The following is a 115,343-nucleotide window of genomic DNA, read 5'->3' as shown; positions in this document are numbered from 1 at the left end:
CGGTTATTAACGCCAATTAGTTTGGCACCAACTGCAATAGCACGTTCAAGTTCCTCAAGATCATGCACCTCAACTAACACCTCTAGATTTAAGCCTGTTGCATAGCTATATAGATCGCGTAATGCTTCATCTGTTAACGCGGCAACAATTAGCAAAATAATAGATGCACCTGATGCCTTTGCAAATCGAATTTGTATACGATCGATCATAAAATCTTTACAAAGAAGTGGCGTTTGAACAGCATTTGCAACTGCGGCTAAATCATCAAAGGAACCTTTAAAAAACTCTTTATCTGTTAAAACAGAAATGGCTGCTGCTCCTGCTTCTGCGTAAGTCTTTGCCTGCTCCACTGGATCTGCTCCTTCTGCGATTAATCCCTTCGAGGGGGAAGCACGTTTCATTTCAGAAATAACCTGTAATGTTTCAGCTTTTTCCAATCGTTCAAATAATGATGGACGCGGTTTTTCTATAAAATTAGCTAATGGGTCGGGCTGTTCAAGTAAAGCAACAACTTCTAGCTTTTTTTGTTCAAGAATTTTATTTAAGATACTCATTGTTGGACCTCCACTCTTTTAATATGCTCACTATAAGCAACGACTGCCTCTAATTTTTGAAGTGCTCGACCGCTAAAAATACTATCCTTCGCCATTTCTACACCTTCTTGAACGGTTTCAGCAATTCCATAGCTGAACAACCCAATACCAGCATTTAATAAGACTGTGTCAAAGTAAGCACTTTGTTCCCCAGCTAATAATTTACGCATAATCACAGCATTTTCATCTGCATTACCTCCACGAATAGCCTCTAAAGGGGCATAGCGAAGACCCGCATCCTCTGCCGTTAATGAAAATGGAATTAAGTCCCCCTTATCTATTAAGACAAAAGTACTTTGACCAGCTAATGAAGCCTCATCCAAACCTAGTGGACCAGAAACGACCATTGCTCGTTCACGCCCGAGCATTTGTAATACGGAAGCATACTCCATGACAAAATTAGGACGGTTAATGCCGGTAAATTGCGTCGATAAAGGCACTGGATTCGTTAGTGGACCGACAAGATTAAAAATAGTAGGCTTGCCAAGTGCCCGACGTACCTCGCCAATCCGCTTTAATTTCGGATGGACATTTGGAGCATATAAAAAGGCTATTCCTTCTTTTTCTAACAGCTCAACAGTTTGTTCAATGGAAATATTCGTATGAATACCGAGTGCTTCCAAAACATCCGAGCTTCCTGATGCCGAAGAAATTTTGCGATTGCCATGCTTCGCCATTTTGACACCTGCCCCTGCCAATACAAAGGCGCAAGTTGTACTTATATTAAATGTATTAAGACCATCCCCACCAGTACCGCAATTATCCATATAGACACCTGCTTTTGCTGGTACGTCTAGTGCAAACGACTTCATAATTGTAGCTAATGCCGCTACTTCATGTGCTGTTTCACCTTTGACAGATAATGCCGTTAAAAAGCTTGCGATTTCTTCTTTCGGTGTATCATCTTGGAACATCCATTTTGCTGCTTGTAGCATTTCCTCATACATTAAATGCTCTCGTTGTTGGACTTTTTGACGAATGATCTCCATTAGTGTCGACCTCCTTCTTTTTCAAATAGCTGTAAAAAATCCTGTTCGTCCTTTTCTACTTGTTGTAATACTTCTTTAACGTTTGTGTATTTGGTCACCGTTACAGTTGATTGCATATGCATCTTTTTATTTTCTATAACAATGGATTTTCCTGTTAAAGCAAAATCCAGATGACCATTAAAACCAATAAACCCAAGAGCTCCTCCCAATATCCCAGAAATTTGACTAGATTTTTCTAAATCGTCTTTTTCCTGATCCTTTGGAATACCTGTTGATGCAAAGGATGGTAACGTTGCAGCTAATACATCAAGTGCATGGAGCATCGGTAATATTTGCCCTTCAACTCTCGTTGTCATGTGTAATGCTTGCTTTGAGCGTTCAATTCTCATTGCATCAATGACTTGAATGGAATCTCGGAAGCACACAGACTGTAACTCTTGTCGCACGGCAGAAACAAGTACAGCATGTGACTTCCTAATATTTGTGTTTTCATAGAGCTTTCGTTCATGTTCTAAGTCTTGACCTTTTGTGGAGCCTCTAGGATACGTCCCCTCCGTTGGTGTCGCAATCACACGCTCACCTTTTACTCGAATTAGACTTTCAGGAGATGTTCCTAACACAACATGATCTTCAAACTCTACATAATACATATACGGAGCAGGATGTTTTTTACGTAACTGACGATATAAAGCGAAAGCATCTCCTTGTATATTTGCTAATAAACGCTTTGATAGGATGACTCTTGTATTATCTTCATCTAAAGTAGCTTTGCTAGATGTAAGGGATGTTGCAAATTGTTCATTCGTAGTCGATTCAAATGGTTCATAGCTACAAGTTGTATCCTTATCTTCTCTACCTATTAAAAGTTGCTCTGCTAGCTCTTCTAAATTTGGTTCTTTTTTTTCTGCATCAATATTTGTATGAATCAAAGTAACTTCATCTGTTACATGATCAAACACAATGACAGTCTCATACACGTGGAAATGCACATCTGGTAGCTGCGGTTTATCCTGAGCTGTCGATAAAATCGTTGTTGCATCATGACCGACATAACCAACAGCTCCTCCTGAAAACGGGAATTGTGTCGTATTGGAGATACGTGGCATTAATCTTTTCAGTAAAACAAACATATCGCCCTTATGTGTATATGTGTTTCCGGTCTTATATGAGTATTCCTGAATTTCATCTCCAAAGCCTTTATATGTTTTTCTCGGATTTGCACCGATAAAAGAAAAACGTCCTGCTCCCTCATGCTGTGCTGAACTCTCAAGCAAAAATTTACGCTTCCCTTGTAGGCGTCTAAAAATTAAAATCGGTGTTAAAGAATCAGCATTAATGGTTTTCATTTTTGTTCTTGAACTCGTCGATCGCATATTTACCAAGCTCCTTTTCTTAAAAACAAAATGTTTAGCAGCTGAAGCATTTTTTTGTTGAATAAAAAGGATCGTCATAGCGTAGGGTTGATTTCCATTCCGGCTGATGGCGTCCCTCTTTTTTGACATATCCACCGTCTAGTATTAGCTACTAATTTTCGATAGTAGGATTGGAACATTCATCCCCATGCAATTAAAAGCAATAAAAAAAGTCCCCTGCAAATAGGATTTTTCCTAATTGCAGAGGACGATCATGACCGCGTTGCCACCTCATATTAGAGCATATTTGCTCTCTCTTATGTGCATAGCCTTAGTTTTTCAGTAAAAATTGACATATCTTTCAAGTTAATAAAGATTTGTCTTGACTAAGTCAAAGCACCCCCTATAACGTGGGAATCCGTTCGCTATTATCAATTTCGCCTTGGCGTAATGAAGATAATTAGCGACTCTCATAAGTCCATTCACATAAGCTACAAATCAGTTCGCACCATCCACTGACTCTCTAAATTGTACACTTATACTACTATTCTTATTCAACAATTTCTCAGCTATTCTCATCTAAACTCAGCTCATCTGTTCTAAGGCTGACCTCGCTCCCGAGATCAACTACCTTGTATCGAACAAAAAAGTTAGCCTTATTTTATGCCAAACCACAAGAATTGTCAATCAATTCAGAGAAAAAAGAGAATGTTGAAAGGACTTTCGAAATTATATATAGGAAAAATCACCTTATTTATGCACCAATAAAAGGGAATTAAACTACCTACTTTTGAGAAATATATCAAGTATTGACCTCGTAAAAATATCAAGTTATAGTAAATTCAGACCATTAATTCTCTAATATATTAAAGAAAGCAGGAACAAATATGTCCGTTCGAAAAAAACTAAATATAGGCTTTATTTCACTCACTTGTTTACTTTTTATATCAAGTATAATTGCTTTTTTTCAATTTAAGTCGGTTGAGGGAGATATAGTAGAGGTACTCGATCACAGAATCGTGCAAATTCAATTAACAGAGAAAATACAACAAGAGCTTGCTTCTCAAGGGCTCTTTTTACGTTCCTATATTCTAAATAGTAAGGATGAGACTACAAAATCAAATTTAGAACGTTATAAAAAACTATTACCAGAGACGATTCAAGAGCTTTCAAGCATTGTTCGTTCTGATTACACAAAAAATATTATGAAGCAAGTAACCGAATTACAGAAAGATTTACTAACAAGTTCTGATAAAGCGGTGCAAGCATTTAATAGTGGAAATACAGATTTAGCCTTATCATACATAAATGGAGAAGTTACAAAAAGCAACAAAGAAATTTACACACTGACAAATGATTTATTAAAATATCATGATGAACAGCTACAAAAGGTTAAAAGCAGTGTTGTCCAAACAGTAACGCAAGCTATTATTATTTCTATTGTCTTACTTGTTTTAAGTTTAATTGTTGGTTTATATTTTATATATTTTGTAAAACAGTACATCATTCAACCGCTTCGAAAAGTGATTGACGCAGCTGATACATTAGCACACGGTGACTTAACAATTGCTCTGCTTGAACATAACTCAAAAGATGAGATTGGCACACTTGCCACAGCAGTGAATGCATTAAAACAGAATTTATCTGTACTGCTTAAAAATGTTCAGGACAATGCTACACAATTATCTGCTGCTTCCGAAGAACTTTCCGCAAGCACTGTAGAAGTAACAACAACATCAAGCGATATTTCACATCGAGTACAAGACACGTCAAACCATTTATCTTCATCTGCTAGTGCTTCTCAACAAAGTGCTCTAGCTATGGATGAAACAGCTGCTGGTGTACAACGAATAGCTGAGGCTACTCAAAGCTTGCATCACAATGCTATAAAGATGACCCAGCTTGCCAATACCGGTGGGAATACTATTTCAACTGCCAAAGAGCAGATGGATACAATTTCTGAATCAACTACACGAATAGCCGATTTAACACAAAAACTAAGTAAGCAATCTGAAGAAATCGGGCAAATTACAAAAGTAATTACGGCTATTACTGAACAAACAAATTTACTGGCACTCAATGCTGCCATCGAAGCAGCACGAGCTGGCGAGCATGGCAAAGGCTTCGCGGTTGTAGCAAATGAAGTACGAAAGCTTGCTGAAGAATCTAATCAATCTGCTGGCCAAATTGTTGCCATCACAAATGAAATTCAAACGGATACAAGAAATGTTGCCGCTGCTGTGCATGAAGGGTTAGCATCTGTCCAGGACGGTGTAGCAAAAATTCATGAGGCCGGTGATGCATTTGATTCCATTACAGAGTCTGTGCAAATATTTACTGACCAAATTGAAGATATCTCAGCCACTTCAGAACAAATTTCAGCAAGTGCTGAAGAAGTCGCTGCATCTGTAACAGAAATTGCAAATGGTGCAAGCATTTCAGCGAGCAACTCACAAGTCATTGCTGAAGCAGTAGAAGAGCAAGCTGCAACAATGCAGCAGGTGAATGAGGTAGCTGAGGAATTAAGCGACAACGCACAGCAACTCCAATCATTACTACTGCAATTTAAACTTTAACTTCTTTCAGCAATGTCTCCCACAGCTATAATTAGTGAGATAAATGCGGACTTAAGTTACTTTTCAGCGGGTTTCTATACAGCTGAAATATAGGAACTCAGTCTAAGAACTCCACGTCTTGTGGCAATTTATCTGTGCGAAAGCGAAGCGTCAGCGGCAATTATGGCGAGGCATAATTGATTAAACCAACAAAAAGAATCTGCTGCTTTCCAAAGAAAGCAAGCAGATTCTTTTTGATAAGAAAACAGGGAAAGAAATGTTTCCTTTCCCTGTTTTAAAGACATATATTAAACAGTAGGTTCGTCAGTACCCCATTGTTTTTTCTCTTTTTTGTGTATTTGACCATCTGATTTTTTCATTTCACGAACTTTAAGTGAATACCAGATTTGTGCAGCAATACAAATTGAAGAATACATACCTGTGATTAAACCAATTAATAACGCGATTGAGAAGTTTTGAATCGACGGTGCACCTAAAATAAGAAGTGCCACTGTAACGATAATAACCGTTAACACTGTGTTAACAGATCGACCCATCGTTTGACGTAGTGATTTGTTAACGATATCCGCTAACACTTCACGGTCTTTAATCGTATCATAACGATCTAAGTTTTCACGCATCCGGTCAAACGTAACGATCGTATCATTAATAGAATAACCGACAATCGTCAGTACAGCTGCAATAAACGTAATATCAACTTCTAAGCGCATGAAACTAAATACAGCAACAATTAAGAATACGTCATGTAGTAACGAGACAATTGCCCCAACACCCATGCGCCATTCGAAACGAACCGCTACATAGATAATGATACCGATAGCCGCAAGAGATAATGCTTTTACAGCATTTTTCACAAGCTCTTTACCGACAGTTGGTGATACTGTACTTACACCAGGTTCATGACCATATTTTTTGCCAGCTTCTTTTTTGAATTTTAAAATTTCTGCTTGCGATAGGTCATGTTTGTAACGGATAACCGCAGAGTTACTCTTTTCACCTGTCAAAACGATATCTTCAGATGAGAAGCCAATACTATCTAGATATTTAGATACTTCTTCTTTATTCAACGTTTGCTCCGCCTCAATTTGCACACGTGTACCACTTAAGAAATCAATACCAAGATTTAGACGGAATATACCAAGAACCACTAAACCAGCTACTAGAATAGCTAATGAGAATGTATAGAATTTCTTACGGTTGTGTACAAAGTCAAAACGATCAAATTTCGTTGATAAATCTAATGTACCAATATTTTCATCTAAACTATGCTGTTTAGATTTTGCAATACCAAACCATGCTGGATTGTTGAAATATCCACTATTTGCAAGTAAACCTACTAGTACACGAGAACCCCAAACAGCTGTTACGAAGCTTAGTAAAATACTAATAATTAAAGTTGTTGCAAATCCTTTAACAGAGCTTGTCCCCCATTGGAATAATACAGCAGCAGCTAATAATGTAGTTAGCTGTGCATCGATAATTGCTGATAAAGACTCCTTCGAGCCTATCTGGAATGCTTGTTTAACCGAATAACCTACTCGTAGCTCTTCACGAATACGCTCCGCTGCTAAAATATTCGCATCAACGGCCATCCCTATACCGAGCACGATAGCTGCAATACCCGGCAGTGTTAACACTGCATTGATCCAATCGAATACAACTAGTACTAGGAAAGTGAAAATAACAAGTGTAATAATAGAAACAAAGCCAGGTAAACGATAGTAGAATAGCATAAATAAGAAAATTATTACTACACCTACAACACCTGCGAAAATTGTACTTTTCAGTGCTTGGTCACCAAATTGTGCACCAACTGAAGTAGAATAAATTTCATTAAGCTTTACAGGAAGTGCCCCAGCATCTAAAATACCTGCTAAATTTTTTGTTTCTTCAACTGTAAAGTTCCCGCTAATCATTACATCTGTTGTATTTAATGTTTGGCTAACTGTCGCTGCAGATGCATAGCGAGGCTTCGCTTTTTGTGATTCAGCTTTATATGAATCAACACCCTCTTCAAAATCTAACCAAACAACGAGTAAATTTTGACCTGCTGGTTTAGCGGCAATTTTACTTGTTATATCAGCAAATTTTTTCGCATCTTTTAATGTTAGCGAAACAATTGGACGATTTTGCTGGTCAAAGGAACCTTTAGCGCCACCTGGCTTTAAATCATTACCATCTAGCAATAAATTGTCATCGACATCACGGAATGTTAAATTTGCAGAAGTAGACAATAATTTACGTGCTGATTCCTGATCTTCGACACCCGCTAATTGCACACGAATACGGTTTTTGTCTTCAACCTGAATACTCGGTTCACTTACCCCGATAGCATTTACACGTTCACCAAGAGCTGTTGCTGTTGCCGACACAACTTCTGGTGTAACTGTTTGTCCCTTTTGTAATTCTTTCACCTCATAAAGAACCTCAAACCCGCCCTGTAAGTCAAGGCCTAGCTTAATGTCCTTTAAGACGCCGCCTACAGTCGTACCGATGGTTGCTGTAAAAATAACCAATAGTAGTACGAATGCAACTATACGACTTTTTAGTTTCATTTATAAATCCTCCTCGAATTGGTGTAAGGCTATTCCTCACACTACAAACAAGTATTAGCAAGTCCTTTTGAAACGTTTATTCCTCCTTTTCCTTTAGAATAATATTGCCTTTGCTTCAAAAAGGTTGCTCTACTTATTTCAATCGTTCATAACGCGCAAATTTATCCCTGTATTTGAATAGGTGTACTCCTCCAAATTTAGAAAAGAATTATTAGGAGGTTTTTGAATAAATATACTTATACAAATAAAAAAAGCGCAACACACTCATTATGAAACACGTTGCGCTTGGTGTCAATTCAACACTTTTAGTATTCTTTTATTATTTGACAAATTTCACACATTCTTCTTAAGTTTTAACCGGACCAAGTAACATTTTTAACTCTTCTGTATTCAATTCTGTAAACCAATCATTACTTTGTAAAAATTCTACTTGATTAAATGATACGATATCGGATGGTGATACTGCAAAAATAGTTGCGATAATTTCATGTAAACGTAATTGATCAATATTTTTTTTTCGCCATTTTTTCTCTACACAATAGCGCCATAGTTCTTCTGCTGTAATAGCATCGTATTGATAATGTTTAAACTCTTCTATCTTACTATCAATTGCAGGACGAATTTTTTCAAATAGTTGCTCATACTGCATACTCATTTTGAATCATCTCCAATCAAAGTTGTATCGTAAGACATGTTTGCATACAAATAGTGTAAATGAATTTTTGTGGCTTGAGAAGGGACGGATGGCATGAGTTCTTTTGTACGGGGTACACTATTTTTAATGTTCGTGATTTTTTTATCAAAACTCTTTGGCTTCTTTTATAGAATGCAATTTATGCGAATCGCTGGTGAAGAGGCAGTCGGCATTTATATGACCGTCTATCCGGCGTTCATTTTCTTCATCTCACTCATTCAACTTGGACTACCTATCGCTGTGGCAAAAATTGTAGCAGAGTTACTAGCAAAGAACAAACGCGAAGGCATCTATGGTGTTATGCGTACGGCTATACTTTGGTCATTTATTGGAATGATCATCTTTATGCCGATTGTTGCACTTACAATACCATATATCTCGACTACACTTTTACATAATGAACAAACAACAATTACGCTTTGGATTGCTCTCTTTGCTGTACCAGTGTCAGTTGGTTCTGGCTTATTGCGCGCTTATTTACAGGGTATTGCGAAAATTACACCAACAGCTTGGGCTCAAATGATTGAGCAAATTATCCGCATTACCTTCATCACATTTACACTGCCTTTTGTAGCTGCTTATGATAACGCTGCCGTTACAGCAGCCTCAGCTATGGGTATTACCCTTCTAGCTGAAGTCGTTGCTTTCTTGTATTTGTGGATGCATTATATTGTCTCAAAGAAAAAATTATTGACACAAAAAAGCAAAATCGAGGCTTATCCTTCCTCTCCAATGTTACGGATTGCCCTTCCTTCTGCTGGAAGCAAGCTGTTTGGATCTTTTACTTGGTTTTTAGAGCCTATCATTTTTTTAAAGGCTTTAACAATGGCAGGATTGACAGCCTCCGCTGCAACAATTTTATATGGGGTTATTTCGGGTGTACTTGTACCACTATTATTATTCCCGGCTTTTGTGTCTGCAGCACTTTCGATCGTTCTTATACCAGCTGTTAGCGACGCCGTTGCACGTCAACATATACCGCTCCTACAGGAACGTATTTCTGTATCATTGCGACTTTCATCATTAGTGGGCTGTGTTGCTGCTACCTACTTTTTCGTTCATGGAGACGACTTAGCTATGAAGCTCTTTCACTTACAAGAAAATCGTGGGTATGTGAAAATATTGGCTCCTATTTTTTATTTTTATTATATACAAAGTCCATTGCACTCTATATTACAAGCAATCGGTGAGGCTCGTGCAGCAATGATGAATTCCATTTATGGTGGTCTTGGTAAACTTTTTGTCATGTTCGTACTTGCTTCTCAGCCAGGGATACAGGAAAAAGGTGCCGTTGTAGCAATTGGCTTTGGCGTTTTATTAACTTCATTTTTGCATATCGCAACAGTAAGACAGCGCAAAAATTTACGTGCTGGCTTTAGAATGTTTGTAGTGCCATATAGCTGCTTTATTGCTGTTTGTGTTACTCAATATTTCCTGATGCAAATAATGCCACTGCCTTTTATTTTAAGTAGCTGTGTAACCTTGTTTTTACTATTTACTTTCTTACTATTTACTAATCAGTTGCGCATTACTGATTTGCGCTACCTTCGTAAGCTGGCCAAGAAAGTTTAAGATTCTTTCAGTTGGATATGAAGCCGATCTTCTTCCCAAACACAAAAAAATACAGTGTCACTATCCGTTATATTATTTTTCGCAAGCTCTGCCATTAACCAATCAGTATCTTTATGCAAGACCTTTAAATGCCTATCCTGAATATCGCCGTCGATAATCAGTGGGTAAACAAATGCCTTTTCATCTTTTTGGTATACGGACAGATTGCCGGAGGGCTCTAGATAGGCATAAGCAATATCTGTAACGGAAGCATTTCCGTTTTCGCGTAGTTGTTGACATAAATCATCTAAATTATAGCGTTGCTTGCGCATTTCACTTTCTAAAATGACACCATCTCTTATAAGTAATACTGGATCACCATCAACTAGATCACGGAACTTTTTATTTTTAAGTGAAATATATGCAGTTATTATTTGAATGAAAAACAATATGATGATTGGTAAAATGACCTTAAATAAAGGACTTTCGAAATCATCAAGTGCAAACGCAGCAACCTCAGCCATTAAAATCGATACAACTAAATCTATTACAGATAATTCGCCGACCTCACGTTTACCCATTAAACGAAAAATTATTAGGATAAACACATATAAAAAGACTGTTCTAAAAATAATCGTTAAATATTCTTCCATACAGTCACCCCCATATTATAAGGTGAGCGTGTACGTTACTTTTTATACAAAAAAGCCTTGTCAAAAATGAATTCTGCATTTTGACAAAGCTATTTATATGGTATAAGGCGTTGTCACTTTTTGGACAACGCCTTCAATACCAATTGTTAGTTATTTACAGTGCGTCCAATTGCCTGACGATCAAATTTTACGCGCACATTGTCTGCGATTTTTAATGTCACAGTTGTGTCCTCAATTGAGTCAATTTCACCATGTAAGCCACCGATTGTAATAACTTTATCTCCACGTTGCAAATTACTCTGCATACTTTGTGTTTCCTGCTGTCTCTTTTTAGCAGGGCGGATTAAAATAAACCACATTGCAACGAACATTAATAATATTGGTGCAAATTGTAGTAATGATGCTGTATTCATAATTCTTCTTGCCCCCTTTCTAATTCTCATTTTTTAGTATAGACTATTCCACCCTAAAAAAGCGATGGACAAGCCCAAAATTTTTCTATATTACTAATATTTTTTCTATGATAGACAATAATTTGCTAGAAATATTCATAAATCACACAAATTCACAGTATGATTTTACTAAAAATTAGAAGTTCTTCGCATTTGGTCCATTAAAGCCGTATTTCTCGAAAAATTCTTCTCGGAAATCACCAAGACGATCTTCACGGATTGCCTCACGCACTTGCTCCATTAGTTTCAATAGGAAGTGTAAGTTATGGTAAGTCGTTAAACGGATTCCAAATGTTTCTTCCGTACGAATTAAATGGCGGATATAGGCGCGTGAATAGTTTTTACATGTATAACAATCACAGTTTGGATCAATTGGACCGAAATCACGTGCATATTTTGCATTTTTAACTACTAAACGGCCTTCAGATGTCATTAATGTGCCATTACGGGCAATACGTGTTGGTAATACACAGTCAAACATATCAATACCACGAATAGCACCATCGATTAATGAGTCAGGTGAACCGACACCCATTAAATAACGTGGTTTATTCGTTGGCATTAATGGTGTTGTAAACTCCAACACTCGGTTCATAACATCCTTAGGCTCACCAACAGATAGTCCTCCAATTGCATAACCTGGGAAATCTAGCTCTACTAATGCTTCTGCAGAACGACGGCGTAACTCCTCGTACTCTCCCCCTTGAATGATACCGAATAGACCTTGGTCTTCTGGACGTTTATGTGCCTCTTTACAACGTTTAGCCCAACGAGTTGTACGGTCTACTGATTGCAGCATGTAGTCATATGTCGCAGGGTAAGGTGGACATTCATCAAAAGCCATCATAATATCTGAGCCTAAATCATTTTGAATTTCCATCGCTTTTTCTGGACTTAAAAACAATTTATCCCCATTCAAATGATTGCGGAAATGAACCCCTTCTTCTTCAATTTTACGGAATTGACTAAGTGAAAACACTTGGAAACCACCTGAATCTGTTAGAATCGGGCGATCCCAGTTCATAAATTTATGCAAGCCACCTGCTTCCTTAACAATATCATTACCTGGTCGTAGCCATAAATGATACGTATTTGACAGAATAATACCTGCATTCATTTCCTTTAATTCCTCAGGTGACATTGTTTTAACAGTTGCTTGTGTACCAACAGGCATAAATGCTGGCGTTTCAAAAGAGCCATGCGGCGTATGCACGATGCCAAGGCGTGCTCCTGTTTGCTTACAAGTATGAAGTAACTCATAACGAATTGCTGGTTGTGTCATTTTATAAAAATTCCTCTCTTATCTAAAGTAAAAACAGTACTCCGATTTTTTTCTTTATTCTCCTTTTGGGCGAATAAACATAGCATCACCAAAGCTAAAGAAACGATATTTGTCTTCTACAGCTTGTTGATATGCACTTAAAATTGTTTCTTTTGTTGCAAGCGTACTTACAAGCATTACTAGAGTAGACTTTGGTAAATGGAAGTTTGTGATTAAACCATCCACAACAGTAAATTCATATCCCGGATAAATAAAAATAGACGTCCAACCTTGTTCTGCTCGAACTTCGCCTCCATATTTAGAGCCGATAGTTTCTAATGTACGTGTTGATGTTGTACCAACCGCAATCACTTTTCCACCATTACTCTTTACTCGGTTTATGATAGATGCGGCTTCTTCCGTTACACTATAAAATTCAGAATGCATTTCGTGATTTTCAATTGAATCTACACTTACAGGACGGAAAGTTCCAAGTCCCACATGTAAAGTGATAAATACAACTTCTACCCCTTTTGCTTTTACTTGCTCTAGTAATTCTTCTGTAAAATGCAAGCCTGCAGTTGGTGCTGCAGCTGAGCCACGCTCTTTTGCATAAACGGTTTGGTAACGATCCTTGTCCTCTAATTTTTCACGAATATATGGAGGTAGTGGCATCTCACCAAGTTGTTCTAAAATTTCATAAAAAATCCCATTATATTTAAACTCAAATGTACGCCCACCATGATCAAGCTCTCCTGTACAAGTAGCTGTCAGTAAGCCATCTCCAAATGTTACAACTGTGCCGACTTTTACACGTTTAGCTGGTTTAACAAGTGTTTCCCATTCATCTGTACCTGCCATTTGCTTTAATAGCAGTACTTCTATATGAGCACCAGTTTCCTCCTTAACGCCCATTAAACGCGCTGGTAAGACTCTTGTATCATTTAACACAAGGCAGTCTCCAGCTTGTAGCTCGTCTAAAATATGAGCAAAATGATGATGCTCAACATTGTTCGAACCTGGTGTCACTACCATTAAACGACTAGCTGTACGATCCAAAAGTGGTGTTTGTGCAATAAGCTCTTCTGGCAATTCAAAATCAAAATCTTCTACACGCATGAAAATACTTCCTTCTTCTAGGTTTGTTGGGGATATTCATATCCAAAATGTTCATAGGCTAAATGTGTTGCCACACGTCCACGTGGCGTCCGTTGTATAAAGCCAATTTGCATCAAATATGGCTCGTACACATCCTCTATCGTTACGCGTTCCTCACCAATAGATGCTGCCAACGTATCTAAGCCTACAGGGCCACCACGGAAGCGCTCAATCATATTGGTCACAAGTTTATGGTCAATATGGTCAAGCCCTCTAGGATCGACTTGTAATAGCTCAAGCCCTTGCTTAGCAAGTCCCTCCGTTATCATACCATCTCCAAGCACCTGTGCATAATCTCGCACTCGTTTAAGTAAACGATTAGCGATACGAGGTGTACCACGTGAGCGTGTCGCCATTTCAAGAGCTGCTACTTGCTCAATATCAACATCAAATAAATGCGCACTACGTATGACAATTTCTGCAAGTGAAGTATGATCATAATACTCCAATCTTAATAATACGCCAAAGCGATCTCTTAATGGTGCTGATAATGCGCCAGCCCTTGTTGTCGCACCAACGAGGGTAAATGGTGGTAAATCAAGCCGTACAGAACGCGCTTCAGGGCCTTTACCAACGACAATATCTAAACAAAAATCCTCCATAGCAGGATAAAGCACCTCTTCTATTGCACGAGGCAGGCGATGTATTTCATCAATGAATAGCACATCCCCTGGCTCTAGTGAGCTTAAAATAGCAGCTAAATCTCCAGGACGTTCGATTGCAGGGCCGCTAGTCATGCGCACATTAACATTCATTTCATTAGCGATGACAGCAGCTAAGGTAGTTTTACCAAGTCCAGGCGGTCCATATAACAGCACATGATCTAAACTTTCCTGACGAAGCTTTGCCGCTTCAATGAAAATTTGTAAGTTCTCCTTTACCTTATGTTGACCAATGTATTGTGCTAATCTTTGTGGACGTAAAGATAATTCAAACTGTTCATCATAGCTACCTGCCTCACTAGCCATCATACGTTCAGACATGTACCTTCCCCCCTTTCACTATTTTAGCTTTAATAGCAATTGTAAAGCTTGTTTCATAAATGCATCTGTTGTTTCAAGCTTGTCGTTTTCTTCGAGCTGTGGACGTATTTTTTCTAATTCTTTTTCTGAATAACCAAGTGCCATTAAGGCAAGAATAGCTTCTTCAAGCTCATGTTTATATGGATTTACACCAAATAACGGTAGCTCATCTTCTGTACTAGGTAGCTCAATAGTATCCAACAACCCGCCAAGTTTACCTTTTAAATCTAGAATCATTTGACGTGCGGTTTTCTTACCCACACCAGGAAACTTCACTAAAAACGATTCATTCTCTCGTTCAATCGCACTGATAACCTGTTGAGGATTCCCTGTAGCTAAAATAGCAAGTGCACCCTTTGGTCCAATGCCTGACACTAAAATAAGTTTACGAAACAGCTCTCTTTGGTCTAAATTTGGAAAGCCATATAACACTTGCGCGTCCTCACGTACATGCAAGTGTACAAATATTTGCTGTTCAAGTGCCGATGTCCGGAACGCAAATGGATTAGGTGTATTCAGCTGCCATCCAATCCCTTGTTGTTCAAGAACGATATATTCAGGAGTTATACGCTTTACTTGTCCTTTTAAATAATCATACATTCTATATTCCCTCACAATCATCGTTTCGATTATAGCATATTGCGAACGAATGCTCGACTATAAGAAATAACACAAGTAGTCGTTCACATACAAAAATGACCGCCGAATGACGGTCATTTCTTTATCATTTTATCAATATCGTACCACAGTTTCGGCCAATATGTGAGAGCTCGTTTTGTAAATGGCACTAAATAATCTAAAAATACAAGCTGTTGATCTAATGGTAAATCTACTGCAAAAAGCCATTCACGCAATAGCTCATTTGGATATTTTAAACGATGTAACTTTCTTTTATCTAAGCGTTTCATCTCTGGTAGTTCTGCAAATACTTTACCAAGGTCATAATCTACAGCTGGCAATACACGATGTAACCATAAAATATATTCATCATCCGCTTCTCCAAGGTGAGCCAAATCAAAATCAATTAAACGTAATTTTCCGTCTGAGCACCATAAAAAATTATGATGTACGACATCTCCATGTAAAAGCGTTATTTCTTTTTCATGTACATCTTCCTGAGCGATAAGCTGTAAAGATTTCTCACTATAATGTACAATTTGATCTATTTCTTCTTTTGTTAAAAATGCACGAAATTCATTCCGTCTGCTTTTAAAACGCATATGACGCATTTGCCATTTTAAAAGCTGTGAATAGGTATGCAAGCCCGACACCCGCTGCCAAGCAATTTTTTTATGTGTATCATGTAACGTATTTAATAATTTGAGTGATTCCTTCCGATCCTTTTTATATGCAAAATTAGCACTATGACTTCCTTCTTGCCAATCTTGCACGAGTAAATACTCATCATCACTTTTCATTAAAGGTAAGATCAGCGAGGGTTCCAGATGTCCAAGCTGTCGATGAATAGCCCTCACCTTTTCAGCTATTTCTATTTGCTTTGCTCGCTTCACAAAATAATTATTGGATTGATATTTATACTTCCAAATATTCGACTTTACTTCTTCAATAATATACGCTTTTTTACCATCGATAAGGCGTCATCCCGCCTGGATAAAAGTGCGGTGACATCCATGATCCTACCGAAGAATGTGGCATATGGCAATGTGATGGACATGGCGGTGGGCATGGTGGCGGACAGAAACATTGGTCCATTTGCCAAGTCGGCATCATGACTGGTTGTGCATTACAACCACATGGCTGTTCCATTTCCGGCATCATTGCCGGCATTGTCTGATATTCGGGATTCATAGGGAAGAATGGAGATGTACTAGATTCTAAGAACTCCCCAGCAACTTTTTCGCATGGCTCACATGATGTTGGTTGCTCCGGCATTGTATATGCCTCAACTTGCGGTTCCATATGCATTGGCATCTGCATTGGCCACCACATATGATGATGCACTGGTTGATGACAGCTTGCACAATGTGGTACTGCTGGCATTTGTGGCATGATAAAAATCGGTTGCGGCATCTGCATTGGCATTGGTGGTGGCGCCTCCGGTTGGGCTACAGGCTGTGGTGGTGGTTGAATTTGAATTGGAGATACAGTTTGATTTTGTTCTACATTTGGCATGACAACGTTTTGATTCCAGCTAAGCTCAACAGGCGCTGGCTGAGGCATCGGCATTGGCATCGGATAAGGAATTGGAATCATCTGTGGTTCTGGCATTGGTGGTGGTGGTACAATAATTGGCGGTGGCATTGGTCTTTGAACCTCTTTTTCTTTAACGTGCTTTGTAGGTGACTCTTTGTGCATATGTTCCTTATGCCCCTCTTTATGTGATTCCCTATGTCCTTCTCTATGTCCTCCCTCTCTATGTCCTTCTCTATGCATTCCCCAATCTGTTTCTCGATGATGTTCTCTATGTGGTTCTTTGTTTATTTTTTCAGGTAGGATAATTTCCATGCCCGGTACAATATAATCTGGATTAGCAAGATGGGCATTAAGCCGTTTTAAATCTTCAAACGAAACGCCATACTCTTTCGCAATCTTCCACAACGTATCTCCCTTTTGTACAATATGAATACGCAATTTTTTCCTCCCTTCCTCTCTTCGTATCATATGTTCAATGTTTCATTTGGATACAAAAATTTCATGCATGTTGGAAATGCTTCATGGTACACTAGTTTTTAAGGAAAACTGCTTCCTTTATTACAAGCAGAGGTGATCTCTTATGAAAAAAATGTTAGGCGAAGAACGCCGACTGCAACTTCTTGCACAACTAAAAAAAAGCACAACACCTATTACAGGGACCGACCTAGCTAAATTCGCTAATGTTTCTAGACAAGTCATTGTCAATGATATGACATTATTAAAGGCTAGAAATGAACCTATTATTGCAACTAGCCAAGGATATCTTTATATGCATCAAGAACAATTACAGCAAACTGTTGAACGTACAATTCCTTGCTTCCACACTGCAGAGGATGCAGAAGATGAACTTATAACAATAGTTGATTGCGGTGGTACAATAAAAAATGTTATCGTTGAACATCCAATTTATGGGGAAATTACCGCATCCATTATGGTCGCTAACCGTCATGAGATAAAAAAATTTATTCAACGTGTCAACGAAACACAGGCAAGTTATTTATCCGAACTAACAGGTGGTACGCATCTTCATGTTATTTCTGCTCCTTCTGTTGAAATTTTAGATTTAATTGAGCTTACTTTACAAAAAAAGGGCTATTTAGTTGTAGATCAATAATTGAACAAGTTAATCAATAACGTAGAAATTCAAATAATTGATTATAGCTGCTAGCCTTCACGGGGACTAGCGGCTTTTTTTGTTCGTGGGTATATAAAGATTAAAAATCTTCTTTAACATTTCTTGCGTTACTATCATACGCAAACGTTTAGGATATTTTTAGAAATATTCACTTTGAAATTATGATTTATAGTTATTTCATTTGTTCCTTATTTATGGCCGATCTTCAAGAATTGGTAGTGAAATTTGCTATAGCATCTGGCCGTGTATATTAGTTGATTGGAGTGGCAACTGGGCGATAAGCATCACAAATGAGACACTGCATCGTAGACGAAGCAGCTTCATTACTGTTTCAATTTCGTTAAAAAAGCTATCCACTTTAATTGGATAGCTTCAGAGTTAGAGAAATCTTTTTAGTTGTGAAGGTGTTGGCAACAAACATATTTCTTTTCGACCGAAAAGACGATATCTATTTTTAGCAAACATTCGATATATTATATTTCGTATAGATGGAGGAATAAGGATGAAAATATAGCAGACAGGCCAAAAGCTATCTAATCTCCTACAGATTTTAAGTGCTGCTGTGGATTCAAAATATACCTTTCCATGCTCAATTAACATGACACTATCAATATTTTCTGGTACCTCGTATTGTGCAATTAATGCCTGCCCTGCATCACTTTGAATAGCAGCAAATTGAAAATATGCTGCCTGATCGTATTTGATAATAAATTGCACACTACTATCACAAAAATTGCACACTCCGTCAAACAAAATAATGCCACCCACAATGTTTCCTCCTAGCCAAGGCGAAATTGATTATTCGTCCGATGTTAGATAAGTAAAGTATGTACCAAGCGACTTCACCTTGCAACCAAGTGCAGCTAATTCTTCCATAGCCCCACGCATCATAGGCTCTTTTTCATCTGCCAATACATCAATCATAAAGAAATAATCACCTAAGCCCGTTTTTAATGGTCTTGATTCTATCTTACTTAAGTTCAGCTGTCGCCATGCAAATACTGATAATACTTGATGTAATGCCCCTGAACGGTCCATTGGCAATGTAATCATGAAAGTAGTCTTTGCCTGTCCATTTGATAATTCTTGTGGTAATCGTATATTTTGCTTAGATAATACGAAGAAACGTGTATGATTAAAATGGAAATCATGAATATTAGATTGTACAATTTCTAAGCCATATTTATCTGCCGCTGCTGCATTACCAACTGCCGCGATACACTCGTTTGGATTTTCTGATACAAATTTGGCAGCTGCTGCTGTTGATGTCGTTTGATGTAAAGGTACATGGCTGAAACGATAAAATAAGTATTTATGACATTGGGCTAGTGCATGAGGATGTGAATAAACCCCTGTAATCGCCTCCCAATTGTCCTTCTGCGATTTATTGACCATTAAGTGTTGCTGTATCTTTAATTGAAGCTCACCTGTAACATATAAGGTCGCCTCATGGAATAAATAATCGAGCGTTAACGATACAGAGCCTTCTAAAGCATTTTCCAGTGGTACAACTGCTAAATCTACCTTCCCCTTTGCTACTGCCTCGATACATTCTGGAATTGTAGCACAAGGGACAAGCCACTCATTCGGAAAGGTTGCCTTTGTTGCTAAGTATGTAAATGATGCCTCTGGTCCTAAGTATCCTATTCGTTTTTCCCATTGTTGCTCTGTCATTACATTTACCTCCTGTTTAAGGTTTGATTTTATCGGCTCGTCACCATAACGTGGGGTTGATTTTCGTTTTGACTGCGCGCTTTGGTGCTTTCGCACAGATAAAAATTGTCGCTGTCGCGCAGAGCAAAGCTTCCTGGTGCGTCCAGTCTTCAAATGTTATCCTCAACTTTTTGATAATGAGCCTCTTAAATTTCACTAATGCAAAGATTTAGAATTTTTAATACCCAAAATCATATATTTCTACATAAAATTTTAGGCAAAGGCATAATGTGAAGCAATGCTCTCAGCGATTGCCACTCCTCATATGGAACTTTTTGTGATAGTCTTTATCTTTTGTTATAGAATAAGGAGCTGTCCCATGAAGCGATTATTTCATCACACGGGACTGCTCCTTTTGAGCTTATTTACATTCTGTCAAAAAATCAAGCTTGCTTTCAGTCATTACAATGCACCAGAACTAATTACTTCCGCTGATTCTACAAAATCTAAGCGTTTGAGTTGCTGTATTAAATCATCAAGTTCACAGGTCATACTAGTTACATCTAATGACAATGTAACATTAGCACGTCCTTGAATCGGTATTGTTTGATGGATAGTTAGTACATTGCAATGTGTAATTGTCACTGTTTCTAAAAGCTTTGCAAGTGTTCCTTTACGGTCCTGAAGCTGTACAAAGACTGTTAAAATGCGTTCCTGCACAATTGAATGAAAAGGAAATACAGCATCACGATATTTGTAAAACGCACTACGCGATAAATCCACCTGCTTTACCGCATCCCAAATGGAAGATACCGAACCACTCGAAAGTAAGTGTTTCGCCTCCAAAGTTTTTTGCATAGCATCCGTTAAAACATCTTCACGAACTAAATAATATCGCTGATTCGCAACATTCTTCATACGCTTCCCCCTAAAACTCTTGTCTTAATCGACAAATTCAAATTCAAACTCTTGTAGACGAACTATATCGCCATCTTGCGCTCCACGTTCGCGTAGAGCTTCATCCACACCCATTGCACGTAATTGACGAGCAAAACGGCGAATACCATCTTCACGGCTAAAGTCAGTCATTTTAAATAGGCGCTCAATTGCGTAACCACTAATAATAAATGTACCATCATCATCACGAGTAATTTCGAAATCTTCACCTTTTGCTTCATGTTTATACATTACCGTTGCGTCAGATTGCTCTTCTAAATCATCATATAGAAGGAATTCAGGCGTTACTTCAAGTAAATCGGCAATAGCAAATAGTAACTCTTTTAAACCTTGACGTGAAATAGCTGAAATTGGGAAAATTTGAACGTCTTCTCCCACTTTTTTGCGGAACTCCTCTAAGTTTTCTTCTGCACCTGGCATGTCCATTTTGTTGGCAACAATAATTTGAGGACGCTCTGTTAAACGAAGATTATATTGCTTTAACTCTTCATTTATCGTTAAATAATCCTCGTACGGATCGCGGCCTTCCATTCCTGACATATCAATAACATGGACAATAACACGTGTACGTTCAATATGTCGTAAAAACTGATGGCCTAGGCCTACCCCTTGGTGTGCTCCTTCAATAAGACCAGGTAAATCAGCCATAGCGAAGCTTCGATGATCATCTGTTTCAATCATCCCTAAATTTGGGACAATTGTTGTAAAATGATATGCACCAATCTTTGGCTTCGCAGCAGAAACAACAGATAAAAGCGTTGATTTACCAACACTTGGGAAACCTACTAATCCTACATCTGCTAAAACTTTTAACTCTAATATAACATTTAATTCTTGTCCTGGCTCACCTTTTTCAGAAAGTTCTGGTGCTGGGTTTGCCGGTGTTGCGAAGCGTGAATTTCCTCGTCCACCTCGGCCAGCTTTTGCGATAATCGCTTGTTGACCGTGCTCGACTAAATCGGCAATAACAGCGCCTGTTTCTTCATTCATTACGACTGTGCCTGGTGGTACTTTAACGATTAAATCGTCTGCACGTTTACCATGCATTCCTTTACTCATACCATGCTCACCACGGTCAGCTTTAAAATGGCGTTTATAGCGGAAATCCATTAATGTACGTAAGCCCTCTTCAACTTCAAATACTACGTTACCACCATGGCCGCCGTCACCACCAGCTGGACCACCATTCGGTACATATTTTTCTCGGCGGAAGGCAACCATTCCATCCCCGCCGTCGCCACCTTTTACATAAATCTTAACGTGATCGACAAACATTTAGTTCACTCCCTATTTGCTTTCAAGACATATTGCCAGCACGAATTCGTCTGTTCAATTGTTTGAATGTCTAATTGTTTCAAACCTTTTTCGGTGAATGCATCAGCACTCCATAGCCCATTTAACGTGAATGTCACGGCAAATGTATGATCGTCAACACGTACATCGAGCAGCAAGCTCTGCTCTGTAAATGGATCTAATGTATCATAAACATGCATAACTGTTTTGTTTAAGTAATCTACAACTGCCGAATCAATAGTATTTGTGACAGGCTTTTTTATCTCACCGCTTAACTTCATTGGTAATGAAGGGTAGCGCCAGCCTGCTGTTTGTATCCATTCTATTGTTTGGGGTAATTGTAGACGATTAAGGATAGAAAATACTTGTAATTGCTCTGAATACTCTTTAATAAGTTTTTTTGTTTCATCAATTCTACCTAAATCTAAATTCATGCGAATAAGCTGTAGCTGATTCACATAATCATGATTTGCAAAACGTAATACTTCACTAATGGTTAGTGATTGATTGTTCATCCCATTCACTCCAATAAAGTTATCTTTACTAGTATAACAAGTTTTGCTTTATTTTTCCCTTAAATCTTCATTGAAATTTAGCCAAAAAAGGACTGCAATAAATGCAGTCCTCCGCTTTATGTTATCTTTTTAAAAGATTAAGCTTCTTGTGATGCTGGGTATACAGATACTTGTTTGCGATCGCGACCTAGACGTTCGAATTTAACAACGCCGTCAACTTTAGCAAATAGTGTATCGTCACCACCACGACCTACGTTTGTACCTGGGTAAATTTTTGTACCGCGTTGACGGTAAAGAATTGATCCACCAGTTACGAATTGGCCATCAGCACGTTTAGCACCAAGACGTTTTGACTCAGAGTCACGTCCGTTTTTTGTAGAACCTACACCTTTTTTAGATGCGAAAAGTTGAAGGTCTAATGCTAATAATAATTTCATCGTGTTCCACCTCCTACTTGGTTGTAGTTGATTTGGATGTATTGTCCGTAATTTTGCACCATCGAATACACTTGGGCAGTCATTACTTGGACAATTAACTGTAGTTTTGCATCAATCTCAGGCTCTAATTCTGATGGTAAGTTTACCTTAAGATAGCCCCCACCTTCAGCAGCTTGTTCGATTTCTGGCTGTAATTGTAATAGTGCATAAATAGCATTTACTGTACCTATGGCAATTGTAGATGCTCCAGCGCATACTAAATCTTTACCAGATTCATCGTATTCAGCATGTCCTGAAAATTCAAATGCTGACACATGTCTATTTTCATCGTGATGAATCGTAACTTGTATCATTCGCTACACCTCACAATTAAGCGTTGATAGCTTCAACAACTAATTTAGTGTAAGGTTGACGGTGACCTTGTTTACGACGGTAGTTCTTTTTAGCTTTCAATTTGAAAACAACGATTTTTTTCGCACGGCCTTCTTTAACAACTTTCGCTGTTACAGTAGCACCTTCTACGAATGGAGCTCCAACTTTAACGTTTTCGCCACCAACGAATAAAACTTTATCGAAAGTTACAACCTCGTCAGCTTCTACACCTAATTTTTCAACATAGATTTCTTGACCAGCTTCTACTTTGATTTGTTTACCACCAGTTTCAATAATTGCGTACATTTTACTGCACCTCCTCATAGACTCAGACTCGCCTGTTTATAAAGGTGATCATATGATACTTAAACCTTCCCAGTGCGGTTGCAGTAGCACAGGTGCTACAAACAATAACATTAAAATATTACCACACGTTTTTTTTTAAGTCAATCTATTCATTACATATTTCTCAAATGCTAAACGATATTTTCGATAATTCCATTCCTTTAACACTTGAAGCCATATAAATAAACATAGAATTGCTAAAAAAATAGATTGTGGAAGGTAACATAAAGTTATCATAAATAGTATAAAAGCAATTATAAGAGAAAGCCAGTAGTAATATTCAAACGCACGGACATTAGGATAGAATAAAAATAAGCACGCCGAAAATATTCTGCCTCCGTCCAACGGAATAATCGGTATAACATTAATAACTAATAGCACAAGTTGCACATTAATAAGCTTATTGGCAAGCAGTTCTGGCATAAAAAAAGCGAGGCCAATCCCTAACATTGTAGCGATTGGTCCCCCTAAGGCAATCCAAAGGAGTGACGTTGCAGGCACAACCGCTGGATTTTCAAATTCTATTTCCCCTCCGTAAGGTGTAATAACGCATGATTTTACCTTAACACCACAAAGCATGGCCATTAACAAATGACCAACTTCATGCCATAATAACGAAGATAAAATAATGGCGTAATAAGCAATTTGGCCAGTAAAAATCATTAAAAATACAAGAGGGATACATAGAAGATGCAGTTTAATTTTCATTGGACGCCGCTGTTTCAAGCCACTGTACAATCTGCTCTAAACTATATTGTGTCTTATCTTTTTCAATCGAAATATAGAGTTGTCCCGCCTCTTTCATGCCGATTAAATCATTTGCCTGCACTGTTGTATATGGAAGTTGTGCTAAACTATCCAGCATACCATAGGATACTGTTGTACCATCATCATAGCTTATCGTCATTGTTTTACCAGTATCTTTTGTATAACCTGTAAAAACGACGAGACCATTCTTTCCCGCATAAACAGGTAAGCCCATGTCATATTGCAATAAAAAACCTTCCTTTAAAACTTGTGCATTGGCAAATGATAATAATTCAGTTTGCCCAACATCGCTCGATACCAAAATTGTTGTATCCTCTTTATTTAACCAACTTTGCCCTAGCTCACTTAAATAGGTTAAATCTGCTGATGTTGTAACTAGTTTTCGTACTGGTGTTTCCAATACACCTTGATCCTCTAAACGAATTACGAGCATAATTGCAGCCACAAGCAGTATTGTGACCAACCATTTCCATATCTTAAACAAGCCCTCATCCTTTTTTCACACTATATGAGATTGCATGTCCATTCATGCACAAGAAAAAAACCTTCTCGTACAAATGCACGAAAAGGCTGATAATTATTTTGAAAATAACGCTTTTAGTTTTGAAAATACACCTTTATGTTCATCTTCAATTGCCATAAGTGGCACAGACTCTCCAAGTATTCGACGGGCAATATTACGATAGCCTAAAGATGCTTTATTAGAAGGATCCATTACTACTGGTTCACCTTTATTGGATGATGAAATAACTCCTTCATTATCGACGATGATCCCTAATAAATCGATAGACAAATGTGTTGTAATTTCATTCACATCCAACGTATCACCGCTTTTCATCATATGCTGGCGAATGCGGTTAATGATTAGTTTAGGTGCAGAAATTTCTTCCTGTTCAAGTAAGCCGATAATTCGATCTGCATCACGCACAGCAGAGATTTCTGGCGTTGTTACAACAATTGCATGATCTGCACCAGCAACAGCATTGCGATACCCTTGTTCAATACCCGCTGGACAGTCTATTAAAACATAATCATAGTCTCTTTTTAATTCTTCTACTAAGTTTTTCATTTGCTCAGGTTTAACAGCATTTTTATCTGTCGTTTGAGCTGCAGGTAATAAAAATAATTTCTCATCTACACGTTTATCTTTGATTAACGCTTGATGAATCTTACAGCGCCCTTCAACAACATCAACTAAGTCATAGATAATTCGATTCTCAAGACCTAAAATTACATCTAAATTACGCAGGCCAATATCAGTATCTACTAAACATACTTTTTTACCTTGTAGAGCCAATGCAGTCCCCAGGTTAGCCGTTGTCGTCGTTTTACCGACACCGCCTTTACCTGAAGTTATGACGATCGCTTCTCCCACACTAGCTACCTCCCTTAGACACATTTAACAATGGTCGAATATTTTTTAACGCTTGAATTTGATCGTACGTAATACGCCCATCATAGCCAATAAATGCACAAGTCATCTCTTCCTGATTAATTACTTTTACATGTTCGTCTGACATTACCTGAACCTGATCAGCAATCATGATATGAGTGGCTTCAAAACGAGATGCTGCGATGATCGCTTCCTTATTACCATGAACACCAGCATGCGCAATTCCTTTAAGTTTACCTAGGACATACACATTGCCACCCGCTTCTACACGTCCGTTCGGATTGACATTCCCTACGATAATAATATCTCCTGTCGAACGCAGAACTTGCCCCGATCTGACCACACCTATATATGTATCTTGTTGACTTTCAATCCTTTTCTGGTTGCTCTCATGGACAGTCAGTACTTCACTTTGCACCTTTGAAACGATTAGTTGCTCAGTTTCTTGAACAATTTTAATAAGCTCTTTGATTTGTTCATCAGAACAGTATCGATAGCCCAAATATAATTGTACATCTACTTTGCTATCGATACCGCTCTCTGAAACTTTCTTTTTCAGCTCTTCTACTAAATCGACATACGCACATTGATCGTCTAAACGAAGAACAAATCCATCCTTTGTTCCCTTCATATTAACTAACTGTTTTTTCATGAATGCCTCACCCCACGTTGCTCTTTGTTAAGAAACTTCACGTGCTCTCTGTAAGACACGCGCATTAATTAGATACTTGAAGGCCCAACCAAGAATCATTAAAAATAGTGCATTAGCAATGATCGTTGGCAGTAGTCGTGAAAGTAAGAATTCCGATAATGGAATCGTTGTAAAGTCGATAAGATAGAAGAATTGATAGAGTATAAATTCTAAAATTGCTACTAAAACAACTGAAATCGTCGTTGTCACAACTAAGTGCTGATGAATAACTTTCACAATAGATCCTGCTAAAAAACAAATAAGCGGAAACAGTACTGAGTATAATCCAATAATATCAATGTAAAACACATCATACAAGACACCAAAAAAAAGTCCATACATTACCGCTCGTTGACGGCTGTAATAAATGGATATAAATATTAAATATAAGATTAAAAATCTCGGAACTAAATAATAAATTTGCCCTTTCACTTCAATTGGTGAAAGCATAGCAAACTCTGGTTCTAGTAAAAATAGTAATACTGCCACAGTAGGGATGAGAAACCGAACCATTATTCCGCCTCCTCTTTACCCTTTTGTGGATGTGTTAAATCCTCGTTAGATGTATTACCATCGGATCCATCTATCACAGTAGCGGAACGTTTAGCAATAATAACATAGTCTAAAATTGAAAAATCAGCAGATGGTTTTACATAGGCCATTTTTGTTAAGCCAAAATCATCTGTACTTACTTCAGTTATTTCTCCGATTGGCACATTTTTAGGGAAAATACCACCAAGTCCTGATGAAACTACTTGCTGACCTTTTTTAACTGTTAAACTTGAATCGATTCGCTTCATAATGAGTTCATTTCGCTCTTTATCATAGCCCTCGATTAAACCGTATGCTTGTTTATCTCCTTGAACCATCGCAGAAACACGATAATTTGGATTATTTGTATATAAAAGCTCTACCTCAGAGGTGAAAGGTGTCACTAAAGTAACTTTACCGACTAACCCTTTCGCTGTCATAACTGCCATATTTTTCTCTACACCGTGTGAAGACCCTTTATCTAAAATAATTTTTTCTTCCCACTGATCAGGATTTCTAGCGATAACTGTGGCATGAATCGGATCATATGCTTTTAAGCTTTCCGATTTGTCCATGAGCTCTTGAAACTTTTTAATATCAGATTTCAAGTCCGATGCCTCAGCCTGTACAGCTGCAAATTCTTCTAAGCGTGCTTTTAAGCGTTTATTTTCTTCGTACGTGTTTAAGAGGGAATCAATACTATTAAAAACACCAGTAATATAATTCGCCGGCTTCGCAACAATAGATTGTGCGACGCCGACAGTGTCTTTAATAATTTGCTCTGGTAAAGTTGCTTTCGTCCGCTCACGTAATGAGAAGCTAATCAATGCCACAAGAAAAACCATGCCCACGAGTAGCAAAATTAATTTCTTATTGAAAAAAAACTGTGGCATTGCCTAAACCTCCTTAACCTTTAACTTGTTGTTGACGAATTAAATCAATATGTTCTAGAGCCTTACCTGTACCAATAGCAACACAGTCTAGTGGATCTTCTGCGATAAATACTGGCATATTAGTTTCTTGGCTAATAACTTTGTCTAAATTCGTTAATAGCGCTCCACCACCTGTTAGTACAATTCCGCGCTCCATTACGTCTGCAGATAATTCAGGAGGTGTTTGTTCAAGCGTTTTTCGAACACCATCAATAATAGATGATACCGCTTCACGTAAAGATTCAGAAATTTCTTGTGAAGAAATTTCGATTGTTTTAGGTAAACCTGTTAAAAGGTCGCGTCCTCTAATTTCCATTTTTTCTTCTGGACCTTCAGCCAACGCTGTACCAATTTCCATTTTCACTGCTTCCGCAGTACGTTCACCAATTGTTAAGTTATATGTTTTACGAATATACGAAATGATAGATTGGTCCATTGCATCCCCGCCAACACGCACGGATTCACTTGTTACAATACCACCTAATGAAATAACAGCTACCTCTGTTGTACCACCACCGATATCAACAACCATTGACCCTGTTGGATCCCATACTGGTAAGTTCGAACCGATTGCTGCTGCAAATGGCTCTTCAATTGTAAATGCTTCTTTAGCACCTGCTTGGCGAGCAGCATCAATAACCGCACGTTGTTCAACCGATGTAATACCGTAAGGTACACAAATCATAACATTCGGCTTTTTCCAATTACCACCAGAGTTTTTACAAGCTTCTTTTAAATAGTATTCTATCATTGCTGTAGTAATATCAAAATCAGCAATAACGCCATCTTTCATAGGACGAATTGCTACGATTGAGCCAGGTGTACGACCAATCATATTTTTCGCATCATTACCAACTGCAACGATATCTCCAGTTTTTGTATTTTTTGCTACAACTGAAGGTTCGCGTAAAACGATTCCCTTCCCTTTAATAAACACTAATGTATTCGCTGTGCCAAGGTCAATCCCGACATCTTTACTTCCTAATCCAAACAATTTGTGTACTCCCTTTCTATTTAAGCCATACTTTCGTTGACATCTACTACACTCAGGTGTGTTTACACCCTAAGTCTCTATCTTCATTCACTCAGTGTTAGACACCTACTGAAAAAAAACTACACACTCATTTATCTCACACCTGTAGGAGTGAGAGTCTTTTTCTGAATAAAAATAAAATCATACCGTTCATTATAACGGAAAAACGTAAGAATTTGTAGTGCCACATACCTCTTCTCACGGAAAAGATACTATTTTAATTCCCTCATAAACAAAAATAGTACGTATAGATTAGCATATAATTTTTATTCTTGTAAGACAACGTGTAATAGGCTACCAATTTTTGTGAATATTATAGACATTTCTACGAATACAATAACGTTTTCTATAAAAAAAGGTTCGCTTTTATTTTTGGCATTTCGCAAAAAAATACAAAAATATTTATTTTTAAAATAATAATACGATGTGATTTTCACTAAATTTTAGAAACAAGGAACACTATGAGGCTTCACGGTACGATTCAGCAACTGTCTTTACAATTCTAAATCGTATAAATACTTCTTGGATCGTCACCAACACGTGTGGTTGATTTCCGTTCCGACTGGGTGCTTTGTTGTTGCTGACGCTACGTTAGTACTACGCTTTCGCACAGAAAACATTCCGCTTCGCTGCAGGGTCTCGGGCCAACAGATGTTTTTTGCGCGAAAGCGTAGCGTCAGCAGCACCGAAGTTGGTCACGAAGGCGTTATCACAGGATGTGATGGTTTTAGCCTTCATTCCTCTATTGCTAATCCTCAAGGAGTCGCCCAGTCGGAACGAAGATCAACTTATTTACATAGTAGACGTTTTAACAAAATCATCCACAACTTTTGGTGATGAACTTGATACTCAACAAACCCTAAAGATTTCCATAAAAAAACTCTGCAAAATATTGCAGAGATCAATTGTGCCACGGCATAAATTGTCCGGAGGCTTTAGGCCAACAGATGTTTTTTGCGTGAAAGCGTAGCGTCAGCAGCACGATGTTTTTTGCGCGAAAGCGTAGCGTCAGCAGCACGATGTTTTTTGCGCGAAAGCGTAGCGTCAGCAGCACGATGTTTTTTTGCGCGAAAGCGTAGCGTCAGCAGCACGATGTTTTTTTGCGCGAAAGCGTAGCGTCAGCAGCACGATGTTGGTCACTCAGCGTTTTCACAGGATGTGAAGTTCTTAGCCTGAGTTCCTCTTTTCAGCGGATGTTGGGCACCCGCTGAATGAAGTTAAAAATATCCTTTTTCTTTCAGACTAATAAACTGATGATCACCGATGATGAGATGATCGATTAAATCAATTCCTATAATATAACCAGCCTCTAAAATTCTTCTCGTCACTTCTATATCCTCATCACTAGGTGTTGGAACGCCGCTAGGATGATTATGTGCACAAATAATAGAAGCCGCAGATCTTTTTACAGCCTCACGGTATATCTCCCTAGGATGCACAATCGAAGCATTGAGACTGCCTATAAAAATCGTCTGTCTATGAATAATTTGATTTTTTACGTTTAGAAAAAGAACTACGAAATGTTCCTGGTTCAGTGAAGTCATATCAGGCATTAAATATGCAGCGGCATCTTGAGGTGAACGAATCGTATATTTTTCATCGCTATGTTTCTGTGCGAGACGTCTACCGAGTTCAATTGCAGCTAATAATTGAATGGCTTTAACCTCACCAATCCCTCTAATAGCAACCATTTCCTCTATTGTTGCATGTTTCAAATGATGTAAACGCTCAAAAACACTTAGCACACGATTTGCAAGTACAAGAACAGACTCTTCTTTAGTGCCTGTCCTTAATAAAATAGCCAGCAACTCCTGATTCGATAAACTCATAGCTCCTTGTCTTCGTAGTCTTTCACGAGGTCGATCCTCTATATTAACGTCTCGTATCATCGTCCTTGGTAAAACATCATTTAGCAAAAAAGCCTCACTCCTTCGCAAATTGGATAATATTGAGAGCTACCAATTGCGTAAACAAAGTTGCAAGTGGTAAGCCGACAACATTGTTATAATCTCCTTCAATTCGTTTTACTAGAAGGGTTCCTGCAGTTTGAATGCCATACCCACCTGCTTTATCAAATGGATCTCCCGAATCTACATATGCTTCGATGAGCTCCTGCGATAAATGATGAAAGACAACATTTGTCTCTTCAACAAATGTAGTTTCATTGCCGTTAGGCTCAATAATGGCAACAGCTGTCATGACCGCATGACACTTACCTGATAAACGTAATAAGTGAGAAATTGCCTCCTCACGATTTTTTGGTTTGTGGAGTAGCTCATCATCATAAACAACAATAGTATCCGCTCCAATAATTGTTGCATTTGGAGCTTTATTCGCCACATCACGTGTTTTTAATAGAGCTACACCTTTTACATAATCTTGCATTGTAGTTGCCCGGACGCTTGTCTCTTCTACTTCACTAGTTATTATATCGAATGGAAGTGATAGCATGGAAAGTAATTCCTTCCGTCTTGGTGAAGCAGAAGCAAGCACTAGCTTGTGATTTGTTTTAAACATTATCTGACCATTCCTCCTTATAGTTATCATAACGGAGAATTTAGTATTTGAAAATTTTCTAAAAATCAAGATAATGCTTATTTCACTATCTTTTGTGCTTAAAATTTCACTTGAAGACAAGCATTTTTCGATTTGTAATGGGCAAAAACTTGTAAGCGAACAATGCTAATATCGGTTGAAATAGACGAGGCTGCCGTTCCAATAGATTGCCAATCAGCAGGCAGTGTAGAATCCTTTGAGTTATCCTTAAATTTTAATTTTGTTGCATTTTTGTCAGCTAGCACAGATGGAAGCTCCGCAATCGTTGCCTCCTTACAACTGTCACCGCTCAAAGTAAATGCTTTTTTAAATGTTGCAGGATCTTTTAAAAAGACAAGCTGACTTTCATCTGTTACCATACTTGTCCAAACATAAAATTTCCCATCAACCTCTACAACGGCACTTTCTTTTAATGAAGGATGTTCAGATACAAACGAGCTCGCACTTTCATAATTTGAATAGACCCCTGCTTGACTTGCAAAAAACATAGGTCCGTTCGTTGCTCCTCCCGCTGTTGGAATTGTTTCTCCATCTGTATTGCCTTTGTTACTATTCTTGGCTACCTCATTACTATCATTTTTTAAAGATAATTGGGTGCTTGCTTGAAGAATACCTAAAAAAATGGCTACACCAAAAAGTCCGACTATTCCTCCAATAACCATCGCTCGAAATATTTGTTTTTTCATCACATGACTGACAATTTTCATTCGACCATCACCTCTTTCTCCAACGTATCAAAGTAAATTTAGAAAAGACGATATTGTTACAATATGATATATAAGTATATGTATAAAAGGATGTGTAAATGCGAATTTACTACATTTTGATTTAATAGTTATTTTCGAAGTTTTACTGCAAAATTAAATATTTTTGTAACGAAATATTTACTATAACAAAAAAGAGATGGATTCTTTACTTAACTCTTTTGTATCTCTATCAGAGAGCAATTTTGCTGAGGGAGTAATAGAAAGGAAATAGAAATATTATTTAATGACAAATAATCGTTTTTGAGATGATATGATGGGCAAACAAAAACTGTTGGATTTCAAGAAGGAATGAAAATATATTTAGAAAAGTGCTTTAGGAAATCAAAGAGAGAAAACGCAAAAATTAATTATAATTTACCTAACTGATTCGGAGGAATTCTTATCATCGTATAAAAAAATCAGGACTCATTTTTTAATGAGTACCTGATTCTTTACTGTAAAATATATTGTTCGCCCAATTATATGTTAAATATTTTTTAATCCGCTACGTACTTCAGTTAATAAATACAACGAACCCGAAACAATAGTCCTCGATTTGCTTTCTGACTGCAGTTTTAAAAATTGCACATAATTTTCTAATACTGTTTTATGAGAGGCGTTGGACAGTTCAAGCATGTTGTGAGCAGCCATCGCACGGGGATTATCGAAATCAACAAAGTAAAAATTATCACTTACCTGCTCAAATAGTTGCAAAATCTCTTCTACAGCCTTATCAGCAAGAATACCAATTACAAAAGTAATCTGCTCTCCCGGGAATTCCTGCTTAATCGTTTCTATTAATTTCTCAGCACTCGCTGGATTATGCGCACCGTCTAAATAAATATAAGGCATAATTTCTTCAAAACGTCCTAAAATAGTCGCGTTTTTCACAGCTTTTTGAACAGCATCTTTACTAACTTGTAACTCTAATGCGGTTGCCACTTCAAAAAAGGCTGTAATAGCTAGTGCCATATTATTCGCCTGATGTGCCCCCTTCATTGTGCGTATAAGCTTTGTTATACGGAAGCCATTGTTATTATGCTTATAACTCTCTCCATCATTCTCTTGCTCCACATGAAATTGATGATTTAGCTCAAGAACAGATGTATGTTTTTTTTGAGCTTCCTGATAGACGATGTCTTTCGCTTCTGACGGTAGCTCCCCGATAATAACTGGACGATATGGCTTTATAATTCCTGCTTTATGATAGGCAATACTTCCAATCGTATTTCCTAAAAAGTTCGTATGCTCTAATGCGATACTCGGTATAATTGACACAATTGGCATAACCACATTCGTACTATCAAGTAAGCCCCCCATACCTGCCTCAATAAGGGCAATATCTACATTACTTGCAACAAAATGTAAAAATGTTGCAACTGTTAACAGTTCAAAATCTGTTAGTTTCCCGCTTAGTCCAGCTGCCTGCATTTGTTGGAATACATGATTCATTTCCTCTTCTGTAATAGCTTGACCCTCTACTTGAATTTGGTCATGTACGTCCACAATACAAGGAGACATAAATTTGCCAACACGTAAGCCATGCTCTTTGGAAATTGATTCCAGAAATGTAAGTGTAGAGCCTTTACCGTTAGTCCCTGCTAAATGCACGACTTGCAATTTGTTTTCTGGATTACCTACTCGTGCCAATGCCTCTTCAATCGCATTTAGACCAGGTTTAATAACATCATCACTCTCAACATTCCACTTTTCCTTGTAGCTATTCAATTTTGGAATCATTGTTGTTCCCCCTGTAGCCATTGTCGTATTTCAGCTATAAAATACAATGAGCCTGTAATAACTATAATATCCTCATTATTTCTTTGATCTAGCATCGATTGAACTATTTCACGCCAATTCGCATTATACATCTTGTTCGCATTTGTAGATAATGCAGCTAATTGATCAGCAGGCATAGCATTTGGTAGCTCAATTTGTGTAAACGCAACTGATGTAGCAATACTATCCATTAAAGCAATACTTTTCGCATGATCTTTATCCGATAATGCTGCATATATAAATCGATAATTTTGGTTTGGATAGACCGTTTTAAGAGTTTGGATAAGTGCGGCAGTTCCTTCAGAATTATGTGCTCCATCTAATATAATATTGCCAGGTAATTGCTCAAAACGGCCTGCCCACTGAGCTTTTGCCAAAGCTTGACGAATTGATTCATCTGAAATGTCAATGGCTCCATTCTCTCTTAACGTTAGGATTGCTGTAATTGCAAGGCTTGCATTATTTATTTGATGCGGGCCGGCCATTTTTAACGGGACAGCTACCATCTCCTCATTTGCTTTTCGGTAATTAAAGTGCTGTATACTAGTGCCTTGATCAATATTTTCAACCGTAAAATCCTTCCCTAAAACAAGGCATGGGGCAAGACGCTTATTTGCAACCTCCCCGATGACAGTAAGTGCCTCCTCACTTTTAACGCCCACTACAACAGGTGTATTTTCTTTAATTATTCCCGCCTTCTCAAACGCTACCTTTGCTAATGTATCCCCTAAAAACGCAGTATGTTCTAATGAAATCGTTGTTATAATTGAAATTAGGGGCTTGATGACATTCGTAGCGTCTAAACGTCCACCAAGTCCAGTTTCAATAAGCGCAATATCCACTTCTTCATCCGCAAAATATTGGAACATAATAAGTGTCACAACTTCAAAGAAGCTCGGAAAGTCACCTTCATAATGGGTCTCAATAATCTCAGCAATTTTGTTCATATAGTGTAAAAATTGTGCATCAGAAATTGGGTTTCCATTAATAGTCATACGTTCATTTACACGCTCTAAATGAGGTGAAGTAAAGGCACCTACTTTATATCCAGCATTATGTAACATTTCTCTGAGCGCATTCACTGTTGATCCCTTGCCATTTGAGCCTGCTAAATGGATAGCGCGTAGCCTGTCCTGTGGATTATTAATAAGCGCTAATACCTCTCGCATCAAAACGAGCGGTGCACGTTTATGATCAACTGCCTTTAACGTAAAAATAAAATCTGTACATTCTTTCATCGTCCTAAACAAAAGAAACACTCCCTTTTACTACAATATCTCTATTTTAGTACAAGTAGCACCCGATACACATACATTTTGAAAAAAACCCTTGTACTTTGAACGAAAGCTTTAAATCAAATATCTTTTATTGCATATAAAATCAACATAAAAAACAGCAGATGACTTTAGCCATCCACTGTCTCAATCTTACATATTTTTCAGTTCTTCTAAACGTTTTAATACAACCGCATGTTTACTTTCGTAATCGGCTAATTTTTCACGTTCTGCATTAACTAATGCTTCTGGCGCTTTGGACACGAATTTCTCATTCGATAACTTTCCAGTTACAAGTTTGACTTCTTTTGCCCATTTCTCTAATTCTTTTTCAAGACGAGCAATTTCTTCCTCTAGGTTAATAAGTCCAACAAGCGGTAGGAATAGCTCAGCTCCAGTAACTACTGCTGTCATTGACTGACCAGGAGCTTCTAAACTTTCTCCAATTGTTAGCGTTTCTGGATTACAGAATTTTTCTAAATATGCTTTATTGGCTTCAAGTACTGTAGCCGTTGCAGCATCCTTCGCTGAAATATATAGCGGCACTTTTTTGCTCATAGGTGTATTTACTTCCGCACGAATATTACGTACTGAACGTATAATATCCATTAGGAGCTTCATATTGTCCGCTTCCTCTGCAAAATGAAGATCCGTACGTACAGTTGGCCATGCTGCCACTGTGATTGATTCACCTTCATGAGGTAAGTGCTGCCAGATTTCTTCTGTAATGAATGGCATGAATGGATGTAATAGACGCATAGTTTGGTCTAAAACGTAAGCTAAAATAGAACGAGTCGTTTTCTTAGCTGCTTCGTCATCACCATATAACGGTAATTTAGCCATTTCAATATACCAAGAACAGAAATCATCCCAAATGAAGTTATACAGCTCACGGCCAACTTCACCAAATTCATAACGTTCTGCAAGAGATGTTACACGTTCAATTGTTTCATTTAAGCGAGTAAGAATCCATTTGTCGGCAACTGATTTTTCACCAGTTAAATCGATTTCATCAAATGTCATACCTTCCATGTTCATTAAAGCAAAACGAGAGGCATTCCAAATTTTATTAGAGAAGTTCCAAATTGCTTCTACTTTTTCAGTTGTATAGCGTAAATCCTGACCAGGTGAAGATCCAGTAGCTAAGAAGTAACGTAATGAATCGGCACCATATTGATCAATAACGTCCATAGGGTCCACACCATTGCCAAGTGATTTACTCATCTTACGTCCTTCACCATCACGTACTAAACCGTGAATTAATACATCTTTGAATGGACGCTGACCTGTAAATTCAAGACCTTGGAAAATCATTCGAGAAACCCAGAAGAAAATAATATCATAACCAGTTACAAGTGTGCTTGTTGGATAGTAACGTTTATATTCTTCATTTGTCTCATCTGGCCAACCCATTGTAGAAAATGGCCATAGTGCTGACGAGAACCATGTATCTAATACGTCTTCATCTTGTGTCCAATTTTCTGCATCTGCTGGCGCTTCTTTTCCTACGTAAATTTCGCCTGTTTCATTGTGATACCAAGCTGGGATTTGGTGACCCCACCATAACTGACGAGAGATACACCAGTCACGAATGTTTTCCATCCAGCGAGAATATGTGTTTTCGAAACGAGATGGTACGAAGTTCACTTTTCCTTGTTCATCTTCTTGAAGAGCAAGTGAAGCATCAGCAAGTGGTTGCATTTTTACGAACCATTGTGCTGAAAGATATGGCTCTACAACAGCACCAGAACGTTCAGAGTGACCTACTGAATGTGTATGCTCTTCAATACGGATAAGCACGCCCGATTCTTGTAAATCAGCTACGATTTGCTTACGGCATTCAAAGCGATCCATACCGTTATACTTGCCAGCAAGCTCGTTCATTGTACCATCTTCATTCATAACAAGAATGCGTTCTAGATTGTGGCGGTTACCAACCTCAAAGTCATTAGGATCATGTGCTGGTGTCATCTTTACAACCCCAGTACCAAATTCCATATCTACGTAGTCATCTGCTACGATAGGTATTTCACGACCTACGATTGGTAAAATAACTGTTTTACCGATTAAGTGTTGATAGCGTTCATCTTTCGGGTGAACGGCTACCCCAGAGTCACCTAGCATTGTTTCAGGACGTGTAGTCGCAACTTCCACATATCCTGAGCCATCTGCTAATGGATATTTCATATGATAGAATGCACCTTGAACATCTTGATAAATAACTTCAATATCTGATAATGCTGTTTTTGCAGCAGGATCCCAGTTAATAATGCGTTCGCCACGATAAATTAAACCTTTTTCATATAATTGAACGAAAACAGTTTTAACTGCATCAGAAAGACCTTGATCGAGTGTGAAACGCTCACGAGAATAATCTAATGCAAGACCAAGCTTCGCCCATTGATCGCGAATATGTCCTGCATACTCTTCTTTCCATTCCCATGTTTTTTCTAGGAATTTTTCACGCCCTAAATCATAACGTGTAATATTATCTTCTCGTAGTTTGGCCTCTACTTTTGCTTGTGTTGCAATACCTGCATGGTCCATTCCTGGTAACCAAAGTGCATCGTAACCTTGCATGCGTTTCATACGAATTAGAATATCTTGCAATGTTGTATCCCAAGCATGACCAAGATGTAATTTACCTGTTACATTCGGTGGTGGAATAACAATAGAATAAGGCTCCTTTTCACTTGTAGGCTGTGCCTCAAAAAATTTCCCTTGTAACCACCATTCATAACGACCTGCTTCAATAGACTGCGGATCATACTTTGTAGGCATTGAAATGTTTTCTGTCATTTTGATTCCTCCTGTTGACTTATTAATTTTACCGTTGTAGATCGTACCAATCATTCTGTTTTTATGTCTCAGGTAGAGGCACTTATACCAGAAGATTAATGGAAATAAAAAAAACTCCTAACGTCTAAAAGGACGAAGGAGTTTAAGTTCGCGGTACCACCTTTAATTCCAGTAGAGGTAAGTTAAGCAGTCACACATTTCATCAGAAGAAAATGTACTACTCGCTTAAGCCTTTTACTACTGGCTCTCAATTCGGTAACGGTGTTTAACCGGCTTTAACTACTGTTAGTTCACTAAAGCTGCTCAAGGGCTACATTCAATTAGATACAAATAGAAACTTTCCAGCTACCGTTTCCTCTCTTAAAATGTACTCATAATTTACTCTTCCCTGTCTTAGCATCTATATTCGACTTTTTCACATTGTACCGCAAAATCGTGCAATTGTTCAAGTGATTTAGTCATTTTTTAGGAAGCACTACTAAAAAAGGAAGTGAAATTCAAATGCGACGACGCAAGTATAATCCTTGGCTTTTACCACCATGGCTACGACAATTTCGTTTTTATTGCAAAACGATAATTGTACCAATTTGTGTTTTTCAGTTTATACGTGTCATCATCATTCCGACATCTGGAGATTTTATCATCTTATTGCTCCTGCTACTTCTATGCTATTTACTTTTGAGTGATGTCATTTGAAACACGAACCTTTAGCGGTGTATAGTCCTCCGTTAAATCCCAGATCATCGATGGAACTTCATGCCAGGAGCTGGATTCACGGACTACAATATGACTTGAGGATTCCCTCAACACTGTTTTTTGCTCAACTGGTGCAGTTTTTTCTTTTTGGTCTGAAGCCACTACAGCTTCAGACTTTTCCTTTGGTGCTGCAAATGTTACTATCTTTGATTTTTCCTCTTTTATGGATGTTGTTGATTTTTCTTCTTGTGTTGAAGCTACTACTGCTGCAGGTTGTTCCTCTTGCGCCAAAGCCACTACAGGTGCAGGTTTTTCTTCTTGAATCGAAGCCACTACTGCAGTAGGTTGTTTTACCTGTGTCGTTTCTCCTATATTCGCAACCTTCTCGATGTGAGCTGAGGCATTGACAGTAACAGGCTCTAAAACATGAGCTTTTTCAAATGCTGGCTCAAGCTCATTAAACACACTTGTAACCGTCCATTCGAGCTGACACATCTGATTAGTCAATATAGGCCGAATGTCCTTTACCATTAAATCTTCAATAGCTGCATCCTTTGGTAAATCCACATTTAAAGGAACTGCATACTCAAAATAACCAGTATCCCCCTGAATATCTAGCGTATCGATTTGTACTAATTCTTCATCATCTAGGAAAGCTTGCATGTCTTGAAAATCAAAACGAACATGTGCTGTGATATGATAAATACCCATTAATCGTAGAGAATCTTCTAACTGCATTGTCTGCCATCGTGGCTTAATTTGTACAGCTGCGATTTCCGTTGGGCAGCCATAACCAGGAAAACAAAAAGTTTCACTCATATTCCAAGTTTTGTGTTCGATAATAATCCCTCCCCTTGCATCATATGAAGCTTAGAGGGATAGTATGCTAAAGGTTGATGAATCAATTTCTCCTTGGCGACAGAAATCAAGAGTCTAAAAAAGGCATACTAGAAACTTCTAGCATGCCTTTTTACTGTTGCACAATTATACATTCACCAATTTAATTTTATTTGCCACACGATCTGTTAACATTTGTGTTGCTTTTGGTACGATTGGCTTAAAGATTGGATTTAAAACAGGACCAGCTAATCCTCCTGCTGTTACTTCTAAGAAGCCTGTCATCTTTGTATTTTCTGCATCAATACTTTCTGCTAGGAAATAACCGTTTCCTGAAAAGTTGTCAGAAAGTCCTTTTAATTCGAATGTTACTTTTGTAGGCGCTGCCCATTCTAAAATAGTAATCTCTACTTGTACTGTTTTTTTCAGTACACCAACATTACCTTTAAATGTCCAATTTGAATGTTTTTCATCAATCATTTCATGCGCATTATAACCTGGGACAAGCTTTGCCCATTTTTCCATATCACTGACGAAATCCCATACATTTTCAATTCCTACGGGTACTTCGACCATATGTGTGCCAGTTGCCATATCATTTCACTACTTTCTTTTACGAATAGCTATATTATATACGATTTCGCCCACAATTTGGCTATGCTGAAAGTTATAATTTTAATATTTTTTTTCAAACGGTAACGATCATACATTCATTATCATTTAACGGGTAAAAATGAATCATCATCAAAACGTGTGGTTGATTTCCGTTCCGACTGGGGGCGTCCGATGAGCCGCTTCGCTTCGCTGCAGGGTCTCATCTGTGACGCTGATCCCCAAGGAGTCACCCAGTCTCTACTCCAATCAACTTGTTTACAAAGTAGACGTTTTAACAAAAGTCATCCGCAACTTTTGGTGATGAACCGTAAAAATATAAGCCCTAGCAGGCAAAGGCATATTGCATACTTTTATCAACAAAAATAGCATGCCAGAAAATACTTCTAGCATGCTATTATATATCAACCTGTTATCTTGCTAATTGTGCAAATACATTATGGAAGGCTTCCACCGTTTTTGCGATATGTTCTTCCGTATGTGCAGTAGAAATAAATAAACCTTCAAATTGAGATGGCGGTAAGAAAATACCTTCTTCTGCCATTAGGCGGAAGTATTCAGCGAATAATTGTAAATCAGACGTTTTTGCTGTAGCAAAATCAATAACATCTTCATTCGTAAAGAAGAAACCTATCATTGAACCGGCACGATTCACAGTATGTGGAATATTGTATTTCGTTGCTGCTTCACGGAAACCAGACTCTAATTGATCTCCTAGCTTTTTGAAGTATTCATAAGAGCTATTATCAAGGCGAGATAATGTTTCATAGCCTGCAGTCATGGCTAAAGGATTCCCTGACAATGTTCCAGCTTGATAGATTGGACCAGCTGGTGCTACTTGCTCCATAATTTCTTTTTTCCCCGCAAATGCACCGACAGGAAGTCCACCACCAATTACTTTCCCTAACGTTGTCATATCTGGTGTTACATCAAAATAACCTTGTGCACAGCCATAGTCAACACGGAAACCTGTCATAACTTCATCAAAAATCAACAATGATCCATGTTCCTTTGTTAATTCACGTAAGCCCTGTAGGAAGCCTGGTTGCGGAGGTACAACGCCCATATTTCCTGCGACTGGCTCAACAATTACTGCCGCAAGCTCTGAACCAAACTTTTCGAAAACAAGTTTTGCCCCTTCTAAGTCATTGTACGCTACAGTTAATGTATTACGTGCAATATCCGCTGGGACACCTGGGCTGTCAGGTAAGCCTAATGTTGCTACACCAGAGCCTGCCTTAATTAGTAAGGAATCACCGTGACCATGATAAGAGCCCTCAAATTTTAAAATTTTATCGCGCCCTGTAACACCACGCGCTACGCGTAAAGCAGACATCGTAGCCTCTGTACCCGAAGAAACGAAGCGAATCATTTCCATACCAGGTAGTCTATCTAACACTAATTTAGCTAATCGATTTTCTGTGTAGCTAGGCGCTCCAAACGAAGAGCCTTTCGCTGCTGTTTCTGCAATTGCTTGTACTACTTCTGGATGTGAATGACCTAAAATAAGAGGTCCCCATGATAGTACATAATCAATATATTCATTGCCATCAATGTCTTTTATAATAGCACCGTGACCAGATTCCATGAAGATTGGATCCATATTTACAGATTTGAATGCACGTACTGGGCTACTAACACCACCTGGCATTAAGTTAATTGCTTCAGCATAAGCTTGTTTTGATTTTTCGTAAGAACGCGTCATTTATTTCTCCTCCAACCAACGTACAACATCTTTAGCATGATACGTAATGATTAAATCTGAGCCTGCACGTTTCATGCTAAGTAACGTTTCAAGCACTACTTTTTTCTCTTCAATCCAGCCATTAATAGCCGCTGCTTTAATCATTGCATATTCACCAGAAACGTTGTATGCAACAATCGGTAATGTATAGTTATTTTTCACATCACGAATAATGTCTAAATAACTTAAAGCTGGCTTAACGATTAAGAAATCTGCACCTTCTGCAATATCCGACTCTGCTTCACGGAATGCCTCCATACGATTCGATGGATCCATTTGGTATGATTTACGGTCACCAAATTGAGGCGCACCATCAGCTGCTTCTCGGAATGGACCATAGTAGCTAGAAGCATATTTTACGGCATATGACATAATCGGAACATTTTCAAAGCCTGCTTCATCTAGACCTGCACGAATGGCAGCCACAAAACCATCCATCATGTTGGAAGGAGCGATGATATCCGCACCGGCTTTTGCTTGTGATACTGCTGTACGTGCTAAAACATCTAATGAAGGATCATTTAAAATTTGATCGCCTTCAATTACGCCACAATGACCATGATCTGTAAATTCACATAAGCATGTATCTGCAATAACTAAAAGCTCTGGGTAACGAGCTTTAATAAGTCGTGTTGCTTCTTGCACAATACCATGATCATGGAATGCACCCGTTCCGACTGCATCTTTTTCTGCAGGTAAGCCAAATAAAATAACCGCAGGAATACCTAAAGCAACAACTTCATCAATCTCAGCTTCAAGTTTATCTAATGAAAATTGAAAAACTCCCGGCATAGAAGATACTTCATTTTTAATGTTTTCGCCTTCAATAACGAAGATTGGATAAATTAAATCTTCTTTGTGTAAGTATGTTTCTTTTACCATTGATCGTATTGCAGCATTTGCACGCAAACGACGATGTCTTTGAAATTGTAATTTTGTCATTTTCTTTCTCCTACTTTCGTTATTTCCTCGATGACCGCTTGCATTGTATATACGCTCGGCATAACATCTACAATAGCACCGTGATTCAAAATAGCAGCTTCTGTAATATGACCGATTACGGCTACACGTACTGCCTCCCAACCAATGACCGAAGCTACATCCTTGGCGTAGACCTCAACAGCAGAAGGGCTAGCAAAAACCACTGTGACATCGCTATTCGCACGGATACATTCAATCATTAATTGTTGTTGATCGTGTCGCTCAATCGTTTCATAAACTGTCCATTCCTTCAATTTAAAGGGCAGCCCTTCCTTTAATGTCTTTTTCGCTTTTTCTCCACGAATAAATAGACACGTAGGTTTGCTACCTGCAACACTAGGGAATTCCTGAACAAATACATCTGCACTAAATATAGAAGGCATAAAGCTCACATGGAATCCTAGCTTTTCTAAAGCAGAAGTAGTTTTAGTACCGATAGAAGCAATTTTCCCAGGAAAATGCCCTGCACTTACATTAAACCGTTGCATCTTGCTGGCAAAAGCTTCTACAGCATTTTGACTCGTAAAAATGAGCCATTCAAATTGACGGGCAAACTCTAAATGCACATCATCGTTTTTAGCGATAATCTCGCAAGTTTCAATCAATGGGGCAATTACTGCTTGTCCACCTAAAGCTGTAATGTCATCTATTATTGTTGTCGTCTTAGATGTACCTGTCAAAATAATAGTTTTACCTTCTAAAGGTAAATTACTTGGCATCTTGCTCTGCCTTTACTCGTTGAATTAAATCAAAAGCACCTTGCTTCGTTAAAATCTCAGCAAGCTCTTTCCCAACAGTTTCCGCATCAGAGCCCACAACCGTTTCTTTATAAACAACTGAAGCATCTGGTGCAGCAACAAGGCCAGTTAATGTAATTTCTTCCCCATTAGACTTTGCGTATCCTGCGATAGGTACTTGACAGCCACCATCCATAGCTGCTAGGAAAGCACGTTCTGCATGTGCTTCTTTCCATGTTAGGCTATCTGTTAACTTGCCTAATTCCGTTAATAGCTCTGTATCGTCTCCACGGCATTCAATACCTAAAGAACCCTGTGCTACTGCAGGTAGACAATCCTCTACAGATAAAAACTCAGTAACTACATCATCGCTCCAGCCAAGGCGTTTTAGTCCAGCTGCTGCTAAAATAATTGCATCGTATTCATCAGTTTCAAGTTTAGCTAAACGTGTATCTACATTTCCACGAATCCATTTAATTTCTATATCTGGACGGACTGTTAAAAGTTGAGCACTTCGACGAAGAGAACTTGTCCCAACTACAGCTCCCGCTGGAAGATCGGCAAATTTTACATGTCCTTTTGAAATAAATGCATCACGCGCATCTTCACGTGGTGGAATACAGCCAATTACTAATCCTTCTGGCAGTACTGCAGGCATATCCTTCATAGAATGCACAGCAAAGTCAATTTCTTTGTCATAAAGCGCTTGTTCAATTTCTTTTACGAAAAGCCCTTTACCACCTACCTTAGAAAGCTGCACGTCTAAAATTTGGTCACCTTTCGTGACAATTTCTTTCACTTCAAATTCAAATGGTGCTCCGGCTGCTTTTAACTCATTGATAAACCAATTTGTTTGTGTTAAAGCTAGCTTACTTCTCCTAGAACCTACAATAATTTTTCTCAACAGTCTTCAACCTCTCTTCTAATACCATAAATGGAATCGTGATAAACTGCTTCCTAAAAAGAAGTTAACAACAACTAATAGGTAAGCGTATATATGTACCCACGCATAAGTTGTCCCTATCAGCTTACGTCTACGATTCACATACAATATAAAGCAATACAAAACTAAAATAATAAAGGACCCAATAATTTTCGCATCAAAAATTGAAAAACTCTCTAGCGTTAGTAGTGCCCATTCAAACCCTAAAATTAAACTTACAAATAGCAATGGAATACCAATGTAAAATGAAACATTCATCCAGTTGCTCGTCTGCTGTAGTGATGGCAACCTTGTCCATAAATGTGACCATTTCTTCTTTTTAAGCAAACGATATAAAACTAAATACAATATCGCAAAAACAAATGTTAACGAAAACACTGCGTACGATAAAATTGCAAAAGATATATGAATAAAAAGCAATTCCGAAATTAAAGTATCACTAACTGTTCCTGTTGACCGTTTCGGCATAAAAGTAAAGATACTACCGAATAAAAATCCTAGTATATTAATAATAAATACCGGTAGATCTACCCGTGCAATACAGTGCAAAACAATAGATAATGTCACGAGCAGCCAGGAATAAAAGAGAATCCCTTCTGACAAGGATAAAATCGGAAAACGCTTCGTTTCCACAAAAGTTAATAGTATAATGGCGCTTTGAATTACCCATACGAATGAAACAAGCCAAAAAGCAATTCGTCTTGCTCGTATTTGCTTATAAAAGTAATCAGTAAAGTAAAATACTAGACTGATCGCATACAAGACGATCATTACTTCATAGAGCCTTGTCATTGTCAAATCAGCCAATAGACATCCCTTCTTTATATTGAAAGTGCTAAAGTAGTGTACTTTAGCCTAGAAAAAAAACGTTTTCGTATCCTTAGTTTACCATACAGATACGAAAACGCCTCATTTAAAAATCAGTAGAAAATCTCGTTCGCGAGAAGAAACTTAAAGGAACAACTAATAATTCTAAAGTTGCACCGCGAACACATAGACATCTATCAATTATGCCTTGGCATAATTGTGTCCGGAATCGGCTTTGTGCTTAGGCCTGCGTGATGCAGGTCAGTTAGCCGTTATCGCATGGATGCGATGGTTTTAGGCTAACATCCCCTAAGAACTCCTTTCCGATTCTGTGACATCCGCCGGAGGCTTTAACTTCTTTCAGCGAATGTTTGACACCCGCTGAAAAGTAACTTTAACCTGCATTCATCTCACCACCTATAGAGATGGGAGACTTCTACTGAAAGAAGTTAGAAAGAATACTTTGGTTCAGTGGAAGATTGTGACGACTGTAAGCGTTCTTTGCGTTCAAGCTCTTGTTCTGTCATCGCAGTAACTTCAGCTTCCACAGCATCCTCAATACCGAAAATTTGTTGGAATAAACGTAACTGTTCATTTGCTTTTGGTGAATTTGCCATTTCCTTAGCTTGTAAAATTGGTTCTTTTAACAATTGATTAATAATAGACTTTGTATGCTTACTTAAAATTTTACGTTCTCGATCCGTTAAATCTGGCATTTTATTTTCGATACTAATCATTGTCTCTTCTTGAATATGATTCGCTTTTTTACGTAAAGCCGAGATGACAGGGACAACGCCAAGAGTCGCAACCCAATCTTTAAATTGCACAACCTCTTTGCCAATCATTGAAGAAATATCAGCTGCAGCACGTTCACGTTCAGCTAAATTTGCTTCGACGATACCTTGTAAATCATCTATATCATATAAGAAAACATTTGGTAAATCTCCAACACGTGGATCAATATCACGTGGAACCGCAATATCTACCATAAATAACGGTTTACCTTTACGTAAACGTTCAACAAATTGCATCAATTCATAGTCAATAACATAATCTGTTGCACCTGTAGACGTAATTAAAATATCCGCTTCCAGTAACGAACATTGTAATTCCTTCATAGATTTTGCTTCACCGTCAAATTTAGCTGCCAAACTTTCTGCTTTTTCGAACGTACGGTTAATTACGGTTACTTTTCCTACACCGCTACCGTAAAGATTCTCAATAGCAAGTTCTCCCATTTTCCCTGCACCTAAAATGGCTACATGTTTACGTTGTAAAGATCCGAATATTTTCTTCGCTAGTTCAACAGCTGCATAAGAGACAGATACCGCGTTCTCACCGATAGCCGTTTCATTATGTGCACGCTTCGCGAATGTCACTGCTTGTTTAAATAGCTGATTGTATACCGTTCCTGTAGTTCCAATCTCTTGTCCACTTAAGAAACTTTTTCGTACTTGTCCTAAAATTTGAGTTTCGCCAAGTACCATAGAATCAATTCCAGCTGTCACGTGGAATAAATGCTCAATTGCCTCATCTTCTTCTCGAATTGTTAAATACGAAGAAAATGTCTCCACAGGCAGGTCGAACCAATTTGCTAAAAATTGTTTAACAAAATGACGTCCAGTATGCAATTGATCAACCACTGCATAAATTTCTGTACGGTTACATGTCGAAACAATAACATTTTCTAATATACTTTTTTGTTGTTGTAGCGCTTCCATTGCCTGTGGTAGTTCACTCTCTATGAATGATAACTTTTCACGAATTTCAACAGGCGCTGTTTTATAATTCAAGCCTACTACAATGGTATGCATGAATAACACCTCTCACGTTCTAATTGACAAATCTCATTATAGCACAGTTCGACAAGAGTTCATCAATAATTTGTGAACATGTCATGAAGAACTGTAATTCGTCATCTACATTAGAATTATTATAATCTAAGTGTAACAAATTATACGTTCGGTTTCAAATTTATTGTTTGTCCAGAAATTTTATAAAGAATCAGGATATATTGTTTAACTATCTTCATCTACTTCTATTTTAATTAGAAGACAATGATTTCCACTACAGGCTACTCGCTTTCCCGCGGGAGTCGAGTAGCCTTCCGTTACAATCATAAAAATGGGCATAAAAAATATATACTATTAATAGATTTTAAAACAGCCCCATTGTTATTAAAAAAAATAGCATTGCTAATTTATTTTTAACAAGGCTAGTTTCACTGTTTTATTTCAACGAATCTCTGTAAAACGAACAGCAAAATTTTTGTTCTCATTTAATAATTAATAGAATTGGCTATGTCTACTAAAGTTTCTGGTGTCGCTTTATTTGCAACTCGTTTATCAATACTTAGCATATACTGCAAATTGTCTCTATAGAAAACCAGTACGTTAAAACCTGCAATATTCATATAGGTTGCTATATTTCCATTTTTTAATTCAAAAGTGTTCAATACATATTTCTCTCTTAAAGGCAATTTATACTTTAGTGGACGAATGTCAATTATATAGTGATTTTCAGATGATTGATCATTTATAAATGTCACTTCAAATACATCATTGCCTCCATTTTTTGAATCGGTAAACCGTCCAAAATGATGCGTAAAATTTATTGGAGGGACTCTAAGTGGTAGCTTTAGTTTTTGGCTCCTGTGATAACCCATTCGTGACCAACTTCGTGTTGCTGCCGCTACGTTAGCACTACGCTTCCGCACAAAAAACATCTGTTTGCCTAAGCATCTCATCGGACACGCACATTCGGAACGGAAATCAACCCCACGTTTTGGTGAATGCTATAGTTTCTAAAATCAAAAAAAGCTGAACTAATGGTTAGAATTAGTTCAGCTTAAAAATAACTTTTATCTATTAATTTGTAATCGCCACGGTTTTTGTAGCTATAATTTTACCGTCTTTATCGTATGCTACGAACTCTATATCGTTATTAACTTTGAAGTCCTGCATTGTTTGAACTGTTTTTGTTAGCATGTAAACACTATCACTACGCTTATTCAGTTCAAATTGCACATCTCCACTTAAAGAAGGGAATCGTACATTAACCTTTGCAACATTTGAACAATTGCCATCAATTCTTGCATTCATTGTAATATTGCCTTTGCGTAAAGTAACTGTCGCTTCTTCAAATAGATTTTCAGGATTCACGCAACTTGACGACGAAGTTTTACATAAAATTGAATCAATAATTTTTTGGAAAACTTGATGTAATTGTAAGTTATTGTTTGCATGGTAATAAGTACCACCAGTTTCAGTAGCCAGTTGCATTAAAATTGCATCATTGACTTGTGATTTTTTACCCATACTTACAGTGTAAACCTTAACTCCTTTATTTTTTGCATCGTTCAGCACTTTTGTCATTTTCGATTTACTTGTTTTACCATCGGATACGACAATTATAGATTTTGAGGTTTTCGAGTCATTGGAGAATTTAGACAGTGCAATGTCTATACCTGTAAAAATATCTGTGGCACCCTTCTCTTTCGATGCTTTATATAGATCCTTTTTCAAGACGTTGTCTGTACTGCCCTCTCCAAGAACTGTAGCTTTTGTATTTGTTTCAATTACAATATTATTTTTAGCCTTAATTTGATTGATTACTTCTAGCATTTTCTTACCGCGGTAATTTGTTTGGTCAGTTGCTTTCATGGAAGAAGAGTAATCAACTACGTAAGCGACTTCTGTTGCTAATGAACAAGAATTTTTACTAAAGTAAGGGTTTGTGAAAATGTCCTTTGTAATTGTTTTATCTTTTAAATCCTTTAATATTGTTGCATAACGAGGATCTATTGAATTTACTAATGTTGCTTCAGCTTTAGAATTCCCGTAAATAACTGAGTCAAAGTATGCTACAGCTGTCCCTGGGCTTCCTGTGTTATTTAAATAATCCGAAGTATTTGTCACGAATGAAGCTGTTTTCTCAACACCATCAAACTTAATTTTTACTGTTCCTTGGTAGTCAGTAATAATTTCTCCACCTGGTCTTACTAATGTAACCATTACCTTAGTATAACGATCTTTACCAGACGGTCTTGATGCTTCATCCGCACTTTCCTTTAATGCGTCCACTCGTTTTTTATAAGCTTCTACTTGACCGAGCAATTTACCACCTTGGTATTTTAATAATACTGTTCGATCATAGTTACTCAAGCTTGTGAAAATAGCATAAATTTTCATGACACTATCATAATGCTCAAGCGTCAATTTTTTTTCGTCTGGCAAATAACCCATAAGTTGAATAATAGAACCGACTGGATTAATGTTCTCAACCTGTGAGGCAATCGCATCATCAATTCCTTGAATACGATAAATTGGACGCCCATCATCTGAAATCATATACATAATTTCAATCGTATCTTTAATAGAATCCTTCAAGCGTTTTTGAATAATTTCTTCAAATAACCAAACTGAAATGTTATAGTTCTCAAACTGCAATATAGCATTTTCATAGCCTAATGCAGGGTAATTTTTATCACTACCACCATATTGTAAATATTTATTTTCAACATTTCCTAAAGTATTCGTTACATTCGTTTGCTGTCCAATACTAAATAGCTTTTCTTCTGTATCAATCCAATGAACGTTAACAATATTTTCAGTAAAGAACTCAGGTAATTTTTCATACGGTACATATGGAGGTGTTACATTTCCATTTTCATCATCCGTGTTTGCTGGATCATACACTTGATAATCAATGCGCATTTCCGGCTGAGGTAAGTAACGGACATGTGCATTTAGTTTTTCGCCTACAAGACATTTCATGCCCGGATCTGTGTTGTTAATAAGTTCAAATGTAATTGTGTCACGTACAGATTTTGTTATTTTTGGTGCTATCACAATCGCAGAGACAGTAGAGCCATCTGATTGTACATTTCGAACAGCTTCGCCAGATGTGTCAACGATTTTCGCACCATATGATGAAGTTACACGGAATGTATACGATTTATCATCAGGTATTGGATCACCATTACAAGCTTTTAAAGATACAGTAATGAGCGTTGAATCTTGGTCATTTGCGATTAAATCTGGTTTTTCAACATCAATACTTTGTAGAGCATTATTCACATACTCTGGTCCAGTAAAATCATTATTATTATCCTTTGGCTCTTCAAATTCTGCGTTGTTTGAGCCCATGAAGCCTGGAGGCAATGTGATTTTATCGTTATCACGCCCTGCTGTAGCACGTTTTAATCCTATTACAGCAAAATTGCCGTTTTGTACACTGCGATATAAAAATTCAGCAATATCTCCACGAGTTAGTTTTGTAGAAGGATTGAAATCCGCAAATGTCTTTTTACCAGTGCTTCCTGTAGAAATATCATTTGTGTATAAATATTGAACCGCCTGTGGCTCATCTAAATCTAAGCCTTTAAATGCAGCATATATACGCGCAAATTGTCCTCGTGTAACAGCTTTCGAACGATTGGCTGTTGTGTAAGTACCGTTAAATGGTAGATAAAAATCGCTATAGAAGTTATAAGCGACGCTGTCGTTATATGTTAATGCATAGTTCTTATCGAGCTTTGCAAACATTACAACAAGCTCTCGATCAGTTATTTGCTCATTAGGTAAAAAGTTATTAGCGCTATTCAACGCGAGTAAATCATTATCGACTGCCCATGAGATAGCTTTGTATTTACCGTTATTTGTTGGTACATCATTAATTGTCGTAGCGGCATGAGTCACAGCTGGCGTTGCTGTCATCAAGACTAATACGAAACAAAGCAGGGATAGAAATGCTTTTTTGGCATACGTCATTTATTTTTCAGCCCTTTCTTTAGTTAAAGAACAATATGTCATCTCGATAGTTTTGTTTTAAGTCACTTTCCAAATAGTTCAAGAAACGTTCTAGCACTACTGATGCTTGTGCTCGCGTTAATGGTTGATTTGGATTAAATCGACCTGTTATAGGGTCACCAGTCATTAAACCTAATTCATTTGCAATGTATATTCCGTCTTTTGAATAGTTAGGAATTTGTGCATCATCCTTAAACTTCGTAACATAGCCTGGATCTGGCGCATTATTTTCTAGCCCTAATGCACGTACAAAAATCGTAGCTGCTTGAGCTCGAGTAATTTGATTGTCAGGTTTGAAATACTCTGGCGTTACACCTTTAATAATTCCTTTATTAAACGCAGACTCAATATAAGCATAATCTTTTACCGTACGTTTAACATCTTTGAAAATACTAGTACCTGATGTCGATTTTTTCGTTTTCGGTTCTTCCATAACACGTAAGTCAACCGCTTTACCAATCGCCGTTGTAAAGTCAATACGCTTCATAGGTGTATTTGGTGAGAAGAAGTTACTTGCATCAGAGTAAATACCTAAAGAGTATAATTTTTCAATAGCGCCTTTCGCATAATGATTTGATATATCACGGAACTTAGGTATGATTAAACGTTCAATTGTCGGCATGTATTCTTTATCTAAATCAAGAGTGCCTTTTTGCCCAGAGGCTAAATCATACGTATATTCAGAAATAACATCCTTTTCACTTACTACTGCATACCCACCATCAAAGCTACCTAAACTTCCTAGGTTTTCTTCATAGTTTAGTACACGTGATTTGCTTGTAGATAAACGATTTTTCACATGGCTTGTCTTACCGTCGCTATAATTATAAACAGCTTCTGTTATTTGTGTTTCTGTTGCTCCCCAGAAGTTTTCATAGCCAGCATGACGACTATCAGTATCAATTGTTACAGTATTTTTGACTGCATTTTTTCCAGTCCCAGTTTGAAAGGCATACGTTTTTCTTGAAATCACATTACCAGAGTAATAATCAGACGCTGCACGATTGTCCGTTACAGTCCCTTGTGAAAATTGGTAATCTTCCAATGTATACGTTATTTTCCCAACAACAATTTTCTCCGTATACTTTTTCACTACACCATTCGATGTTTTTTGACCAATCGTAGCATAATCTACAACATCCGATTCATAGGCCATATTTCGTGTTAATGTAGCACCGTTACTTGCCGTTAGCTTTAAACTATATGTTTCAGTTAGCTTTCCTTTAGATTCTTTTTGTGTGATTTTAATGTCTTTACTAGTGCCTTTAAATATAATCGGTGTTCCTGTAATGAAAACAGCTTCCTCATATGTATATTCATTTTTTACAGCACCTGTTGTTTCTAATGAAGCAGCTGCTGCATTTTTGGGGATAGTAGCTCCAATAACAAATACAGCAAGAACTACTAACATTATTTTAGATAAATGTTTTCGCATTCTTTTTTGACCCTCTCTTTCATTCCATACATATCCGCATCTGGAGCTGTCAATAATGTCTTCAACAAAATAATGAGATGTGTCGATCAATCATTTTATCTACTACATTCAGCAGAAGATAGGCTTTCATAGGCAAATAAATCCTATGAATAAACTTATAATCAACACACCTAAAAAATTTAAGGTTAAAATCTACTCGTCTTCTACTCGTAGGGCGACAATATTTTTCATCATAAGCAAGCTCTAAGTTCGCTAAAGCTGAATACCTTCATCGTGAATATACTCGTAGAAGACTCATAGACTTCTAAATTCATTAATCAACTAATATTAAATGAGCTTTGACAAAACGATCTGATAAGACTACTAAACGATCAGAAGGTTTTAGATCAGATGCTTGAATAACTTTACCAGCTTTAATAATTGTAGCTTGGTCAATATTCATATCAACCATTTCACCAGCTTCATACCAGCGACCATTTTGCCATTGACTAACGCTCTTCACATTGATGACAGCTGGGTATTTCGATTTAACTGACTGTAATTTACCAGTTAACATTAATGGTGCAACAGGCTTCGCTTTATTAAGAATATGAAGGGCTTGCACATGACCATCCTTCACATAGAAGTATCCATATTCTCCTTCATATAAATGAAGCTCAATATCAGGAATGACACTATAAATTTTGTTACCATCATCCACTATTGCCTTCGTAGAATTACTTACAGATAGTACAGTACGATCTGTTTTCTTGAAGACATTTGACTCGATCTTCATCGCATCATCAATTTCGATTAAATAGCCATCTGATTGTGATAAACGTCCATAATATAACTCATGACCTGCTAAGTTTGGTGACATAAAGCTATCACTAGTCACTTGCACAACTTGGGCATAATGATCACGTGCAGCACCGTCCGAAATAACAAAGGCTGTACCATAAGCCAATAAGCCAGTTGGTTCAATTAAACGACCATTTCTAATTAAAATCGTTCCATCGTGGAAGTATACTGTACCAGCAGATTTAAGTTTTAATAATTGATATTTAGCATCGACAGAAAGCATTGGCTCATAGTAAGTTCTCTCGTTGTTTTTCAAGACAACAATTTTTTCAATCACTTCTTTACCAAATTGTTTCACTGTTGCATAATAGGCTTCACTACCAATATAATTTTTCAACTGACCTTTATCAATTTTAGTATTTCCAACATAGACCGGAACCTTCGATGAAAAATCCATCGTTGATAAAGCCGTTGTTGTATCAGATCCAAATTGCCAATTGATAAAAGCATGTTGATTTTTGACAGTTAATTTATTTGCATTGGCATTAACTGTCTGTATCTCACCTTTATACAGGTTTTCAACTAAAGTTCCTGTCTCACTAATGTCTACTTTTGTGACAATGGATGTGTTTCGATTTTTAAGGCTAAGCTTCACACGATCCCCCACATATAAAGCGCTAATATCGACAGCTGAGGAATTTTTTTGATATGCTGTATCTTTATTTATATAGTAAGTTGTTTCCTCTCCGATATCTGGCTTCAGCATAATGAATAGTCCATTTGGATCTATACTTGTCACTACTCCAGCAAGTGTTTTAGTATTTTGTGCAACTGTTGGAGATTCTGTTTCATTTGTAGAATTAGAAGTACCTCGAAGCTCAACAACACTACGAAGGGAAATTTCGGCTTCTACTTTCATTCCCATCTTAAAGCCTTCGATTGTTGTCACTGTATTATTAATATACAGGCGGGCACTATCGTTTATATTGTATGTAACTTGACGACCGCTTTCATTTTGCAAAGTAATTTTACTAAGCTTTTTTTCTATTACTCCGTTTGAATTTGTATATTCTGAAAATGTTACATCGACAAACGTTCCAGTCACCATTTGGGCAGCATGCGCTGTTTGAATTGATGAAAATCCGAGAACCGCTAGTAACACAATCATTAGTATGTATGGAATCTTCTTCAACAAATCCCGCCTCCTAAAAAAATGTATTAAAAATAGTATATCGTACTATTGGTAGTTTTTCCTATTCAAAAAGTTACATTTTAGTGCTTTTACTTTCTTATCAATTATACCTCAGCATAATTGCGTCCGGAATCTGCTTTGTGCTTGCACAAAGAACTCCTTTCCGATTCCGTGACATCCGCCGGAGGCTTTAACTTCTTTCAGCGGATGTTTGGACACCCCGTGAAAAGCGACTTAAATTGCTGAAAGAAGATAAATCTACCGATAGACACAAAGATAGAGGTAGCTTCCAATTTTAAGCTACCTTTACCTGTGTTTCATCATACTTGAACGTCAATTGTATGTCCTGCTGTCGGATGTGGAGCATCTAACATTTCAACTAATTGTTCTGTATTTTGCTGTTGCATCTCCATTGCTTGTTTCGTTACAGCTAGAGATACATTTTGCATTAAAGTTGCTTGATTCATTGCCATTGATAAAGCCGCGATATCCATCTAGTCCACCTCCTATTTAATTTATCGGTCAGATGTTTCATTCATCAAGCGATTCCCCCCATTTTTAATAAAAAAACATCTACTGTCCTAAATAATAGACTCAATAGATGTTTTTTTATTACATTTTATTTTCAATTGTACGCCACGCTTCTTCAAAACCAATCCCTTTTTCTGAAGAAAAGACAATAAGAGGATCATTCTTTTCCATGTCTAGCGTTTCTTTCACGATTTTTTTATGCTTATCCCATTTACCTTTTGGAATTTTATCTGCTTTTGTTGCAATGACAATACAAGGAATATTGTAATGCTTTAAAAAATCATACATCATACGATCATCAGCCGTAGGGGGATGGCGTAAATCAACAATTTGTACGACTGCCTTTAATTCATTACGCCCTGTAATGTAACGCTCAATCATTTTTCCCCATGCTTCACGCTCAGTTTTTGAAACTTTTGCATAACCATAGCCCGGTACATCCACAAAAAACAATTGCTCTTCAATTTTGTAAAAATTAAGCGTTTGTGTTTTTCCGGGCTTAGAAGAAATACGTGCTAAAGCTTTACGACCGATCATTCGGTTAATAAATGAGGATTTCCCCACATTTGAACGACCGGCTAGTGCAAATTCTGGCAGTCCATCTTCTGGATATTGGTCTGGTCTTACAGCACTTATGACCATTTCGACGTTATGGACTTTCATTTTCTTAAAAACCTCCGTCCAGTGCATGGGCTAATACTTCATCAGCCGATGACACTAGTTTAAATGTTAGTTGTTCGCGTACACTTCCAGGAATATCCTCAATATCTCGCTCATTATCTTTCGGACAAATAATCGTCGTTAAGCCAGCTCGATGTGCACTGAGTGTTTTTTCCTTTAATCCACCAATTGGCAGTACACGTCCACGTAATGTAATTTCACCTGTCATGCCGACTTCACGGCGTATTGGACGGTGTAAAATTGCGGAAACGATTGCTGTTGCCATAGTAATACCTGCGGAAGGTCCATCTTTCGGCACAGCTCCTTCTGGAACGTGAATATGAATATCATGTGTTTCAAAATATTCTGCATCCACTTTTAGCTCTTCCGTTTTTGTACGCACATACGATAAAGCGGTTTGAGCTGATTCCTTCATGACATCGCCTAGTTTCCCAGTTAGCTGCAATTTTCCTTTTCCAGGTGTTAATGATACCTCAATTTGTAATGTATCACCACCCACAGTTGTATAAGCAAGCCCAGTAGCTACACCGATTTGATTTTCCACTTCTGCTTGTCCATATCGGAAACGATGCTTGCCGAGTAAATCCTCTAATGATTTCGAGTTAACTGTTACTCGTTTTTTCTCACCTGAAACGATGATCTTAGCGATTTTACGACATAGGGTTGCGACTTGACGTTCCAGTCCACGAACACCTGCTTCACGAGTATAATAACGGATGATATCTACTACTGCTTCATCTTTAATAATAACTTGTGTTTTTTTCAAGCCATGCTCTTTTAACTGTTTAGGTATTAAATGGTTTTTCGTAATTTGCTCTTTTTCAATTTCTGTATAACCAGCAATTGAAATTACTTCCATACGATCCAGTAACGGCCCTGGAATTGTACTTAAATCATTGGCAGTTGCTATAAACAATACATTTGATAAATCATAAGGTTCTTCGATGTAATGATCACTAAATGTATTATTTTGAGCCGGATCTAAAACTTCAAGCATTGCTGCTGCAGGATCTCCCCTGAAGTCATTAGACATTTTATCGATTTCATCTAGTAGGAACACTGGATTAATCGTACCTGCCTTTTTCATCCCTTGGATAATACGACCTGGCATCGCCCCAACATACGTACGTCGGTGACCACGAATTTCTGATTCGTCACGTACCCCACCTAATGAAATACGGATAAATTTGCGATCCAAGCTTTCTGCAATTGAACGAGCTAATGATGTTTTACCTACACCCGGAGGGCCTGCTAAACATAATATTGGTCCACGTAACGATTTTTTTAACTGACGTACAGCTAAATATTCTAATATACGTTCTTTTACTTTTTCTAATCCATCATGATCACGATTTAAAATGTCCTCAGCATGAGCGATATTCATGCGATCCTCAGTCGCATTTGTCCAAGGTAATGATACGATCCAATCAATATAATTTCGGATTACACCACTTTCTGCACTAGCCGCTGGTAACTTCTCATAGCGATCCAACTCTTTAAGCACTGCTTCTTTCGTTGATTCAGGCATTCCTGTTTCGTCAATACGTTTTCGTAATTCAGCTACTTCGCCAGTTTTTCCTTCACGGTCTCCTAGCTCAGTTTGAATAGCTTTCATTTGTTCACGTAAATAATATTCTTTTTGCGTACGCTCCATGGATTGCTTAACTTTTGTATTAATTTTCTTTTCAAGATCAAGTACTTCTTGCTCGTCATGTAAACGAATAATTAAATGATCTAAACGCTTCTTTACACTGAGCATCTCCAATACTTCTTGTTTATCTGCAATTTTAAATGGTAAATGCGATGCAATGATATCTGCTAAACGACCAGGCTCTTCAATGTCTGCCACAGTACTAATGGTTTCAGATGTAATCTTATTGGAGGCTTTCGCGTATCTTTCGAAATACGTTAACAACGTACGCATTAAAGCCTGTGTTTCAACATCCTTATCGATGACTTCCTCTTTAACATCGATGTCAACAATCGTATATTTTTCTAACGCACGATAGTTAGACCATGATGCACGAGCTACACCTTCCACTAAAACACGCAATGTCCCATTCGGTAATTTTAGCATCTGTTTGACATATGCCATCGTACCAATTGTATATAAATCTTGCTCATCAGGCTGTTCATCATGAACTTCTTTTTGTGTTACCAATAATATCAGTTGGTCCTCTAACATTGCTTGTTCTAGCGCCGCTACAGAACGATTTCTACCCACATCAATATGTAACACCATCGACGGGTATACTAAAAGTCCACGTAAAGGCAATAATGGTACATTTGTTGTTTTTTGTATTGTTACCATGCGGGTATTCACCTCCGTCAAAATTTTCTTATACACTCCCGCGCTACTAGTATGTGTCTAAAAAGCTGATTCACACTAGTTAATCAATCGAGCCAAAAATTTCATCTAATTACAGTTGGCTTTATGTATGAATGAATAAAAAGCTGACTGTCGATATGTGCGAATATTGCACAATCGAAGTCAGCTAAATTACTCTTTATCTCATAACAATAGACAGCCACGTCTGTTCGTTATGCTGAAGTTTTTGTGTCGCTACCTTCATCGAGTTCAGTGCCATCTTCAAGAAGCAATTTCGGTTTTTCTTTATCCGTAATTGTTTTTGCTGTAATGATACATTTTTTCACGTCTTCACGTGAAGGTAGTTCGTACATTACTTCAAGCATTGTTGACTCAATAATTGAACGAAGACCGCGTGCACCTGTTTTCCGTTCAATTGCTTCTTTTGCAATTTCAGAAAGCGCACCTTCATCAAACTCAAGCTCAACACCATCTAGTTCAAGCATTTTTTGATATTGCTTAGCTAGTGCATTTTTGGGCTCCGTTAAAATTTGTACAAGCGCAGCCTCGTTTAATTGCTCAAGACTTGCAAGTACTGGTAATCGACCGATGAATTCTGGAATTAAACCAAATTTCAATAAATCTTCTGGAATCAACTTTGCCATAATTGAGCCTTCATCCATCTCAATTTTGTTAGGATCTGAACCGAAGCCAATTACTTTTTCACCCTGACGACGTTTAATAATGGATTCTATTCCATCAAAAGCTCCACCCACAATAAATAAGATGTTTGTCGTATCAATTTGTAAAAACTCTTGGTGAGGATGCTTGCGACCACCTTGTGGTGGAACACTAGCAACTGTTCCTTCTAAAATTTTAAGAAGTGCTTGTTGTACTCCTTCACCAGATACATCACGTGTAATGGATGGATTTTCAGATTTGCGTGCAACTTTATCGATTTCATCAATATAAATAATCCCTTTTTCAGCACGTTCGATATCGTAATCCGCTGATTGAATTAATTTTAATAAGATATTTTCAACGTCCTCACCCACATAGCCAGCTTCAGTTAGTGAAGTAGCGTCTGCAATTGCAAACGGAACGTTTAATATACGCGCCAATGTTTGGGCTAATAAAGTTTTACCGCTACCAGTTGGGCCGATTAACACAATGTTCGATTTTGCTAATTCTACATCATCAATTTTACTATTTGTATTAATGCGTTTGTAGTGATTATAAACCGCAACTGCTAAAGCTTTTTTAGCACGTTCTTGTCCTATTACATACTCATCTAAAATCGACAAGATCTCTTTCGGTTTTGGAATATCTTGAAACTCAATTTCTTCTTCAACGCCCAGTTCCTCTACAACGATTTCTGAACAAAGCTCGATACATTCATCACAAATATAAACACCAGGACCTGCTACTAGTTTACGTACCTGTTCCTGTGGCTTTCCACAGAATGAGCATTTTAAATTGCCTTTTTCATCATTAAATTTGAACAATATGTTTCACCCCTATTCAAGCAACAATCTTACAAGATTATTGAATCATTATCAAATAAATTGTCTGCATCCATTTACACCACGGCGTTTATGGTTTTAGATTTTAAAAAAATTTACTGCATGCATAGTACAGAAACACTGACATTTACCGCTAAAGCTGCTAATTATTCAGCTTGACAAATTTACCAATTATATCTTTTATTCCACGTGTGTAACTGACTGATTCTTCAGAAACCTCTAGCGGTCAGAGACCTTTCGTTTCGTCGAGCTCCCTGACCCTCGTCACTTGATATTTGGCTTGTGACTTCACTGATATACCCATTGGTACTTGAATTTCTTTAAAATCTATTACATTCGCCAGAGGCTTAACTTCATTCAGTAGAGGATGTATTTGTTGTTCCCTATTTGGAAGAATTGAGACATCATTTTGATCTCTGTTGAATAAAGTCAAATTTTAGCATCGTGTAAAAAGTCAAACAATACTATGTATTAGAGAAGTGTAAAGGCTTTGCCTATCCCCTTATCAAAAAGTACTTCCTTTTGGAGGATGCATTTTACGGTGATAGTAGTCGTCATCTTAATCAAATAATTAACTGAACTAAACCTAAAGGGGAATCTAACTTAACCTAAACAAAAAATATGTGATAAAACAAGGCACGGTTAAACGCCGTACCTTGTTTTCATTTTTCTATCCAGTTACAAAAAAATCTTATTCAGTAATTTTAGCGTTTTCTACTAAAAATTCAACTGTTTTTTGAATTTTAATGTCGTTTTCAAGAACTGCTGTGCCACCTAAAGCACCTGTAATTTGCTCATTTGTCATGTTAAATTGAGCAGCCATTTTTTCTAGTTCAGCTGCGATATCAGCTTCAGTAGCTTCAATTTTTTCAGCTTCAGCAATTGCTTCAAGTGTTAAAGATACACGTACACGGCTTTCTGCTTCTTCTTTCATTTGTCCACGTAAATCTTCTTCTGATTGACCTGAGAATTGGTAGTAAAGGTCTAAGTTCATGCCTTGCATTTGTAAACGTTGACCAAATTCTTGTAACATACGATCAGTTTCAGAGTTAATCATACCAGCTGGTACTTCAAATTCTGCATTTTCAGCAGCTTTTTCAACTAATTGATCACGAAGTGTTGCATCAGATTCAGCTTGTTTTTGTTCAGCAGTTTGCTCTTTGATTTTAGCGCGTAAAGCTTCAACACCCTCAACTTCTGGGTCTAATTCTTTAGCGAATTCGTCGTTTAATTCTGGAAGAACTTTTGTTTTAACTTCTTTTACAGTTACTTTGAAAGTAGCTTCTTTACCAGCTAATTCAGCTGCATGGTATTCTTCTGGGAAAGTAACAACTACGTCTTTAGATTCACCAGCTTTTACACCTACAAGTTGCTCTTCAAAGCCAGGGATGAATGAGCCTGAACCGATTTCTAGTGGGTAGTCTTCACCTTTACCACCTTCAAATGCTTCTTCACCTACGAAACCTTCAAAGTCGATAGTAGCTGTATCGCCTTCTACAATAGCTTCGTCTTCTTTAATTTCAAGCTCTGCTTTACGAGCTAATTGGTCTTGAATTTGAGTTTCTACTTCTTCATCAGTAACTTCTACTGGAAGTTTCGCAACTTCTAAACCTTTGTACTCACCAAGTTTTGGCTCTGGTTTCACTGTTACTTGAGCAGTAAATGTGAAATCTTTACCGTGTACGAAGTTTTCTGTACCAGAAATTTCTGGGTAATCAACTGGCATAATTCCAGCTTCATCAATCGCTTTTGAATAAGACTCAGGAACGATGATTTCTAAAGCATCTTGGTATAAAGATTCGATACCAAAACGTTGTTCGAACATTTTACGAGGCATTTTTCCTTTACGGAAACCTGGTACGTTAATTTGTTTCACAACTTTTTTGAACGCTTGGTCCATTGCTGCGTCTATTTCTGCAGCGGGTACTTCGATTGTAAGAGTACCGATATTACCTTCTTGTTTTTCCCATTTTGCTGACATGTATAAATACCTCCAAATAAATGATCAAGTTTAATGTTAGACAATTCATTCGTAACTACGATTTTGACAACCATTTTAGTATAACATAGATGCGTATAGTTTCAACTTATTTCATACTTCATGGAGTTCTGTTAATTTTTCTAACATTTGTAAAAAGTCAATGATTTCATAGTTCATTTCCTGTACTTTCCCGAGCATAGATTGTACAAAGTCAATATAACTATAAGCAATATCATCGGCTTCAAATGGGCGCCATTCGAACGGATACGTTACAATAGCATGCTTCGCCATTAAATATTGTACCATTTCCAACGTTGATGGGTCTTGCTCTAATTTATTTTCAATTATTTTTTTTACCTCCCTATATTGAGGCAACTGATTTGGTAAAACTAAATTACTAGGATTAATAATTTTTGTTTCGTTAAATTTTGAGATAGCGATCTCTATTGACACTTCTTGTTCCACTAATAAGATTAATGCTAAGCTCTGAACAAATGGGTGGATCGTTGGACATTCTATAATAGCTTTCAACGCTGTTTTTAATTGTCTTACATTCGTATCCATTAATCGATGCAGCCGAATAGATTGTTCATCTGGCGTTAATGCACTAAATTTCGAAAGTTCATATTCTTGCTCTTCTAACAATCGTTTTGCATCTTCTTTTTTTTGAAGATTCCTAGCAACCTCTTGATTCAAGCTTCTTAAACGTTCAAATTTCTCGAGCTGATCTTCCGGAAGGACATTTTCTTCAATTAATGTCGTAATTAACGATTCTACTTGATGATATTCCTTTAACTGCATACATACAGTAACAAACAGTTCCATTACTTCCACATACAATGACGTTCCCATAGCAAACAATTGCTCACAAACACTTTTAACTTTTTCGTATTCTTTTAATTCATATAAAGCATACGCATAGGTACTTAATGCAATTTCATCTCCAGCTTCATATAAAAATGCTTTTTCAAAGCTTGCCACAGCCTCTTCATATTGATAATTTTCCGCATACATATGTCCTTCACGTAATAATGTTTGAACAGCACCTGGAAAAACAACAATATTTTCATGTTTTATAACATGTCGTTTTCTCTTTGTCATTTTTCTCACCTCTATACCACTATTTTTCTTATTAGTTCCTATATAAATCATCATCATAACATGGGGTTGATTTCCGCATTCGGCTGAGCGCTTTAAAATGTGGTTCAATGAGATACTCTGGTTGGTAACCGAGGCGTTACCACAGGTCTTAATGCTTTAGTCTTCGTTCCTCTACTGGCTCTCACCAATGTCTCATCTAGGACTATCTCAAAATTCACTTCATCAACCTCATTAGATGTTTTACGTTTTAATCAATGTCATTTTAACCCTTTTACAAATGACAATATATACCAATAATTTATTCTCAACCTTAATTTTCACAAAAATTATTGCATTAGTTTTTCATATTTTGTAATAAAATGTATTATAATTAATAATATCTATCATTTATTATTGGCTTCGTCTTTAATTTAAGAAAAAGTTCTTCACAAGGAGTGGAATACATGCAATTAATGGATACAGTTAACGAATTTGGTAGTAGCATCTCTCCTATGTTTGAGGCACTATCAATTAAAGTTGTGTCTTTTTCAACAGCGAACGGTCCCCATCAGAAGGATTATCCGATTGAATTTGAAATACTTACGCGGACAAAGATTGATTTATACACGCAAGAAGCAATTACACATATTCAAAGTATACAAGGTTACATTCCTGGCTCCATTTCAATTGGACACCAACATGAGTCACTTTTTATTATTCCCCAAAACATACACATTGAATGCAACTATAAACTTCTAAGTATCGACAAAAAAGATATGGAACGAATCTTACAGCACTCTCAACCGAATCTCCATTATAGTGAATGGCTAATCGATGCCATTAAAAACGCAAATATTCTTGTAGAATTAAAAACCAATCAAAATACCTTTACTGAATGGCCTATCGGTATAAAGTCAGCCGTTATATTGTAACTAGAATGAGACATACTTAAATAGGTATGTCTTTTTTTGTGCACTTATTAATTAAGTCTGCCCCTGTCGCTTGTCTATCATATCAACTTTCCCTTGATTCTGGAATTCCCATTATGTCCTTTATCACTAGAAAATTCACAAATCAACAAATTTATCGTTGAAACGCTATAATAAAAATGCATAGCACTAAAAGCATTTTTACTATGTCTGCACATTGTTATAAAAGTAATTACAAAGACTAGTGATCATCAAAGAATAAAAAAATGCTCTAATAGAAAATTAACCTAAATTCGGGGGAACTACATATGGATATCAAAAATACATTACAATCATTTTCCACTATGACACATTCAGCACGACAAGAATTCATGTTGCAAAAGGGCGATTGGTTGTTACAAGAAATGTTAACGCACATCGGTACACCAGATGCTGAATTAAGAGACAAATTAATTTATCGTACTTTTATTGATATACTTAGCGACAATTTACTGAGCACCGAACAGTTACAATATTTATTTGATACTGTAATAGGCGACGATTTTTTATATTTAAACATAGGTGAAGAATTGACAGATAGCGTCTTTACACGTTCATTTTCTGCTTTACTTGTTGCCGGCATTCTCGCAAAAGATACAGAACTACTAGTTTTAAATGATGAACATCTGCAAATTTTCTTTCAAAAGATTGGTCGCTATTTATTATTGGAAAAAGATACAAGAGGTCACGTTCATGATAAAGGCTGGGCTCATAGCATTGCACATGGGGCAGATTTAGCAGCAATGACGATTAAACATCCTAAATTTGATTTACAACATGCACCTTTCATCTTGCATGCATTGAAACTTGTTACTTGGAAAGATACAGTCTTTGTCAACGACGAAGAAGAACGCTTAGTTAATATAATTGAAGCGTTACTAGCTCGTAACTACTCCGAGGAAGCATTAATAGAATTTGTCGAACAGGTATTTGATAAATTTGAAATGCATTTAGTGACTCAAGGCTATAACGAAGCTTTTTTTAGTGGACGTACATGTACATTAAATTTAATGAAAACATTGTATTTTGCCTTAAAGATGAATAACTTAGCCCCAAAACTTCAAAATACTATTTATGGACAAGTAGCGAAATGGCTAAAGCTCGGAGCTTAAAATTCATCTTCACTTTGGCGTAATTGTACCGAATAAAGATAAATTTCACTTTTTCTCTGCTTAGAACATTTATTTTCGCCCCCGTAACCAAATTTAGCAAACCAAGGATATCCTTAGTTTGCTATTTTTACTTTTCGGATAAAATATCAAGTATACAATATATGGAAGCTCGTAATTATATTAACATAATTAAAAGTAGTTTCCGAAATACCTCTTTCCATTCATCCCTTACATTGAAAGTTTATCCTGATATATCCACAATTTTGCTTTTCACAAACTCATTTTAAAAAAAAACGCAACAAAAAAGCATTCAAAACCTTAATGTATCGGCGATTTTATTACAAAATGAAGTCTAAAATGTGAAATGATATTTTCACAAAAAAAACTATTTACTTAGTTAAATATGAGAAACTCAGTGTTTTCAACGTTTCAACAGTGTTTATTTAATTAAACACAAAAATACTAATATTGAAATAACGATTTTTGTTCAAAAAATGTTCATAATCATCCCCTGTTTGCTATTAAAAATATAAAAAAATAATTTTTTTTCTTTAAAACGGGCGTATAATCCAATGTGCAACAACGACATTTGTGTCGATCGATTATGACACATTGTCTGGAAAATCGATTACACAGATTAATGATTTTGTTTGCGAACGCTTGCACTAGACCGATCAAATACTAGATTCAATGTTTCATAATGAACCATGCCATTGTAAGTATTTCTTATTATTTGATTGGTACAACTACTAAAAGAGGTGACCTTATTACCCACTATTTATAAATTCGAATTTATACACAAACACATGAAATTTATGAATAGCCGTTTTATAGAAAGGAGTCAAACATGAAGAAAAAGTTAAGCTTAATGTTTATTGCATTTGGTGCACTTGCAGTTCTTGCTGGTTGTGAACCACTAACAATCTTTGATCCAAAAGGGCCAAATGCCAAAACATTATCAGACACAATTATTTTATCCATTATTACAATGGCCTTTATATTACTAGTCGTGTATTTGCTTTTGGCATTTATGCTAACAAAATACCGTGCTTCAAAAGCATCTGCCGATTACGAGCCTCCTCACGAAGAGGGTAGTCATCTACTTGAAATTACATGGACAGTTATCCCTATTATCATAGTGGCATTCTTAGCAATTGTTACTGTAAGAACAACAAGTACTGTAGAGTCTCAACCAGAAGGTTATGACAATAAAGAGCCACTTGTTATTTACGCTTCATCATCTAACTGGAAATGGCATTTTAGTTATCCAGAGCAAGGTATTGAAACTGTGAACTATGTAAATATTCCTGTTGACCGTCCAATTGAGTTCAAACTTTACTCATTCGGACCAATCACAAGTTTCTGGATTCCTCAATTAGCTGGTCAAAAATATGCGATGAGTGACATGTTAACAACTATTCACCTTGCCGCAGATGAAGTTGGTTCATTCATGGGCCGTAACTCTAACTTTAGCGGTCGCGGATTTGCTGAAATGGAATTTGAAGCGCAATCTATGACACAAGAAGACTTCGACAAATGGGCTTCTGATGTAAAAGCAAACGAAAAACCATTAACAAAAGAAAAATTTGATGAACTATTAAAAGCAGAACACGTTGGTCGTTCAAGCTATTCATCAACACACTTAGAATTTAGTCCAGCTCCAATGGAACATAGTGAACACATGAAAATGGGAGACATGGATCATAGTGAAATGAACCATGGGGAACATTCTGATTCACAAGAGAATTCTGAAGCAAAACATTCACATTAATTTTCAAACCCGAAAGGAGCGCATCCAATGAGTATGGAAGAAGTATTCCATCCTATGCAAGAACCGATGATTTTAGCGGCAGCTATTAGTATCGTAGTTGGAGCAGTGGTTATCGTGGCTGGCCTTACGTATTTCAAAAAGTGGGGCTATTTCTACAAAAACTGGCTATCAACTGTTGACCATAAAAAAATCGGTATTATGTATATCGCCACAGCACTTTTGATGCTATTCCGCGGCGGTATCGATGCATTGTTAATGCGTGCACAAACGGCAGTTCCTGATAACGGACTTCTTGATGCACAACACTATAATGAGATTTTCACAACACACGGTTTATTAATGATTTTATTCATGGCTATGCCATTCGTAATTGGTTTAATGAACATTGTTATCCCACTTCAAATTGGTGCACGTGACGTTGCCTTCCCACGTCTAAATGCAGTCAGCTTCTGGTTATTTGCAGCTGGTTGTGGTTTATTAAACCTATCATTTATCATTGGTGGTTCACCTGATGCTGGTTGGACAGCTTACTTCCCTCTATCTGGGACAGAGTTTAGTCCATCTGTTGGGAACAACTACTATTCTTTAGCTTTACAATTATCAGGGATTGGTACGTTAATGACTGGTGTTAACTTCATCGCAACAATCATTAAAATGCGTGCACCTGGTATGACATTAATGAAAATGCCAATGTTCACTTGGTCAATTTTAATTACAAATGTTATTATCGTATTTGCATTCCCAGTGTTAACTGTAGCACTTGCATTAATGATGTTAGACCGTCAATTCGGTACACAATTCTTTGCAATGCAAAATGGCGGTATGGATATGCTTTGGGCCAACCTATTCTGGGTTTGGGGACATCCTGAGGTTTATATCGTTATCCTACCTGCTTTCGGTATTTTCTCTGAAATCATTGCAACATTTGCACGTAAAAACTTATACGGCTATAAATCAATGGTTATGAGTATGGTCGTTATTTCGTTACTATCATTCTTAGTATGGGCCCACCACTTCTATACAATGGGTCACGGTGTAATGGTAAACAGCGTATTCTCTATTACAACAATGGCAATCGCTGTTCCAACAGGGGTTAAAATATTTAACTGGCTGCTTACAATGAGACACGGTAAAATTCAATTTACAACTCCTATGCTTTATGCACTTGGCTTTATTCCAATCTTCACAATTGGTGGGGTTACAGGGGTAATGCTAGCAATGGCAAGTGCTGACTATCAATATCATAATACGATGTTCTTAGTTGCCCACTTCCACTATGTATTAATTCCAGGTACAGTATTTGGTGTACTTGCAGGTTACCACTACTGGTGGCCAAAAATGTTCGGTTTCCGTTTAAATGAAAAACTAGGTAAAACTGCTTTCTGGTTTATCGCAATTTGCTTTAACGTAACATTCTTCCCTCTATTCATTTTAGGTTTAGATGGTTACGCTCGTCGTATGTACACTTACTCTGAGTCTACTGGCTACGGTCCATTGAACATGCTATCGTTCATCGGTGGTCTTGGTCTTGCTGTCGGCTTTGCGTTAATCGTATATAACATTTACTATAGCTGGAAACATATGCCTCGTAATGAAAAAGCAGATGTTTGGGATGGTCGTACATTAGAATGGGCTACTCATTCTCCAGTACCTGAATATAACTTTGCAGTAGTTCCAACTGTTACACGTTTAGATGAATTCTGGTTCGCGAAAAAAGAAGGTCGCGATATTACAGCAGGTAAAATCGAAAAAATTCACATGCCTAACAACACTGGCACACCATTCTGGATGAGTGGATTCTTCTTCCTTGCAGCATTCTTCGCTGTATTTAATCTATGGATTCCTGCTATCGTTAGTATGATTGGTGTATTCGGCTTTATGATTCATCGTTCATTCGAAAAAGATCATGGTCGTTATATTTCAGTTGAAGAAGTTATGGCAACTGAGAAAAGTTTGAGAGGTGATAAATAATATGAAAATCGATTCTTCACTTCCATTAGAATATAGTACAGAGGAAAACCGTCTGAAAATTTTCGGTTTCTGGATTTTCCTTGGCGCCGAAATCGTATTATTTGCGACACTATTTACAGTGTATTTCACACTTCATACACGTACAGGTAGTGGCCCAAGTGGCGCTGAAATTTTTGAATTAACACCAGTATTATGGGAAACTTTCTTATTATTAGCAAGTAGTTTCACAATTGGTCTTGGTATTCATGCAATGCGCATTGGCAATAAAAAAGCGATGATGGCGTTTTTCATCATCACACTTCTATTTGGTCTTGGCTTCTTAGGCATTGAGATCGATGAATTTGTAACATATGTTGATGAAGGTGCAACAATTCAAACAAGCGCATTCTTATCTGCATTAATGACTTTACTTGGTACGCACGGTGCCCACGTAACATTCGGTTTCTTCTGGGGCGTTGCAATTTTAATCCAAGTAGCAAGCCGTGGCTTAAACCCACAAACGGCTAACAAAGCGTTCATCTTCTCACTGTACTGGCACTTCCTAGACGTTGTTTGGATTTTCATCTTCAGCTTCGTCTACTTGAAAGGACTGATTAGCTGATGAAGGAATTATTCCCAAAACAACATGTGATGGGCTTCGCCTTCTCACTATTACTAACAGTTGTAGCTTTAGCTGTTGTAAAATTTGATATGTCACTTAACATGGCATTTGCTGTTTTACTAGTGACTGCTCTTGCACAAGCAACTGTACAATTAGTATTATTCATGCACATCGGTGAATCTGAAGATAAGAAAACGTTATATACAACGATTTTATATTCAGTATTCGTAGGTGTTGTCACAATCATTGGTACATTATTTGCAATGATCTGGGGCTATAATTGATAAACAGAGCCGAGAAAATGATTTCATTTTCTCGGCTTTTTTTGTTTATATATTTTTCAACATCGAAAAAAGATTCAACCCAAATTCCAACAACACTCCCCCTTCTCTTCTCAAAAACCATCATGTCCTGTGATAACGCCTTCGTGACCAACATCCTGTTGCTTTCGCACAGGAAAACATTTGTCGCTGCCGCTTCGCTTTCGCGCAAAAAACATCTGTCGCTGCCGCTTCGCTTTCGCGCAAAAAACATTTGTTACCTCGACTCTTCCAGGAAAACGCCCAGTCGGAACGGAAATCAACCACACGTTATGGCGATGAGCTACACAATTGCGATATTTCACAATAACTAACAACAGAATTAATATTCATGAACCACTTTTCATGTGACTTATCATAAGTAGGAAGGCTTATAAATAAAGGTATGAGTTGGGCATATACTATTATTTTAATATCGAATTGGTACTGTTTTTTAAATAATGAAACTTTTACTATTGTAGTAATGTATACTAATAGTTGATGTTTTTACCAATGAATAGGAGATGAAAAGTAATGAACAAATTTTTTAAAGTTTTAGGTGTTGGGGCACTAGCACTGACACTAGCAGCTTGTAACAGTAGCGCTACCCCAACGAAAGGTACAACTAAAACAGGTGACCTCACTTTAGAGCAAGTGTATGACAAAGCAGTGAAACGCCAAGAAGACATTAAAAGTGCTAGTGCAAAAGCGGAAGTGACTCAAGAGGCAAAAATGGGCTCAGGTGACAAAGCAGAGGCCTTTACCAGCGATACAAAAATGGACGTGGATGTAGTTAGCGATCCACTGGGTATGCACTTCACTATGACAACGACAGCGCCAGATATGCTTGACGAAGGCGATAAAAATAATGAAGCGTCAGTTGAAATGTACATGAATAAGGATCAAGGTATTTTCGTAAAAGACGAAACTTCCGATAAATGGTTAAAGTTACCAAGCGATGATTTCGATTCGATTTTAAAGGAGACTTCATCAGCAGCAAACGCTAAGGAACAATTAGAACAGCTTAAAAAGTTTGTCGGTGATTTTAAATTCGAACAAACAGATGATGCATATGTCTTAACTTTAGACGCAAAAGGTGATAAATTTAAGGAGCTTATCGATTCTGAAATGAAAAAGTCGATGAAAGACCTTAACCTTCAAGAAAACCCTCTTGATAATTTAACAATTAATAAAATGGACTACGTACTATACATTGATAAAGAAACTTTTGATACTAATAAAGTAGACGTTAACATGGATTTGAAAATAAAAGTGGAAAATGAAGAATTTTCATCAAAAATGAAGACAGTTGTAACATATACTGATTTTAATAACCTAAAAACAATCGACATACCAAAAGAAATTATCGATAACGCACAAACTGTTGCACAGTAAATAATAAAAAAAGGAATCTGCATACTTTAATGTACGCAGATTTCTTTTACTTTAGTTACCACTTCAATTCGAACATCGCATTTAGCATATCAGATGAATCTCTTCGCAAATGAAATCACTATCACTTCACTAACAGAAATCGGCCTCATTTAAGCTTAACAACTATCGTAATAATCGTTGACCATTTTACTTATTTACAGCATTTGAAATACTTTAGCATCTATAGAATAATGAAGCAACCCTTCAAAATCCTTCAGATTCGAATTAAGATTATTATACGTATATTCATAGTTCATCCCTAGTTTATCTAAAATTCGTAAAGATGCCACGTTATCAGGATGCACAACAGCAATAATTTTAGGTAAACCAATCTTATAAAATGCATAATTCATCAAAACTTTTGTTGCTTCAGATGTTATTCCTTGCCCTCTATAAACTTCCGAAATACCGTAGTAAATTTCGATTTCTGTTTCCTTCACATCATCTGGGCCAAGCCCGCAATAGCCAATTAGTTTTTGACTCTTTTTCTCTACAATAGCTAGATTAAGCTTATGTATTTTAGTAGGCGTGTTTTTTTGGTTACATTGAATGGACCACTCTATTACTCGTTGAACATCATCACGGCTAGGCACATCCTCTGGTATATATCGGTAAAAATTAGGTTCAGATACAACTGCATATAATTCATCCAAATCAGATAAAGCATATGGGCGAATTATGAGTCTTTCGGTTTCAATATGTAGATTTAAAAACATAATGATCACTCCTTACTTAAAGTTAAAATGTCTTTATTTCTTTTGAGTACTTATACTAGTCCCAATAATTCTTCATTAAATCAGTTGCCCAACGTGGCTGTTTTATTTCACCTTTTGGTAAAAACTCTTTCATTACAGGTTTTATATCAATGATTGGTGTTCCATCAATAGCATCTAAGCCTTTAACGATTAATGTTCTATCCTTTAATTCTAGTAATTCTACAACCGTTACACCTATTTTATTAGGTCTATTTTTACCTCTCTGTGCAAAAATACCGACTTCCGGATAGTCCGTATTATTTCTTGGATGTCTCGCTTCATATTGGATCTTTTCATCTACAACTTTGTCAAAATAAAAAATTATTTCTAAATGGGAAAAATCATCGATCCCCTTTAAAGACGATTCATGAAAATCTTTTGTCAATTCAATCGTAGAAATGACGTCACCCCAATTATCGTCTTCAATTATTTCTCGACTATTGCTCACTACAGCTATTGGTTTAATGTTATAAAGTATATCAAGACCTCTTCTCTTCGTTGATTTCTTCATGCATATTTCCGCTTAATCCTAGTATAATTCAGCTACCCCCAATGTCAATTTAAGGTAACGAACTTATGATTTCAAAGAAAATTCACCAATTAATAGAGAACCCAACATAATTGCCTCCCCTATAGCAATGTGTCAAAGAATCTCTTAAATACTTGTTTTCACTGTTCTTTTTTATTTTATTATTCGTAAAAATAAAATATATGAAAATGTTACGGGGGTTATGATATGGTATATTATCTACAATGAAATTTTAGAAGGTGGAAAACATGCTAGAAGTAAGTGAAAGTAAGTTATCTCAATATATTTTACATTTTATTGACGATACACTCGTGTTAGGTGAGGAATCATTATCACAACCAGAAGTCATGCTAGAGGCAGCTTTTACACAGCTAGCGTTTAGCAAAATCGATTTAGAGCAGCAATTCGAATTTTTTCATGAAACAGACATCGTATTAAACGAGGTCTACACATATGTAAGGGCGATATTCGATCAGGAGACTAGTTTCCATGAACAATCAATAAACATCGCAAAACACTTACATAGTGTATCTCAGCACCCTAATATTAAAAGCGGCGAATTGTTTATTGGATTATTTGATAATTGTTTTCTAGCTACCGAAGCTAAAAAAATAATCGCCATCGTTAAAATTGATGAAAAGGAAATGTTTTTAGATGTGAAAAACGACCACAACAAAATGGTCGTCAATGGCATTGATGGCATTAATGTAAAGAAAATTAATAATATGGCCATCATCGTAGATATGGGGACAGATGAGACACCTGCTGTCTTTATGAAAACTAAAAGGAAAGAAGATATTGTCTACTGGCAAGAACGATTTTTAAAGATTAAAGCAGCTGATGAACATTATTATAAAACGAATTTAGCGTTAACAGAATGCAAAAAATATATTTTAAAAGAAGAGAGTTTTACAAATACTGAAAAACTGGGTCTTTTAAATAAAACGCTTGATTACTTTAGAAATGAAGATGAATTTCAAGTAAATAATTATATTGAAACGGTATTTGAAAAAGCGGAACCAACTCAAAAAGATATTATTATTAATTCGGTAAAACCTTATGAAACCGTAATTTCTGAGAGTGCGCTTGAAAAGGCTGAAAAAAAATATAAACGTAAAATTAAACTCGATTCCAATATTGAAATCCAGGTAAACGTACAGGATATCGACCAAGTGGATGAACTAATTGAAGTGGGTTACGATGAATCTACAAATCGAAAATTCTACAAAATTTACTTCCAAGAAGAACTATAATTAAATTCCAAGAGACTTTCCTATTTTTTTAGAGGAAGTCTCTTTTTTAGCCCATCACCATTTTCCGGTTCCGACTGTGCACTTTCCTGGCGGCGTCCGATGAGTCGCTCTCCAATAAGCTTAACAAATATCATCCACAACTTAACTTTTGGTGATGAGTCCTTTTCGTAATCTATATCTTTATTCAATCGACTTATTAATAAACCATTCCCCTTAAATATCTAGTTTTTCATGGGAGGCTCAACCGATGTTGCAGATGTCAGCTGAAATGTACCAACTTCACAATGCTCGACAGCAACTTGGGCATTTGGAACGCCATTCCATACATGGCAAGTTGTCGCACAAGGTAAATCAGCTTATGCACATCAAGCGACACTCCTTGCAGGTAAAGCAATTTCTGCACTAGAAAATCCGACGTTAATTGAAAATGCAAAAGCAGAGCTGACACAACGACTCGATGGAGAAACATATGGAGCATTAATTCCTAAGGATTTAGTACCTCCTAAACTCACAGAAGTAATCCATGTTAGGGCGTAAATGTATGAAGTATTTTGTAAGACTTTCTACACGAGAGAGTCTTACTTTTTTGTTTATGCATGATAAAAAATATAGCGTTTAGGCAATTTTGGTTCTCACTTTACGTTATATCATATCCAATATCCAGGGCTTCAAATAGCTCAATAACTCTTCTAATCACCTTAACATCATATATTGTTACCTATACACCAAATTTGTTAATGTGTTACAATCAAACTAAATGACTTCATTGGAATAGGAGGGTCTTTTTAATATGTCCTATATTAACGATTTACAGTATTATATCGATAGTGCTTCAATCGGGGTTTTACTCGAACTCCTTTTGGTGACAACTTGTATTTCAACTATTATTTATTTAGTAACTAAAAACCAATATATTTCGTACTTATCGTCCGCACCAATATTTTATTTTCTTTCAATAATTTTGTACCACAATTCACATTTTATTATGCTCGTCTTAGCCATGACGGTTCAAGCCTCTGTTATTTTATTTATTCAGAAGAAGAATCTACGAAAGATCATTACGATGAAAGACAAAGCTCACGACAGTATTTAAGATAATAGAAGAATAAAGGACTTGTTATTTTCAACAAGTCCTTTATAAAATACCACTTTACACTCTTCCACGTGTTAATGCTCTGGCCCAATCAGATCTATTTTGATCTTTGCTTCGTTTAATAACTTCCGTAGTATCATAAGGAATGCTCAACTGCTCAATAATCCATTCACTATTCCGTTTTTCTACAACGGTATAGTTCGCAAATGGGGTACCTGATTCAATCTTATAATAAAACGGTTCGACTTCTTCATAAGCTGGCAGACCAACACTGCCCGGGTTAATAATGATTTTGTTATTAGGTAAATAAACAATCGTTGGTAAATGGGAGTGACCACAAAAAATAATATTTTGAGGAATATCTTTTACTAGATTCATTATTTCCTCTGTCTGTTTTACATTAACGCCATGTGGAGTAATTTCATTCAACATATATAGCTCATCATTTTCAGGTGAAGCATGGCAAAAGTAAAAATTATCTGTCTGAATCGAAAATGGTAGGTTAATTAACCAACTTTTATGTTCCTCCGTGAGTACGTCTAAGACATATTGAACGGTTGGATTTTCCGATGAAGACTGTAATAATATTCGATCACAATTTCCACTTACACTTTTAATATCTGTACTCTTTATCATTTCATATGTTTCTAATGGGAATAACGGTCCATAAAGAGTGTCACCTAAATTATATATCTTATCGATACTTCTATATTCGATATCCTCTAACACGGCTTTTAATGCATCTTTATTTCCATGAATATCTGATAGTACTGCTATTTTCACAATATCATCACCTTAGTTAGTTTTACATTTCTGGAGCTTCCATACCGAAATTTGCCCACTCCTCTTTAGCTGGACCGTAAATGCCTGGGACAGTTAATCCCGCCTGTCGCATAAGAACCGTCATTTGTCCTCGATGGTGATTCTGATGTTGAATCAAAAACATTAACAGTGTACCAATTCGCATTTCTTGACCAAAAAAATTGATGTGCTCGTGAAGGGTTTGATCAGTCCAATTTGTTTTCACTGCTTCCACAAACGCATAATTAGCTTGAGAATAGCCATCTGCAATAAATTGTGCTGAAGTAGGAACAGGAAAATCTTTAGATGGAGCATCAAAAGATAAACTTGTATTTGAAGTAATGATGCGAATTGCAGTAACTGTATGCCAAGCAATACGTCCTAAAGTCCAATTTTCTGACGTTATCTCCTGTTTAAGTGATTCATCTGTTAGATTATTCAATAACCTCTGTGTACAACTTGCTTCGAACTCCCAAGACTTAAAAAAATCGTTTAGACTCTGATACATTATAATCCCCCTCTTTTCTTAAAAGTGACTCTAACAGAAAAGTGCTCTCATCGTAAAAGAAATGTTTATAGATTAGTAGAGGTTTTCAATATATTTATTTAATTCTTTTTGATTAATCGATCCTTTTATCATGTACTTTAATATACCTTTAGAATCAAAGATAAAAGTTGTTGGATACGCCATTATTTCAAATGATTTTTGATATGTACCATCTAAATCAAGAAATATAGGGAAATTCAAATTGTAGGACTTTTGGAATTTCGTGGCATTTTCACTACTATCTTTAGAAGTTGCATTGATCGCTAATAGCTCAACATGTTCAGATTTAGTAGTATAAAAATCTCTTAATTCAGGAGCCTCTTCTTGACAAGGTCCACACCAAGATGCCCAAAAGTTAACGATTAGGACCTTTCCATTGTATTCTTTAAATGTTGTTGATGATTCATCTAATCGTGTTAATTTTGCATCAAAAACAAGCTGTTTTGTTCCATCTTCATTTTCTACTATCGGATTAACTGTTGCCTCTTTTATGAAAATATTTTTCAAAACAATTCCTATAAGTAATATGACTAATAAAGCTGATATATATAAACCTAAACGCTTTTTAAACTGCATAAATGATCACCTAAATTCCCCCTTTTAAATATCGTTCTTTTAAAACGTACCTATATTGAATTTTGATAAGCTAACATTAATTTCTCTTTGGCTTTCTGACCTGCTAATCCTGTTTTTAATAATTCATCTGATGTTTGATGATCTAAAGTTTTTGTAAATTGGTTTAATAGCTTATCTCTCAGCACATCGGGCATCTCCCCTGTGCTTTGATCTGTATCTTGTCCCTTTGATAATTTAGTTTCTTTAATCATTACTCTTTTCCCATCTAATTTAGTTACATAATGACGAATATATCCACCCTCTCTTTTAATTTCATATTTCGCTTTTGCTTGTTTATCGTTATCTAAAAATAGATCTGAAGATAAACTATTTAATTCATCTTTTTTAATCGTATTTATGTAATTATTATTTGTAGATTGGATCCTCATTCTCTTGCCCTCTTTCATTCGTTTTTTCGGCATTCAATGAATTCTGCTCTTTTTCCGCCATTCAATTTTCCATTATATAAACTAATTACCATTTTAACCAATTTCATTCACTCGGTCTACTCTCTATAAAGCGTATCTAGCAAGATAATATTTGGGCCTGCAATAAATTCTTTCGCACAAATCAGTAGTGATTCTCATATTAATATTGCGAAGATTATCTCGACGTTTTCCCTTTATTACTAGTTTGTTCACGCGACCCGTTAGATGAAAAAAATTCCAAATATGAATTGACCTTCTAATTTGTCCAATGTTATATTTACTAATGCAGTAATTTACTAAATTACTAAAATTTAAATTAACAAAAGGGGAGATGAAATCGATGAAAATACCTACACATTTAAAGCACAAACCTGTTATTGTTGCTGAAAATTATGCCAATATTGACGGGCGCACTGCTTATCATACGGATGCACAGGGGCTCTCACTCGGCTTAGCTCAATGGAATGACAGAGGTAAGGTTGATATTTCTGCTAAAGTGTGGCGTCATACAGGTGGTAAATGGTCACGTCAATCAGAGGAATTACCACTTCATCGCGTGCTTGACCTTGCTATTTTAGTTTGTGAATCTCAGCTTCATTTTAAGGAAGCTTATCGCTACGATCATTTATATGATGAAGAAAACCCTATTATTAAACGTGTTGGCTTACAAGGGGATGCAATGACAGTGGAAGTATGTACAGAAAATGAACAAATTGAAGAGGATATTAAGCTCTTTAATCAAGCTTTAAGTGCGGATGGTGAACTAATTGGCGAACGCATGCGCACGCTATCACTTATTTTAAAGGAAATGGGTTATTAAAACCCAAGAGGGGATAAAAATGGACCAACAATTTCTACATGATGATAAGAAACTGCAAAAAGCTTTTTTTAACTTTTTAATCCCGGTTATGCTAGCAAATGTGCTGCAGTCACTAGGGCAAGTCTTTGGCATGTTTATCGTTGGGCGCAATTTAGGTGTTGATGCGCTAGCGGCAATTTCAGCATTCTTTCCATTCTTCTTCTTTTTAATGGCATTTGCTATTGGGATTGGCTCAGGTAGCTCGATTTTAGTAGGGCAAACGTATGGGGCTGGTAATCATGAGAAGATGAAGGAGGTTGTAGGGGTAACTTTAGCCTTTACGACGATTTTATCGATTGTTGTCGCAATTTTTGGTGGCTTTTTCATTGAGTGGATTTTACGCTTTATGCAAACACCAACAAATATTTTAGATATGAGTATTAGCTATGCTCAAATCTTATTTTTCACATTACCGATTATGTTCTGGTATCTGGTGTACACAACCTTTATGCGTGGTGTAGGTGATTCTAAAACACCTTTTTTATTTTTAGTCATAAGTGTTATTTTAAATATCGCATTTCTACCACCATTAGTTTTCGGCTGGCTTGGTCTGCCTAAGTTTGGCTTAAACGGTGCTGCTTATGCTTCTGTTTTATCGAATTTAGTGACGATGATATTGTTATTAGCCTACTTGCATAAAACAAAGCATATTTTACGCTTAGACAAATCGATTTTACAGCATTTTAAATTAAAGAAGGATATTTTAGCTTCATTATTAAAGTTAGCCATTCCAGCAAGCATTAGTATGGTTGCGATCTCTGTAGCAGAAATTGCTGTTATAGGCTTCGTTAATGCTTATGGTTCCGATGCTACTGCCGCTTACGGTGTTGTCAATCAGGTCGCTAGCTATGCACAGGTGCCCGCGATGAGTATTGCTATTGCGACATCTGTATTTGTGGCGCAGGCTTTAGGGGCAAACTCTACGGATATGATTAAAAAAATTCGTCAATTCGGTGTGCTTGTAAACTATATTTTAGGTGGCGCGATTATTTTAATAATGTATTTATTTGCGGAGCCTATTTTATCTTTCTTTATTGATAAACAGGATACGGTACTTATCGCCAAGAATTATTTATATATCGCATTTTGGAGCTATTTAATTTTTGGCCATACACAAACCGTTTCGGCTACAATGCGTGCTACAGGTGTTGTCTTATGGCCTACAATTTTCCTAGTCATCGCGATTTGGGTAGTTGAGGTACCTTTGGCGTTTATTTTATCGCATTACACTACATTTGAGCTAAATGGCGTTTGGATCGCTTACCCTACTGCCTTCTGTGTGCATTTTGTATTACAATACGCATACTTCAAATTAGGCTGGCAAAAACGAACATTAAAAGCAATGCTGAGCGATTAATTTTATGATAATGTCTGTAGACAAAATTACGTATTACTTTGTCTACAGACATTTTATATAGGTGTTTAGGGTAAACAGAATTTTTGATCCACCAGTATTTAAGCTTGGCCAGGTGGAATTATACCCCAAACAAGTAGGAGAAAGGATACTAATCCAATTAAAAAGAAAATAATTGAAGCAGTAAATATCGGGCCTAATTTATAAGTGAAGCGTTCTCTTTTCTGAATAATACCTGTTCGTCCACTAACTTGAGATGCAAATAACCTAGACATAGCTCCCCCACTACTTGAAAAGTAAAAAGTGCCCCCAGCAAAAGCTATACCCGTGAAAAACATCACCTCGATAAATCTTACGGAGAAAAATGAAGCAATAAAATAAGTAATAATAACTTCTACAATAAATGCCACTATCATAATTATTATATTTTTCCTAGCCATATAAATCCCCCTACTCTTCAAATTTTATTCTTCTAATCCTATATACGACTGAACCCGAAAATAAGTTCCATTTTTATACTCATTAACCAATTTATTATCAAAATTCAATTCACAGTTCTATCCAATTATTTTTTCGCATAAAAAAAAGGCATCCTAATAAAAGGATGCCTTTTTTATGGTTACATCATTAAAATTAAAGTTTTACGATGTTTGTAGCTTGAGGTCCGCGTTGGCCTTCTTCTACTGAGAACTCAACTTTTTGACCTTCTTCAAGTGTTTTGAAACCGTCACCTTGGATAGCTGAGAAGTGAGCAAATACGTCATTTCCGCCTTCTACTTCGATGAAACCGAAACCTTTTTCTGAGTTAAACCATTTTACTGTACCTTGTGTCATTTGAATGACCTCCAATAATTGTATTAATTAAAATCATATTACTTCAAAAGAAAATTCACATATTACAAAAAGCATCAAATAAAACACGATTACTCTTTGTAATATGTGAATTTATTGTTCTCTTGAAAACGATTTTATTACATTTACTATATACAAAAAAATCACATTTGTCTAGTACAAAAGCTGATTTATTAAATAAACAGTTTTTTCACTAAGCTAATCCGTCACTACATTAGTTTAACAAACAAGGTGCGATAATCTTTTTAGATCAACACACCTCATTAGTAAACTTAGTTTTTGACAAACATCTATTGTGGTTTTGTTGTCATTAATTTTAGACCATGACCAATAAATACAACATCTGTTACCTTATTCATAATCGTATTAATCAGTTTGCTATCTTTTATGCTTTTTGTTACTAACTTTGCACCATATGTACCAAAGACGTACCATAAGATCAAACATGACTATAAAATGAGTCGCCAACGACCTTTAAAATCGGAAAAATACTTCCTCTCCGACCTCAACATCTACTATTTTTTGATGAAGAAACAAAAGTATGATTATAATTTTTCCAATCAATAAAAAGATTTGAAACCTTACATTTTTACAGTGTTTCATATATAACTTGTCCCATTTGAGTGATGTCATAATCACCTAGTGCGACTACTTCTGATTGGAAATCTGGTGAATTTAAAATCTCTATTACCGATTCAATCAGCTGTTGGTTTTCAGGTGTTTTTAAAAGGACAATATCATAACGTTCTCTAATAAGTGGTATAAAGTCAACTTCTATGAGTTTTGATATTTTTTCAATGCCTATTCCAATGTCTGCATGCCCATTTGCGACAGCAGAAGCTACATCTAAATGGCTCATTTCTTCTTCGTTATACCCTTCAATTGAGGATGGAGATATGTGATGAATGCGTAATTGTTCATCTAGGAAAGTACGAGCACCTGAACCTTTTTCACGGTTCATCAATTTTAGTGATTTGGTCTTAAAATCATCCATTGATTGAATTTGCAACGGATTTCCTTTTTGAACATAAAAGCCTGCTCGGCGTGAAATCAGATTGAGAAGAATATAAGAGTGACTTACAAATATCTTTTTCAAATAAGGTGTATTATATTCCCCTGTATCACCATCGTATAAATGTAAACTAGCAATATCACAATCCCCGTTATACAGTGCCATTACGCCATTAAAGCTACCTTCATGCGAGCGCAATACTTTATTTGATTGTTTTTTCTCTATATATTTACCTAATAAGTCTAAGGCTAAATCTTGTCCACTTATAATAATTTTTTTATTTTTGGGAGAAGGAGTTGTCGAGGCAGTAGATACAGCAGGAGTTGCTCCTGTCTTGCTCTTTTGTATATATATTTGTAAATCAGTTCTATCCACACGCATTTGCCGACCTACACGAAAAATAGGTAAATCCCCCTTTTTCACTAAATCGTAGATCGTTAATTTTGAAACCTTTAATAATTGAGCCACCTCTTCAATCGTATAGGAATGTTCATGTGACATGTAAAAATCTCCCCTTCTGCTTCTATTGATTCTATAGTAACTTAATTATAATATTTTTGAACCATCACCAAAACGTGTGGTTGATTTCCGCTCCGACTGGGCGCTTTGTAGCTGTCGATTTGCTTTCGCTACAGAAAACATTTGCCGCTGACGCTTCGCTTTCGCGCAGATAAAACATTTGCCGCTGACGCTTCGCTTTCGCACAGATAAAACATTTGCCGCTGACGCTTCGCTTTCGCGCAGATAAAACATTTGCCGCTGACGCTTCGCTTTCGCGCAGATAAAACATTTGCCGCTGACGCTTCGCTTTCGCACAGAGCAAAGCTTCCTGGGGGCTTCCAGCCTCAACTTCAATCAACTTATTTACATAGTATACGTTTAACAAAACTCATCCACAACTTTTGGTGATGAATCATATTTTTTACATCTTGAAGATTTCTAGCGATTTGGTATTCCTTTTTTAGACATAACTAATTATAATTAGTTATGTCTTGTTATAACGAGTTATAAAAGGAGTATAATCAAAGTGAAAAAGTATTATAGTTTAATAGCTTCATTGGTACTACTGATCGGTATTTTAGCAGGTTGTGGTAGCCAAGAAAGCAACAACAAAGCAAACAAACCAGTTGAATTAACGATTTCCGCAGCAGCTAGTTTGCAAGATTCATTAGAAGAGCTTCAAAAAGCCTATGAAAATGAACACGATAATATTAAAATCACATTTAACTTTGGTGGCTCTGGTGCTTTACAGCAACAAATTTTAGAAGGTGCTCCTGTTGATCTTTTCTTTTCAGCAGCACAAGATAAGTTTGATGAGCTAGTTCAAAAAGATTTAATCGATAAAAAGCAAGGAACGAACCTTTTAGCGAACGAATTAGTGTTAATCGTTCCTAAGAAAAATGAAAAACATATTCAATCATTTGAAGACTTAACGAAAGCTGATAAGATTGCCGTTGGTACACCTGAAACGGTTCCTGCTGGCAAGTACGGTATAGAAACATTAAAAAACATGAACCTTTGGGAAAATGCAGAGTCAAAAGTAGTGTATACAAAAGACGTACGACAAGTTCTTACTTATACAGAAACTGAAAATGTTGATGCAGGATTGGTTTATAAAACAGATGCCCTTGTGTCAGAAAAAGTCGATGTCGTTGCTACAGCCAAAGAAGATACACATACACCTATTATTTATCCTGTAGGTGTGATCAAAGATAGTAAGCATGCAAAAGAGGCGGAAGATTTTTATAACTATTTACAAAGTGATCAAGCGATGAAAGTATTTAAAAAATACGGTTTTCAAGGAACTCATTAATAGATGAGTACGGATTTCTGGTCACCTCTTAAGCTTTCTATTGAAATAGCGCTTGTGTCAGGAATAATTGTGATAGTAACAGGTATTCTATTCGGTAAATGGATGGCAAAACGTAATTTCAAAGGAAAATTATTGCTAGAAACAGTGTTACTTTTACCATTAGTATTACCTCCTACTGTAGTAGGATTTCTTCTAATTATTATTTTTGGCAAAAACAGTGTGCTAGGTAACTTGATTACATGGCTTTTTAACCAACCCGTTATGTTCACTTGGTGGGCAGCGGTCATTGCCTCTACTGTTGTTGCATTTCCTTTAATGTATCAATCAGCAAAAACTGGCTTTGAATCTGTTGATGTGGACATTGAGAATGCTGCACGTGTTGATGGTGCTAACGAATGGCAAGTCTTTTTCTTTATTTCTATCCCTCTTGCATTAAAATCAATTGTCTCAGGTGGGATTTTAAGTTTCACACGAGCTTTAGGTGAATTTGGTGCAACCTTAATGTTTGCTGGAAATCTTCCAGGCAAAACGCAAACTACGCCACTTGCTATTTACATGGCAATTGGTTCGGGTAACATGTCACTCGCTTGGTCATGGGTGATTTGTATGATAGGTATTTCCTTCCTTATGCTTCTGAGCGTTCATTTCATGAAGGCATAAAAGAAAAGATGTAGTCGGTACAAACCTAAACTGTACCAACTACATCTTTTCTTTTCACCCTCCACTAATGGGTGGAATAAAGGCGATTGTATCCCCGTTTTTTACAACCGTTGTATCTGTTGCAAATTCCTCATTTACTGCTGTCATGACATGTTGTAAATTAACTTGTGGATATTGCATTTCCACCCATTCTTTAATTTGTCCAACTGTACGGTCTGACAGGTCTACACATAATTTTGACTCACCGATTATTTCTTGTAAGTGAGCAAATAGTAGTATGTTAATCACAAGATTCCTCCTCACTCATTGATGGATTTCCTTTTGGGTAAGGGACATTTTCTAATTGATCACCAATCCATTCGGTCCCATCTTCCCAATACTCTTTTTTCCAAATAGGGACAATTTGTTTAATACGGTCAATCGCATATTCATTAGCTTCATAGGCTATTTTACGATGTGGCGATGAAACCGCAATGACTACTGCAATATCCGAAATTTCTAAATGACCAACACGATGTGTAATAGCTACTTTCGCTTCTGGCCATCGCTCTTGTATTTCTTTAGTTATTTGTTCAAACATTTTAATAGCCATAGATGGATAAGCTTGATATTCCAAATGTAATGTTTTCTTGCCTTTTGTCATTTCGCGTACTGTTCCAATGAATACAGTGATTGCACCAGCATTTCGATCTGTTACTTTTCGTCTAACTTCTTCAACATCAATTGGTTTATCAATGATTTCAAACAACGATGTAGTCATGATTTACTCCTCATTTCCTGCATTAAAAATTCCATGTATTGTGCTTTTTCTTGAATCGAAAAAGTTGGGTAATCTAACGGTTTATTTAGTGGATATGTCGGCCAATAAAGAACACAGACGATATTACTTACTTTTTGTAGCAAAGATTCATCTTCCGCCTGTCGCAAAAGAACAACCTTTGGATAGTCTTCATTTTTATAGCCTTCAATAAAAATAATATCCATATTAAATGTTTCATATATAGTTAGTATATCAGCAAGCTGCCAGTTACTTTGGTGAATACTCATGCGCAAAGTACCTTCTCCTTCAACTGCTGTAACACTTGCGCCAGCCTTCTCATGACGAACACTATCTTTTGAACTTTCTATCATAGGGATACCACCATGTCCATGATGCTTGATTGTTCCTACACGAAAACCTTCTGTAGTGGCTTGTGTAATGAGTTGTTCCATTAACGTTGTCTTCCCACTATTTTGATAGCCTACGATTTGTAAGATTTTTCGATGTTGCCCCATGGCCACTCACTTCCTTGCAAATCTTCTAACAATAAGACAACTACTTGCATTCCTTTTTCATATCCGCGTGACCCACCTGGTAATACGATAAAAGAATTGGCTTCTGCTAAGGAAGAAACCGCACTAGATTTATCAAAACCAGAGGGAGCTGCAACTAATTGACCGTTTTCGTAAGAAGCATTTGCACGCACAAAACGGGTAAACGGATTCGGTTTTTTAAAGTCCGCATTTAAAACAGCCTGCTCTCTACGTAGATGTGGTTTCTTATTACCAAATGCCGTTCTTATAATAGGTCGTGTAAATAATTCAAAACCAACATAGCAAGCTGATGGATTACCTGAAAGTCCAAATAATAATTGACCATTTCGAGCCGCAACAGTTGTTACACTACCTGGTCGCATTGCCACTTTATTAAAAAGTACTTGTGCGTCAATGGCTTCATAAATGGCAGGTAAGTAATCGTAATCACCTACTGATACTCCTCCTGTTGTAATCAAAATGTCTACTTCCTGAAGCGCTTTTTCAACAGCTTGAATACATAAATTTAGATCATCGCTAAACTTACCAAAATATTTAACGGTTGCCCCAGCACGTTCAATTTGAGCCATTATCATATATGCATTACTATTACGAATTTTTCCTGGCTGCAAAGCATCACTTGGTTCTAGTAATTCACTTCCTGTTGCAATAACGCCTACGATTGGTTTTCGAAAAACAGGTACTTGATCATAACCAAAAGTAGCAAGTAATGCGACCACGCCTGGATTGATGTATTGTCCTTTTTCAATAAGAATTGCGCCTTTTTGAACATCCTCTCCCTTATAGGAAATATTTGTTCCTGTTTCATAAGAACGTTTAATCGACATATACGGTTGATTGTCTTCTTCAAATGTGTGCGTTAATTCAAGCATAATGACTGCATCACATCCGTTCGGGATAGGAGCTCCTGTCATAATGCGCACTGCTTCTCGATTACCGACTTCTTCCTCAAATACATAGCCCGCTCCAATTTCCCCCACTACTTTAAAGGTTACTGGATTGTCTGAACATGCCTCTTGACTATCTACTGAGCGAATAGCATAACCATCATAAGGTGAACGATCAAAAGCCGGTACATCTTGGTCAGCAGCAACATCTTCTGCTAAAAAACGTCCATGTGCTTGTTGTAGTGAAACGACCTCTATTTTTTCTTGGAATGCAAACTCCATGACACGTTGAACAGCTTCCCCAACAGCAATTGGTTTTCTTTTTTCTAACATTCTAGAACACTCCTTTATCCGAATAAACGATAATAAATGGTTTTAGCTTTTTGTATATCTTGTACACCGTGAATGACAACTCGTCCATCTTGGAAAATCACTAGTCGATAATCTTCCGCTTGGCAAGACAGTAAATAGGGATTTTGTTGAATATCACCATAGGGATTAAGTTGTTCAGCGAGCTGATCAAACTTATAGTAAATCGGTTTTGGTGGACGTATTTGAATAGCATCACGACCACATAATACATTTAACTTTGTTTGATTTTCATATGATAAATACGGATAGGTAGGATTTTTGCCACAGGATGGACAATCATGAATACGAATTTTTTCTACGTTTATTTCATAGTGTTGATTTTGCCAAACATCAAAAGTTAAATAACTTTTGCGTAATGCTTCTTCATCACCTACTAAAAACTTTAATACTTCAGCTACTTGATAAGCTGCGACGATTTGAACAGTTGGACTTATAATTCCTACTGTATCGCACGTCATCCCTGTATTGGGCACTGCTGATAACAAACAATGTAAACAAGGTGTTTTACCTGGCACAATTGTATACGTAGCGCCATAACTACCAACACAAGAACCATAGACCCAAGGGATTTGATATTTTTGTGCAAGGTCGTTCATCATAAAGCGAATATCAAAGTTGTCCGTTGCATCCACCATAATATCTACATCTGCAAGCAGTGGGGTTATTTGCTCTGTACACGCATCAAGAATATATTCGTTAATTTCTACCTCTGCGTTAATGCTTTGTAGTCTTTTTTTTGCAGCGATTACTTTAGGGACTTTTTCTTGTGCATCTTGTTCGGTATATAATTGTTGTCTTTGTAAATTACTCCACTCTACATAATCACGATCAATAATCGTCAACTTTCCGACGCCTGCCCTTACAAGAGCCTCTGCGCTAGCACTACCTAAAGCACCAACTCCTATCATTAGGACATGCTTTTGTTTTAGTAGTAGCTGCCCGTTTTCTCCGATTGGGCTGAATAATTGTTGTCTAGAATATCTATTATGCATAAACGTTTTTGCCTTTCTTTCTATGAATTTTAGTTTGACCTTTTAATATATAGCTTTATAATAAAAGCAATGTTTTTCAGCAAAAACAAAAAATCAACTCTATAAAAGGAGGTCTTTTACCTTGCATCCCACACATAGTGAACTTCCTATACGAGCTGCCATATTAACAGTGAGTGACACACGCACAAAGGCGGATGATCGTGGTGGTCAGCGTATTCAATCATTACTTCAAGAAGCTTCATTTGAATTAGTAGACTACCAAATGTCAAAAGATGAACCGCTTGAAATCTCAAACCATGTACAAAAATGGTGCGATGATCGTACCATTAATACCATTATCGTAACGGGAGGAACAGGATTTACACCGAGAGACCAAACTTACGACACGATTCTTCCTCTTTTTGAAAAAGAAATGATGGGATTTGGTGAATTATTTCGAACACTAAGCTATGAAGAAATCGGCCCAAAAGCCATGTTTAGTCGTGCAACAGCAGGTAGTCGCGATAAAACAGCTATCTATGTACTACCAGGTTCCACTAACGCCGTGACACTTGCCATGACAAAGCTGATTCTTCCTACTGTGCAACATTTTGTAGGTGAGTTGAATCGCATATGAAAATGGCTGGTGTTGTCTTAGCTGGCGGTCAATCTTCACGGTATGGTCAACCGAAAATGTTTGAATTATTTGCTGGTCTGCCTTTATATAAGCACAGTCTCATAGCCTTACAAAAAAATCAACTACAGCCTTTAATTATTGCTACGAATGCTAGCTTGCAATCAAAGTTTGTAGATGAAAATGTCCACTGGATCATTGAAAAACAGCCTCATCAAGGACCTTTGTTTGCCTTGCATAATATAATGACAAATTTTCCAGAAGTAGAGTGGTTTTTCGTCATAGCGAGTGATATGCCTTTTATTAATGCAGAATTTGTCCAAACTATGCTCACATTTATCGATGATCGTTATGATGCCATTGTTCCTAAACAAGCTTCAAGATTACAACCACTTGCTGCTTTATATCGACGCAGTGCTTTACCAAAAGCACTGCAATTAGTCCAACAAAACAAACGAAGTATGAAAGTCTTGTTAGAGCAGCTTCAAGTATGTTATGTCCCATTTGAAGAAGACTGCTCCACATTTATCAATATCAATTCTCAACAAGATTGGCTACAAACATTTGAAAGGAAGTTTAATAATGAGTAATTTTACACACTGGAATGAAGAAGGTCGTCCCAAAATGGTCGACATTTCAGATAAAACCATCACAAACCGTACAGCCGTCGCTCGTAGTACAATCACGTTATCCGATGAAGTCTATCAAGCCATCCAACAGGGAGGCATTAAAAAAGGCGACCCTACGCAAGTAGCACAAATTGCAGGGATAATGGGTGCTAAAAAAACTGCTGATATTATCCCTATGTGCCATCCGATTATGTTACAAGGAACAGATCTTCAATTTGAATATACAAAAGCAGAGGATGGTTACGAACTACACATTCAAGCTACAGTGAAATGTAATGGTAAAACAGGTGTCGAAATGGAAGCACTAACTGCTGTATCCATTGCTGCACTAACTTTTTATGATATGTGTAAAGCCGTCGACAAATCTATGGTAATTAAAGAAACATACCTCGTTCAAAAAACGGGTGGAAAAAGTGGCGACTTTGTGCATAAATAAACAGAAAAAATCCGGCATTTGCCGATTTTTTTCTGTTTATTAACATAAGTCACCAGCACTAACTAATACCACTCTATTTCGTCTACCCACCGATATGTGACATTTCAATTTTTGAGTTTTTCCTCTTTTCCATTGTTTGCTCATTTCGTTCATCGGAATAGCGATCTTTTCTATTTTCCCAAACATTCGAAATGCATTGGGTGATCGTTTCATCATCTTCCCCAATCCTTAACAAATCTCGTAGATTCGTTCCCTCTGTTGCAAATAAACACGTATATAATGTTCCTTCTGCCGAAATACGGGCACGCGAACAAGTGGAGCAGAAAGAATCTGTTACAGATGATATTACGCCAATTTCACCTTGAGCATCCTCATATTGATATCGAGTAGCCACTTCCCCTTTATAATTAGGGTCAACACGATACAAAGGGAAAACTTGGTTGACCTGGTCAATAATTTCTTTCTTCGACACAACCTCATCCAACCGCCAACCATTCGAATTACCGACATCCATATATTCAATAAAGCGAAGAATATGCTGTTTCTCTTTAAAATATTCTGCCATCGAAATGATATCTTGCTCATTTTTTCCTTTTTGAATGACCATATTGATCTTCACGTGTAAACCCGCTTCTGCCGCTTTTTCTATACCTTCTAATACCGTTTTCACTTTCCCTCGATGGCCATTCATCTCGAAAAAACGATCTTCATTTAGGGAATCTAGACTAACAGCTACTCGTGATAAACCTGCTCTCGCCAATTCATCGGCATATTTTTTCAACAATGTGCCATTGGTTGTTAAAGCAATATCTTCTACTCCAACTATGCGATGTATACGTTCAATTAATTTGGGCAGATCACGGCGTAGTAAAGGCTCACCACCAGTAATGCGTACTTTTTTCACACCTAATGAAACGAAAATCTTTACTAATCGTTCAATTTCTTCAAAACTCAATATTTTATCGGACGGTAAAAAAGCATAATCTGGACCAAATACTTCTGCAGGCATGCAATATTGACAACGAAAATTACAACGGTCTGTCACGGATATCCTTAAATCTCTTAATGGTCTGTGTAGTTGGTCTTGTAGATTAGTAATTTTAATCTCTTCCTTTCATTTTGATCAATTTCTAGGTAAGTGAATACGTTCTTTGTGTGTATAAATATTAAGTGTATTTTGGCGAATAAAACCTACCGTCGTAATACCGAGTTGCTCTGCCAATTGCAGTGCTAATTCTGTTGGAGCTGATTTGGACAGAACAATTTCACAGCCAATTTTCGATACTTTAAGTAAAATTTCAGATGAAATCCTTCCGCTAAATACGATAATTTTGTCCTGAATGCTAATTTTATTTTTTAGGCAATAACCATAAATTTTATCTAAGGCATTATGGCGCCCAATATCCATTCTACTCAATAAAACACCATTCGCATCACAGAGCGCTGCATTATGAACACCACCAGTTTGTTTGAATGTTTCGGCCGAATCTTGCATATCGCGCATTAAACGAAAACAATCATCTGTTGTAATACGGACATGAATGCCTTCCATTTTTTTAGCTACTAATGCATCGTTAGCAAAAACAAACCCTTGGCGGCTCATGCCACAACAAGAAGTAATGTAACGTTTATTTTGAATTTGTTGAAAGTAAGGATTCACACGCTTTGTTTTAACGTGGACAAAGCCTTCTTTTTCTTGGTGCCAAATGGCTTCAATATCTTCGTAATCGCGAATAATTCGTTCAGAGGCCAAATATCCAATAACCATATCCTCTACATACTCTGGTGTGCAAACCATCGTCACGAATTCTTGCTCATTAATCTTCACTGTGACCGCATATTCTGTGACAACGGTATCTTCTATTTCTTTGATTTGATTACCTTCAACACGTATTATTTCTCTAGTTACTGAGCGTTCCATATGGCATCCCCTTTATTCACTAATATTATCTTCAAAAACAAAGACAGAAATAGCAAAATCTTCTTCAATTTTGATATCTGAAAATAAATGGAGTAACTTTGTGCCCATCAATTCTTCCATGCCTTCTGGAGGTGATTTAGTATACAAATCTTGAATCATTCTTGTACGTGCAGCATGAACCATTTTTAACCCTTCAGGCGTACTCGCAATAAATTTTTCTGTCGGTGTGATATTACCATATAAAGTTGAGACAGCCATGTTCTCTACGAAAACAGTATGAATACGCTCTGGACCTTTTCCAAATATATCTTTGCGTAGTTTTCGAATAATGTCGTTGAACTCATGCACTTTTTTTGACATTTTAACGATTCTCCCAACGTATTTAATCTTTTTTATTCTATGATCATGGGGGTCACCCTTACAGTTTGTTAATAATATAGCAACTTAAATAAAAATTAAAGAGAAAATATCCAATGATAATTATTATCAGTTAATAAATTTTATTATAATTATTGTCCATTTTGACTGAAAAGGCTATAATAATTTGTATTACATATGGAATAAAAGTATTTTGATTCCTATGTCATGGTTTCCTACAACTAAGTTTGAACTATAGACATAGTGGTTTTAATATTTAAATTCTATAGTTATATTGAATAAAAAATAAAAGTTGATTGAATTTTTAGCAAGGCCTGTTAAGAATTTTATCCACCATGAATAAATAGCATGTTAATACATGTCTTTTCATGGTGGATTTTTTTATTTTTGAGCAATATTAACATTGGCAACTCATACAACTATGTCAGTGTAGAAATTTGATAAATTGGGAAAAGACATTATAACAAGACAAATCAAAATAAAAAAACTCGTAATTCTATTCTCGATTTATTCTAAGTTTTAACCTGTTGTCAAATTAGTCTCAAAGAGCAAAGGGAGGAAAATACCTTGACTACAATTAAAATTAATGGCCAACCGTATGATGTAGCAGAGGGAGCTACAATACTTGATACCATTAATCAACATGGCATCGCCCATCCACAAATTTGTCATGTACCATCTGTTGATCCTATCGAAACTTGTGATACATGTATCGTTGAAGTGAATGGACAATTAGTTCGCTCTTGTTCAACAAAAGCAGTAAACGGCATGGATATCCAACTTACTTCTGATAAAGCGAAAGCTGCACAAACAGAAGCGATGGATCGTTTACTAGAAAATCATTTACTGTACTGTACAGTTTGTGATAATAACAACGGAAATTGTACATTACACAACACAGCAGAATTAATGGAAATTGAACATCAAAAATATCCGTATAAACCAAAAGTTGAACCACATGAAGTAGACATGTCGCATCCGTTTTATCGATATGATCCAAACCAATGTATCGCATGCGGACAATGTGTAGAGGTTTGTCAAAACTTACAAGTTAATGAAACATTATCTCTTGACTGGGAAGCTGAAAGACCTAAAGTAATTTGGGATGAAGGCGTTGCCATTAACGATTCTTCATGTGTCGGCTGTGGGCAATGTGTAACTGTGTGTCCATGTAATGCCTTAATGGAAAAATCAATGCTTGGCGAAGCTGGTTTTATGACTGGACTTAAACAAGATACATTAGATCCGATGATTAACTTAATTAAGGAAGTTGAACCTGGGTATAGCGGTATCTTTGCTGTTTCCGAAGTCGAAGCTGCTATGCGTAGTAAACGTACTAAAAAAACAAAAACAGTTTGTACTTTCTGTGGTGTAGGTTGTTCGTTTGAAGTTTGGACAAAAGGTCGCAAAATTTTAAAAGTGCAACCTTCAGACGGTCCTGTAAATGCTATTTCTACTTGTGTAAAAGGAAAATTCGGTTGGGACTTCATCAACTCTGAAGAACGAATTACAAAACCATTAATTCGTAAAAATGATGCCTTTGTTGAATCTTCATGGGATGAAGCTCTTGACTTAATTGCTACTAAACTAGGTGGTATTCAAAAAGAATATGGATCTGGTTCTGTCGGCTTTATTTCTTCTTCAAAAATTACAAACGAAGAAAACTACTTGATTCAAAAAATGGCACGTCAATTATTCGAAACAAACGATGTCGATAACTGCTCACGCTATTGTCAATCTCCAGCTACAGATGGCCTACTACGCACAGTTGGTATAGGTGGCGACGCTGGAACGATCAAAGATATCGCAAAAGCTGGCCTTGTTATTATTGTTGGGGCAAACCCTGCAGAAGGTCACCCTGTTTTAGCTACTCGTGTAAAACGTGCTCATAAGTTACACGGTCAAAAATTAATTGTTGCCGACGTTCGTAAACATGAAATGGCTGAGCGTTCTGATATTTTCATGCGCCCAAAACAAGGAACAGACCAAGTATGGTTAATGGCCGTTACAAAATATATGATCGATCAAGGTTGGCATGATGAAGCCTTCATTAAAGAGAACGTACACTTCTTTGATGATTTTAAAGATGTACTTGAAACATACACACTAGAATATGCAGAAAAAGAAACGGGCATTTCAAAAGAAACGTTGATAAATGTTGCTGAAATGATTCGTGATGCTGACGGTACATGTGTACTTTGGGGTATGGGTGTTACTCAAAATACAGGTGGCTCATATACATCAGCTGCAATTTCTAACCTACTTCTAGCTACTGGTAACTATCGTCGTCCAGGTGCAGGTGCCTACCCTCTTCGTGGACACAACAATGTTCAAGGTGCTTGTGATATGGGTACATTACCAAATCTATTACCAGGTAATCAAAAAGTAATAGACGACGAAGCACGTAAGAAATTTGAAGAAGCATATGGTGTGAAAATCAAACCTGAACCAGGCCGTACGAATATGGCAATGTTAGATGCTATCATGGAAGGTAAAATGAAAGCTATGTATTTAGTGGGAGAAGATATGGCTCTTGTAGATTGCGATGCTAACCATGTAGATAAAGTACTTTCACATTTAGACTTCTTTGTTGTACAAGATTGCTTCCTTTCACGTACAGCACAATATGCGGATGTTATTTTACCAGCAGCACCTTCTCTTGAAAAAGAAGGTACTTTCACGAATACAGAGCGTCGTGTGCAACGACTATATCAAGTATTACCAACACTTGGTGAATCAAAAGCCGATTGGGAAATCCTTCAATTAGTAGCACGTCGTCTAGGTGCTGACTGGAATTACAATCACCCTAGTGAAATCTTTGCTGAAATGGCTAGTCTTGCTCCATTCTTCTCGCAAGCGAACTATGATGTATTAGAAAATTGGGGTAGCTTCTGTTGGGGTAGCCATGATGGTAAAGACACACCTTTACTATATGAGGATGGCTTTAACTTCCCTGACAAAAAAGCTCGTTTTGCTTTAAATGATTGGATCAGACCGGTTGAATATGAAGCGCAATATGATTGCCATATTAACAACGGTCGTATGCTTGAACACTTCCATGAAGGTAATATGACAAATAAATCAAAAGGTATTCAATCGAAAGTACCTGAAATTTTTGTTGAAGTATCACCAGAACTAGCAAAAGAACGCGGCATTGAAGATGGAGCTCTTCTACGTTTAGTGTCTCCTCAAGGCGCATTAAAATTAAATGCCCTAGTAACAGATCGCGTACAAGGAAATGAACTATTCTTACCAATGAACTCTGTTAGCAAAGATTCAGCGATTAATTTCTTAACGGGTCCGGCTGGCGACATCAATACATCGACACCGGCGTACAAACAAACAAAAGTACGCGTAGAAGTATTAAAACAAAAAGGAAAATCGCCACTTCCTAGAACAAACCCGCGTTATAAAAAACGTCATCCACAAAATGGTGTTGAGGTACAACGTAAATGGAATCGTCCTGGTTACGTTCACTTAACAACTAGCGAAAGGGAGTGATTTCATGGCTGCACCAATTACGACAATTCAAAAAGCGCAAGTAACAGAAGAACAACTAAAGGAAGAAAAGTTAGAGAATTTAAAGCAACTTCTTTCTGAGAATGAAGAAATGGTGAATCAAGTCTTTACAATCATGGCAGAATTAAATGATATTGGAGCGCTAGAAGCAGCTACGAAACTACTTGAAGCAAAAGAGGATGTTGCACATATTGCACTTGGTCAATTAACGCGTAAGCCTGTGACGAATATCATCAACAACTTAATGGGAGTTGCGGGAGCATTAACCGAATTGAATCCTGAAACAACAACAAAGCTTATTGAGGGCTTAAATACCGGCTTAGATGAAGCGAACAAAGCTGTTGAATCTGATGAAAAAGTTAGTGCCTTTAAGTTATTCAAAATGTTAAACGATCCTGATGTTAATCGTGCTGTAAACTTTGGCGTTCACTTCTTAAAAGGGCTTGGCAAAGGCCTAAAATAGGAAGGTGGTTTCTAATATGCTAACGAACGAACACATTTTAAAAACTTTGCAGAAAATCGATGATCCAGAACTTCATAAAAGCATCGTTGACTTGAATATGGTACGCAATATTCAAGTCAACGGTACGGATATCTCACTTGATATTATATTGACTATTCAAGGATGTCCTTTAAAAGCTAAAATCCAACAAGATGTTGAAGAAGCATTGAAAGCGATCGGTGCATCAAAAGTATCCATTACATTTGGTTCTATGACAGATGAAGAACGTCGTAGTTTAACAGCTTCTTTAAAATCAGAAAAAGTTACGGATAAAGGTATGCCTAAAATGCTTCTACCCGATTCTGGTGTCAAATTTATAGCAGTTACTAGTGGTAAAGGTGGCGTCGGTAAATCTACCGTGACGATTAACTTAGCAGTAGCTCTTGCCCGTCTCGGAAAACGTGTAGGTATTTTAGACGCCGACATATATGGATTCAGTATTCCTGCCATGATGAAGATTCAACAAAAGCCAACAATGCTTGACCAAACAGCTATTCCAGTAATAAGTCATGGTGTAAAAATCATGTCGATGGGTTTTTTCACAAACGAAAACCAACCTGTCATGTGGCGTGGCCCAATGCTCAACAAATGGATTCGTAATTTCCTTGTTAATACACATTGGGATGAATTAGATTATCTCCTTATAGATTTACCACCTGGTACAGGAGATGTAGCCATTGATATGGCGGCAATGATCCCACAAGCACAAGAAATTATTGTAACAACACCACATCTTGCAGCTTCTCATGTTGCTTCTCGTGCAGGTCTGATGGCTCAACATACGAACCACACGATCCTTGGTGTTATTGAAAACATGGCTTACTTTGAAAACTCAAATGGTGAAAAGAACTATTTATTCGGTCAAGGTGGCGCCGAAAAATTAGCAGATGAACTTCAGACAAGTATCATCGCTCAAATTCCATTTGCGCAACCTGAGGAAAATACAGGTTCTTCCGTTTATGATGAAGACTCCATTATCGGTGAGGTATTTACCCACCTTGCAGAAGATATGATGTATCAATAAAGCAAAACTTTCATCAGTGGGGGTTTCTTCATACCCAACTCACCAATTATGCTTTTGCGGGCCGATAATCCCTCGCCTAAGAGCATGATAAAACACAAAAATCCTTGTCTCACTTTTACACGAGACAAGGATTTTTTAATGGAACAATGTTCAAATTTGAAACACTTCCCTGTATGTAATTCAATAACCAGCCTTTTTTAAAACCTGCATAAAATAAAAACGGTACGTATTTTTAACGAAAGTATCTAAAGGCAGCCCAACATTTAATTGATACTTTGTAAAAATAAAATAAAAACGCTTATCCCATTTTAACCGTAATAATTCCCCAGCATCTTCACCGTATTTCTCCGTAAATTCCTCAATTAAAGGTTCAATCATATAGTAGCAGTAGTCTTTTAAGTTTGCGAGAGCCTCTATATCTTTCTCTTTTTGAAAACGAGTTATCCAATCTACTAATTGTTCATCCATTTTAAAATCCATCTCTCTTTATTGAGTTTCTTCCTATTATATTATAACTCTTTTTGTAAGTTTGCGCTTCACTCGTTTTTGAGATATTCAGACTTGTATCATTGACTATCCTAATTTGCGAGCCCTTTATTATATTCAATCCACTTTTCCATTTCTCTCTCTACTGCTCGATTTTGCCATTCAAACCAAATACCTGAACATTCACTACAGTGACTATCTACCCCACTTTTATTATGCATATCTTTACGTGTAAATACAGTTTTTTTACGACAGCTGTAGCAGTAAACTTCTTTCTCTTTATCAAATTCCATAACGATCAACTCCAACATTTTTACACATATTCCTTTCCGTTTTTTATATAAATTATTCGAATTTATTAAAGAATCTTTACGGAGGGAGAATGAGTTTAGTGAGAACATCATTAATTGCATGTGAATAATTCAATAGAGGCCAAGTGCAACAAAATACATTTTTCAAAGCAGTTGATCTGACCACATTCAGAATGAACTACATGAAAAAAGGTGCCTTAAATCCTTGATGCCAAAGGATTTAAAGCACTTTTCAGTTGATTCTAACTTGGTTCTTTTAGATCCTCACGAAGTGGTCTTTTTATGATTTATTGAAGCCAATTTAATTCCTCTTATAGTAATCAGTCACGACCTGCCTCGTAAAACTTCTGTGCAACCATAGCCGGTCTTGTACGCGTGTCCGTAAAGTGGTCACCATCGCCTACAATCAAGCGAAACTGCCCGAGCCGTCTAGACATATTCGGATGCCAGCCGTAATTCTCTCCTCGTGGCAAAGCGTTGTCTTGGTAGAAATAGACATAGCTTTTGGGTGTAGGTGGCGAGTAGAACTTTTTTAGATCCAGTTTCTAGAAAAGAGGCTTAGCCGGTTCCGGAGTAACGCTTTTATACATCCGTTTAGCTTCTTCTAAAGTGGCCGTATTAACGAATGAATCTCGAAAAAGGGAAAACGGCATAAAAATCGTATCGTCCTTAGAGCTGGCTCTGAGCTGTTCAAAACCTTGTATCATTCGGGAAGAAAATTCGTCAGCAACTGATTCTCCGTCTTTCAGTACGAACGCGTCCCAGAAAACAAGTCGTTTTATGCGATCCGGAACCTGTTCTGCAACCTTTTGAATGACTGATCCTCCAAAACTATGCCCGACGAGAACAAAGTTACATAGATTCCATTTCGTTATAAAATCAACGACGGACTTCGTGATCATCGCATGAGTGACATTTTTATTCGAATCTTCGCCGTGACCCGCGTATTCAGGTGTATAGACGTCATGCCCTCGACTGCGCAATTCTGCCACTACTCCATCCCAGAAATGAGCATCAGCCCAAGCACCATGCACTAGCACGAAAGTAAGCCGTTGCTGTGTGGGTAAACGATATCTTTCATCAAATTCAAGGGCACCATGGCTCCAAGGAGACCATCCATACATAGAATTGCGGACGTTAAATATTTATCCTTTGAACCCTATTTTAATAATCTGTTATTATTAAACTAATTACATAAAATAAACCAAATTGCATAATTACATACAAATTATAAGTGAGGTTTAATAATATGCAGAGAAAAACAAAATCGGCAATCGTTATCATTGCAGTATTGGTCATTTTTGGTAGCATTTTTGGTTACATCAAATTCACCGAACAAATGGAGAAACCTGGTCCCCAAAAAGAAAAAGCAAGTGTTGAAGTTGCTGGAGCACCGCTTGAAGATAAAATAGTTACAAAAGAAGAATTGTTATATCCTGACAATTTAATGGAACACAAAGTGAACGAAACCATTCATAGCATGTCTCATCAAAAGGTTGAAGCTAAAGTAAAATGGGGTCAAACGCAAATAACACAGGCTAAAGTTGACCGATTGTTAGCTGTTGTCAAAATGAACGATTATAAATATAAAGAACTTTACATTTCAATATTGGAAAGATGGTCGAAAGATGATTTTTCACACTCGGTAGAAGATCATAATTCGATATGGGAACTTCAAGGAGGTGACGAGTCAAGAAATTCAGGGAAAGCAATTCGTTTGTTGACTCCAGCTGAAGAGCAAACTTATATTGAAAACAATTTAGCATATGACTTATATGATAAATAGCGCCCAGTAATGGCACCATTTTTTATTTGTACGCCCTTTTAGGTTTGTTATCATAATAATAATTACTAAAATCCACCAAATTACTAACATACAAAAAAATTATCGGTGGAGGTTTATATATATGACAGAAGAAGAATTGCATCAATACTTTGCTTTAAATGCAAAAGCTTATGGGATGAAAAACATTTATAAGAAGTCTTTAGCTATTGAATTAATAAAACAAGGACACGACCTGTCTCATACAATGCGGTGCACTCATAAAGGACCTGTTAGATATAACTAAAAATAAATCACGAAATCAGTAACGTCATTTACTTAACCGTAGATGACGTTTTTCATTTTGCGGATAAATCATATGTAAAATTGTTTTCAATCAATAGCCGTTGTAGCTTCGTTTTCAGTTTTGTTATTCTTTGATGTGCAGCTGGTCGACTGATTTTTAATTCTTTGCTCAAATGAGTTGAATTATATTCTTTAGGGTATAACACATATTTGAGTTCGCTTTGTTCACGTTCAGTTATGTTCGTTTTAATTAATTCCATCATTTCTGAAGCAATCATATTTTCATTTATGTAATTTTCTTCACCAATAATATTCCCCATTAAAAATTCATCAGCTTCTACAATTACACCTTCGGTTGATTTACCATTTATACTCTCACCTTTCTTTGTTATGAACAAAAAATCATTTTCTACTTCATAATGCGAACAAAATTAAATTATTTTGCATGATTAATATTTTGTACATCCTTAACAGCTGTTCATCTAATGGCAGTTTTAATAAATTATGATTTTTCATAATTCTCCCTGGGAGAATCAATGATTTATCAGCAAAATCAATGTGTTTGCTTTCGATTAGTCCCAATGTTTTTATACGGACGCCTGTTTTATACATTGTCTGTATCACCACTGAATCTCGTAAACCAATAAATGTTGTATTATCCAAGAGTGAAAGCAAAATGTCCAATTCGGTTGAAGTTGCACCTTTCTTCACTTTTTTATCGACTTTGATTTGAATGTTTAACCAAAACTTAATTGGCAACCAACCATTATTGTGGCATTTACCCAATACTGCCTTCAGACATTTTAATCGAGTTAATTTTGTAGAATCTGTTACGTTTATGCTTTCTAACCATTTGTAAATTGTATTCACATTGATTTCTTCAACGTATTTAATTCCAGCTGCTTCAACGAATTGATTAAAAATTATTTTGTAATCTTTTAATGTACGTTCACGATAGCCATCCGATAGTAACATCGAATATTCCTTTTTTCTTTGTCAAAACAAAAAACCTCCAGTAATAATATTGGAAGTTGATTGTAACGATTTATTGGGGGGATTTACGTTAGGTTCGAATACCTTTAGTAATACCTACACCCGACAAACCGTTGGTACTATTGAGTTTTCCCAAAGTTTTTAAAAAATAATTAAGAGCCAATTTAAGATTATGCAGCTTAAATTGGCTTTTAATCTAATGTGATTCATTCAAAATTTTATATACTGTTGCTCGGCCAATGCCATCACAAATTAATATAAAAGGGCTTGTGCGTAAAATTACACACAAGTCCTTTTGTTATGCTTTCTCAATCACTCCAGTAGCTTAACACAAGACTTTGTAGCTCCCATCAAGTAATCTGTGTCAATGAATTTAGTTATGAAAGGTTCGAGGAGTGTCAAGAAAGGATTTATTAAACATAAAAAAGAAAAGATGACTTTTATAGTCACCTTTTCACTTGTAAGTAGCAATTTAGTTATTGAATTTTTGTTCGTAACGGTGGAAGAATGCCACTGCGTGCGCTCTTGCTAGAGAATTATTTGGTTTAAACTCTTCATTTGTTTTAGTAGTTGTTAAACCATTATCACGAAGGAATTTAATAGCTTCTGACTGAGATACAGTCTTACCATAATGCATTGTAGCTAAGATACGAGCGAAGTTACCCCGTGTGATATCCTTCCCTGCAATGGCTTGTTTGGATGCTGTGTTTGCACCTAGGACTGGTAGAGAGTATTTTGTAGCCAGTTGGTAGTTTACGTCTCCATACCATGAAGTTTTAGCTATCGTTGAAGCTAGTTCTGATGGTTTGGAGTAACGAAATAGGATAGATAACATTTGGTTTTCCGTTAAGTTAGTGTACGGTTTAAGTAAGTTTTCGTACTTACCTGTTGATGGGTTTTTCACGTTTGGGTATCCACTGATGATACCGATGTTGACTGCCCACTTAAAATCCTCAGCCCAGTATTGGTTTGCATTGTAATCAGCAAACTTTGATACATCAACGTTGCCCGTTGTGGGCAGTGTTACTGGAGGTGTTGGTGTTGGCGTTGGTGTTGGCGTTGGTGTTGAAGCTGAGTAGTTTAAATAACTTGATGCTACATACCCCTTTGTCCCGTCACTTCTTTTCACAGGATACCAAACAAAATGGTTTTTCTTCGTTGATACTTCTTCATATTCAAAAGGACCCGTAATGGTAACAATTTCGCCTTCACGTAAAGTACCCATAGAAGGACTATCAATAGAAGGTCTTGTTCTAAATTTTACATTAGTTGTTGTTGCACTAACTTTTTGATTTGTTTCAAAAAAATACTTTGATTTATTTAATGGTAAATCAAAATCATAGTTCATCTCAGAAAATTTAATATTTTCCCTGCTGTTAGAGTCATATTGAAAATCTTCGCGTGAAAAAGGCAGCTCTGTTAAGTCTATTAATTCCAATTTCTCAATAATTTGGAGAATTCTTTCTTGATAGGCATTTGTATTTCTTACATCAGTTGCTTGGACAATTGGACTATTTACTGGCTTAGTACCGTTATAAGCCATGATAGCGAAGTACCAATGTTCCAGTACATCTCTTTCACCACCGTTGATGCTAGGTAAATCCTTCCGCTTAAACATATTATCTAGAGTCTCTACACCAGCTTGAATATTATAGACAATATCGCTTTTTAGTCTATCTTGATTGTAGCCTGCTTTATTTGTAATTTGCATAATGCCAATTCCCTTATCAGCTGTCACAATCGCTTCACCATTCATATCGAAATGACGCCAATTTCCACTTTCACCTTCCGCTATTGCCTTCACAATTTCAGGAGGAACATCATAATTCAGTGCTGTTTCGGTTAACAAACAGTTCATTGTGGAAAAATCAGGGTTTACTTTCGATGCCGAATTATAATCACATGTATTTGCAATATTATTAGCTAATACATTTTTATCTATATTTATAGATAGAGAGAGGGCACCAATGGCAATAACACTAATCAATGGTTTCAATATCTTTTTCATATCTGAATATTACACTTCCTTTCATATTATTTAAAGTTAAAAGATTCAGATATATGTTATCATAAACCCAATATTTGAGATAGGGGTAATAGTCAATGTTTCTTTCATTCAACAGTATAGATTGATAAATGGTAACTATAACATATATTGTAATATCGATTGTTGGATTTTTACCTTTTTGTGAAATAGGTAAGCTTCCTAAAGTCCATGGAAACAAGCCCAAGCCAAATCTATCAACTCTTACAGGCTCGTTAAAACAACCCTTTCTAATTTTAGCAACCAAAATACACTACTAGATGTATAATGGTTCAAGCTCAGCCAACCATTGATGAAACTTACCTAAGAATGATTTCAAAACCTTTAGACGTGTAAGCTTTGTTTGATTCACTACCTGCATACTATCAAGCGTGTCTACTGTGATTTCTTCCAAATAGGTAACCCCTGTACTTTTTGAGAAATTCATCAGAATTGTATTGTAATCTTTGATAGTTCGAGGACGATAACCGCTCACCTCCATTTGATTAACTATAGTTCCTAGTGCTTCTGGAAAAGACTTGTAGCGAGCTGTGACAATCTTTTCTTCTTTGATAGAAGAGGTAAGCTCCTTAGTTGTCAATGTGAAGTCTACATCAAATAATCCCGACTTTTTGGTCATAAAAAAATCTTCCATAAAATTGAATTGGAAGTTGATTTCAGTACTATATTCACGTAATTTTCAGGGTAATAAAAAAGGGATTCTGCATCAGTGACCGAAGCCCCGACCGAATCCCTAGTTTCTCACAAATCCAATTGTATCAATGGTTTGTGACTGCTTTATAGACGTCCCAGGAGGGATTCGAACCCCCGACCGACGGCTTAGAAGGCCGTTGCTCTATCCTGCTGAGCTACTGAGACATGATGTTATTTTTTATGTAGTCCATATAAGGACAATATTTATTATATGTGCTTTATATCATAATGTCAACATTAATTTAACTATGAAGGCAAGGTTTGCCTCAATATTAATATTATATGATTTCCTGTACCCCATTATGCCCTCCTCATCTCTATTTTTGCTAAAATAATGAAATGCAAAAAACTGGCGGAAGCTATCAGAGTAACTGGCAGTGCGCAAGGGATTAGCAAAGGTATTGTACTTGCGTATGCACGAAATGGCCAATGTTGTTATTGCTGATGTAAATAAAGTATTAGGGCTGCAATTAGAAAAAGATTTACTTGTGCAAGGATATTCTGTTCTTTTTGCTCAAACAGATGTTAAGAAAGAACAGGAAATAGATTCTTTAATGCCAAAAGCAGTAGAGCATTTTGATACTATCCATATTTTAATAAATAATGCGGGGAAATTTCAACATAAATCTCTTGTGCAAGCACAAAGCCGATTCCGACGCAATTATGCCGAGGCATAATTGATCGAGTGTCTTTTTGTGTTCAAGGGAGGCTGCAAAATTTATGCGAGCTAATGTCCATGATGGCTCAATCGTTTCTATGGCCTCTACACGTGCTAGATGTCTGAGCACCATACTGAAGCCTATGTAGCAACAAAATGCGGTATCGTTGCATTAACACATGCTTTAGCGCGTTCTTTAAGTCCAGATAATATAACGGTTAATTGTATTTCGCCTGGTTGGATTGAAACAGGTGATTATGAACAGCTCCGTAAAATTGATCACGAGCAGCATTTATCGGGGCGTGTAGGCGTATCTGAAGACACTGCACAGGCTTGCTTATATTTAACTTCATTCAGCAGGTGTCCAAAACCCGCTGAATGAAGTTAAAGCCTCCGGCGGATGTCACGGAATCGGAAAGGAGTTCTTTGTGCAAGCACAAAGTCGATTCTGGACACAATTATGCCAAGGCATAATTAATCTAGTCCCACAAAAAATTTCGTCATAGGCATTAATCTAACAGTTGATGGTGGGATGACTAAAAAAATGATGTATGAAGAATAGCCATATCCATATTTACTCCTTTCAATAAATTGTTCTTTCATATATGGAAATACATCAGAGTATTCTACATTAAGAAGAAAATTAGAAGGAGTGGAAATACATTGTACCCGTATTCAAATGTATTTTTCGCAAGTCCCTTAAGCACGCTCTATACAGGCTCTTACACAAACTATACTGCACCTGTTCGCCATTTTTTACGGCCGCAGAAAGATTATCGTCGCTGTATCAGTAAGGCTGAATCGGATTTTATGGCAATGAATCGAATATTATGGATGGAGCATGTCAATTGGACGAGGATGACGATTATAAGTATTGTCTTTGGCTTACCTGATTTGCCCTTTGTGCAAGAACGACTGTTACAAAATGCCACGGACTTAGGCAATTGTCTACGTCCATTTTACGGTGACCAGATTGCTGATCGTTACGCTGAGCTAATTAAAGAACATCTTCTTATTGCTGCGCAGTTAGTAACTGCAGCTGCCAAAGGAGATACAGCAACAGCGGATGCAAAGGAAAAGGAATGGTATCGGAATGCTGATGACATTGCAATATTTTTGAATCAAATTAATCCATACTTGAGTGTTGAGGAAGTACAAAAAATGTTCTACACACATTTAGCTTTAACAAAAAAAGAAGCCGTGACTATGATCCAGAAAAACTATCAAGAGGATATTCAAGTTTTTGATGACATTGAAGCAGAGGCACTTGCTATGTCGGATATGATTGCAAGCGCCATTGTAATGCAATTTGGTCATCTTTTTTATTAACGTTAATGGTTTTTTATGTTTTCCAAAATTGGTAAAAAAATTTTAGCCTCTTTACTCTTCGAATAATGAGCAATAGGTTGAATGCCTTGTATAGATTCCTTCACAAATGGAGCTAGTGTGTTGCTTTCAATGTTTATATGGACTCGTTGTAGCTGCCATGGCATATGATCTATATCTATGCGAACTAGAGAACTCTTCCACTTTGACCAAGAATGATAACGTTCCACTAACCATTTATCAAAGGTAGAACTGCTTATTTCACTGGCAATCGGTTGATAAGAAATTTTCAACCTTTCATCCAGTGAACCGTGATATAAACTTGTAAAAGAAAAATTGTTCTCTTTTTGTTTTAAAGCTATTTTTGAATGACGATATGATAAACTGCCCATTGTTGCTAGTTGTACAATAAAACGATTCGTAACATCTGAATTAAAGAAATAGACTCCTTTCATGCCGTTATATGTTACATATGTCCGGACATTAAGTTGCAAATGAAAACCTACTCCTGGTAATGGTGGTAGAAATCTTAGTCGTTGTCCTCTTACTTTAAAAAGGACAGCACTAAGCCAAGCGTTATTTTCATAGAGATCCAGTTGCAACTCTTGCGGAATGTACTGCTCTAAATCCTTAGGTGAAACTGGCCAATGTAGAAACAACACATCTTGCCATATTTGCGTTAAAATCCACTGTTTACTCCACATAAAATAACTCCTTTCTGTAGTTAAATTCTTTCCTACAAAGGAGCTATTCAAACGAAAATGGCTATTTTTGTTCTGAATCTAATGTTTCTTTTTCAACATATTGGTAATATAAATTGCGTAATTCGGATTCTTTATAATTGCCTAGATGACTTTTATATTGTGGATGCACCAAAATACCATGATCCCGAAGTTGCTTCACAAACCAACCTTTTGAATACTTATGCACTTTACACATTCCCTTCACTGCTATTCATAACATAGCGTATGCTCAGGAATTTATGTAGTGACTTTTTTTCAAAATAAAAAAAACGAAGAGTTTATTTATATAAGGGTATAGGCATAGAGGATAATTAGTCATATTAGAGGCTGATTACCCTCTTTTTATATGTATTCAATTGTAGAACAGCGAAGCTTATTAAACAATCGCGCCCTATTGTTGAAGATCATAAAATATAAAAAGTGACGTACTGCATACATACGTTGTAATGAAGTAAACTATATTATTAAAAGCACAAATGATGTTGTGCTGTTTGACTCTTCAATAGGAGTTGGATAATTACAGAATATTAGGTAGGAATTATTAAGAAAAGAAGGAGAGATACGATGTACGATCAAGTCGCGATTTTTATTTTTAGAGCCCTGTTAATTCTAACGGTTTTAGTTGTTGTGATTGGAGTCCCACTTGGGGATACACTGTTTAGAAAAAAATAAGACTGCATCCAAATGTTTTATTAAAAGTCAAGATTTTAAGTGATGCACTTAATGTATCAGCATCCTTTATACAATGTGTAACATTATAATAAGTTATTTTAAAGCTGAACAAAACACAAAAATTAGTTCAGCTTTTATTTGTGTTTAAAGGAATGATATGAAAGTATAATTTAAGATAGATGTTAAATTCTTCAACTAACGGCGCAGTTTAGTTGAACAAGAGATGCTATACTATACACATTATTACCAGTAAAGATGGTGAACTAATGGGACAAGTGCTAAAAGAAATGTTGTCTCCGAGTAATCAATATAAAGTTCAAATTATTAAGCGTAAGGATGGTCTTTTTACCACAGAGTTATATATGTGGCAGGGAGACTGGGATATGAGTATTGGAGTCCTATAAAAAAGGATTGTCTTTGATTGAGACGGAGAAAGGTGCAGTGACGTTAGCCATTGACCATTTAAGAGAATATTCTGGTGAGATTATCACTCCTTAATTACTTCACTAACGGTACAGTTTAGTTGAATAGGGGGTTGATGTAAAGGAGGATAAAATGAATATATATTGTAAGAGTGCATTACATCAAATTAAAGTCGCTGTAACGACAATTGTTGAAATGATAGAAAAGTTAACAGAAAATGACTTGCAAAAAAGGCCTACACCTAATAAGCAGTCCATAGGAGAGCTGTTAGAACATATTGCTATAATTTGTGAAGCTGATTCGCTTATTTCGGACGGGGCATCTCAAGACTCGATGAACAAATTTTATTCAAGTGTTTCATATAAAAGTCTAAATGGGATTAGAGAAGCATTGATAAAAAATCATCAATTTTTAGAAGATAAATTTATGAATTTCACAGAAGTCGAACTTCAAGTGGAAGTTACTTCTTTTTGGGGTGTTACATACTCACGATATGAATGGTTGTTAGAGATTGTAGCTCACATTTATCATCACAGAGGGCAATTACACTCTATGCTTATTCATTGTTATGGAATAGACCCAAAAGTTCCATTGTTTGAATAGAACTTTACTATTGAACTAAACCAGCTAATAGATTGTCAATAAAAATCTTTTAAATTATAAAACACTTCATGCTATACTAAAAAGCGCAACCCAAATAACCCTCCGAATTAAATTTGGAAGGTTTTTGTTGTATTTGAAAATGCTGTCACTACGTGGTTTCTTGGAATGGTGTTTTCGTTTTTAAAATCGCATAAATCCAATGTAAAAGCTTATTTGCACAAGCAATAATGGCTACTTTATATGGCTTTCCTTCCTCACGTTTTAAATCGTAGAAGGCTCGTAATCGCTTATTTCGTGCGATAGTTTCAGGTGTTGTTTTCTTTTTCCGACTATCTCGAATAGAACAACGAACAGCTGTATAAAGCATGTGGCGAAGCCTAGCCGAGCCGCGTTTAGTAATGTGATTTTTCGTGCCTTTAAAGCGACCTGATTCAAACACACTGGGATCTAGTCCTGCAAATGCTACTAACTTTTTCGGATGATTAAACCGATCAATTTCTCCGATTTCTGAAATAATCGTTGCAGCGATTTTTTCACCAATACCGGGAATTGATTGGAGTAATTCATATTCTTCAAGTTGTGCCGCTAACTCATCAATCTCACGCTCCAACGTAGAAAGTTGTTGGTGGTACACTTGAAGTAAATCAATATACATATTCAAGCTGACTAGAAGACTTTGATAAAGAGTTGATTGAAATGGATTGCGTTCTGCAGCTCCGATTAATTTTTCCGATCTTTCGAGTGCCCAATTAAACGAACGTGCTTTGCAATGTGTATCAATGAATTGTGCGATCTCTTCTACACCTGCTTCTTTGACTGATTCAGAAGTAGGGTAAGCTTGTAAAGTTTTTATGGAAATCTCAGCGTATAAATCGCCAAAAACTCCTTTGTACTCAGGGAATATTTGATCTAATACGGCTTGAAATTGAAGCTTTGTTTGAATCATAATTCCTGTCATATTTTCATGTTGCCTTGTTAGATGCCGAAGGTTTAATAACTGTACACCACGCTTTTTCTGAGGCGCTAAATCCTCTTTGTAATACAGTTCGCCTAAGTGATAAGCATCAATGGCATCTGTTTTGGTTTTTCGCAAGCTAGAACTTTTTGCTCGGTAAGATATCAGTGGATTTACGATAATGACCATGTATTCTCTTGCTTCTAAAAACTGTACAACTGGGGCATGATAGTGACCCGTTGATTCCAAAACAACAGGTGGCTTCATTCCTGTTTGACGCTCTAAATCTAATAAATAAGAGTGTAACTCTTCCAATCCATCCACCGTATGATCAACTTTCACGCTGCTTTTATAGGGCATTTTTTTATCCAAGAACATTTGAACCTGACTTTCACCTTTTGCGACATCCAGACCAACTACTGGATTCATAGTTTATCTCCTCCCAAGGTGGTATTGACCGGTAACCTCTATCTAGCTTGTTATTCATATCTTGCTTGTTATACGAGATCGTAATGTCCCAACCAGCCTAATCATGTGTTAACAAGTAGAGGGCGAACAGTTTAGTTGTCGGGATCAAGTCCCACGGGTGCTTCCGTTCGACCCCGGCTACTATCAATCTATAAATTGAATAAAAAATAGTCAACCAGATTACTCTGGCTGACCTTATAATACGAACGGGGTGCTTTAGTTGAACAAGAATTAAACAACCTTATTATTGATTTTTGTCTACAAACACATTTAAATGATTAAAATGTGAGGTGAAGAAATCGTGACACACAAAAAAATCACAGTACAATTTACGATGCTGACATTTTGCATAGCCTATCTTGTGTCAGGTGCTTTGATTGCCCTGGGGCAATTTGGTTATTCGGTTCACAATTGGGTTCACTCGTTACAGCAATTCGGAATGAATATCCCTTTTGCAATCTATATTTTGTCGCCCGCTATTGCTTCATATATCGTTCTGAAGAAAAATAACAAAATAGTAGGTTTCAAGGAATGGTTGAGAACTGTTTTTTATGCCAAAAATAGCATATCTCTCTATTTGTTCGTTGTTGCAGGACTTGCACTGTATTTTGTGATACATATTGCAGTTTCTGGCCACACGGAAATGGTGCTTCCATTTTATGCGTTCTTCCTTTCCCTGCCTGGTAATCTTATTATCGGTGGCTTAGAGGAAGCTGGCTGGATGTACATATTGCAGCCTGAGCTTGACAAAAAATACGGTTTTGTTTTGTCTTCTGTTTTAGTTGGAATCATTTGGATTTTATGGCATATCCCTCTCTTCTTCATTCCGGGGACGAATCACGGAGAGGGACTCGTTAACTTTTGGATGTTTGCAGTTCAACTCATTGCGTTTCGGTTTTTCAACGGGGCAATCTACAAAATATCAGGAAAAGGCCATGTGTTTATGTGCGTATTATTCCACACCATGTTCAATGCGACATCCCCCATCTTCGGCACCATGACTATGACTTGGGTAGGAACCATTGCCGCAAATGCTGTAATTGTTCTTGTTTCAATTGTAACTGTTGTGATATACGACAAAAAGAACAGCCCCACAGTATCTAACAGGGGCGCAAATTAACCTATATCTCCCCTTTCTGAAAGAAATGTGATAGCATCAATGTGTAAGATTGTGAAATGTTGTACTTAAAGTAACGGGTGCTTTTCTTGAAGATTGAGTTGCATATGCAGTTCTTTTTTCTTTATTGAACTAACGGTGCAGAATAATTTAATAAGCTACATTAATGATTCTCCAATGTAGAGATAGTATTACTAAAACTGTTAAATAAGGATTTTTAAATTAAATAAACTTTTGTACTTGAATCTCTAGTAGCGTCACCTTTTATGATGAATTTAGTTACCAAATTAAACGGTAGCCAATAATTTATGCCACTGGAGGTAGGACGATTGAAAAAGGAAAGTTTATTTAACAGAGTGCTAGCAAGTTTAATGCATTTATTCTCACTTTTATTAACTTTTATTTTACCAATTTTAGTATATTTGGTATCAAAGGGTAGGAATGATTATTTTGCCCATCACGCAAAAGAAGGGATGAATCTTCATTTTACTTTTTTTCCGATTTTACTAATATTAACTTTTGTATCTAAAAAAATAAATATGGTTTCTATTCTATCTTTTTCACTTATTATTCTAGAAACGATATTAATTTTAATTGCCACTATTTATACTTTAAAAGGAAAAAGGTTTTCTTACCCAGTTATTAGATATTTTAAGGTATAGAAGATATCTTCTACTTTCTAAACGAAAAGCTTTTCAGTGAGGTGATGATGTTGAATAAAAGTATATTTACTATAGGAGAATTTGTACAGAAGTCTGGTGTTAGCATCAGAACTCTTCGATATTATGACAGTATAGATTTATTGAAACCAAGCGATTATACAGATGGGGGACATAGATTATATACAAAAGAAGATTTAACTCTATTACAAAAAATTAAAGCTCTACAGTTTTTAGGTCTTTCGCTAAAAGATATTAAAAATATGCTGGAAGAACATACTGTTGAAGGTGAAATTTTAATAAAATCTTTAACTTATCAAAAGAAGTTATTTGAAGCGAAAAAACTTGAGATTGCCAATACTATATCTGATTTAAATCATCTCATTGAAACAACAGAAGGTGTAGAAATCGTTAATGTTAATGTGTTTTGCTCAATGCTTCAAAAATTAATATTTGAAGAAGATAATGAGAAGTGGCTTAAAGAAAACTTTTCTAAGGATATAAATGATCCATTGTTGAATATCACTAAACAGGAAGAAATTGATTTAGACAAAAAATGGAATACAGTACTTACCAAAGTAAAACAATTAAGTTTTACTAAAGCAGAACCTTCCTCAAAAGAGGCACAAGAAACTATAGAAATACTCCTAAAACTAATGGATGAAACTGCAAAAGGAAAATTAGATTCAATTAAAGAAAAGTTGCCATATACAGAACCAATTTCATTTCCAAGCCCTTTTACCGAAAAGGAGACAGAATTTTTAAAAGAAGCTATAAATTGTCGTCAGAATAATAAATCAATTTAATATTGAACAAATAGATACCTTCAGTATAAAGTTTGTGAATGAATGTACTTAAAGTAACGAATGCTTTACTTGAAGACACCGATTGTTTAATAAGCCAGTTTATCAAAAACTGCATCAGTTAGTTTTTATTCTAATATCTCCCTGTAATAAAGATAAATAAGAAAAAACTTGACCAAAATAACCCAAATAAAAATAGTAATAATCTTTTAAAGCGTATTGGAGAAAGATTGAATACTAAATTAACTACTACCAAGATTAAATCTGTCGCACCCATAATAAATAACATTTCTATATCTTTATTTTTTGAGTATATTGCAAAATACATTAATAGAAATCCAACCAATATCATCAATGACATCATAATTATTGCAATCAAATTTGTTAGTTTACTCCTTGTTTATTACATAATCAATACTAACAAAAAGCATATAATTAATTCACTGGATAAAAATGGACACAACTAAAAACATATCTTTACAAAAGAATGAAAACTAAAGTTCTTCTTAAACTAAACCACCCTATTATTGAGTAAGACATGATAAAACACAATCGTTACGAACAGAATCATAAAAATGATGTTGGGACAAAAGAAAATGTTAGACCGATTTTATTTCGATCTAACATTTTTTTGATTCAGCCAGGAAGGAACACTCTACCCATTGAAGCGAAAAAGTTATCTTCTATTTTCGCCGTTTTTCAAAATAATCGAGTTCTGTCCCAGCCTAAGGTTATTTTGGTGATTGTAACTTATGTGCCACAAAACGTTCGATATGGTTGGTTAGTTGGTGTTGGTAATGTTGCGTATTCCTGCTGCTCCTTACAATGTGCAAAAGGTTGAGCAAGAGCATCCAATAATCGCTTCATTACGCTATAGTCTCCCTGTTCAACAGCAGCTTCTAATGCTTCTTCTACACGGTGATTTCGTGGAATAACCGCTGGATTATGCTCGCGCATTAATTGTTGAGACATATCTTTTGTTTCTTGCTGTCTTTCTAGTCTTGCAAGCCAGTTTTTATGCCATTCTTTAAATTCATTTGTAGTAAATAACGTTGATTCATTAAATTTATCGAAGGTTAGTGCGATAAATGTATTCGTATAGTCTGCCTGATGTTGCTGCATTAATTTTAGAAGCTCTTCAATGAGTGCCACGTCCTGATCTTCTTCGTTGAATATCCCCAGTTTTGCTCGCATACCTGCTAGCCAGTTTGCAAAATACAACTGCGGATATTGTTGTAGTGTCTCTTGAGCTAAGTGTATAGCGTCTTCTTGATTTTCATGGATTAACGGTATTAATGATTCAGCCAGTCGTGTTAAATTCCATCCTCCGATATTAGGCTGGTTCCCGTAAGCATAACGTCCTTGTCGATCAATAGAGCTAAATACTGTCGCTGGATCATAAGCATCCATGAAAGCGCAAGGACCATAATCAATCGTCTCACCACTAATGGTCATATTATCTGTGTTCATGACACCATGAATAAAACCAACTAGCTGCCATTTTGCGATGAGAGATGCTTGTTTCTTTATAACTTCCTGTAAAAGGGTCAGATATCGATTTTGAGCTACATCAGCTTTAGGAAAATGACGTTCCAAAGCATAATCCGCCAAAGCTTTTAGCTCTTCTTCTGATCCAAAGTTCGCTGCATATTGAAAAGTCCCAACTCGCAAATGACTGCTTGCAATACGCGTTAATACTGCGCCAGGAAGCTCGGTTTCGCGGAGGACAATTTCGCCTGTAGTCACGACAGCTAAACTTCGAGAGGTTGGAATACCGAGTGCATGCATGGCTTCACTAATAATATATTCCCGTAGCATGGGACCAAGTGTTGCTCTGCCATCTCCGCCACGGGAATAAGGCGTTCTTCCTGAGCCTTTTAGTGCGATATCAAAGCGTTCATGAGTTGATGTTAGTTGTTCACCTAATAACAGTGCTCTTCCATCTCCAAGCATATTAAAGTGACCAAACTGATGCCCTGCGTAAGCTTGGGCAATGGGCATGCCACCAGTCGGATTGTTGTTACCTGCAAATATCGCTACCGCTTCCACGCTTTGCAAAGCATCGACGTTTAATCCAAGTGCATTAGCAACTGATTCGTTTAACATTATCAATTTTGGTGAACGGACTGGATTTAAATTGATTGATGAATAAAAAATGCTTGGTAGGCGAGTATAGCTATTATCAAAATTCCATCCTATTGTATTGTCCATGTTTTCTCCTTTGTTATGTTTATATTTATTTTTTCTACTTAATCATAAACAATTCATAGCCATTTTTACCATCTAATCTTCAACAATTGGTCCTGAATAAAATAAAAAACGCTTAGAGTTTCTAAGCGTTTTGTTACATCATTTTCGCATAAACTTGTGGGTGGAAATACAGCTATTATCATCCGTCAAGAACTTTACTTCAAAATACGTGTCTTCAGCCTCTACAAGGGCAAAGCTTTTTTCTTTACGGCCACGAGGTTTTAATAAACTCCCCGGATTTAAAAATAGCACACCATCAATCATTTCCGCCCCAAGAATATGGGAGTGACCAAAGCACGTAATTTGTGCGTTTACCTCTTTGGCACGATATGATAAAGATAAGATTGAAGTTTTAACATTGAATAAATGGCCATGTGTTGCAAAGACTGTTACATCCACTAAATCGAATACTGCTTCATCAGGAAAAGCTATATCGATGTCACAATTTCCACGTACTTTCTTCATGCCATCCAGTGCTTTATGTGAGAAAGGAAGCTCACTATCTCCACAGTGAATCAAAGCATCGACATTTGGGTAAAAGCTACGAACTTTTTCAATCACATTACTATCGCCATGTGTATCACTCATAACCAGTATTTGCATGGATATCACCTCTTATTTTATAAGATTAGGTAATTGTTCCTTCAACTTACGAATCGCATTTCCGCGGTGAGAAATTGCTCCTTTTTCATCGGCTGTTAGCTCTGCCATCATACGGTTTAAGCTTGGGACAAAGAAGACTGGATCGTAACCAAATCCGTTTGTACCACGTTTTTCGTGTGCAATGACACCTTCACAAGTACCAAAAACTGTTGTCGTTTCAAAACCAGGTCCTGCAATAGCGATGCAACAGCAGAAGCGTGCAGTACGCTTTTCATCTTCGACATTTTTTAGGTTTTCTAACAACTTAACCATGTTTGCTTCATCATCATGATCACCCGCATAACGTGCAGAATAAACACCAGGTTCACCATTTAGTGCATCTACAGCTAAGCCACTATCATCAGCAATAACAATTGTGTTTAGCTCTTTTGCCAATGCTTCTGCCTTTAAGATTGCATTTTCCTCAAAAGTAGTGCCTGTTTCTTCTATTTCCATCTCTGGGGCAACATCAAACATCGTTACTACTTCATAACCAAGTGGACCAAATAACGCTTCGAAATCTTTTGCTTTTCCTTTATTTTTCGTTGCAATGACTACTTGTTTCATGTTATTCATTTCCTCCCACTTTGTTAGCCAATTCACCTAGTGTCTCTTTTTGAATTGCAATCAATTGTTGAATACCTACTTCACCTAACGCCAGTAGTTCATTTAACTCTTCACGAGAAAAGGTTGCTTCTTCACCTGTCCCTTGTAGCTCAACAAAGCGTCCTGCTCCTGTCATGACGATGTTCATATCTACAGCAGCAGCGACATCTTCAACGTAGTTTAAGTCTAAAATTGCTCCATGATCCTCTACAATACCAACACTTGTTGCAGCTAAATAGTCTGTCACCGGGAATTTTGCTAATTGTTTTTCTTCTGCAAGCTTAGCAATTGCCTGTGCCATCGCTACAAATGCTCCTGTTATTGAGGCTGTACGCGTCCCCCCGTCAGCTTGAATCACGTCACAGTCAATCCACACAGTACGCTCACCAAGTGCTTCTAAATCAACGACAGCACGTAATGCACGACCGATTAATCGTTGAATCTCCATTGTGCGGCCATTGACTTTGCCGCGAGATGATTCACGTGCTGTACGCTGTGCTGTTGCACGAGGAAGCATCGAGTATTCTGCAGTGATCCAACCTTTGCCTTGTCCACGTAAAAACCCAGGAACCTTATCCTCAATCGTTGCTGTACAAATTACTTTCGTATTGC

114 protein-coding genes, 1 tRNA gene, 2 pseudogenes and 3 other annotated features (2 of these 120 cut by a window edge) are annotated in these 115,343 nt (G+C 36.8%); of the genes and pseudogenes, 31 read left to right on the top strand and 86 right to left on the bottom strand.

The window, feature by feature from the left end; all coding sequences use genetic code 11:
* The 3 genes in view from trpC to ACFVT8_RS01900 are tightly spaced (each overlapping or abutting the next) and all read right to left on the bottom strand, a layout consistent with a single transcriptional unit that may run on beyond the window.
* Positions 1–554 carry the 5' portion of an indole-3-glycerol phosphate synthase TrpC gene (gene trpC / locus ACFVT8_RS01910; protein ID WP_387082198.1) on the bottom strand. It extends 238 nt beyond the left edge of the window, so 554 of the gene's 792 nt are visible here — the first part of the coding sequence; its start codon is at positions 552–554; its stop codon lies off the left edge, out of view.
* A complete protein-coding gene (gene trpD / locus ACFVT8_RS01905) occupies positions 551–1,582 on the bottom strand; it encodes an anthranilate phosphoribosyltransferase (RefSeq protein WP_387082199.1) in 1,032 nt (343 codons plus the stop codon). Before trpD ends, trpC begins: the two co-directional genes overlap by 4 nt.
* Positions 1,582–2,955, bottom strand: a complete 1,374-nt coding sequence (locus ACFVT8_RS01900; RefSeq protein ID WP_387082200.1) for a chorismate-binding protein — start codon at positions 2,953–2,955, stop codon at positions 1,582–1,584. The genes trpD and ACFVT8_RS01900 overlap by 1 nt, the downstream gene beginning before the upstream one ends.
* Positions 2,956–3,195: 240 nt before the next feature.
* Positions 3,196–3,501: a binding site (T-box leader), on the bottom strand.
* A gap of 320 nt (positions 3,502–3,821) precedes the next feature.
* On the opposite strand from ACFVT8_RS01900, the gene ACFVT8_RS01895 reads away from it, so the two are divergent.
* Positions 3,822–5,510, top strand: coding sequence for a methyl-accepting chemotaxis protein (locus tag ACFVT8_RS01895; protein WP_387082201.1), 1,689 nt, complete (start codon positions 3,822–3,824; stop codon positions 5,508–5,510).
* 287 nt (positions 5,511–5,797) lie between these two features.
* Here ACFVT8_RS01895 and secDF read toward each other — a convergent pair whose 3' ends face one another.
* Together secDF and ACFVT8_RS01885 are read right to left on the bottom strand one after the other, a co-directional pair.
* A complete protein-coding gene (gene secDF, locus ACFVT8_RS01890) occupies positions 5,798–8,065 on the bottom strand; it encodes a protein translocase subunit SecDF (protein WP_387082202.1) in 2,268 nt (755 codons plus the stop codon).
* A gap of 346 nt (positions 8,066–8,411) precedes the next feature.
* Entirely contained in the window at positions 8,412–8,720 is a 309-nt protein-coding gene (locus ACFVT8_RS01885) for a post-transcriptional regulator (RefSeq protein WP_387082203.1), read from the bottom strand.
* A 93-nt stretch (positions 8,721–8,813) separates the two neighbouring features.
* Here ACFVT8_RS01885 and ACFVT8_RS01880 point away from each other — a divergent pair, with 93 nt between their 5' ends.
* Positions 8,814–10,331, top strand: a complete 1,518-nt coding sequence (locus ACFVT8_RS01880) for a putative polysaccharide biosynthesis protein (RefSeq protein ID WP_387082204.1) — start codon at positions 8,814–8,816, stop codon at positions 10,329–10,331.
* On the opposite strand, the gene ACFVT8_RS01875 is transcribed toward ACFVT8_RS01880, so the two are convergent.
* From ACFVT8_RS01875 to ACFVT8_RS01840, 8 genes are all read right to left on the bottom strand, one after another.
* Positions 10,328–10,963 (bottom strand): DUF421 domain-containing protein, encoded by a 636-nt coding sequence (locus ACFVT8_RS01875; RefSeq protein WP_387082205.1) that lies wholly within the window; start codon positions 10,961–10,963, stop codon positions 10,328–10,330. The genes ACFVT8_RS01880 and ACFVT8_RS01875 overlap by 4 nt on opposite strands.
* A gap of 146 nt (positions 10,964–11,109) precedes the next feature.
* Complete coding sequence (gene yajC / locus ACFVT8_RS01870; protein ID WP_387082206.1) at positions 11,110–11,376, bottom strand: preprotein translocase subunit YajC; 267 nt, start codon at positions 11,374–11,376, stop codon at positions 11,110–11,112.
* Between the two features lie 175 nt (positions 11,377–11,551).
* Positions 11,552–12,697 carry a tRNA guanosine(34) transglycosylase Tgt gene (gene tgt, locus ACFVT8_RS01865; RefSeq protein WP_387082207.1) on the bottom strand — a complete coding sequence of 382 codons (1,146 nt, stop codon included), beginning with the start codon at positions 12,695–12,697 and terminating at the stop codon, positions 11,552–11,554.
* Positions 12,698–12,751: 54 nt separating this feature from the next.
* The gene (gene queA, locus ACFVT8_RS01860; RefSeq protein WP_387082208.1) at positions 12,752–13,795 is read right to left on the bottom strand and encodes a tRNA preQ1(34) S-adenosylmethionine ribosyltransferase-isomerase QueA; all 1,044 of its coding nucleotides are present in this window, start codon (positions 13,793–13,795) and stop codon (positions 12,752–12,754) included.
* Between the two features lie 17 nt (positions 13,796–13,812).
* Complete coding sequence (gene ruvB / locus ACFVT8_RS01855; protein ID WP_387082209.1) at positions 13,813–14,817, bottom strand: Holliday junction branch migration DNA helicase RuvB; 1,005 nt, start codon at positions 14,815–14,817, stop codon at positions 13,813–13,815.
* 18 nt (positions 14,818–14,835) lie between these two features.
* The gene (gene ruvA, locus ACFVT8_RS01850; protein WP_387082210.1) at positions 14,836–15,456 is read right to left on the bottom strand and encodes a Holliday junction branch migration protein RuvA; all 621 of its coding nucleotides are present in this window, start codon (positions 15,454–15,456) and stop codon (positions 14,836–14,838) included.
* A 113-nt stretch (positions 15,457–15,569) separates the two neighbouring features.
* A complete protein-coding gene (locus ACFVT8_RS01845; protein ID WP_387082211.1) occupies positions 15,570–16,367 on the bottom strand; it encodes a phosphotransferase in 798 nt (265 codons plus the stop codon).
* 70 nt (positions 16,368–16,437) lie between these two features.
* Complete coding sequence (locus ACFVT8_RS01840; RefSeq protein ID WP_387082212.1) at positions 16,438–17,448, bottom strand: LysM peptidoglycan-binding domain-containing protein; 1,011 nt, start codon at positions 17,446–17,448, stop codon at positions 16,438–16,440.
* Positions 17,449–17,590: 142 nt separating this feature from the next.
* Between ACFVT8_RS01840 and ACFVT8_RS01835 the strand changes: the two genes are divergently transcribed.
* A complete protein-coding gene (locus ACFVT8_RS01835) occupies positions 17,591–18,124 on the top strand; it encodes a transcription repressor NadR (protein WP_387082213.1) in 534 nt (177 codons plus the stop codon).
* Positions 18,125–18,523: 399 nt separating this feature from the next.
* Here the strand turns inward: ACFVT8_RS01835 and ACFVT8_RS01830 are convergent, their stop codons facing one another.
* The 39 genes from ACFVT8_RS01830 to ACFVT8_RS01640 form a co-directional block, all read right to left on the bottom strand.
* Positions 18,524–18,913 carry a thiol-disulfide oxidoreductase DCC family protein gene (locus ACFVT8_RS01830; RefSeq protein ID WP_387082214.1) on the bottom strand — a complete coding sequence of 130 codons (390 nt, stop codon included), beginning with the start codon at positions 18,911–18,913 and terminating at the stop codon, positions 18,524–18,526.
* A gap of 30 nt (positions 18,914–18,943) precedes the next feature.
* Positions 18,944–19,819 carry a prephenate dehydratase gene (gene pheA, locus ACFVT8_RS01825; protein ID WP_387082215.1) on the bottom strand — a complete coding sequence of 292 codons (876 nt, stop codon included), beginning with the start codon at positions 19,817–19,819 and terminating at the stop codon, positions 18,944–18,946.
* Positions 19,820–20,260: 441 nt separating this feature from the next.
* Positions 20,261–20,716 carry an ACT domain-containing protein gene (locus ACFVT8_RS01820; RefSeq protein ID WP_387082216.1) on the bottom strand — a complete coding sequence of 152 codons (456 nt, stop codon included), beginning with the start codon at positions 20,714–20,716 and terminating at the stop codon, positions 20,261–20,263.
* Between the two features lie 24 nt (positions 20,717–20,740).
* Entirely contained in the window at positions 20,741–22,030 is a 1,290-nt protein-coding gene (gene obgE / locus ACFVT8_RS01815; RefSeq protein ID WP_053484815.1) for a GTPase ObgE, read from the bottom strand.
* Between the two features lie 5 nt (positions 22,031–22,035).
* Positions 22,036–22,563 carry a Spo0B domain-containing protein gene (locus ACFVT8_RS01810; RefSeq protein WP_387082217.1) on the bottom strand — a complete coding sequence of 176 codons (528 nt, stop codon included), beginning with the start codon at positions 22,561–22,563 and terminating at the stop codon, positions 22,036–22,038.
* A gap of 137 nt (positions 22,564–22,700) precedes the next feature.
* Positions 22,701–23,000, bottom strand: coding sequence for a 50S ribosomal protein L27 (gene rpmA, locus ACFVT8_RS01805; protein WP_053484817.1), 300 nt, complete (start codon positions 22,998–23,000; stop codon positions 22,701–22,703).
* Complete coding sequence (locus ACFVT8_RS01800) at positions 22,997–23,353, bottom strand: ribosomal-processing cysteine protease Prp (protein WP_387082218.1); 357 nt, start codon at positions 23,351–23,353, stop codon at positions 22,997–22,999. Before ACFVT8_RS01800 ends, rpmA begins: the two co-directional genes overlap by 4 nt.
* 16 nt (positions 23,354–23,369) lie before the next feature.
* Positions 23,370–23,678, bottom strand: coding sequence for a 50S ribosomal protein L21 (rplU, locus tag ACFVT8_RS01795; RefSeq protein ID WP_036124117.1), 309 nt, complete (start codon positions 23,676–23,678; stop codon positions 23,370–23,372).
* A 14-nt stretch (positions 23,679–23,692) separates the two neighbouring features.
* Positions 23,693–23,768 (bottom strand) — a sequence feature (ribosomal protein L21 leader region).
* A 45-nt stretch (positions 23,769–23,813) separates the two neighbouring features.
* On the bottom strand, positions 23,814–24,425 hold the full coding sequence (locus ACFVT8_RS01790) for a zinc metalloprotease (RefSeq protein WP_387082219.1): 612 nt from the start codon (positions 24,423–24,425) through the stop codon (positions 23,814–23,816).
* Positions 24,415–24,969, bottom strand: coding sequence for a peptidoglycan DD-metalloendopeptidase family protein (locus ACFVT8_RS01785; protein WP_387082220.1), 555 nt, complete (start codon positions 24,967–24,969; stop codon positions 24,415–24,417). Before ACFVT8_RS01785 ends, ACFVT8_RS01790 begins: the two co-directional genes overlap by 11 nt.
* A 93-nt stretch (positions 24,970–25,062) precedes the next feature.
* Positions 25,063–25,860: a septum site-determining protein MinD gene (minD, locus tag ACFVT8_RS01780; protein WP_387082221.1), complete on the bottom strand. Its 798-nt coding sequence runs from the start codon at positions 25,858–25,860 to the stop codon at positions 25,063–25,065.
* 1 nt (position 25,861) lies between these two features.
* Positions 25,862–26,530, bottom strand: coding sequence for a septum site-determining protein MinC (minC, locus tag ACFVT8_RS01775; RefSeq protein WP_387082222.1), 669 nt, complete (start codon positions 26,528–26,530; stop codon positions 25,862–25,864).
* 27 nt (positions 26,531–26,557) lie between these two features.
* Positions 26,558–27,082: a rod shape-determining protein MreD gene (gene mreD / locus ACFVT8_RS01770; protein WP_387082223.1), complete on the bottom strand. Its 525-nt coding sequence runs from the start codon at positions 27,080–27,082 to the stop codon at positions 26,558–26,560.
* Entirely contained in the window at positions 27,082–27,993 is a 912-nt protein-coding gene (mreC, locus tag ACFVT8_RS01765) for a rod shape-determining protein MreC (protein ID WP_387082224.1), read from the bottom strand. Before mreC ends, mreD begins: the two co-directional genes overlap by 1 nt.
* A gap of 13 nt (positions 27,994–28,006) precedes the next feature.
* The gene (locus ACFVT8_RS01760) at positions 28,007–29,026 is read right to left on the bottom strand and encodes a rod shape-determining protein (protein WP_387082225.1); all 1,020 of its coding nucleotides are present in this window, start codon (positions 29,024–29,026) and stop codon (positions 28,007–28,009) included.
* 1,256 nt (positions 29,027–30,282) lie between these two features.
* The gene (gene radC, locus ACFVT8_RS01755; RefSeq protein ID WP_387082554.1) at positions 30,283–30,954 is read right to left on the bottom strand and encodes a RadC family protein; all 672 of its coding nucleotides are present in this window, start codon (positions 30,952–30,954) and stop codon (positions 30,283–30,285) included.
* A gap of 34 nt (positions 30,955–30,988) precedes the next feature.
* The gene (locus ACFVT8_RS01750; protein ID WP_387082226.1) at positions 30,989–31,582 is read right to left on the bottom strand and encodes a Maf family protein; all 594 of its coding nucleotides are present in this window, start codon (positions 31,580–31,582) and stop codon (positions 30,989–30,991) included.
* Positions 31,583–31,680: 98 nt separating this feature from the next.
* Complete coding sequence (locus tag ACFVT8_RS01745; RefSeq protein WP_387082227.1) at positions 31,681–32,328, bottom strand: hypothetical protein; 648 nt, start codon at positions 32,326–32,328, stop codon at positions 31,681–31,683.
* Between the two features lie 525 nt (positions 32,329–32,853).
* Positions 32,854–34,107, bottom strand: coding sequence for a bifunctional folylpolyglutamate synthase/dihydrofolate synthase (locus tag ACFVT8_RS01740; protein WP_387082228.1), 1,254 nt, complete (start codon positions 34,105–34,107; stop codon positions 32,854–32,856).
* Positions 34,104–35,405 (bottom strand): bifunctional folylpolyglutamate synthase/dihydrofolate synthase, encoded by a 1,302-nt coding sequence (locus ACFVT8_RS01735; protein WP_387082229.1) that lies wholly within the window; start codon positions 35,403–35,405, stop codon positions 34,104–34,106. Before ACFVT8_RS01735 ends, ACFVT8_RS01740 begins: the two co-directional genes overlap by 4 nt.
* A gap of 168 nt (positions 35,406–35,573) precedes the next feature.
* Positions 35,574–38,219: a valine--tRNA ligase gene (locus tag ACFVT8_RS01730; protein WP_387082230.1), complete on the bottom strand. Its 2,646-nt coding sequence runs from the start codon at positions 38,217–38,219 to the stop codon at positions 35,574–35,576.
* A 125-nt stretch (positions 38,220–38,344) separates the two neighbouring features.
* Positions 38,345–38,623: a binding site (T-box leader), on the bottom strand.
* A gap of 268 nt (positions 38,624–38,891) precedes the next feature.
* A complete protein-coding gene (locus ACFVT8_RS01725; protein ID WP_387082231.1) occupies positions 38,892–39,734 on the bottom strand; it encodes a valyl-tRNA synthetase in 843 nt (280 codons plus the stop codon).
* Between the two features lie 165 nt (positions 39,735–39,899).
* On the bottom strand, positions 39,900–40,346 hold the full coding sequence (locus ACFVT8_RS01720) for an SRPBCC family protein (protein ID WP_053484835.1): 447 nt from the start codon (positions 40,344–40,346) through the stop codon (positions 39,900–39,902).
* A gap of 430 nt (positions 40,347–40,776) precedes the next feature.
* Positions 40,777–42,069, bottom strand: coding sequence for a glutamate-1-semialdehyde 2,1-aminomutase (gene hemL / locus ACFVT8_RS01715; RefSeq protein ID WP_387082232.1), 1,293 nt, complete (start codon positions 42,067–42,069; stop codon positions 40,777–40,779).
* Positions 42,070–43,050 (bottom strand): porphobilinogen synthase, encoded by a 981-nt coding sequence (hemB, locus tag ACFVT8_RS01710; protein ID WP_387082233.1) that lies wholly within the window; start codon positions 43,048–43,050, stop codon positions 42,070–42,072. It abuts the gene before it with no gap.
* Positions 43,047–43,808 carry a uroporphyrinogen-III synthase gene (locus ACFVT8_RS01705; RefSeq protein ID WP_387082234.1) on the bottom strand — a complete coding sequence of 254 codons (762 nt, stop codon included), beginning with the start codon at positions 43,806–43,808 and terminating at the stop codon, positions 43,047–43,049. Before ACFVT8_RS01705 ends, hemB begins: the two co-directional genes overlap by 4 nt.
* Complete coding sequence (hemC, locus tag ACFVT8_RS01700; RefSeq protein ID WP_387082235.1) at positions 43,798–44,730, bottom strand: hydroxymethylbilane synthase; 933 nt, start codon at positions 44,728–44,730, stop codon at positions 43,798–43,800. Before hemC ends, ACFVT8_RS01705 begins: the two co-directional genes overlap by 11 nt.
* An 18-nt stretch (positions 44,731–44,748) precedes the next feature.
* The gene (locus ACFVT8_RS01695) at positions 44,749–45,576 is read right to left on the bottom strand and encodes a cytochrome C assembly family protein (protein WP_387082236.1); all 828 of its coding nucleotides are present in this window, start codon (positions 45,574–45,576) and stop codon (positions 44,749–44,751) included.
* 449 nt (positions 45,577–46,025) lie between these two features.
* The gene (hemA, locus tag ACFVT8_RS01690; protein WP_387082237.1) at positions 46,026–47,390 is read right to left on the bottom strand and encodes a glutamyl-tRNA reductase; all 1,365 of its coding nucleotides are present in this window, start codon (positions 47,388–47,390) and stop codon (positions 46,026–46,028) included.
* A gap of 464 nt (positions 47,391–47,854) precedes the next feature.
* Positions 47,855–48,322 carry a hypothetical protein gene (locus ACFVT8_RS01685; protein WP_387082238.1) on the bottom strand — a complete coding sequence of 156 codons (468 nt, stop codon included), beginning with the start codon at positions 48,320–48,322 and terminating at the stop codon, positions 47,855–47,857.
* A 121-nt stretch (positions 48,323–48,443) separates the two neighbouring features.
* Entirely contained in the window at positions 48,444–51,347 is a 2,904-nt protein-coding gene (locus ACFVT8_RS01680) for a vWA domain-containing protein (protein WP_387082239.1), read from the bottom strand.
* Between the two features lie 19 nt (positions 51,348–51,366).
* Positions 51,367–52,821, bottom strand: coding sequence for an S-layer homology domain-containing protein (locus tag ACFVT8_RS01675; protein WP_387082240.1), 1,455 nt, complete (start codon positions 52,819–52,821; stop codon positions 51,367–51,369).
* Between the two features lie 313 nt (positions 52,822–53,134).
* Complete coding sequence (locus ACFVT8_RS01670) at positions 53,135–54,793, bottom strand: hypothetical protein (RefSeq protein WP_387082241.1); 1,659 nt, start codon at positions 54,791–54,793, stop codon at positions 53,135–53,137.
* A 320-nt stretch (positions 54,794–55,113) separates the two neighbouring features.
* Positions 55,114–55,287, bottom strand: coding sequence for a YjfB family protein (locus tag ACFVT8_RS01665; protein ID WP_012295488.1), 174 nt, complete (start codon positions 55,285–55,287; stop codon positions 55,114–55,116).
* Between the two features lie 118 nt (positions 55,288–55,405).
* The gene (gene yihA / locus ACFVT8_RS01660; RefSeq protein ID WP_132357011.1) at positions 55,406–55,987 is read right to left on the bottom strand and encodes a ribosome biogenesis GTP-binding protein YihA/YsxC; all 582 of its coding nucleotides are present in this window, start codon (positions 55,985–55,987) and stop codon (positions 55,406–55,408) included.
* A gap of 4 nt (positions 55,988–55,991) precedes the next feature.
* Positions 55,992–58,316 (bottom strand): endopeptidase La, encoded by a 2,325-nt coding sequence (gene lon / locus ACFVT8_RS01655; RefSeq protein ID WP_387082242.1) that lies wholly within the window; start codon positions 58,314–58,316, stop codon positions 55,992–55,994.
* Between the two features lie 230 nt (positions 58,317–58,546).
* Positions 58,547–59,818: an ATP-dependent protease ATP-binding subunit ClpX gene (gene clpX, locus ACFVT8_RS01650; protein ID WP_053484851.1), complete on the bottom strand. Its 1,272-nt coding sequence runs from the start codon at positions 59,816–59,818 to the stop codon at positions 58,547–58,549.
* Between the two features lie 709 nt (positions 59,819–60,527).
* Entirely contained in the window at positions 60,528–61,817 is a 1,290-nt protein-coding gene (gene tig / locus ACFVT8_RS01645; protein ID WP_387082243.1) for a trigger factor, read from the bottom strand.
* Positions 61,818–61,928: 111 nt separating this feature from the next.
* On the bottom strand, positions 61,929–62,918 hold the full coding sequence (locus ACFVT8_RS01640) for a hypothetical protein (RefSeq protein WP_387082244.1): 990 nt from the start codon (positions 62,916–62,918) through the stop codon (positions 61,929–61,931).
* A gap of 443 nt (positions 62,919–63,361) precedes the next feature.
* Between ACFVT8_RS01640 and ACFVT8_RS01635 the strand changes: the two genes are divergently transcribed.
* The 7 genes from ACFVT8_RS01635 to ACFVT8_RS01605 all read left to right on the top strand — a co-directional run bounded on the left by ACFVT8_RS01635 (position 63,362) and on the right by ACFVT8_RS01605 (position 71,014).
* Positions 63,362–63,829: a hypothetical protein gene (locus ACFVT8_RS01635; protein ID WP_387082245.1), complete on the top strand. Its 468-nt coding sequence runs from the start codon at positions 63,362–63,364 to the stop codon at positions 63,827–63,829.
* 305 nt (positions 63,830–64,134) lie between these two features.
* Entirely contained in the window at positions 64,135–64,977 is an 843-nt protein-coding gene (locus ACFVT8_RS01630; protein ID WP_387082246.1) for a DUF2785 domain-containing protein, read from the top strand.
* Positions 64,978–65,824: 847 nt separating this feature from the next.
* Positions 65,825–66,748 (top strand): cytochrome aa3 quinol oxidase subunit II, encoded by a 924-nt coding sequence (qoxA, locus tag ACFVT8_RS01625; RefSeq protein WP_387082247.1) that lies wholly within the window; start codon positions 65,825–65,827, stop codon positions 66,746–66,748.
* A 27-nt stretch (positions 66,749–66,775) separates the two neighbouring features.
* Complete coding sequence (gene qoxB / locus ACFVT8_RS01620; protein ID WP_387082248.1) at positions 66,776–68,719, top strand: cytochrome aa3 quinol oxidase subunit I; 1,944 nt, start codon at positions 66,776–66,778, stop codon at positions 68,717–68,719.
* 1 nt (position 68,720) lies between these two features.
* The gene (gene qoxC, locus ACFVT8_RS01615) at positions 68,721–69,320 is read left to right on the top strand and encodes a cytochrome aa3 quinol oxidase subunit III (protein WP_387082249.1); all 600 of its coding nucleotides are present in this window, start codon (positions 68,721–68,723) and stop codon (positions 69,318–69,320) included.
* The gene (gene qoxD, locus ACFVT8_RS01610) at positions 69,320–69,604 is read left to right on the top strand and encodes a cytochrome aa3 quinol oxidase subunit IV (RefSeq protein WP_387082250.1); all 285 of its coding nucleotides are present in this window, start codon (positions 69,320–69,322) and stop codon (positions 69,602–69,604) included. Before qoxC ends, qoxD begins: the two co-directional genes overlap by 1 nt.
* Before the next feature lie 549 nt (positions 69,605–70,153).
* Positions 70,154–71,014 (top strand): DUF6612 family protein, encoded by an 861-nt coding sequence (locus tag ACFVT8_RS01605; RefSeq protein WP_387082251.1) that lies wholly within the window; start codon positions 70,154–70,156, stop codon positions 71,012–71,014.
* Between the two features lie 194 nt (positions 71,015–71,208).
* Here the strand turns inward: ACFVT8_RS01605 and ACFVT8_RS01600 are convergent, their stop codons facing one another.
* Positions 71,209–71,769, bottom strand: a complete 561-nt coding sequence (locus ACFVT8_RS01600) for a GNAT family N-acetyltransferase (RefSeq protein WP_387082252.1) — start codon at positions 71,767–71,769, stop codon at positions 71,209–71,211.
* A gap of 55 nt (positions 71,770–71,824) precedes the next feature.
* A complete protein-coding gene (gene tsaA, locus ACFVT8_RS01595; protein WP_387082253.1) occupies positions 71,825–72,319 on the bottom strand; it encodes a tRNA (N6-threonylcarbamoyladenosine(37)-N6)-methyltransferase TrmO in 495 nt (164 codons plus the stop codon).
* 266 nt (positions 72,320–72,585) lie between these two features.
* Here tsaA and ACFVT8_RS01590 point away from each other — a divergent pair, with 266 nt between their 5' ends.
* The gene (locus ACFVT8_RS01590; protein ID WP_387082254.1) at positions 72,586–73,590 is read left to right on the top strand and encodes a nucleoid-associated protein; all 1,005 of its coding nucleotides are present in this window, start codon (positions 72,586–72,588) and stop codon (positions 73,588–73,590) included.
* A 790-nt stretch (positions 73,591–74,380) separates the two neighbouring features.
* Positions 74,381–74,683, top strand: a complete 303-nt coding sequence (locus ACFVT8_RS01585) for a hypothetical protein (RefSeq protein WP_387082255.1) — start codon at positions 74,381–74,383, stop codon at positions 74,681–74,683.
* A gap of 57 nt (positions 74,684–74,740) precedes the next feature.
* Here the strand turns inward: ACFVT8_RS01585 and ACFVT8_RS01580 are convergent, their stop codons facing one another.
* From ACFVT8_RS01580 to ACFVT8_RS01565, 4 genes are all read right to left on the bottom strand, one after another.
* Positions 74,741–75,466: a metallophosphoesterase family protein gene (locus tag ACFVT8_RS01580; protein WP_387082256.1), complete on the bottom strand. Its 726-nt coding sequence runs from the start codon at positions 75,464–75,466 to the stop codon at positions 74,741–74,743.
* A gap of 22 nt (positions 75,467–75,488) precedes the next feature.
* Positions 75,489–75,992, bottom strand: coding sequence for a DinB family protein (locus tag ACFVT8_RS01575; RefSeq protein WP_387082257.1), 504 nt, complete (start codon positions 75,990–75,992; stop codon positions 75,489–75,491).
* Positions 75,993–76,064: 72 nt separating this feature from the next.
* Positions 76,065–76,607 carry a TlpA family protein disulfide reductase gene (locus ACFVT8_RS01570; protein WP_387082258.1) on the bottom strand — a complete coding sequence of 181 codons (543 nt, stop codon included), beginning with the start codon at positions 76,605–76,607 and terminating at the stop codon, positions 76,065–76,067.
* 50 nt (positions 76,608–76,657) lie between these two features.
* Complete coding sequence (locus tag ACFVT8_RS01565) at positions 76,658–77,068, bottom strand: hypothetical protein (protein ID WP_387082259.1); 411 nt, start codon at positions 77,066–77,068, stop codon at positions 76,658–76,660.
* A 346-nt stretch (positions 77,069–77,414) separates the two neighbouring features.
* On the opposite strand from ACFVT8_RS01565, the gene ACFVT8_RS01560 reads away from it, so the two are divergent.
* Together ACFVT8_RS01560 and ACFVT8_RS01555 are read left to right on the top strand one after the other, a co-directional pair.
* Positions 77,415–77,894, top strand: a complete 480-nt coding sequence (locus ACFVT8_RS01560; RefSeq protein ID WP_387082260.1) for a DUF6530 family protein — start codon at positions 77,415–77,417, stop codon at positions 77,892–77,894.
* Positions 77,895–77,913: 19 nt separating this feature from the next.
* Positions 77,914–79,290, top strand: coding sequence for an MATE family efflux transporter (locus ACFVT8_RS01555; protein ID WP_387082261.1), 1,377 nt, complete (start codon positions 77,914–77,916; stop codon positions 79,288–79,290).
* Between the two features lie 98 nt (positions 79,291–79,388).
* On the opposite strand, the gene ACFVT8_RS01550 is transcribed toward ACFVT8_RS01555, so the two are convergent.
* The 4 genes from ACFVT8_RS01550 to ACFVT8_RS01535 form a co-directional block, all read right to left on the bottom strand.
* The gene (locus tag ACFVT8_RS01550) at positions 79,389–79,727 is read right to left on the bottom strand and encodes a hypothetical protein (RefSeq protein WP_387082262.1); all 339 of its coding nucleotides are present in this window, start codon (positions 79,725–79,727) and stop codon (positions 79,389–79,391) included.
* Between the two features lie 193 nt (positions 79,728–79,920).
* Positions 79,921–80,121 (bottom strand): cold-shock protein, encoded by a 201-nt coding sequence (locus ACFVT8_RS01545; RefSeq protein ID WP_053484870.1) that lies wholly within the window; start codon positions 80,119–80,121, stop codon positions 79,921–79,923.
* 607 nt (positions 80,122–80,728) lie between these two features.
* Complete coding sequence (locus ACFVT8_RS01540; RefSeq protein WP_387082263.1) at positions 80,729–81,652, bottom strand: substrate-binding domain-containing protein; 924 nt, start codon at positions 81,650–81,652, stop codon at positions 80,729–80,731.
* A 45-nt stretch (positions 81,653–81,697) separates the two neighbouring features.
* A complete protein-coding gene (locus ACFVT8_RS01535) occupies positions 81,698–81,967 on the bottom strand; it encodes a hypothetical protein (RefSeq protein ID WP_387082264.1) in 270 nt (89 codons plus the stop codon).
* Positions 81,968–82,178: 211 nt separating this feature from the next.
* On the opposite strand from ACFVT8_RS01535, the gene modA reads away from it, so the two are divergent.
* Together modA and modB are read left to right on the top strand one after the other, a co-directional pair.
* Entirely contained in the window at positions 82,179–82,964 is a 786-nt protein-coding gene (gene modA / locus ACFVT8_RS01530; protein WP_387082265.1) for a molybdate ABC transporter substrate-binding protein, read from the top strand.
* Positions 82,965–82,967: 3 nt separating this feature from the next.
* Complete coding sequence (modB, locus tag ACFVT8_RS01525; protein WP_387082266.1) at positions 82,968–83,624, top strand: molybdate ABC transporter permease subunit; 657 nt, start codon at positions 82,968–82,970, stop codon at positions 83,622–83,624.
* Between the two features lie 54 nt (positions 83,625–83,678).
* Here the strand turns inward: modB and moaD are convergent, their stop codons facing one another.
* From moaD to ACFVT8_RS01500, 5 genes are read right to left on the bottom strand one after another with little or no spacing between them, the layout of a single operon-like run.
* Positions 83,679–83,912 (bottom strand): molybdopterin converting factor subunit 1, encoded by a 234-nt coding sequence (gene moaD / locus ACFVT8_RS01520; protein WP_387082267.1) that lies wholly within the window; start codon positions 83,910–83,912, stop codon positions 83,679–83,681.
* A complete protein-coding gene (locus ACFVT8_RS01515; protein WP_387082268.1) occupies positions 83,905–84,384 on the bottom strand; it encodes a molybdenum cofactor biosynthesis protein MoaE in 480 nt (159 codons plus the stop codon). The genes moaD and ACFVT8_RS01515 overlap by 8 nt, the downstream gene beginning before the upstream one ends.
* The gene (gene mobB / locus ACFVT8_RS01510) at positions 84,381–84,905 is read right to left on the bottom strand and encodes a molybdopterin-guanine dinucleotide biosynthesis protein B (protein WP_387082269.1); all 525 of its coding nucleotides are present in this window, start codon (positions 84,903–84,905) and stop codon (positions 84,381–84,383) included. Before mobB ends, ACFVT8_RS01515 begins: the two co-directional genes overlap by 4 nt.
* Positions 84,866–86,158, bottom strand: coding sequence for a molybdopterin molybdotransferase MoeA (locus tag ACFVT8_RS01505; RefSeq protein ID WP_387082270.1), 1,293 nt, complete (start codon positions 86,156–86,158; stop codon positions 84,866–84,868). Before ACFVT8_RS01505 ends, mobB begins: the two co-directional genes overlap by 40 nt.
* Before the next feature lie 14 nt (positions 86,159–86,172).
* Positions 86,173–87,189 (bottom strand): thiazole biosynthesis adenylyltransferase ThiF, encoded by a 1,017-nt coding sequence (locus ACFVT8_RS01500; RefSeq protein ID WP_387082271.1) that lies wholly within the window; start codon positions 87,187–87,189, stop codon positions 86,173–86,175.
* A 121-nt stretch (positions 87,190–87,310) separates the two neighbouring features.
* On the opposite strand from ACFVT8_RS01500, the gene ACFVT8_RS01495 reads away from it, so the two are divergent.
* The 3 genes from ACFVT8_RS01495 to moaC are packed head-to-tail and all read left to right on the top strand — an operon-like array spanning position 87,311 to position 88,867.
* Positions 87,311–87,805, top strand: coding sequence for a MogA/MoaB family molybdenum cofactor biosynthesis protein (locus ACFVT8_RS01495; RefSeq protein WP_387082272.1), 495 nt, complete (start codon positions 87,311–87,313; stop codon positions 87,803–87,805).
* Positions 87,802–88,392: a molybdenum cofactor guanylyltransferase gene (locus tag ACFVT8_RS01490; RefSeq protein WP_387082273.1), complete on the top strand. Its 591-nt coding sequence runs from the start codon at positions 87,802–87,804 to the stop codon at positions 88,390–88,392. Before ACFVT8_RS01495 ends, ACFVT8_RS01490 begins: the two co-directional genes overlap by 4 nt.
* Positions 88,385–88,867, top strand: a complete 483-nt coding sequence (moaC, locus tag ACFVT8_RS01485; protein WP_387082274.1) for a cyclic pyranopterin monophosphate synthase MoaC — start codon at positions 88,385–88,387, stop codon at positions 88,865–88,867. The genes ACFVT8_RS01490 and moaC overlap by 8 nt, the downstream gene beginning before the upstream one ends.
* An 82-nt stretch (positions 88,868–88,949) precedes the next feature.
* Here moaC and moaA read toward each other — a convergent pair whose 3' ends face one another.
* The 3 genes from moaA to ACFVT8_RS01470 are packed head-to-tail and all read right to left on the bottom strand — an operon-like array spanning position 88,950 to position 91,148.
* Positions 88,950–89,966, bottom strand: a complete 1,017-nt coding sequence (gene moaA, locus ACFVT8_RS01480; protein WP_387082555.1) for a GTP 3',8-cyclase MoaA — start codon at positions 89,964–89,966, stop codon at positions 88,950–88,952.
* Positions 89,967–89,990: 24 nt separating this feature from the next.
* Positions 89,991–90,788 carry a formate dehydrogenase accessory sulfurtransferase FdhD gene (fdhD, locus tag ACFVT8_RS01475; RefSeq protein WP_387082275.1) on the bottom strand — a complete coding sequence of 266 codons (798 nt, stop codon included), beginning with the start codon at positions 90,786–90,788 and terminating at the stop codon, positions 89,991–89,993.
* 12 nt (positions 90,789–90,800) lie between these two features.
* The gene (locus ACFVT8_RS01470; protein WP_049667590.1) at positions 90,801–91,148 is read right to left on the bottom strand and encodes a Na-translocating system protein MpsC family protein; all 348 of its coding nucleotides are present in this window, start codon (positions 91,146–91,148) and stop codon (positions 90,801–90,803) included.
* 585 nt (positions 91,149–91,733) lie between these two features.
* On the opposite strand from ACFVT8_RS01470, the gene fdhF reads away from it, so the two are divergent.
* Genes fdhF through ACFVT8_RS01455 form a run of 3 tightly spaced genes read left to right on the top strand, consistent with a single transcriptional unit; the run spans position 91,734 to position 96,211 of the window.
* Positions 91,734–94,667, top strand: a complete 2,934-nt coding sequence (gene fdhF, locus ACFVT8_RS01465; protein WP_387082276.1) for a formate dehydrogenase subunit alpha — start codon at positions 91,734–91,736, stop codon at positions 94,665–94,667.
* Between the two features lie 4 nt (positions 94,668–94,671).
* The gene (locus tag ACFVT8_RS01460) at positions 94,672–95,148 is read left to right on the top strand and encodes a helical membrane plugin domain-containing protein (protein WP_387082277.1); all 477 of its coding nucleotides are present in this window, start codon (positions 94,672–94,674) and stop codon (positions 95,146–95,148) included.
* A 16-nt stretch (positions 95,149–95,164) separates the two neighbouring features.
* A complete protein-coding gene (locus ACFVT8_RS01455) occupies positions 95,165–96,211 on the top strand; it encodes an Mrp/NBP35 family ATP-binding protein (RefSeq protein ID WP_387082278.1) in 1,047 nt (348 codons plus the stop codon).
* Positions 96,212–96,391: 180 nt separating this feature from the next.
* Here ACFVT8_RS01455 and ACFVT8_RS01450 read toward each other — a convergent pair whose 3' ends face one another.
* The 3 genes from ACFVT8_RS01450 to ACFVT8_RS01440 form a co-directional block, all read right to left on the bottom strand.
* Positions 96,392–96,679, bottom strand: a complete 288-nt coding sequence (locus tag ACFVT8_RS01450; RefSeq protein WP_053596691.1) for a hypothetical protein — start codon at positions 96,677–96,679, stop codon at positions 96,392–96,394.
* A gap of 110 nt (positions 96,680–96,789) precedes the next feature.
* On the bottom strand, positions 96,790–96,990 hold the full coding sequence (locus ACFVT8_RS01445) for a hypothetical protein (protein ID WP_387082279.1): 201 nt from the start codon (positions 96,988–96,990) through the stop codon (positions 96,790–96,792).
* 563 nt (positions 96,991–97,553) lie between these two features.
* Positions 97,554–98,132, bottom strand: coding sequence for an alpha/beta fold hydrolase (locus ACFVT8_RS01440; protein ID WP_387082280.1), 579 nt, complete (start codon positions 98,130–98,132; stop codon positions 97,554–97,556).
* Positions 98,133–98,257: 125 nt separating this feature from the next.
* Here ACFVT8_RS01440 and ACFVT8_RS01435 point away from each other — a divergent pair, with 125 nt between their 5' ends.
* Both ACFVT8_RS01435 and ACFVT8_RS01430 read left to right on the top strand, forming a co-directional pair.
* On the top strand, positions 98,258–98,794 hold the full coding sequence (locus ACFVT8_RS01435) for a DUF6241 domain-containing protein (RefSeq protein WP_387082281.1): 537 nt from the start codon (positions 98,258–98,260) through the stop codon (positions 98,792–98,794).
* A gap of 121 nt (positions 98,795–98,915) precedes the next feature.
* Positions 98,916–99,077, top strand: coding sequence for a hypothetical protein (locus ACFVT8_RS01430; RefSeq protein WP_387082282.1), 162 nt, complete (start codon positions 98,916–98,918; stop codon positions 99,075–99,077).
* Between the two features lie 52 nt (positions 99,078–99,129).
* Here the strand turns inward: ACFVT8_RS01430 and ACFVT8_RS01425 are convergent, their stop codons facing one another.
* The 6 genes from ACFVT8_RS01425 to ACFVT8_RS01400 all read right to left on the bottom strand — a co-directional run bounded on the left by ACFVT8_RS01425 (position 99,130) and on the right by ACFVT8_RS01400 (position 102,971).
* Complete coding sequence (locus ACFVT8_RS01425) at positions 99,130–99,474, bottom strand: hypothetical protein (protein WP_387082283.1); 345 nt, start codon at positions 99,472–99,474, stop codon at positions 99,130–99,132.
* A gap of 16 nt (positions 99,475–99,490) precedes the next feature.
* Entirely contained in the window at positions 99,491–100,051 is a 561-nt protein-coding gene (locus ACFVT8_RS01420; protein ID WP_387082284.1) for a tyrosine-type recombinase/integrase, read from the bottom strand.
* A 490-nt stretch (positions 100,052–100,541) separates the two neighbouring features.
* The gene (locus ACFVT8_RS01415) at positions 100,542–102,077 is read right to left on the bottom strand and encodes an SH3 domain-containing protein (RefSeq protein WP_387082285.1); all 1,536 of its coding nucleotides are present in this window, start codon (positions 102,075–102,077) and stop codon (positions 100,542–100,544) included.
* The gene (locus ACFVT8_RS01410; protein WP_387082286.1) at positions 102,049–102,360 is read right to left on the bottom strand and encodes a hypothetical protein; all 312 of its coding nucleotides are present in this window, start codon (positions 102,358–102,360) and stop codon (positions 102,049–102,051) included. The genes ACFVT8_RS01415 and ACFVT8_RS01410 overlap by 29 nt, the downstream gene beginning before the upstream one ends.
* Before the next feature lie 9 nt (positions 102,361–102,369).
* Positions 102,370–102,732: a hypothetical protein gene (locus ACFVT8_RS01405; RefSeq protein ID WP_387082287.1), complete on the bottom strand. Its 363-nt coding sequence runs from the start codon at positions 102,730–102,732 to the stop codon at positions 102,370–102,372.
* A gap of 165 nt (positions 102,733–102,897) precedes the next feature.
* Positions 102,898–102,971 (bottom strand) — tRNA-Arg (locus tag ACFVT8_RS01400).
* Positions 102,972–103,219: 248 nt separating this feature from the next.
* Between ACFVT8_RS01400 and ACFVT8_RS01395 the strand changes: the two are divergent.
* Together ACFVT8_RS01395 and ACFVT8_RS01390 are read left to right on the top strand one after the other, a co-directional pair.
* Positions 103,220–103,846: pseudogene (locus ACFVT8_RS01395) on the top strand (SDR family oxidoreductase).
* 281 nt (positions 103,847–104,127) lie between these two features.
* A complete protein-coding gene (locus tag ACFVT8_RS01390) occupies positions 104,128–104,793 on the top strand; it encodes a hypothetical protein (protein WP_387082288.1) in 666 nt (221 codons plus the stop codon).
* Between the two features lie 2 nt (positions 104,794–104,795).
* On the opposite strand, the gene ACFVT8_RS01385 is transcribed toward ACFVT8_RS01390, so the two are convergent.
* Together ACFVT8_RS01385 and ACFVT8_RS01380 are read right to left on the bottom strand one after the other, a co-directional pair.
* Positions 104,796–105,494: a YqjF family protein gene (locus ACFVT8_RS01385; RefSeq protein WP_387082289.1), complete on the bottom strand. Its 699-nt coding sequence runs from the start codon at positions 105,492–105,494 to the stop codon at positions 104,796–104,798.
* 61 nt (positions 105,495–105,555) lie between these two features.
* Positions 105,556–105,729 (bottom strand): DUF2639 domain-containing protein, encoded by a 174-nt coding sequence (locus ACFVT8_RS01380; RefSeq protein WP_328009103.1) that lies wholly within the window; start codon positions 105,727–105,729, stop codon positions 105,556–105,558.
* Between the two features lie 742 nt (positions 105,730–106,471).
* Between ACFVT8_RS01380 and ACFVT8_RS01375 the strand changes: the two are divergent.
* Together ACFVT8_RS01375 and ACFVT8_RS01370 are read left to right on the top strand one after the other, a co-directional pair.
* A pseudogene (locus ACFVT8_RS01375) lies at positions 106,472–106,703 on the top strand (hypothetical protein).
* A gap of 57 nt (positions 106,704–106,760) precedes the next feature.
* Positions 106,761–107,231, top strand: coding sequence for a DinB family protein (locus ACFVT8_RS01370; protein WP_387082290.1), 471 nt, complete (start codon positions 106,761–106,763; stop codon positions 107,229–107,231).
* A gap of 148 nt (positions 107,232–107,379) precedes the next feature.
* Here ACFVT8_RS01370 and ACFVT8_RS01365 read toward each other — a convergent pair whose 3' ends face one another.
* The gene (locus ACFVT8_RS01365; protein WP_387082291.1) at positions 107,380–108,615 is read right to left on the bottom strand and encodes an IS110 family RNA-guided transposase; all 1,236 of its coding nucleotides are present in this window, start codon (positions 108,613–108,615) and stop codon (positions 107,380–107,382) included.
* A gap of 340 nt (positions 108,616–108,955) precedes the next feature.
* On the opposite strand from ACFVT8_RS01365, the gene ACFVT8_RS01360 reads away from it, so the two are divergent.
* From ACFVT8_RS01360 to ACFVT8_RS01350, 3 genes are all read left to right on the top strand, one after another.
* Positions 108,956–109,774 carry a CPBP family intramembrane glutamic endopeptidase gene (locus ACFVT8_RS01360; protein ID WP_387082292.1) on the top strand — a complete coding sequence of 273 codons (819 nt, stop codon included), beginning with the start codon at positions 108,956–108,958 and terminating at the stop codon, positions 109,772–109,774.
* Positions 109,775–110,100: 326 nt separating this feature from the next.
* Entirely contained in the window at positions 110,101–110,433 is a 333-nt protein-coding gene (locus ACFVT8_RS01355; protein ID WP_387082293.1) for a magnetosome magnetite crystal formation protein family, read from the top strand.
* A gap of 47 nt (positions 110,434–110,480) precedes the next feature.
* Positions 110,481–111,236, top strand: a complete 756-nt coding sequence (locus tag ACFVT8_RS01350; RefSeq protein ID WP_387082556.1) for a MerR family transcriptional regulator — start codon at positions 110,481–110,483, stop codon at positions 111,234–111,236.
* 747 nt (positions 111,237–111,983) lie between these two features.
* Here ACFVT8_RS01350 and ACFVT8_RS01345 read toward each other — a convergent pair.
* The 4 genes from ACFVT8_RS01345 to rph form a co-directional block, all read right to left on the bottom strand.
* On the bottom strand, positions 111,984–113,444 hold the full coding sequence (locus ACFVT8_RS01345) for a protein adenylyltransferase SelO (RefSeq protein WP_387082294.1): 1,461 nt from the start codon (positions 113,442–113,444) through the stop codon (positions 111,984–111,986).
* 138 nt (positions 113,445–113,582) lie between these two features.
* Positions 113,583–114,086 carry a metallophosphoesterase gene (locus ACFVT8_RS01340; RefSeq protein ID WP_387082295.1) on the bottom strand — a complete coding sequence of 168 codons (504 nt, stop codon included), beginning with the start codon at positions 114,084–114,086 and terminating at the stop codon, positions 113,583–113,585.
* A 12-nt stretch (positions 114,087–114,098) separates the two neighbouring features.
* Positions 114,099–114,692: an XTP/dITP diphosphatase gene (locus ACFVT8_RS01335; RefSeq protein WP_387082296.1), complete on the bottom strand. Its 594-nt coding sequence runs from the start codon at positions 114,690–114,692 to the stop codon at positions 114,099–114,101.
* 1 nt (position 114,693) lies between these two features.
* Positions 114,694–115,343 carry the 3' portion of a ribonuclease PH gene (gene rph, locus ACFVT8_RS01330; RefSeq protein ID WP_387082297.1) on the bottom strand. Its footprint extends 100 nt past the window's final position, so 650 of the gene's 750 nt are visible here — the last part of the coding sequence; the start codon falls outside the window, past its right edge; its stop codon occupies positions 114,694–114,696.

Origin of the sequence: Lysinibacillus sp. NPDC058147, from assembly GCF_042884205.1 — a bacterium.
In the GTDB taxonomy this organism is placed as follows: domain Bacteria; phylum Bacillota; class Bacilli; order Bacillales_A; family Planococcaceae; genus Lysinibacillus.
The sequence above is the reverse complement of the archived record's forward strand: the minus strand, read 5'-3'. Positions and strand labels throughout refer to the sequence as shown.

Bases quoted from the DNA above. Each gene is read 5' to 3' on its own strand.
- trpD (WP_387082199.1), bottom strand. From the start codon at position 1,582: ATGGAGATCATTCGTCAAAAAGTCCAACAACGAGAGCATTTAATGTAT.
- ACFVT8_RS01900 (WP_387082200.1), bottom strand. From the start codon at position 2,955: ATGCGATCGACGAGTTCAAGAACAAAAATGAAAACCATTAATGCTGAT.
- ACFVT8_RS01895 (WP_387082201.1), top strand. From the start codon at position 3,822: ATGTCCGTTCGAAAAAAACTAAATATAGGCTTTATTTCACTCACTTGT.
- secDF (WP_387082202.1), bottom strand. From the start codon at position 8,065: ATGAAACTAAAAAGTCGTATAGTTGCATTCGTACTACTATTGGTTATT.
- ACFVT8_RS01885 (WP_387082203.1), bottom strand. From the start codon at position 8,720: ATGAGTATGCAGTATGAGCAACTATTTGAAAAAATTCGTCCTGCAATT.
- ACFVT8_RS01880 (WP_387082204.1), top strand. From the start codon at position 8,814: ATGAGTTCTTTTGTACGGGGTACACTATTTTTAATGTTCGTGATTTTT.
- ACFVT8_RS01875 (WP_387082205.1), bottom strand. From the start codon at position 10,963: ATGGAAGAATATTTAACGATTATTTTTAGAACAGTCTTTTTATATGTG.
- yajC (WP_387082206.1), bottom strand. From the start codon at position 11,376: ATGAATACAGCATCATTACTACAATTTGCACCAATATTATTAATGTTC.
- tgt (WP_387082207.1), bottom strand. From the start codon at position 12,697: ATGACACAACCAGCAATTCGTTATGAGTTACTTCATACTTGTAAGCAA.
- queA (WP_387082208.1), bottom strand. From the start codon at position 13,795: ATGCGTGTAGAAGATTTTGATTTTGAATTGCCAGAAGAGCTTATTGCA.
- ruvB (WP_387082209.1), bottom strand. From the start codon at position 14,817: ATGTCTGAACGTATGATGGCTAGTGAGGCAGGTAGCTATGATGAACAG.
- ruvA (WP_387082210.1), bottom strand. From the start codon at position 15,456: ATGTATGATTATTTAAAAGGACAAGTAAAGCGTATAACTCCTGAATAT.
- ACFVT8_RS01835 (WP_387082213.1), top strand. From the start codon at position 17,591: ATGAAAAAAATGTTAGGCGAAGAACGCCGACTGCAACTTCTTGCACAA.
- pheA (WP_387082215.1), bottom strand. From the start codon at position 19,819: ATGACAGAGCAACAATGGGAAAAACGAATAGGATACTTAGGACCAGAG.
- ACFVT8_RS01820 (WP_387082216.1), bottom strand. From the start codon at position 20,716: ATGAAGAATGTTGCGAATCAGCGATATTATTTAGTTCGTGAAGATGTT.
- obgE (WP_053484815.1), bottom strand. From the start codon at position 22,030: ATGTTTGTCGATCACGTTAAGATTTATGTAAAAGGTGGCGACGGCGGG.
- ACFVT8_RS01810 (WP_387082217.1), bottom strand. From the start codon at position 22,563: ATGAACAATCAATCACTAACCATTAGTGAAGTATTACGTTTTGCAAAT.
- rpmA (WP_053484817.1), bottom strand. From the start codon at position 23,000: ATGAAATTATTATTAGCATTAGACCTTCAACTTTTCGCATCTAAAAAA.
- ACFVT8_RS01800 (WP_387082218.1), bottom strand. From the start codon at position 23,353: ATGATACAAGTTACGATTCATCACGATGAAAATAGACATGTGTCAGCA.
- rplU (WP_036124117.1), bottom strand. From the start codon at position 23,678: ATGTACGCAATTATTGAAACTGGTGGTAAACAAATCAAAGTAGAAGCT.
- ACFVT8_RS01790 (WP_387082219.1), bottom strand. From the start codon at position 24,425: ATGAAAATTAAACTGCATCTTCTATGTATCCCTCTTGTATTTTTAATG.
- minC (WP_387082222.1), bottom strand. From the start codon at position 26,530: ATGAAAAAACAGTTAGTTAATATGAAGGGAACAAAGGATGGATTTGTT.
- mreD (WP_387082223.1), bottom strand. From the start codon at position 27,082: ATGGTTCGGTTTCTCATCCCTACTGTGGCAGTATTACTATTTTTACTA.
- mreC (WP_387082224.1), bottom strand. From the start codon at position 27,993: ATGCCACAGTTTTTTTTCAATAAGAAATTAATTTTGCTACTCGTGGGC.
- radC (WP_387082554.1), bottom strand. From the start codon at position 30,954: ATGATACGAGACGTTAATATAGAGGATCGACCTCGTGAAAGACTACGA.
- ACFVT8_RS01750 (WP_387082226.1), bottom strand. From the start codon at position 31,582: ATGTTTAAAACAAATCACAAGCTAGTGCTTGCTTCTGCTTCACCAAGA.
- ACFVT8_RS01745 (WP_387082227.1), bottom strand. From the start codon at position 32,328: ATGAAAATTGTCAGTCATGTGATGAAAAAACAAATATTTCGAGCGATG.
- ACFVT8_RS01740 (WP_387082228.1), bottom strand. From the start codon at position 34,107: ATGATTCCAAAATTGAATAGCTACAAGGAAAAGTGGAATGTTGAGAGT.
- ACFVT8_RS01730 (WP_387082230.1), bottom strand. From the start codon at position 38,219: ATGACAGAAAACATTTCAATGCCTACAAAGTATGATCCGCAGTCTATT.
- ACFVT8_RS01725 (WP_387082231.1), bottom strand. From the start codon at position 39,734: ATGAGTGAAACTTTTTGTTTTCCTGGTTATGGCTGCCCAACGGAAATC.
- ACFVT8_RS01720 (WP_053484835.1), bottom strand. From the start codon at position 40,346: ATGGCAACTGGCACACATATGGTCGAAGTACCCGTAGGAATTGAAAAT.
- hemL (WP_387082232.1), bottom strand. From the start codon at position 42,069: ATGACGCGTTCTTACGAAAAATCAAAACAAGCTTATGCTGAAGCAATT.
- hemB (WP_387082233.1), bottom strand. From the start codon at position 43,050: ATGACAAAATTACAATTTCAAAGACATCGTCGTTTGCGTGCAAATGCT.
- ACFVT8_RS01705 (WP_387082234.1), bottom strand. From the start codon at position 43,808: ATGCCAAGTAATTTACCTTTAGAAGGTAAAACTATTATTTTGACAGGT.
- hemA (WP_387082237.1), bottom strand. From the start codon at position 47,390: ATGCATACCATTGTAGTAGGCTTGAATTATAAAACAGCGCCTGTTGAA.
- ACFVT8_RS01685 (WP_387082238.1), bottom strand. From the start codon at position 48,322: ATGAGATGCTTAGGCAAACAGATGTTTTTTGTGCGGAAGCGTAGTGCT.
- ACFVT8_RS01680 (WP_387082239.1), bottom strand. From the start codon at position 51,347: ATGACGTATGCCAAAAAAGCATTTCTATCCCTGCTTTGTTTCGTATTA.
- ACFVT8_RS01675 (WP_387082240.1), bottom strand. From the start codon at position 52,821: ATGCGAAAACATTTATCTAAAATAATGTTAGTAGTTCTTGCTGTATTT.
- ACFVT8_RS01665 (WP_012295488.1), bottom strand. From the start codon at position 55,287: ATGGATATCGCGGCTTTATCAATGGCAATGAATCAAGCAACTTTAATG.
- yihA (WP_132357011.1), bottom strand. From the start codon at position 55,987: ATGAAAGTCCATAACGTCGAAATGGTCATAAGTGCTGTAAGACCAGAC.
- lon (WP_387082242.1), bottom strand. From the start codon at position 58,316: ATGGTAACAATACAAAAAACAACAAATGTACCATTATTGCCTTTACGT.
- tig (WP_387082243.1), bottom strand. From the start codon at position 61,817: ATGTCAGCAAAATGGGAAAAACAAGAAGGTAATATCGGTACTCTTACA.
- ACFVT8_RS01640 (WP_387082244.1), bottom strand. From the start codon at position 62,918: ATGACAAAGAGAAAACGACATGTTATAAAACATGAAAATATTGTTGTT.
- ACFVT8_RS01635 (WP_387082245.1), top strand. From the start codon at position 63,362: ATGCAATTAATGGATACAGTTAACGAATTTGGTAGTAGCATCTCTCCT.
- ACFVT8_RS01630 (WP_387082246.1), top strand. From the start codon at position 64,135: ATGGATATCAAAAATACATTACAATCATTTTCCACTATGACACATTCA.
- qoxA (WP_387082247.1), top strand. From the start codon at position 65,825: ATGAAGAAAAAGTTAAGCTTAATGTTTATTGCATTTGGTGCACTTGCA.
- qoxB (WP_387082248.1), top strand. From the start codon at position 66,776: ATGAGTATGGAAGAAGTATTCCATCCTATGCAAGAACCGATGATTTTA.
- qoxC (WP_387082249.1), top strand. From the start codon at position 68,721: ATGAAAATCGATTCTTCACTTCCATTAGAATATAGTACAGAGGAAAAC.
- qoxD (WP_387082250.1), top strand. From the start codon at position 69,320: ATGAAGGAATTATTCCCAAAACAACATGTGATGGGCTTCGCCTTCTCA.
- ACFVT8_RS01605 (WP_387082251.1), top strand. From the start codon at position 70,154: ATGAACAAATTTTTTAAAGTTTTAGGTGTTGGGGCACTAGCACTGACA.
- ACFVT8_RS01600 (WP_387082252.1), bottom strand. From the start codon at position 71,769: ATGTTTTTAAATCTACATATTGAAACCGAAAGACTCATAATTCGCCCA.
- tsaA (WP_387082253.1), bottom strand. From the start codon at position 72,319: ATGAAGAAATCAACGAAGAGAAGAGGTCTTGATATACTTTATAACATT.
- ACFVT8_RS01590 (WP_387082254.1), top strand. From the start codon at position 72,586: ATGCTAGAAGTAAGTGAAAGTAAGTTATCTCAATATATTTTACATTTT.
- ACFVT8_RS01585 (WP_387082255.1), top strand. From the start codon at position 74,381: ATGTCCTATATTAACGATTTACAGTATTATATCGATAGTGCTTCAATC.
- ACFVT8_RS01575 (WP_387082257.1), bottom strand. From the start codon at position 75,992: ATGTATCAGAGTCTAAACGATTTTTTTAAGTCTTGGGAGTTCGAAGCA.
- ACFVT8_RS01570 (WP_387082258.1), bottom strand. From the start codon at position 76,607: ATGCAGTTTAAAAAGCGTTTAGGTTTATATATATCAGCTTTATTAGTC.
- ACFVT8_RS01565 (WP_387082259.1), bottom strand. From the start codon at position 77,068: ATGCCGAAAAAACGAATGAAAGAGGGCAAGAGAATGAGGATCCAATCT.
- ACFVT8_RS01560 (WP_387082260.1), top strand. From the start codon at position 77,415: ATGAAAATACCTACACATTTAAAGCACAAACCTGTTATTGTTGCTGAA.
- ACFVT8_RS01555 (WP_387082261.1), top strand. From the start codon at position 77,914: ATGGACCAACAATTTCTACATGATGATAAGAAACTGCAAAAAGCTTTT.
- ACFVT8_RS01550 (WP_387082262.1), bottom strand. From the start codon at position 79,727: ATGGCTAGGAAAAATATAATAATTATGATAGTGGCATTTATTGTAGAA.
- ACFVT8_RS01545 (WP_053484870.1), bottom strand. From the start codon at position 80,121: ATGACACAAGGTACAGTAAAATGGTTTAACTCAGAAAAAGGTTTCGGT.
- ACFVT8_RS01540 (WP_387082263.1), bottom strand. From the start codon at position 81,652: ATGTCACATGAACATTCCTATACGATTGAAGAGGTGGCTCAATTATTA.
- modB (WP_387082266.1), top strand. From the start codon at position 82,968: ATGAGTACGGATTTCTGGTCACCTCTTAAGCTTTCTATTGAAATAGCG.
- ACFVT8_RS01515 (WP_387082268.1), bottom strand. From the start codon at position 84,384: ATGACTACATCGTTGTTTGAAATCATTGATAAACCAATTGATGTTGAA.
- ACFVT8_RS01505 (WP_387082270.1), bottom strand. From the start codon at position 86,158: ATGTTAGAAAAAAGAAAACCAATTGCTGTTGGGGAAGCTGTTCAACGT.
- ACFVT8_RS01500 (WP_387082271.1), bottom strand. From the start codon at position 87,189: ATGCATAATAGATATTCTAGACAACAATTATTCAGCCCAATCGGAGAA.
- ACFVT8_RS01490 (WP_387082273.1), top strand. From the start codon at position 87,802: ATGAAAATGGCTGGTGTTGTCTTAGCTGGCGGTCAATCTTCACGGTAT.
- moaC (WP_387082274.1), top strand. From the start codon at position 88,385: ATGAGTAATTTTACACACTGGAATGAAGAAGGTCGTCCCAAAATGGTC.
- fdhD (WP_387082275.1), bottom strand. From the start codon at position 90,788: ATGGAACGCTCAGTAACTAGAGAAATAATACGTGTTGAAGGTAATCAA.
- ACFVT8_RS01470 (WP_049667590.1), bottom strand. From the start codon at position 91,148: ATGTCAAAAAAAGTGCATGAGTTCAACGACATTATTCGAAAACTACGC.
- ACFVT8_RS01460 (WP_387082277.1), top strand. From the start codon at position 94,672: ATGGCTGCACCAATTACGACAATTCAAAAAGCGCAAGTAACAGAAGAA.
- ACFVT8_RS01455 (WP_387082278.1), top strand. From the start codon at position 95,165: ATGCTAACGAACGAACACATTTTAAAAACTTTGCAGAAAATCGATGAT.
- ACFVT8_RS01450 (WP_053596691.1), bottom strand. From the start codon at position 96,679: ATGGATGAACAATTAGTAGATTGGATAACTCGTTTTCAAAAAGAGAAA.
- ACFVT8_RS01445 (WP_387082279.1), bottom strand. From the start codon at position 96,990: ATGGAATTTGATAAAGAGAAAGAAGTTTACTGCTACAGCTGTCGTAAA.
- ACFVT8_RS01440 (WP_387082280.1), bottom strand. From the start codon at position 98,132: ATGTATGGATGGTCTCCTTGGAGCCATGGTGCCCTTGAATTTGATGAA.
- ACFVT8_RS01435 (WP_387082281.1), top strand. From the start codon at position 98,258: ATGCAGAGAAAAACAAAATCGGCAATCGTTATCATTGCAGTATTGGTC.
- ACFVT8_RS01430 (WP_387082282.1), top strand. From the start codon at position 98,916: ATGACAGAAGAAGAATTGCATCAATACTTTGCTTTAAATGCAAAAGCT.
- ACFVT8_RS01420 (WP_387082284.1), bottom strand. From the start codon at position 100,051: ATGTTACTATCGGATGGCTATCGTGAACGTACATTAAAAGATTACAAA.
- ACFVT8_RS01415 (WP_387082285.1), bottom strand. From the start codon at position 102,077: ATGAAAAAGATATTGAAACCATTGATTAGTGTTATTGCCATTGGTGCC.
- ACFVT8_RS01405 (WP_387082287.1), bottom strand. From the start codon at position 102,732: ATGACCAAAAAGTCGGGATTATTTGATGTAGACTTCACATTGACAACT.
- ACFVT8_RS01385 (WP_387082289.1), bottom strand. From the start codon at position 105,494: ATGTGGAGTAAACAGTGGATTTTAACGCAAATATGGCAAGATGTGTTG.
- ACFVT8_RS01380 (WP_328009103.1), bottom strand. From the start codon at position 105,729: ATGTGTAAAGTGCATAAGTATTCAAAAGGTTGGTTTGTGAAGCAACTT.
- ACFVT8_RS01370 (WP_387082290.1), top strand. From the start codon at position 106,761: ATGAATATATATTGTAAGAGTGCATTACATCAAATTAAAGTCGCTGTA.
- ACFVT8_RS01365 (WP_387082291.1), bottom strand. From the start codon at position 108,615: ATGAATCCAGTAGTTGGTCTGGATGTCGCAAAAGGTGAAAGTCAGGTT.
- ACFVT8_RS01350 (WP_387082556.1), top strand. From the start codon at position 110,481: ATGTTGAATAAAAGTATATTTACTATAGGAGAATTTGTACAGAAGTCT.
- ACFVT8_RS01345 (WP_387082294.1), bottom strand. From the start codon at position 113,444: ATGGACAATACAATAGGATGGAATTTTGATAATAGCTATACTCGCCTA.
- ACFVT8_RS01340 (WP_387082295.1), bottom strand. From the start codon at position 114,086: ATGCAAATACTGGTTATGAGTGATACACATGGCGATAGTAATGTGATT.
- ACFVT8_RS01335 (WP_387082296.1), bottom strand. From the start codon at position 114,692: ATGAAACAAGTAGTCATTGCAACGAAAAATAAAGGAAAAGCAAAAGAT.